This window comes from Psychromonas marina (genome assembly GCF_030161115.1).
GTDB lineage: Bacteria > Pseudomonadota > Gammaproteobacteria > Enterobacterales > Psychromonadaceae > Psychromonas > Psychromonas marina.
Genome location: NZ_BSPQ01000013.1, coordinates 346,029 through 461,371 on the forward strand (window position 1 = coordinate 346,029; position 115,343 = coordinate 461,371).

General features: G+C 38.7%; 93 protein-coding genes, 2 tRNA genes and 2 pseudogenes (2 of these 97 cut by a window edge). 46 read left to right on the forward strand and 51 right to left on the reverse strand.

All coding sequences use genetic code 11. The features are described 5' to 3' along the window. The 5 genes from QQK09_RS13515 to QQK09_RS13535 all read right to left on the reverse strand — a co-directional run. Nucleotides 1-700, reverse strand: the 5' portion of a protein-coding gene (locus QQK09_RS13515) for an EamA family transporter (RefSeq protein ID WP_284204683.1). It extends 200 nt beyond the left edge of the window; the window shows 700 of its 900 coding nt (coding positions 1-700); its start codon is at nt 698-700; its stop codon lies off the left edge, out of view. A 95-nt stretch (nt 701-795) separates the two neighbouring features. After that, complete coding sequence (phnR, locus tag QQK09_RS13520; protein ID WP_284204684.1) at nt 796-1,509, reverse strand: phosphonate utilization transcriptional regulator PhnR; 714 nt, start codon at nt 1,507-1,509, stop codon at nt 796-798. Between the two features lie 171 nt (nt 1,510-1,680). Beyond that, nucleotides 1,681-3,405, reverse strand: a complete 1,725-nt coding sequence (locus QQK09_RS13525; RefSeq protein ID WP_284204685.1) for a putative 2-aminoethylphosphonate ABC transporter permease subunit — start codon at nt 3,403-3,405, stop codon at nt 1,681-1,683. A gap of 10 nt (nt 3,406-3,415) precedes the next feature. Next, nucleotides 3,416-4,543, reverse strand: a complete 1,128-nt coding sequence (locus QQK09_RS13530; RefSeq protein WP_284204686.1) for a putative 2-aminoethylphosphonate ABC transporter ATP-binding protein — start codon at nt 4,541-4,543, stop codon at nt 3,416-3,418. 134 nt (nt 4,544-4,677) lie between these two features. Continuing rightward, a complete protein-coding gene (locus tag QQK09_RS13535; protein ID WP_284204687.1) occupies nt 4,678-5,685 on the reverse strand; it encodes a putative 2-aminoethylphosphonate ABC transporter substrate-binding protein in 1,008 nt (335 codons plus the stop codon). A gap of 240 nt (nt 5,686-5,925) precedes the next feature. Here QQK09_RS13535 and phnW point away from each other — a divergent pair, with 240 nt between their 5' ends. The 4 genes from phnW to QQK09_RS13555 all read left to right on the forward strand — a co-directional run bounded on the left by phnW (nt 5,926) and on the right by QQK09_RS13555 (nt 9,991). After that, nucleotides 5,926-7,032, forward strand: a complete 1,107-nt coding sequence (gene phnW / locus QQK09_RS13540; RefSeq protein ID WP_284204688.1) for a 2-aminoethylphosphonate--pyruvate transaminase — start codon at nt 5,926-5,928, stop codon at nt 7,030-7,032. Continuing rightward, on the forward strand, nt 7,029-8,408 hold the full coding sequence (locus QQK09_RS13545; protein WP_284204689.1) for an aspartate aminotransferase family protein: 1,380 nt from the start codon (nt 7,029-7,031) through the stop codon (nt 8,406-8,408). Before phnW ends, QQK09_RS13545 begins: the two co-directional genes overlap by 4 nt. Beyond that, the gene (gene phnX, locus QQK09_RS13550) at nt 8,401-9,264 is read left to right on the forward strand and encodes a phosphonoacetaldehyde hydrolase (RefSeq protein WP_431312592.1); all 864 of its coding nucleotides are present in this window, start codon (nt 8,401-8,403) and stop codon (nt 9,262-9,264) included. Before QQK09_RS13545 ends, phnX begins: the two co-directional genes overlap by 8 nt. 64 nt (nt 9,265-9,328) lie before the next feature. Next, entirely contained in the window at nt 9,329-9,991 is a 663-nt protein-coding gene (locus QQK09_RS13555) for an HAD family hydrolase (protein ID WP_284204690.1), read from the forward strand. Nucleotides 9,992-10,306: 315 nt separating this feature from the next. Here the strand turns inward: QQK09_RS13555 and QQK09_RS19450 are convergent. The 4 genes and pseudogenes from QQK09_RS19450 to QQK09_RS19395 form a co-directional block, all read right to left on the reverse strand. Next, a pseudogene (locus QQK09_RS19450) lies at nt 10,307-11,549 on the reverse strand (tyrosine-type recombinase/integrase). A 172-nt stretch (nt 11,550-11,721) separates the two neighbouring features. Next, nucleotides 11,722-11,797 (reverse strand) — tRNA-Val (locus QQK09_RS13575). Nucleotides 11,798-12,006: 209 nt separating this feature from the next. Beyond that, on the reverse strand, nt 12,007-12,255 hold the full coding sequence (locus QQK09_RS13580) for a hypothetical protein (protein WP_284204693.1): 249 nt from the start codon (nt 12,253-12,255) through the stop codon (nt 12,007-12,009). Next, on the reverse strand, nt 12,239-12,454 hold the full coding sequence (locus QQK09_RS19395; RefSeq protein WP_431312593.1) for a cysteine-rich CWC family protein: 216 nt from the start codon (nt 12,452-12,454) through the stop codon (nt 12,239-12,241). The genes QQK09_RS13580 and QQK09_RS19395 overlap by 17 nt, the downstream gene beginning before the upstream one ends. A 206-nt stretch (nt 12,455-12,660) precedes the next feature. Here QQK09_RS19395 and QQK09_RS13585 point away from each other — a divergent pair, with 206 nt between their 5' ends. Beyond that, complete coding sequence (locus tag QQK09_RS13585; RefSeq protein WP_284204694.1) at nt 12,661-13,956, forward strand: anaerobic C4-dicarboxylate transporter; 1,296 nt, start codon at nt 12,661-12,663, stop codon at nt 13,954-13,956. An 855-nt stretch (nt 13,957-14,811) separates the two neighbouring features. Here QQK09_RS13585 and QQK09_RS13590 read toward each other — a convergent pair. The 4 genes from QQK09_RS13590 to leuC all read right to left on the reverse strand — a co-directional run bounded on the left by QQK09_RS13590 (nt 14,812) and on the right by leuC (nt 18,952). After that, nucleotides 14,812-15,243 (reverse strand): DUF3010 family protein, encoded by a 432-nt coding sequence (locus QQK09_RS13590; RefSeq protein ID WP_284204695.1) that lies wholly within the window; start codon nt 15,241-15,243, stop codon nt 14,812-14,814. Between the two features lie 14 nt (nt 15,244-15,257). Beyond that, complete coding sequence (locus QQK09_RS13595) at nt 15,258-16,787, reverse strand: alpha-isopropylmalate synthase regulatory domain-containing protein (RefSeq protein WP_284204696.1); 1,530 nt, start codon at nt 16,785-16,787, stop codon at nt 15,258-15,260. 136 nt (nt 16,788-16,923) lie between these two features. After that, nucleotides 16,924-17,544: a 3-isopropylmalate dehydratase small subunit gene (gene leuD, locus QQK09_RS13600; RefSeq protein ID WP_284204697.1), complete on the reverse strand. Its 621-nt coding sequence runs from the start codon at nt 17,542-17,544 to the stop codon at nt 16,924-16,926. 10 nt (nt 17,545-17,554) lie between these two features. Further along, nucleotides 17,555-18,952 (reverse strand): 3-isopropylmalate dehydratase large subunit, encoded by a 1,398-nt coding sequence (gene leuC, locus QQK09_RS13605; RefSeq protein WP_284204698.1) that lies wholly within the window; start codon nt 18,950-18,952, stop codon nt 17,555-17,557. A 329-nt stretch (nt 18,953-19,281) separates the two neighbouring features. Here leuC and rnd point away from each other — a divergent pair, with 329 nt between their 5' ends. Next, entirely contained in the window at nt 19,282-20,391 is a 1,110-nt protein-coding gene (rnd, locus tag QQK09_RS13610) for a ribonuclease D (protein ID WP_284204699.1), read from the forward strand. Between the two features lie 70 nt (nt 20,392-20,461). Next, the gene (locus QQK09_RS13615; protein WP_284204700.1) at nt 20,462-21,811 is read left to right on the forward strand and encodes an AmpG family muropeptide MFS transporter; all 1,350 of its coding nucleotides are present in this window, start codon (nt 20,462-20,464) and stop codon (nt 21,809-21,811) included. Nucleotides 21,812-22,010: 199 nt separating this feature from the next. On the opposite strand, the gene QQK09_RS13620 is transcribed toward QQK09_RS13615, so the two are convergent. The 5 genes from QQK09_RS13620 to pomA all read right to left on the reverse strand — a co-directional run bounded on the left by QQK09_RS13620 (nt 22,011) and on the right by pomA (nt 27,798). Continuing rightward, nucleotides 22,011-24,131, reverse strand: a complete 2,121-nt coding sequence (locus QQK09_RS13620) for an MltF family protein (protein WP_284204701.1) — start codon at nt 24,129-24,131, stop codon at nt 22,011-22,013. A gap of 242 nt (nt 24,132-24,373) precedes the next feature. Next, nucleotides 24,374-25,225, reverse strand: a complete 852-nt coding sequence (locus QQK09_RS13625) for a PA4780 family RIO1-like protein kinase (RefSeq protein WP_284204702.1) — start codon at nt 25,223-25,225, stop codon at nt 24,374-24,376. 64 nt (nt 25,226-25,289) lie between these two features. Next, nucleotides 25,290-26,018 carry a copper homeostasis protein CutC gene (locus QQK09_RS13630; protein ID WP_284204703.1) on the reverse strand — a complete coding sequence of 243 codons (729 nt, stop codon included), beginning with the start codon at nt 26,016-26,018 and terminating at the stop codon, nt 25,290-25,292. Nucleotides 26,019-26,086: 68 nt separating this feature from the next. Beyond that, entirely contained in the window at nt 26,087-27,022 is a 936-nt protein-coding gene (locus QQK09_RS13635) for a flagellar motor protein MotB (RefSeq protein WP_284204704.1), read from the reverse strand. After that, complete coding sequence (pomA, locus tag QQK09_RS13640; protein ID WP_284204705.1) at nt 27,022-27,798, reverse strand: flagellar motor protein PomA; 777 nt, start codon at nt 27,796-27,798, stop codon at nt 27,022-27,024. The genes QQK09_RS13635 and pomA overlap by 1 nt, the downstream gene beginning before the upstream one ends. Before the next feature lie 194 nt (nt 27,799-27,992). Between pomA and xseB the strand changes: the two genes are divergently transcribed. The 3 genes from xseB to dxs are packed head-to-tail and all read left to right on the forward strand — an operon-like array spanning nt 27,993 to nt 31,021. Then, nucleotides 27,993-28,229 (forward strand): exodeoxyribonuclease VII small subunit, encoded by a 237-nt coding sequence (gene xseB / locus QQK09_RS13645; protein WP_284204706.1) that lies wholly within the window; start codon nt 27,993-27,995, stop codon nt 28,227-28,229. Between the two features lie 5 nt (nt 28,230-28,234). Further along, complete coding sequence (gene ispA / locus QQK09_RS13650) at nt 28,235-29,125, forward strand: (2E,6E)-farnesyl diphosphate synthase (RefSeq protein WP_284204707.1); 891 nt, start codon at nt 28,235-28,237, stop codon at nt 29,123-29,125. A gap of 33 nt (nt 29,126-29,158) precedes the next feature. Then, nucleotides 29,159-31,021 (forward strand): 1-deoxy-D-xylulose-5-phosphate synthase, encoded by a 1,863-nt coding sequence (dxs, locus tag QQK09_RS13655; protein WP_284204708.1) that lies wholly within the window; start codon nt 29,159-29,161, stop codon nt 31,019-31,021. Here dxs and QQK09_RS13660 read toward each other — a convergent pair. The 6 genes from QQK09_RS13660 to QQK09_RS13685 form a co-directional block, all read right to left on the reverse strand. Beyond that, nucleotides 31,011-32,522: an ABC transporter substrate-binding protein gene (locus QQK09_RS13660; protein ID WP_284204709.1), complete on the reverse strand. Its 1,512-nt coding sequence runs from the start codon at nt 32,520-32,522 to the stop codon at nt 31,011-31,013. The genes dxs and QQK09_RS13660 overlap by 11 nt on opposite strands. Continuing rightward, nucleotides 32,515-32,997, reverse strand: coding sequence for a phosphatidylglycerophosphatase A family protein (locus QQK09_RS13665; protein ID WP_284204710.1), 483 nt, complete (start codon nt 32,995-32,997; stop codon nt 32,515-32,517). Before QQK09_RS13665 ends, QQK09_RS13660 begins: the two co-directional genes overlap by 8 nt. Before the next feature lie 21 nt (nt 32,998-33,018). Continuing rightward, nucleotides 33,019-34,008: a thiamine-phosphate kinase gene (gene thiL, locus QQK09_RS13670; protein WP_284204711.1), complete on the reverse strand. Its 990-nt coding sequence runs from the start codon at nt 34,006-34,008 to the stop codon at nt 33,019-33,021. Beyond that, nucleotides 34,005-34,922 (reverse strand): 23S rRNA pseudouridine(2604) synthase RluF, encoded by a 918-nt coding sequence (gene rluF / locus QQK09_RS13675; RefSeq protein ID WP_284204712.1) that lies wholly within the window; start codon nt 34,920-34,922, stop codon nt 34,005-34,007. Before rluF ends, thiL begins: the two co-directional genes overlap by 4 nt. A gap of 163 nt (nt 34,923-35,085) precedes the next feature. After that, nucleotides 35,086-35,373, reverse strand: a complete 288-nt coding sequence (locus tag QQK09_RS13680) for a hypothetical protein (protein ID WP_284204713.1) — start codon at nt 35,371-35,373, stop codon at nt 35,086-35,088. 143 nt (nt 35,374-35,516) lie between these two features. Beyond that, a tRNA-Leu gene (locus QQK09_RS13685) sits at nt 35,517-35,602 on the reverse strand. Nucleotides 35,603-36,105: 503 nt separating this feature from the next. On the opposite strand from QQK09_RS13685, the gene QQK09_RS13690 reads away from it, so the two are divergent. Then, nucleotides 36,106-36,429 carry a VF530 family protein gene (locus QQK09_RS13690; protein WP_284204714.1) on the forward strand — a complete coding sequence of 108 codons (324 nt, stop codon included), beginning with the start codon at nt 36,106-36,108 and terminating at the stop codon, nt 36,427-36,429. Between the two features lie 69 nt (nt 36,430-36,498). After that, entirely contained in the window at nt 36,499-36,852 is a 354-nt protein-coding gene (locus tag QQK09_RS13695) for a DUF3622 domain-containing protein (RefSeq protein ID WP_284204715.1), read from the forward strand. Between the two features lie 180 nt (nt 36,853-37,032). Here QQK09_RS13695 and QQK09_RS13700 read toward each other — a convergent pair whose 3' ends face one another. Genes QQK09_RS13700 through apt form a run of 3 tightly spaced genes read right to left on the reverse strand, consistent with a single transcriptional unit; the run spans nt 37,033 to nt 40,265 of the window. Beyond that, nucleotides 37,033-37,365 carry a YbaB/EbfC family nucleoid-associated protein gene (locus tag QQK09_RS13700; RefSeq protein WP_284204716.1) on the reverse strand — a complete coding sequence of 111 codons (333 nt, stop codon included), beginning with the start codon at nt 37,363-37,365 and terminating at the stop codon, nt 37,033-37,035. 51 nt (nt 37,366-37,416) lie between these two features. Next, complete coding sequence (gene dnaX, locus QQK09_RS13705) at nt 37,417-39,714, reverse strand: DNA polymerase III subunit gamma/tau (protein WP_284204717.1); 2,298 nt, start codon at nt 39,712-39,714, stop codon at nt 37,417-37,419. A gap of 5 nt (nt 39,715-39,719) precedes the next feature. Further along, the gene (apt, locus tag QQK09_RS13710) at nt 39,720-40,265 is read right to left on the reverse strand and encodes an adenine phosphoribosyltransferase (protein ID WP_284204718.1); all 546 of its coding nucleotides are present in this window, start codon (nt 40,263-40,265) and stop codon (nt 39,720-39,722) included. Between the two features lie 335 nt (nt 40,266-40,600). On the opposite strand from apt, the gene QQK09_RS13715 reads away from it, so the two are divergent. From QQK09_RS13715 to QQK09_RS13725, 3 genes are all read left to right on the forward strand, one after another. Further along, on the forward strand, nt 40,601-41,524 hold the full coding sequence (locus tag QQK09_RS13715) for a tRNA-dihydrouridine synthase (RefSeq protein ID WP_284204719.1): 924 nt from the start codon (nt 40,601-40,603) through the stop codon (nt 41,522-41,524). Between the two features lie 381 nt (nt 41,525-41,905). Further along, the gene (locus tag QQK09_RS13720) at nt 41,906-42,904 is read left to right on the forward strand and encodes a response regulator (RefSeq protein ID WP_284204720.1); all 999 of its coding nucleotides are present in this window, start codon (nt 41,906-41,908) and stop codon (nt 42,902-42,904) included. Next, a complete protein-coding gene (locus QQK09_RS13725; protein WP_284204721.1) occupies nt 42,904-43,860 on the forward strand; it encodes a sensor domain-containing diguanylate cyclase in 957 nt (318 codons plus the stop codon). The genes QQK09_RS13720 and QQK09_RS13725 overlap by 1 nt, the downstream gene beginning before the upstream one ends. Before the next feature lie 87 nt (nt 43,861-43,947). Here the strand turns inward: QQK09_RS13725 and QQK09_RS13730 are convergent, their stop codons facing one another. The 5 genes from QQK09_RS13730 to folD all read right to left on the reverse strand — a co-directional run bounded on the left by QQK09_RS13730 (nt 43,948) and on the right by folD (nt 51,389). Then, nucleotides 43,948-45,195, reverse strand: coding sequence for a YeeE/YedE family protein (locus QQK09_RS13730; protein ID WP_284204722.1), 1,248 nt, complete (start codon nt 45,193-45,195; stop codon nt 43,948-43,950). A gap of 108 nt (nt 45,196-45,303) precedes the next feature. Next, nucleotides 45,304-47,004 (reverse strand): FAD-dependent oxidoreductase, encoded by a 1,701-nt coding sequence (locus QQK09_RS13735; RefSeq protein ID WP_284204723.1) that lies wholly within the window; start codon nt 47,002-47,004, stop codon nt 45,304-45,306. 68 nt (nt 47,005-47,072) lie between these two features. Then, nucleotides 47,073-48,434, reverse strand: coding sequence for an ACGS family protein (locus QQK09_RS13740; protein WP_284204821.1), 1,362 nt, complete (start codon nt 48,432-48,434; stop codon nt 47,073-47,075). A 648-nt stretch (nt 48,435-49,082) separates the two neighbouring features. Continuing rightward, nucleotides 49,083-50,288 (reverse strand): diguanylate cyclase domain-containing protein, encoded by a 1,206-nt coding sequence (locus tag QQK09_RS13745; protein ID WP_284204724.1) that lies wholly within the window; start codon nt 50,286-50,288, stop codon nt 49,083-49,085. A 246-nt stretch (nt 50,289-50,534) separates the two neighbouring features. Continuing rightward, nucleotides 50,535-51,389: a bifunctional methylenetetrahydrofolate dehydrogenase/methenyltetrahydrofolate cyclohydrolase FolD gene (gene folD, locus QQK09_RS13750; RefSeq protein WP_284204725.1), complete on the reverse strand. Its 855-nt coding sequence runs from the start codon at nt 51,387-51,389 to the stop codon at nt 50,535-50,537. 217 nt (nt 51,390-51,606) lie between these two features. Between folD and yccS the strand changes: the two genes are divergently transcribed. The 8 genes from yccS (at nt 51,607) to ptsG (ending at nt 61,530) form a co-directional block, all read left to right on the forward strand. After that, nucleotides 51,607-53,787 (forward strand): YccS family putative transporter, encoded by a 2,181-nt coding sequence (gene yccS, locus QQK09_RS13755; RefSeq protein ID WP_284204726.1) that lies wholly within the window; start codon nt 51,607-51,609, stop codon nt 53,785-53,787. A 14-nt stretch (nt 53,788-53,801) separates the two neighbouring features. Continuing rightward, nucleotides 53,802-54,128 (forward strand): TusE/DsrC/DsvC family sulfur relay protein, encoded by a 327-nt coding sequence (locus tag QQK09_RS13760; RefSeq protein ID WP_284204727.1) that lies wholly within the window; start codon nt 53,802-53,804, stop codon nt 54,126-54,128. 40 nt (nt 54,129-54,168) lie between these two features. Continuing rightward, nucleotides 54,169-54,735, forward strand: coding sequence for an elongation factor P-like protein EfpL (gene efpL / locus QQK09_RS13765; RefSeq protein ID WP_284204728.1), 567 nt, complete (start codon nt 54,169-54,171; stop codon nt 54,733-54,735). 195 nt (nt 54,736-54,930) lie between these two features. Continuing rightward, nucleotides 54,931-55,905, forward strand: a complete 975-nt coding sequence (locus QQK09_RS13770) for an SPFH domain-containing protein (protein WP_284204729.1) — start codon at nt 54,931-54,933, stop codon at nt 55,903-55,905. A 50-nt stretch (nt 55,906-55,955) separates the two neighbouring features. Beyond that, complete coding sequence (locus tag QQK09_RS13775; RefSeq protein WP_284204730.1) at nt 55,956-56,420, forward strand: NfeD family protein; 465 nt, start codon at nt 55,956-55,958, stop codon at nt 56,418-56,420. A gap of 683 nt (nt 56,421-57,103) precedes the next feature. Next, nucleotides 57,104-58,315: a trypsin-like serine protease gene (locus QQK09_RS13780; protein WP_284204732.1), complete on the forward strand. Its 1,212-nt coding sequence runs from the start codon at nt 57,104-57,106 to the stop codon at nt 58,313-58,315. A 108-nt stretch (nt 58,316-58,423) separates the two neighbouring features. Beyond that, nucleotides 58,424-59,812, forward strand: coding sequence for an ATP-dependent RNA helicase DbpA (dbpA, locus tag QQK09_RS13785; protein ID WP_284204733.1), 1,389 nt, complete (start codon nt 58,424-58,426; stop codon nt 59,810-59,812). A 311-nt stretch (nt 59,813-60,123) separates the two neighbouring features. Then, complete coding sequence (gene ptsG / locus QQK09_RS13790; RefSeq protein WP_284204734.1) at nt 60,124-61,530, forward strand: PTS glucose transporter subunit IIBC; 1,407 nt, start codon at nt 60,124-60,126, stop codon at nt 61,528-61,530. Nucleotides 61,531-61,871: 341 nt separating this feature from the next. Here ptsG and astE read toward each other — a convergent pair whose 3' ends face one another. From astE to QQK09_RS13845, 11 genes are all read right to left on the reverse strand, one after another. Beyond that, nucleotides 61,872-62,897: a succinylglutamate desuccinylase gene (gene astE / locus QQK09_RS13795; protein ID WP_284204735.1), complete on the reverse strand. Its 1,026-nt coding sequence runs from the start codon at nt 62,895-62,897 to the stop codon at nt 61,872-61,874. Nucleotides 62,898-62,906: 9 nt separating this feature from the next. Further along, nucleotides 62,907-64,250, reverse strand: coding sequence for an N-succinylarginine dihydrolase (gene astB, locus QQK09_RS13800; RefSeq protein WP_284204736.1), 1,344 nt, complete (start codon nt 64,248-64,250; stop codon nt 62,907-62,909). Between the two features lie 94 nt (nt 64,251-64,344). Continuing rightward, nucleotides 64,345-65,817: a succinylglutamate-semialdehyde dehydrogenase gene (gene astD / locus QQK09_RS13805; protein WP_284204737.1), complete on the reverse strand. Its 1,473-nt coding sequence runs from the start codon at nt 65,815-65,817 to the stop codon at nt 64,345-64,347. Then, complete coding sequence (astA, locus tag QQK09_RS13810) at nt 65,814-66,848, reverse strand: arginine N-succinyltransferase (protein ID WP_284204738.1); 1,035 nt, start codon at nt 66,846-66,848, stop codon at nt 65,814-65,816. The genes astD and astA overlap by 4 nt, the downstream gene beginning before the upstream one ends. Before the next feature lie 33 nt (nt 66,849-66,881). Beyond that, complete coding sequence (locus QQK09_RS13815) at nt 66,882-67,904, reverse strand: arginine N-succinyltransferase (protein WP_284204739.1); 1,023 nt, start codon at nt 67,902-67,904, stop codon at nt 66,882-66,884. A 6-nt stretch (nt 67,905-67,910) separates the two neighbouring features. After that, nucleotides 67,911-69,125, reverse strand: coding sequence for a bifunctional succinylornithine transaminase/acetylornithine transaminase (locus QQK09_RS13820; RefSeq protein ID WP_284204740.1), 1,215 nt, complete (start codon nt 69,123-69,125; stop codon nt 67,911-67,913). 215 nt (nt 69,126-69,340) lie between these two features. Beyond that, nucleotides 69,341-70,342, reverse strand: a complete 1,002-nt coding sequence (locus tag QQK09_RS13825) for a GlxA family transcriptional regulator (RefSeq protein ID WP_284204741.1) — start codon at nt 70,340-70,342, stop codon at nt 69,341-69,343. Continuing rightward, nucleotides 70,335-70,910: a LysR substrate-binding domain-containing protein gene (locus tag QQK09_RS13830; RefSeq protein ID WP_348532712.1), complete on the reverse strand. Its 576-nt coding sequence runs from the start codon at nt 70,908-70,910 to the stop codon at nt 70,335-70,337. The genes QQK09_RS13825 and QQK09_RS13830 overlap by 8 nt, the downstream gene beginning before the upstream one ends. 319 nt (nt 70,911-71,229) lie before the next feature. After that, nucleotides 71,230-72,141, reverse strand: a complete 912-nt coding sequence (gene nlpI, locus QQK09_RS13835) for a lipoprotein NlpI (RefSeq protein ID WP_284204742.1) — start codon at nt 72,139-72,141, stop codon at nt 71,230-71,232. Nucleotides 72,142-72,387: 246 nt separating this feature from the next. Then, nucleotides 72,388-73,086 (reverse strand): hypothetical protein, encoded by a 699-nt coding sequence (locus tag QQK09_RS13840; protein WP_284204743.1) that lies wholly within the window; start codon nt 73,084-73,086, stop codon nt 72,388-72,390. Between the two features lie 95 nt (nt 73,087-73,181). Continuing rightward, complete coding sequence (locus QQK09_RS13845; RefSeq protein WP_284204744.1) at nt 73,182-73,457, reverse strand: YeaC family protein; 276 nt, start codon at nt 73,455-73,457, stop codon at nt 73,182-73,184. A gap of 68 nt (nt 73,458-73,525) precedes the next feature. On the opposite strand from QQK09_RS13845, the gene QQK09_RS13850 reads away from it, so the two are divergent. Further along, entirely contained in the window at nt 73,526-74,383 is an 858-nt protein-coding gene (locus QQK09_RS13850; protein WP_284204745.1) for a DUF2989 domain-containing protein, read from the forward strand. Between the two features lie 90 nt (nt 74,384-74,473). Here the strand turns inward: QQK09_RS13850 and glgX are convergent, their stop codons facing one another. The 3 genes and pseudogenes from glgX to malQ form a co-directional block, all read right to left on the reverse strand. After that, complete coding sequence (gene glgX, locus QQK09_RS13855) at nt 74,474-76,561, reverse strand: glycogen debranching protein GlgX (RefSeq protein WP_284204746.1); 2,088 nt, start codon at nt 76,559-76,561, stop codon at nt 74,474-74,476. Nucleotides 76,562-76,565: 4 nt separating this feature from the next. Beyond that, nucleotides 76,566-78,752 (reverse strand): 1,4-alpha-glucan branching protein GlgB, encoded by a 2,187-nt coding sequence (glgB, locus tag QQK09_RS13860; RefSeq protein WP_284204823.1) that lies wholly within the window; start codon nt 78,750-78,752, stop codon nt 76,566-76,568. A 202-nt stretch (nt 78,753-78,954) separates the two neighbouring features. Next, nucleotides 78,955-81,159, reverse strand: a pseudogene (gene malQ / locus QQK09_RS13865) (4-alpha-glucanotransferase). Between the two features lie 309 nt (nt 81,160-81,468). On the opposite strand from malQ, the gene QQK09_RS13870 reads away from it, so the two are divergent. From QQK09_RS13870 to QQK09_RS13880, 3 genes are all read left to right on the forward strand, one after another. Beyond that, complete coding sequence (locus QQK09_RS13870; RefSeq protein ID WP_284204747.1) at nt 81,469-82,362, forward strand: D-hexose-6-phosphate mutarotase; 894 nt, start codon at nt 81,469-81,471, stop codon at nt 82,360-82,362. Nucleotides 82,363-82,756: 394 nt separating this feature from the next. Next, nucleotides 82,757-83,749, forward strand: a complete 993-nt coding sequence (gap, locus tag QQK09_RS13875; RefSeq protein ID WP_284204748.1) for a type I glyceraldehyde-3-phosphate dehydrogenase — start codon at nt 82,757-82,759, stop codon at nt 83,747-83,749. 929 nt (nt 83,750-84,678) lie between these two features. Beyond that, nucleotides 84,679-85,602 (forward strand): LysR family transcriptional regulator, encoded by a 924-nt coding sequence (locus QQK09_RS13880; RefSeq protein WP_284204749.1) that lies wholly within the window; start codon nt 84,679-84,681, stop codon nt 85,600-85,602. A gap of 256 nt (nt 85,603-85,858) precedes the next feature. Here QQK09_RS13880 and QQK09_RS13885 read toward each other — a convergent pair whose 3' ends face one another. From QQK09_RS13885 to lamB, 3 genes are all read right to left on the reverse strand, one after another. Continuing rightward, nucleotides 85,859-87,559: a glycoside hydrolase family 13 protein gene (locus QQK09_RS13885; protein ID WP_284204750.1), complete on the reverse strand. Its 1,701-nt coding sequence runs from the start codon at nt 87,557-87,559 to the stop codon at nt 85,859-85,861. 72 nt (nt 87,560-87,631) lie between these two features. Then, nucleotides 87,632-89,332: a glycoside hydrolase family 13 protein gene (locus QQK09_RS13890; RefSeq protein ID WP_284204751.1), complete on the reverse strand. Its 1,701-nt coding sequence runs from the start codon at nt 89,330-89,332 to the stop codon at nt 87,632-87,634. Between the two features lie 867 nt (nt 89,333-90,199). Further along, nucleotides 90,200-91,393: a maltoporin LamB gene (lamB, locus tag QQK09_RS13895; protein ID WP_284204752.1), complete on the reverse strand. Its 1,194-nt coding sequence runs from the start codon at nt 91,391-91,393 to the stop codon at nt 90,200-90,202. Between the two features lie 2,004 nt (nt 91,394-93,397). On the opposite strand from lamB, the gene QQK09_RS13900 reads away from it, so the two are divergent. The 17 genes from QQK09_RS13900 to QQK09_RS13980 all read left to right on the forward strand — a co-directional run bounded on the left by QQK09_RS13900 (nt 93,398) and on the right by QQK09_RS13980 (nt 112,069). Next, nucleotides 93,398-94,531: a sugar ABC transporter substrate-binding protein gene (locus tag QQK09_RS13900; RefSeq protein ID WP_284204753.1), complete on the forward strand. Its 1,134-nt coding sequence runs from the start codon at nt 93,398-93,400 to the stop codon at nt 94,529-94,531. 139 nt (nt 94,532-94,670) lie between these two features. Next, nucleotides 94,671-95,969 carry a carbohydrate ABC transporter permease gene (locus tag QQK09_RS13905; protein ID WP_284204754.1) on the forward strand — a complete coding sequence of 433 codons (1,299 nt, stop codon included), beginning with the start codon at nt 94,671-94,673 and terminating at the stop codon, nt 95,967-95,969. Then, complete coding sequence (locus QQK09_RS13910; protein WP_284204755.1) at nt 95,969-96,883, forward strand: sugar ABC transporter permease; 915 nt, start codon at nt 95,969-95,971, stop codon at nt 96,881-96,883. Before QQK09_RS13905 ends, QQK09_RS13910 begins: the two co-directional genes overlap by 1 nt. Further along, nucleotides 96,883-98,010, forward strand: a complete 1,128-nt coding sequence (locus QQK09_RS13915; RefSeq protein WP_284204756.1) for an ABC transporter ATP-binding protein — start codon at nt 96,883-96,885, stop codon at nt 98,008-98,010. Before QQK09_RS13910 ends, QQK09_RS13915 begins: the two co-directional genes overlap by 1 nt. 124 nt (nt 98,011-98,134) lie before the next feature. Further along, entirely contained in the window at nt 98,135-98,758 is a 624-nt protein-coding gene (locus QQK09_RS13920) for a hypothetical protein (protein WP_284204757.1), read from the forward strand. A 345-nt stretch (nt 98,759-99,103) separates the two neighbouring features. Further along, nucleotides 99,104-100,435, forward strand: coding sequence for a GGDEF domain-containing protein (locus QQK09_RS13925; protein ID WP_284204758.1), 1,332 nt, complete (start codon nt 99,104-99,106; stop codon nt 100,433-100,435). A gap of 217 nt (nt 100,436-100,652) precedes the next feature. After that, entirely contained in the window at nt 100,653-102,095 is a 1,443-nt protein-coding gene (gene sbcB, locus QQK09_RS13930; protein ID WP_284204759.1) for an exodeoxyribonuclease I, read from the forward strand. Nucleotides 102,096-102,154: 59 nt separating this feature from the next. Beyond that, the gene (locus tag QQK09_RS13935) at nt 102,155-102,721 is read left to right on the forward strand and encodes a hypothetical protein (protein WP_284204760.1); all 567 of its coding nucleotides are present in this window, start codon (nt 102,155-102,157) and stop codon (nt 102,719-102,721) included. A 120-nt stretch (nt 102,722-102,841) separates the two neighbouring features. Further along, on the forward strand, nt 102,842-103,807 hold the full coding sequence (cysK, locus tag QQK09_RS13940) for a cysteine synthase A (RefSeq protein ID WP_284204761.1): 966 nt from the start codon (nt 102,842-102,844) through the stop codon (nt 103,805-103,807). Between the two features lie 438 nt (nt 103,808-104,245). Further along, nucleotides 104,246-104,503, forward strand: a complete 258-nt coding sequence (locus QQK09_RS13945) for an HPr family phosphocarrier protein (RefSeq protein ID WP_101082110.1) — start codon at nt 104,246-104,248, stop codon at nt 104,501-104,503. 40 nt (nt 104,504-104,543) lie between these two features. Further along, nucleotides 104,544-106,265 (forward strand): phosphoenolpyruvate-protein phosphotransferase PtsI, encoded by a 1,722-nt coding sequence (gene ptsI, locus QQK09_RS13950; RefSeq protein WP_284204762.1) that lies wholly within the window; start codon nt 104,544-104,546, stop codon nt 106,263-106,265. An 83-nt stretch (nt 106,266-106,348) separates the two neighbouring features. Then, complete coding sequence (crr, locus tag QQK09_RS13955; RefSeq protein ID WP_284204763.1) at nt 106,349-106,858, forward strand: PTS glucose transporter subunit IIA; 510 nt, start codon at nt 106,349-106,351, stop codon at nt 106,856-106,858. 136 nt (nt 106,859-106,994) lie between these two features. Beyond that, on the forward strand, nt 106,995-107,342 hold the full coding sequence (locus QQK09_RS13960) for an ArsC family reductase (protein WP_284204764.1): 348 nt from the start codon (nt 106,995-106,997) through the stop codon (nt 107,340-107,342). 9 nt (nt 107,343-107,351) lie between these two features. Continuing rightward, the gene (gene dapE, locus QQK09_RS13965) at nt 107,352-108,485 is read left to right on the forward strand and encodes a succinyl-diaminopimelate desuccinylase (protein ID WP_284204765.1); all 1,134 of its coding nucleotides are present in this window, start codon (nt 107,352-107,354) and stop codon (nt 108,483-108,485) included. After that, entirely contained in the window at nt 108,482-109,150 is a 669-nt protein-coding gene (locus QQK09_RS13970; protein ID WP_284204766.1) for a M15 family metallopeptidase, read from the forward strand. Before dapE ends, QQK09_RS13970 begins: the two co-directional genes overlap by 4 nt. A gap of 25 nt (nt 109,151-109,175) precedes the next feature. Further along, nucleotides 109,176-109,556 (forward strand): PilZ domain-containing protein, encoded by a 381-nt coding sequence (locus tag QQK09_RS13975; RefSeq protein ID WP_284204767.1) that lies wholly within the window; start codon nt 109,176-109,178, stop codon nt 109,554-109,556. 176 nt (nt 109,557-109,732) lie between these two features. Beyond that, a complete protein-coding gene (locus QQK09_RS13980) occupies nt 109,733-112,069 on the forward strand; it encodes a PilZ domain-containing protein (RefSeq protein WP_284204768.1) in 2,337 nt (778 codons plus the stop codon). 60 nt (nt 112,070-112,129) lie between these two features. Here the strand turns inward: QQK09_RS13980 and serB are convergent, their stop codons facing one another. Next, nucleotides 112,130-113,173 (reverse strand): phosphoserine phosphatase SerB, encoded by a 1,044-nt coding sequence (serB, locus tag QQK09_RS13985; protein WP_284204769.1) that lies wholly within the window; start codon nt 113,171-113,173, stop codon nt 112,130-112,132. 115 nt (nt 113,174-113,288) lie between these two features. On the opposite strand from serB, the gene QQK09_RS13990 reads away from it, so the two are divergent. Further along, complete coding sequence (locus QQK09_RS13990; RefSeq protein ID WP_284204770.1) at nt 113,289-113,912, forward strand: AhpA/YtjB family protein; 624 nt, start codon at nt 113,289-113,291, stop codon at nt 113,910-113,912. 83 nt (nt 113,913-113,995) lie between these two features. On the opposite strand, the gene QQK09_RS13995 is transcribed toward QQK09_RS13990, so the two are convergent. Next, nucleotides 113,996-114,340: a YggL 50S ribosome-binding family protein gene (locus QQK09_RS13995; RefSeq protein WP_284204771.1), complete on the reverse strand. Its 345-nt coding sequence runs from the start codon at nt 114,338-114,340 to the stop codon at nt 113,996-113,998. Between the two features lie 373 nt (nt 114,341-114,713). Between QQK09_RS13995 and QQK09_RS14000 the strand changes: the two genes are divergently transcribed. Further along, a protein-coding gene (locus QQK09_RS14000) for a trypsin-like serine peptidase (RefSeq protein ID WP_284204772.1) crosses the window boundary here: on the forward strand, nt 114,714-115,343 show its 5' portion. The gene runs 327 nt beyond the window's last position; only the first 630 of its 957 coding nucleotides appear in the window; the start codon lies at nt 114,714-114,716; its stop codon lies beyond the right edge, outside the window.

Consider the following 115,343-nt stretch of genomic DNA (forward strand, 5'->3'; position numbering starts at 1 on the left):
CGGCAATAAAAGCGGGCGTTTTTATCTGCCACGCTTGCTTAAATTGGTGTGATTGCCCTGTCACTAAAAAGCCTAAAGCAAGGGGAAGTGCGATTGCCCAAAACTGCATACCTAGGTAAAAAATAGCAATCTCTGCTCTGTGGTGAATCGTTTGCAGTTGCGAGAAAAGCTCTGAGAGCGCAAGCTTATCAATAATCGAATAACCCGCTGTACCAATGGCAGCTACCATTGCCCACACAATGCCAATGTTAAAATAATTACTGACACTCAGCTCTCGTAAACGCGTTAATGGGACTAATAAACACCCTCCGGTAATCAGCGAGAAACCTATCCATTGTAACGATGAGATAGACTGCCCTAATGAAAGCGTAATGCAACCAACCATCAATACTGGTAATGCCCTTGCCATGGGGTAGACCAAACCAACATCCGCTTTTTTATAAGCAAAACCTAACCCCATTAGATAGATGATTTGTAATAAGCCACTCAAGATTAACAAGATCCAAAACTCAGGGCTGAAATATTGGCTACCTGCAGTAAAATAAAACCAAATTAAGTAAGGTGTTAACAGCAAAGCCATACACAATGCAGTCATAAAGAAAAAGGACTGCACCGAGGCTTTATTAGCTTTCCCTAATATATTCCAGCTTGCATGTAAAAATGCAGAAATAATAACTAATACAATGGCCCAAACAGACATGACACAAACCTTAAATGGCAACAATGAGAAAGTTAATGCACCTCGTTAAAGGTGCATTAAAAGTAATAGATAGGAGAGATTAAACAATGTAGGTCTTAATTAGGTACTTCAATTAACTCTGCAACCGACTCAATACAAATCGCATCGTGTCGCCAATATTCTAAATCACAATCAATCAGTCGCCCTTGTTGATCATAATTGGTGCGCTCAACTAACATCGCTGGACTACCGGAAGTAGCACGTAATGCCTGCGCTATATCACCGAACAGTGACGTGGTACTGACTCGATAATGAGTGCGCTGATAACTTACCGAATAATGCTGCTGATAGGTGGTTGTTAGTGACTGAACGTAATCATGATCGAACAAGTTTTTAAAATATTCTGCTTTGATATAATTAACCACGTAAACAACGGGTCGCTGCTCTAAATAACGTACCCGTGCAAGATGATAAAGCTCAGTTAACATCGTCACTTGCAATAGCTTTGACGTTTTTTTAGTGGCTAAGGTTTGTTTTGCAAATATCAACTCTGATACTGCCTCACGTCCCTGTTGCTTTGCCATTTCCACAAAATTAAGCGTTAATCTTGGGTCGTAGCGTAATGGCTTAGGGCAAACAAACCAGCCTCGCCTATCTTCTCGATATAGTCGAGCTTCAGCTTCTAATGAACCAAGCGCTTCACGTAACGTCACCCGAGTCGTAGAGAATGCTTCTGCCATTTTTCGTTCAGAGGGTAATTTTTGTCTTGCCTGTAACAAACCTGTTTCGATTTGCTCAACCAATATCTCTTTAATTTTTAAATACTGCACAGAAATCCTTTTATACTAAAGGAGCTAATGAAGTGAACATGTATTGCGCAGTCAAAATCAGCACTAAAAAGGCATGAGTTGAGGAGATAGTTGTTATCACTTCAAAACTCACAACACAGATAGAACTATTTTTAACTCGCAATACGGATCACCTTTCTAGTTCCTTTGATATTAACGTTTACGCCATGCTTGAGTTGAACCCTCAAACAGTTTATCGAGTAACAGGTGTGTCAATTTCGCTAATATAGCAGCTATCATGATCATCACCGCCATCGCAGCAGCTGAACCTGTTTGGCCAGCGTCATCCATGTTTAATACAGAAACCGATGCTGGAATAGTGTCGGTTGAATATAAAAATACCACCGCCGATGTTGTGGTTAATGCATTAATAAATAGATAAGCGCCGATATCAAACACAGCTGGTAAGCACACTGGTAACGTTACTTTCCAAAACAGCTTATATTGTGGCAGTTTTATCGAAGCGGCACTCGCTTCTAATTCTGCTGGTAGTTGTTTCAATGCGGCAATCGCTGTCATATGACCCACGGTATAATAGTGGATCAGCGTATTTAGCACCAATAATAACATTGACCCATATAAGAAATTGAGCGGATTATTCACATCATTAAAAAAGAAGATATAACCTAAACCTAATACCATACCCGGCACGGCCATTGGTAAGACACTTAACATCTGTAAAAAACGACGCAGTGGTGTAAAATCGCGCCCTTTCTCCATGCTATAAGCACCTACAAATATTAATACCGTACCTAATAATGCAGTCCAACTTGCCAGTTCTATTGAGTTCCAAAATGGACTCCAACCGTAGGTACTCATCTCTGCAAAGTTGTAGTTGTTAAACGATAATGCTTTGTTCCAAGGCCAAAAAGTCACTAATGAGCCATATACTGCCATACCTAAGACCACTAACACCGCAATAGAGATAATGGCGCAATACGCAAAACAGATGCCATCACGTACGGGTTCCGGTGACGGTTGATATGGCACTGAACGACTATCAAATAAGTTTTGTTGCTTCTTTTGTACCCAACGATCCACCACAAAAGCTAACAGAGCAGGCAGCAATAATAATAAACTGGTTACAGCAGCCATTGAAAAATTCTGTTGCCCAACTACCTGCTTAAAGATATCTGTCGCTAATACGTTATAACTACCACCGATCACTTTCGCGACACCAAAATCACATACTACTAAAGTGAAAATAACAATTAAGGTACTGATAAGCCCGTATTTTGCAGCCGGTAATGTGACGATAAAAAAGGTTTTAAAAGGGCTCATTTTTAATGCCCTAGCACTTTCATAGAGACGTGCATCTGAGGTACGTAATGAGGTAGATAAAATCATTAATGCGTGTGGAAAAGTCCAAAATATCAGTCCTAACGCAATACCAATAAAACCATAAACTGAATGACCTAATAACACTTCTTTCGCCACACCCTGTGTACCAAAAAGATAAATAAGGCTAATTGCAGGTAATAAAGACGGCGCTAAAATAGGTGCCATGCCTAATACTTTAAACAATCCTTTATAAGGCATGCAAGAACGTGTTAACGCATAGGCATAAAAAAAGGCTAGCGAGCCAACCACTAACATCACCGTAATACCTAATGTGAACGTATTGGTTAATGAATGCCAAACGGAGGCCGATTCAAAATAGTGCCTAAAGTTAGCTAAACCAACAAACACACCGTCGCTGTCTAATACACTACTGCGCAACATAGCCCATAAAGGCGCCACAACAAAAATAATTAATACCAACGCCACAATGCTAAGACTTAATAATAAAATCAACTGTTCACGGCTTAATTTTTTTAATGTATTCAGCACAGATGGTTTTTGCGATGGTTTTGGTGGTGACATTGAAATAACACTCATCGATTCACTCCTAAGCAGCAATCACAGCTTTCACTGCTTTACGTATTGATGGGTAGGCATGTAGCTGTGTGTTATCAAAGCCAATACGGCGAGATTCTTGCAAGGATAAGTTCAGTTTTCGCGCTTCACGAATCGGCACATTGACATAGATGCTTGAAGCCGAAAAATCATCCCATAAACGACATTCGACTTGGCAGTATGCGCCTTGAAACTCAATCGATTCAATATTAACCGCAATGCTATTATCCTTATTATTCAAATCATTAGCCTTTTCTACAGCGCAGAAATATAAGCTTTCAGGACGAACAGCAAGGTCGAACATACAACCTGAAATAGCTAACTCTTGTAATGATTCAGGTACGCTTAATAAGTCTTCCCCAATACGCATTAAGTTGTTATCAATCATCGAGGTGGGGATAAAGTTCATGGTGCCAACAAAGTCAGCAACAAAACGGCTGGCAGGTTTTTCATAGATTTCCTGCGGTGTGCCAATTTGTTCAATAACCCCATCATTCATCACAACGATACGGTCAGCCATCGCTAATGCTTCTTCTTGGTCGTGAGTTACCATGACAGTAGTAATGCCTAATTTACGTTGTAACTGACAAATTTCTTCTCGCAAATGAGTACGCACTTTTGCATCCAATGCCGATAATGGTTCATCAAGTAGTAATAACCCTGGTGACAATGCGAGTGCACGTGCCAATGCAACACGTTGCTGTTGCCCACCGGAAAGCTGATTCGGATATTTATACGCTTCACTTTGTAAACCAATCATTTTTAGCCATTTATCAACTAACTGATTACATTCAAGCGCTGCAACCCCCTGATTACTTAGCCCAATTGCAATATTGTCCTGCACCGTTAAATTCGGAAATAACGCATAAGATTGAAATACAATCCCAAAGTCTCGTTGCTCTGGTGGTAGATGGGTGATCTCTTTTCCTGCCTGAAAAATAGCCCCTGATGTCACAGGCTCTAATCCTGCGATGCTACGTAATAGCGTTGTTTTACCACAACCAGATGGACCTAAAAAACATACAAACTCTCCCTGTTTGATGCTGAATGAGATTTGTTGTAATGCAGTGAATTGCCCAAACTGCTTAATTACATTATCGATATGGAGATATGTTTGCATAATAAAAACCTAAGATTACGAAGAATATAAAAAATGTGACTCATAACAATGCGCACTCTGCCCCTATATCAACAGTGCTGAGTACGCATTTTTATGAAAACTAAGCAGGTAAGCCTGCTTAGTTAAAAGTAGTTTTAGCTTTTTGGTTCAGACTTGCTATCAAACTTATCTGACCATTTATTCAATACATCAGCACGCTCATCTCCCATGCGCGCAAAATCCATTTTTGCCATGACTTGTTTTACATTTGGGAAGTTTTTCATCTCTGATACCACCTCTTTATGGGCAACAACCGGGTACATTTCGATGTATAACTCATTAGCATTTTTCGAGATAGACCAATCAACAACACGTTTAGCGGCATCAGAGTCTTTAACTAAACCGACTGCTTCAGATTCCCATCCAATACCTTTTGGCGTGATGAGAGAAAGTGGCGCACCTTGTGTTTTTAACTTAGCACCACGACTCGCCATAGAGATACCAATAGCCACTTCCCCCATACCAGCTTGTACACAAGGCTTTGAACCTGAATGGGTATAGTGAGCAATATTAGTATCTAGTTTTTGCATGTATTTCCATGCACTGTCTTCACCCATATTTTGCAACCATGCTGATACTTGCATATAACCCGTACCAGAAGAGGCAGGATTTGGCATCGCAATATGGCCTTTATAAATGGGTTTTGTTAAATCATCCCACGATGTAGGTTTGGGTAAATTAAGCTGTTTTGCCACAATGTCATTAAAACAAATGGCATTAAAATAAGCATCGTTACCAAACCAAGCTTGGCTCGCTTGTGGATCATTAAGGGCATTATTAAGCTCACCTAAACCTTGTGGTGTGTAACTTTTTAAAATGCCCTCACTCTTTAATAGCGCCATTGAAGAGCCCGCTAATCCCCATACCACTTCCGCACGTGGATTGTTTTTTTCAGCCAGTAATTTAGCGGTCATGATACCCGTTGAATCACGTACCCATTTAATCGCTATATCTGGATTTTCTTGCTCAAATGCGTTTTTGTATTTAGCTAAAATATCCGTTTCAAAGGCGGTATAAACCGTTACTTCCTGCTTTGCATAGCTAGTTGCAGCACACAGGGTTAACGCTGTGACAAGGGCAGTTTTCATAAAACGAGCTTTCATCTTAATCTCCATTTAACAGTTATTTTTGGTCTGTACCAGTTGTACGGGGCAAACATTACCCCTTCTTTGTGACAAAATTATTACGATTTTATGTATCTTTTTTTACACCCAAACTCTCCTTAAAAGCCTGAATACGTTGAATATGAACCTTTTGTTAAACCTGTCCTTTTGCTATTTACCGATTAAATTTATGCCGTTAGAGTAACTGCAAACTCTGGTCTACACCAATTAGGAATAAACATGAAAAACGATTATCTATTACTTACTCCCGGCCCTTTATCAACGTCAGAAAGCGTTCGCCAAGCAATGCTTAATGATTGGTGTACCTGGGATGATCAATACAATAAAGAGATTGTGCAGGTGATTCGTGACAAGTTAGTGAAGCTAGCGACGAATAAAAATACTTACACCAGTGTATTGATGCAAGGCTCAGGCACCGCTTCGGTCGAAGCAACGATTGGTAGCGCATTAGGTAAACAAGATAAGTTATTAGTGATTGATAATGGCGCATACGGAGCACGTATTGCAGAAATCACAGATTATTTGCAAATTGATTGCACCACCATTAGGCAAGGTGAAACAGAGCAAGCTAACTTACAGTTGCTTGAGGAAGCGTTAATTAACGACCCTGCCATCACTCATGTTGCGATGGTGCACTGCGAAACAACCACTGGCATGTTAAATCCGATTGAAGCATTTTGTAAAATAGCCAAAGCCCATAACAAAGTGGTGATTGTGGATGCAATGTCTAGTTTTGGTGGCATTGAAATGGATATTGGTGAGCTAGATATCGACTTTATGATCAGTTCGGCTAACAAGTGTATTCAAGGCGTACCCGGTTTTGGTTTTGTGGTCGCCAAACAAAGTCAACTTGAGCGTTGTAAAGGTCAAGCACGTTCGCTCTCTTTAGATTTACACGCGCAATGGTTATGCATGCAAGAAAACCATGGAAAATGGCGTTTCACTTCGCCAACCCATACCGTGCGAGCTTTTTACCAAGCCCTATTAGAATTAGAACAAGAAGGCGGTATCAAACAACGCCAAACACGTTACCAAACTAACCAATTAACACTGGTTAAAGGCATGCGTGAATTGGGTTTTGAAACATTATTACCTGATCACCAGCACTCTCCCATTATTACCTCTTTTTATTCTCCAACAGAATCTCAGTATGACTTTAAAACCTTTTATGAGCGTTTAAAAGCCGAAGGTTTTGTTATCTATCCGGGTAAAGTAAGCAATGCTGACTGCTTTAGAATTGGCAATATTGGTGAGGTTTACCCTGAAGATATCACTCGATTAATTACTGCAATTAAAAGCGTTATTTACTGGGAAGAAGTCGCGTGAACGCAGCAATTGATAACAAGCATCACCGTTGCGAAGGTGATGTGAATACCACCGAAGCACGAGAAAATTGGCAACAAAAACGCCAGCATAAGCAAACGCAATCGTTACTCGAGCGCGACGCAAACGTGTTTTTACACCAGTCGATGTCGACACCTTGTTTGAATAGTTTACAAGCAGCAGACGGTATTACCATTACTGATAGTTGTGGTCATAGTTACATGGATTTCCATGGTAACAACGTGCACCAGCTTGGTTATGGTCACCCTGTTGTGACACAAAAAGTAATTGAGCAAATAGCCAAGCTGCCCTTTTCACCAAGACGCTTTACAAATGAGACTGCGATTGAATGCGCCGAGAAACTAGCAGAAATTTCAGGTGGCGAGCTTAACCGAGTGTTATTTGCACCCGGTGGCACATCTGTGATTGGCATGGCACTCAAACTAGCACGCTATATCACGGGTAATTACAAAGTGGTGTCGTTATGGGATTCCTTTCATGGCGCTTCGCTGGATGCTATTTCAGTCGGTGGAGAAGCCTGTTTTCGTGAAGGTATGGGCCCGTTAATGGCGGGTGTTGAACGTATTCCACCTCCGGTTACTTATCGTGGCGCACTAACATCACCTGACGGAAGTGACGTACATTATGCAGATTACCTTGAATATGTGATTGAAAAAGAAGGCGGTATTGGCGTATTTATCGCAGAAGCGGTGCGTAATACCGATGTGCAAGTACCGAGTAAAGCTTACTGGAAACGTATTCGCGAAATCTGTGATAAACATAATGTATTACTAATCATTGATGATATCCCTAATGGCATGGGCCGAAGTGGTTTTTGGTTTACCCATCAAGCCTTTGCTATTGAACCTGATATTTTGTGTATCGGTAAAGGTTTAGGGGGTGGTTTAGTGCCGATGGCAGCGATGATTACCAAAGATAAATATAATACAGCGACACAAGTATCATTAGGTCATTACACCCATGAAAAAAGCCCTATTGGTTGCGCGGCAGCCCTTGCAACGATGCACGTTATTGAGCAAGAAAATCTTCTTAGTAAAGTGCAAGACGATAGTGTCTTTGTAAAACAACGACTGCTTAAACTAAAAGAACAGTTTTCAATCATCGGTGATATACGTGGTATCGGTTTGTTATGGGCTGTTGAACTAGTGAGTTCACCACTTCATAAAACCCGCGCTTTTGATGAAGCTGAAGCCATGCTCTATGAATGCCTAACACAAGGTCTGAGCTTTAAAGTCTCACAGGGTAATGTTATTCAGCTTAGTCCTCCGCTGATTATTACCCGAGAACAACTTAACCAAGCACTTAATATTTTTGAAAATGCCCTTAACAAAATCAGCAAGGAATTTAACTATGTCTAACGTAATGTCTAACACAACAAGTAATCTAAAACAGAACAAAACAGTAAAATCAGCAGTAGAAGCCGTCATTTTTGACTGGGCTGGCACGATTGTCGATTTTGGTTCTTTCGCACCAACAACTATTTTTGTTGAAGCCTTTAAAACAGAATATGATTTCGATATTACTTTGGCAGAAGCGCGTGTGCCGATGGGCCTAGGTAAATGGGATCACATTCAAGCGGTGGGCAAACTAGACAGCGTTGCGCAACGTTGGTCTGAAAAGTTTGGTCAGACCATGTTAGATAAAGATATCGACTTAATCTATAACCGATTCATTCCATTACAAAAAGCCAAGGTTGTTGACCATGTAGAACCAATTTTAAACGCGGTTAATGTCGTTAATGATTTAAAAAAACAAGGCATAAAAATCGGTTCATGCAGTGGTTACCCGCGCGCCGTGATGGATATTTTAATTCCAGCAGCTGCTAAACATGGCTACCAACCAGACTGCGTGGTGGCTACCGATGATTTAACGCATGGCGGACGCCCTGCTCCGCATATGGTATTAAAAAATGTTATCGAGCTAGGGGTTGGCAACGTGGCTAACTGTATTAAAGTCGATGATTCAACACCAGGTATTGATGAAGGCCACAATGCAGGTATGTGGACCGTCGGTTTATTGCTCTCTGGAAATGAAGCAGGTTTAACAGCGCAACAGTTTCAAGATGCGACACCCGAAGTATTGGAAAACGCACGTAACAAAGCACGTTTAGTAATGGAGAAATCAAACCCACACTTTCTGATTGATACGATTGATGATTTACCCGCTATCGTAGCAGAAATAGAGCAACGTTTAAGCGTAGGCGAACGTCCATAACCCTCTATAAATGGGAGGTGATAAACACCTCCCATTTATAGGTAACAACGAATAGGTCTAACCAATGACTAATAATGATCTTTATATTTTCGATCTTGATGAAACATTATTAAACGGTGATAGTGCAATGTTGTGGCACCAGTTTCTGTTGAGAGAAGGCATTATTCAAGATGATAATTTTCTAGCAGAAGATGAACGTCTGATGATGCTATATAGTCAGGGGCAATTAGATATGCAGCAATATCTTGATTTTTGTATACCCCCACTTACAAGTAAAACCATCGAAGAGATCTACGTGCTTGTTGAGCAGTTTATTGAAAGCGACATCAATCCAAGAATATTCCCGCAAGCTAAACAACTTATTAAACAACTACAACAGCAAGGAAAAGCGATCATCATCATCTCTGCGACGGTTAATTTTTTAGTTTCAAAAATTGCTCTGTCTTTGAATATCAATCAGCATTTAGCGATCGATTTAGAAACAAACAATAACGCCTATAGCCCTAAAATAAAAGGCGTAGCAACCTATCAACAGGGCAAAGTGATACGCCTAAAAGCATGGTTAGCAATACAAGCTACTCAGTATCAAACATTACATTTTTATACCGACTCAATTAACGATTTAAGTTTATGCGAATATGCTGATATTATTAATGTGGTTAACCCTTGCAGCATGTTAGCAAGTAAAGCCAGGCAAAATAACTGGCAGCACCTGCACTGGATTTAATATTAACGGAGGTCTGTTTCAATAAATAATTAGACTTGCTGGTTATTATTATCTCCTGATGTTGTGGCTAAGTGATTTTGGGCACTACTCTGAATAAAATAAATGATATTTCCTAAGGCGATGTGCCCCAAACCGAGCTAGAGCATGCTAAATAGTTGTAAACTTTGTGTGTAATCACTAGACAGTTCACAGGAGTATACTGTGGGTATAAACGGTGATGATGCTTGGAACTGAGTATTTTACACCTTTGCTTTTAGAAATAGGGAAATTGTGCAACGATTTGTTGCACAATTTTAGTGAACTATAAAATAGCTATCAAACAGCAACTTTAAGGTTTTTCAACCCTGTAATAGAGTTTGGACCTTTCGATGCTTCTTCCGATGCTTCTTCAATGTGGTCACTCCACCATCTCATAACTACTTTACGACGTTCAAGATAATCAGTACGATTGTAAGCGCTTCTCACCACATGTGACAGTGCAGCTTCGATTACGTCTACATCAAATCCCTGTTCGTTCAAAGTGGTACTAGCAAGTGATCGTAACCCGTGAACTGTTTGGCGATCTTTAAACTCCATACACTTTAATGCTGTATTAGCAGTTTCTTTATTAATGTGTTTTTTATGTGTTTTATCCGCAGGAAAGATAAACTCACTACCCAAGGTAATAGAATCAATAGTTTCTAACAATACCATTGTTTGTTCTGTTAACGGGGTTGTCTGGGGACAGCCCTTTTTCATTCGAGAAGCTGGAATATTCCACAGCTTATTTTCTTTATCAATTTCATCCCAACGAGCCCCTGCTGATTCAGAGGGCCGTGTCATAGTATGTAATTGCCACTCGATCAAACAGCGCGTAATGAGCTTGATGCTCGCATAATTAAGTGCGGTTAAAAGCTCAGGAAGTTCCTCTGGTTTGAACGATGGTTGGTTAGTCATTTGAGCTGTTGCAAATGCCTTGCCAATACCAGCAAGTTTGCAGTGTTCAATAACACCTGTACTAACGGAAAACGTTATGATCTCATTAACATTTCGACATATAAGCCCAATGGTTGCAAGCTTGCCCAGCGTTTTGCAACAGGTTGAATAACCTTAATAGTCTGGGTACAGTGATTTGGATAATAGGGAACTGACCTAAATGAGTTAATAAATACTTATCTAAGCGCTGCTTAAGCTTTTTAGCGGTTAACTCTTTAATACCCGACTTCTTAACCTCAAACCAATTTTCAAATACAGCCTGTAAGGTATTATTTAATTCAACCTGTTGGGATTGTAACGTTTCATCTCGTTGAACTTTAGGCTCGATATCATTGGCGATAAGTTATCTGGCTTCACGCGCTTTTATTCTTGCATTTGCTAATGTAACGGTAGGAAATTTACCTAGGCTTAAATTTGCTCGTTTACGACTAATTAGTCGATAATAATTGAAGATCCACAACTTTGACTCATTTACTTTAACTCTTAAAACCAAGCTTTGCCCATCGATTAAGTTATATTCTTTCTCTTTAGCTTTTGCTTGTTGTACTTCAGTTGCTGATAAAGGAGCTATTTTTCTCGCCATAGTAACATCACTTTTTTTATTGTTTGTCAGTGTTACTAACAGTGTTACTAAAAAACGTAGATTTTACAAGAAGCGGATAGATGTAATAAGACAGCTAAACTAATAAAAGTACTGATTTTATAGTGTGTTAGGGGATGTTTGGGATATCTAAGGATGTTCTGGGAAAGAGAAATGGTGCTCGCTACTGGACTCGAACCAGTGACCTACGCCATGTCATGGCGGCACTCTACCAACTGAGTTAAGCGAGCAATATTTCTTTGCTTTGGAAGCAAAGCAATATTGCTTTATAGCGCTTAAACTGTCAATAAAAGTTTTTATTTTTCAGTCTGTTTGCTGATTTTTCATGCAAGCAAGGCGCTATAGGGCTCGAACCAGTGACACACATCACATTAATATTTTCACTTTAGCTAAGCTTCATTGATGTCGATATTTTATTTGTTATGCCGATAGTCAGCCGTTAGCAATAAACCTTACCACCAATCAATTTAAGTGCGGGTGTACCACGTATCAATGTTTCTCGTGCAAAAAGTGTTTCACATTTAGGGCAAGTGCAAGAAACGTTTGTAAAATCGACACTGATACGTTCTTTAAAGCATTTTACTAAGGCTCCTTTGCCACCTTTGCGATATTTAAACAGTTGGCTTTTACATTTAGCGCAATACACATCGACCGTTTTAGTAGGGCCTTTCTTATTCGGTTTGGCCATTTAAACGCGCCTTAAATGCATTTTCATCCAATTTATAAAGTTTGACGCAGTTCACACATATGCAGGTGCGATTAATTCTGTCTAAAGGTAACAAATCTATTAATGAACGTGGTATATTCTCGCGCTGGCACCAACAGCCATCACTGTTAACGTTACAACGATTTGCCTGCTGGCAGAATGGACAGATGTTTGAACTCATTTTCGACTCATCATAAAATAATCCACTATATCGCTATACTGATTAACAAACCAACTTAATTTTTGCCCTTGTCATTAATTACGTGGACTAATATGCCTCATGAATTTGAGGATATTTATGGAAGAAGCAATTAATTTTAAAGGAAATATTGGCCACTATTTAGTGTCATTGGTATTACATACTCAACATTATTTAGGAAACAAAGCATGCTTTGGTTACAACTTGCTACGGTATTATTTTTTATTTTCATTGGTGCGCGCCTTGGCGGTATCGGAATAGGCTACGCGGGCGGTGCGGGTGTCATTGTTCTTGCATTAATGGGAATGGAAACCAGTATGGCTTATATTCCCATGGAAGTGATTTTAATCATTATGTCTGTTATTGCTGCCATTGCAGCGATGCAACGCGCAGGTGGTCTCGATTACTTAGTACATATATCTGAAAAAATGTTGCGTAAGCATCCTCAATATATAACCTTTGCCGCGCCGATGGTCACCTATTTCATGACTCTACTAGCAGGCACAGGTCATACTGCCTTTTCAACTTTACCCGTGATTGCAGAAGTGGCTAAAGAGCAAGGTATTCGCCCTTCTAAGCCCTTAAGTATTGCCGTTGTTGCTTCGCAGATTGCTATCACTGCATCACCGATTTCAGCAGCAGTTGTTGCTTTTGCCGCAATGTTGCACCCTTTTGGCATTAGTTATTTACAACTATTATGCATCGCTATTCCTTCAACCTTTATTGCAATTATGATTGGTGCAGTGGTTGCTAATCTATTAGGTAAACCACTATTAGAAGATCGCGTTTATCAGGCACGTCTGGCCGAAGGGTTAATAAAAAAGCGTGAACAAGGTGAATATACACCAACTTCAGATGCGAAATTTTCAGTTTATGCATTTGTCACTGCGATTGTTTTGGTCGTAACCTACGCAATTATGCTATCAGGTTTCATTGAGCACCCAACCATCGGCCGTAGCGAAGCAATTATGGCAATCATGCTTGCTACAGCGGGTGTTATTGCAATGAAGTGCAAGCTTAATGTCAATGACATTACACAAATGCCAACCTTCCGTGCCGGTATGTGTGCTTGTATCTGTGTATTAGGTGTCGCTTGGTTGGGTTCAACCTTTGTAAATGGTCATATCGATGAAATTAAGGAGCTGTCAGGTTCATTATTAGCAAGCTACCCATGGATGTTAGCCTTGATACTGTTTTTCGCTTCTATGTTGCTCTATTCACAAGGCGCGACAACAGCAGCGCTAATGCCAGCGGCACTCGCAATGGGCGTTGAACCAATTGCAGCGATTGCATCCTTTGCAGCGGTCAGCGCGTTATTTGTTTTGCCGACTTACCCTACCCTATTAGCCGCCATTGAGATGGACGATACCGGCTCAACTCGTATTGGTAAGTATGTCTTTGATCATCCGTTTCTGTTGCCTGGTATTGTAACGATTGCGGCATCTGTAACGATTGCATTTGTGATTGGTGGTATGGTGCTTTAGCGCCAACTTGTAGGCCGGCTTTGTTTTTGACTTCCGCTACTCGTTACTAATAACCTGAAGCTTAAAAAACCGTCGGGCTAAAGCCACGACCTACAAAACATTCAGCTCCAGCAGCCCCTCAATGGCTGTTGGGCTGAAGGCTAGCCTATAAAATTCAATTCAATTCAATTCAATTCAATCAAGCTAATGTAGATACTCTGCTTAAGCGCAAGCTCTTTTATACCGACACGCACAAGGTGTTGTTTTTAACTTTCTCTGCTCGTTACTCGCAATCCGAAGCTTAAAAATCGTCGGGCTAAAGCCACGACCTACAAAACACTCAGCTCCAGCAGCCCCTCAATGGCTGTTGGGCTGAAGGCTAACCTATAAAATTCAATTCAATCAAGCGAATGTAGATACTCTGCTTAAGCGCAAGCTCTTTTATACCGACACGCACAAGGTGTTGTTTTTAACTTTCGCTGCTCGTTACTCGCAATCCGAAGCTTAAAAACCGTCGGGCTAAAGCCACGACCTACAAAACACTCAGCTCCAGCAGCCCCTCAATGGGTGTTGGGCTGAAGGCTAACCTATAAAATTCAATTCAATCAAGCGGATGTAGATACTCTGCTTAAGCGCAAGCTCTTTTATTCCAACACACCAAAGGTGTTGTTTTTGATTTCCTCTGATCGTTACTCGCAACCCAAAGCTTAAAAAAACGTCAGGCTAAAGCCACGACCTACAAAACATTCAGATCCTCCTGTAGGTCGGGCTTTAGCCCGTCAATAGGTCATTGGTTTAAAGAGAACGCTAAAAATCAGCAAAAAAAAAGGCTTCCAAATTAGGAAGCCCTTTTGCTATCTGATCTATAAAAACAGATTATGAAGATTGTTGCTCTAAGTAACCAAACGCCGTTAGCATTGCTTGCTCTTGGAATTTTTTCAGGCCTAATTCAACCGCAGTAGGCTGATTTTGAGCACCTGATAAGCCTTCTTTGATGTACGTTGAAGAAAGAACATGTACATTCACATCAGGTAACAGTTGTAATGCCCCTTCAATTTTAAAGCTTAATGGGCTACCTGCAAACTTACCTTTTTGCGCACGTTGTTTTATAACAACTGTATCCACTTTGTAATCTGTCATTAATTGTTTAAAGTCAGCTTGAAACTTTTTCAACGGAACCGTATTAATTCCGTCTACTAAGTTAAACTTATTTGCGCGTACTACTGGCACGTCATACAAGCCTTTATCTAGTTGCATTATTGCGATAATCGCTTCGTTACCAATTAGTTCTACGCCACATACTCTCATTTTATTACCCTTATCTATTTCGTGTGCATTTTTAAATTTATCATGCGAATTGTTGCACCAATACCCGCTAATACTTGGTTAGCATTGACACCACGAGTTGTTATTTGCTCGCCATCATCAAGCCATGTTACGGTACATTCCGTTAACGCATTAGTCTTTCCACCTGGTGGAATGCGTAATTGGTAATCAATTAATTCAGGAAAGATAAATTGCTCTTTATCTAGTACTTTTTTCATTGCGCTAATGAAAGCATCAAAGCCACCATTACCGCTACCACTTGTTTTATATGTTTGTTCATTGACACGAACACGAATACTCACCGTTGATTCTAGCTCTAACCCGGAATTAATCGAGCAGTTTAATAGTTCAACATAGTTGTATTCATTACGTTCGAGCAGATCAGCAATAATGAACGGCAGATCGTCTGCGCTAATGGTTGCCTTTTGATCACCTAAACGCACAATACGTTGTAATAGTTTTTGTTGCTGACTACTATCAAGGTCAATATCCATCGCTTCTAAATTTTTAGCCAGTGATGCTTTACCACTCATTTTACCTAACGCATAACTACGACAACGAGCAAAGCGTTCAGGTGTCAATGCTGACATATATAAGCCACCCTTTTTATCACCATCAGCGTGAATACCACTGGTTTGGGTAAACACATCAGCGCCAACAATCGGGGTGTTATCCGCACAACGTTTACCAGAAAAACTTTCGACTAACTGGCTTAATGTGTGGATCTCTTTTTCATCAATATTAACGGCTATATTTAATTTATCTTGTAAAACAACAGCAACTTCAGCTAATGAAGCATTACCGGCACGTTCACCTAAACAGTTCATCGTACAATGAATCGAAGAGACACCCGCCTTCACTGCATACATTGCATTCGCAGTCGCTAATCCGTAATCGTTATGCCCATGAAAATCAAACTTATTATCAGGGAAGCGTGCGGTCATATCGCTTAAACTATCAAATACCTCTTGTGGTGACATCACCCCTAAGGTATCCGGTAGCATAAAGTGATTAATGCCTAATCCTTGAAGTTTGCTCACCATGTCGTAAACATATTCAGGACTATCTTTATAGCCATTAGACCAATCTTCAAGGTAAACATTAACATTCAAGCCTTGCAATTGTGCATACTCAATAGTCTGTTTAACTTCGGTAAGATGTTCATCTAACGTCTTTTTAAGCTGCTCTTTACAGTGCTTTAAACTACCTTTAGTTAATAGGTTTAACACTTTACCGCCCGCTTCAACAATCCAGTCGACGCTGCGTGTATGATCAACAAAACCTAACACTTCGATTCGTTCAACTAATCCTTCTTTTGTTGCCCATTCATTTAGTTGTGCAACAGCATGTTTCTCACCCTCTGAAACACGCGCTGATGCCACCTCAATGCGGTCAACTTTTAACTTTTGCAGCAATGCCTTAGCGATACTTACTTTTTCTGCTGGCGAAAAAGAGACACCCTGTGTTTGTTCTCCATCACGTAGGGTGGTATCCATCAATTCAACAGTCAATACCTGCTTCGTCATTACGTTACTCCATTAATCGTTTACTAAAAATCCATTGCGCTATGTATTTTCTCCATAAATAGTGCAATAAATTCTTGTGATAAAAAAGGCGCAAAAGATGCGCCTTTTAAATCTTTAACTGGCTATACTAACGCAATTAAGCGTTAGTCCATAGCCAAGGCAGTTTCTTTTTGTTTAGCTCTTCATAAGCAGCGATTTTATCTTCGTGCTTAAGTGTCCATGCGATGTCATCTAGACCATCTAATAATGATTCTTTACGGAATGCATCAACGTCAAAACTAATAACAATGCCGCCTGGCGTTGTTACTTGTTGTGTCGCAAGATCAACAGTAAATTCAACACCTTCGTTAGCAGAAATTTCAGCCATTAAAGCAGCAAGTTCAGCATCCGTTACCATAATTGGTAAGATTGCATTTTTAAAGCAGTTACTGTAGAAAATATCAGCAAAGCTTGTTGATATAATCGTGTTAAAACCGTAATCGGCAATTGCCCATGGCGCATGTTCACGTGATGAACCACAACCAAAGTTTTCACCAGCAACTAAAATCTTAGCGCCTTGAAAAGCAGGTTTGTTCAATTCGAATTCTGGATTCGGTGTTACGTTGTCAGCCAAAAAACGCCAGTTATGGAATAAATTGATGCCAAAACCAGTACGTTCAACTTTTTTCATAAAGTTTTTAGGAATGATTTGATCAGTATCTACGTTACTACGATCCATCAAGGCAGCGATACTTGTATGTTTAATATATGGTTGCATTATCTAATCCCTATTTCCAGTCACGAATATCAACGAAGTGGCCTGCAATCGATGCAGCGCCAGCCATAGCAGGAGATACAAGGTGAGTACGACCACCTTTACCTTGACGACCTTCGAAGTTACGGTTTGAAGTTGATGCACTACGTTGACCGTCTTCTAATTCATCGCCATTCATTGCTAGACACATTGAACAACCTGGATCACGCCATTCCCAACCAGCGTCAAGAAAGATTTTATCTAAACCTTCTTTTTCTGCTTGCAGTTTAACAGGGAAAGAACCCGGTACAGCGATAGCTTGAACACCTTCAGCTACTTTTTTACCTTTTATGATATCTGCTGTTGCACGGAAATCTTCAATACGACCATTTGTACAAGAACCAACAAATACGATATCAATGTTGATATCAGTAATTTTTTGACCCGCTTCAATGTTCATGTATTTAAGTGCACTTGCACATGCTTGTGATTTCACTTCATTTTCGAAATCAGAAGGTGAAGGTACAGTACCCGTTACAGAGACAACTTGCTCAGGAGATGTACCCCAAGAAACTTGTGGCGCAATATCTTCAGCTTTAAGTATAATTGTTTGATCAAACTCAGCACCTTCATCAGAAGCCATCGACTTCCAATAAGCAACAGCGTCATCCCAATGATCAGCTTTAGGCGCGAATTCACGACCTTCTATGTAATCGAACGTTGCTTGGTCTGGTGCAACGAGTCCAGCACGAGCGCCGGCTTCAATAGCCATGTTACAAAGCGTCATACGGCCTTCCATTGAAAGGTCTGTAATGGTGTTACCAGCAAATTCCATTACATAGCCAGTACCACCTGCGGTGCCCGTTACAGCAATGATTGCTAAAGCAATATCTTTTGCTGTTGAGTGAGCAGGTAATTGACCTTCCACTTTAACCAGCATTGTCTTTGCTTTCTTCTGTTGTAATGTTTGTGTTGCCATTACATGTTCAACTTCAGAAGTACCGATACCAAAGGCTAATGCACCAAATGCACCATGTGTTGCTGTATGGCTATCACCACAAACAACTACCATACCAGGGTGCACAAAACCGTGCTCAGGTACAACGATATGGATAACACCATTTTGGTCGCTATCCATGCCGAATAAGTTAATTTCGTTCTCTTCACAGTTGGCCGTCATTGTTTCAACTTGTTTTTTAGCAATAGCGTCAACAATGTTGTAACGATCTTTAGTAGGAACACAGTGATCGATAGTACCCAGAATACTGTGTACATTTCGCACGCCACGGTTTTGTAGGCGTAGGCCTTCGAATGCTTGTGGGCTTGTTACTTCGTGCATTAGATGTCTGTCAACGAACAGAAGTGGCGATCCTGATTCTGGCTCGTGAACTAAGTTCGCATCCCAGATTTTTTCATACATAGTTTTAGTCATTGTTTTCCTTACGATGCTATATGCATTTAACTTATTGCTGGACAATCCATTTACTATGATAGAAACCATTTGATAATGACTATCATATAGGCTTGTATAGTGTCTTTAAGAAAAGTTATTCTAATTGAAAGGTGACAATCTCACAAGATAGCGCTTTAAAAATCATTCGGATTAAAGCGTAATTTGTCATTAATTGTCATATTAATGCAGGCCATCTTAATATTTGCTCATTATTCCTACTAAGTTGGCGATAAATCATAATAAAAATGGATGATTTTTTAATAAGCCCGTAATATTAGTGCTTACTTATTTATTTCTCTGGAGCAGCAATGCAATTTAACATGATCACCACCCACGACCAATTACATGGTTTCCTTGCATCGCTCGATAATAGCCCTATTTGTGTCGATACTGAATTTGTACGCACACGCACTTATTCTGCACGACTTGGCTTATTACAACTATCTCAAAACGGCAATATCACCCTGATTGATCCGATCGCAGTACCTGACCTAAGTGAATTTTGGAAAGCACTCGATAATAAGCAGTGTATTTTACACGCCAGTAGTGAAGACTTAGAGATTATCCGTGACCACAAAGGGGATCTTAATTTCACCCTTTTTGATACTCAAATAGCCTGCTCATTTTTGAATTTAGGTGCGTCGTTAGGTTACGCAAAAATGGTAGAGACACTACAAGGTATTGTGGTTGATAAAGGCGAGTCACGCACAGATTGGTGTCAGCGACCTTTAAGTAAAAAACAGATTCAATATGCAGCGGCCGACGTTGTACATTTAACCCCATGTTTAGATAAATTAACCGAGCAGTTGGTTGAAAAAGGGATGTTTGAATATTTCCAAGAAGAGTGTCAAACAACCTTAGATCTAAAAATGAAAAAAGCCGATCCACTCAAAGCGTATAAAGCAATCAACAACGTTTCTAAACTTGATCGACAAGGTGTTGCCGTTATTCAGCAGTTGGCGAAATGGCGACTTCACACTGCTCAAACTCGCGATCTAGCATTGAACTTTGTTATAAAATCAGAAAACTTATGGTTATTAGCACATTATCGCCCAAGTACCGTTGAAGATTTACGCCGCTTAAATTTAGCACCTAATGAGATACGTATTCACGGTAAAGATGTATTAGCAATTATTGAGCGCGTAAGTAAACAAGATCCAGAAACTTACCCGCCAATCGCGAAACGTTTAGCTGATTTTCCAAGTTATAAGAAAACCTTAAAAGCGATGCGTGAAGTTATCCAAAAATGTGCGGATCAACATCAATTACCTGTCGAATTAATTGCATCAAAGCGTGTTATAAATGAGTACCTGAGTTGGTCATGGAAATTAACTGATGAGCAGCGCATCGATGCAACTAAACCTAAGCTATTAACTGGTTGGCGCTTTAAGTTAGTTGGTCACGAATTTAAACATTAATATTAACAACATTAATGCCTCATTATCAACGAGGCATTAGTATCCCCGCTTAAAATGGAGTAAAGCTGCTATGGAACAAGCACAAACTTGGTTACAAAGCTGTAAAATCTATCTCGAGAAACGTGTTGCAGTCCTCTTTTTTCTTGGTTTTTCCTCTGGTTTACCCATTCTCTTGGTTTTCTCCACCCTGTCGTTCTGGTTACGTGAAGCGGGCGTCAGTCGCGCAAGTATCGGTTTTTTCAGCTGGATAGCCCTTGCTTACGCCTTTAAATGGGTATGGGCACCTTTTGTTGACCGGTTATCAATTCCCTTATTAACCCGCTGGTTGGGTCGTCGTCGAAGTTGGTTATTACTTTCTCAACTAGCCATCGTATTGTCTTTATCGGCAATGGCATTGAGCGATCCACATGCAAATTTAACCCTGTTCGCTATTGCAGCATTAGTTGTTGCCTATAGTTCTGCAACACAAGATATCGTCATCGATGCCTACCGTATCGAATCTGCACCAGAGAAGTTTCAAGCAGCGATGGCTGCCGCTTATATGACCGGTTACCGTTTGGCGATGATCATGGCAGGTGCAGGTTCCCTTGCGATCGCAGCAATGGCAAGCCCAACTGACGAATATCTACTCAGTGCTTGGTCAGTTTCTTACTTTGTCATGGCGGCATGTATGGGGGTCGGTATTATTACAACGTTTGTCTGTCATGAACCTGAATATCAAGATAAACAAAGCGAAAAATTGAAACAAGTTGAGATGAAGCTTAAGCATCAACACTTACCAACCTTTGTAGCACGTTTTTTAGCATGGTTAGACATCGCTGTTGTCGCGCCTTTCAGTGATTTTTTTAAACGCTACGGAAAACATGCTTTACTGATTTTATTATTAATCGGTACTTACCGTATATCGGATATTGTAATGGGCATTATGGCTAACCCTTTTTATGTTGATATGGGTTATACCAAAGGTGAAGTTGCTGCGATATCGAAAGTATTTGGGGTGATAATGACATTAGTGGGCGCTGGTTTAGGCGGGATTCTACTCACCCGTTATAGCACCTACTCCATCCTATTTCTTGGTGCTTTTTTGGTGGTTATCACTAATTTAATTTTTGCCGTTCTTGCTTTTGTAGGTAAAGACTTAGCACTGTTAACCCTTATCATCTCATTAGATAATATGAGTGCAGGTATTGCTACCACCGCCTTTATTACTTATCTTTCTAAGCTTACCAATATTGAATTTTCAGCTACACAATATGCTTTGTTCAGCTCGATGATGTTACTTTTCCCTAAGTTTATTGCTGGTTTTTCTGGGGTCTATGTAGATGGTTTTGGTTACGTAAACTTCTTTATCAGTTCCGCATTAATTGGTGTGCCCGTGCTGGGGTTAATTGTGGTACTTAAAAAAGTGATTGAAGAGTAAATGCAATAGGCTAGATAAATGTTTTTCTCTAGCCTTTTTATAATAATCCGTATCAGTAGTAGATCACTCTTGTCGTTTAAAGTAAGTGTTCGTTTCCTTCAATCGTATTAGCAAACTATTACGTAATCATGCGCCCGCTACCCTGTCATTTTTATTCAACCAATACTGACCATAATATTATGGTCAGTATTATCAGTTCTTAATCTTGTAATATATTTTCATAGGTTTCAAAACGACGTTTAATTGCTCGGATATAGGTCACAGGCTCTTGACCACGCACATAACCATAACGTGCTTTGGCTGCATATTTAGGCTGTGACAGTAATAACATCGCTTTTTCTACGTTATCAAACCAAATATCGCTGCGCCAGCCTTTCTCTTTCGCTAAACGCATAGCATCACGCACATGCCCCGCTCCAGCATTATAAGAAGCTAAGGTAAACCAAATAAGTTCATTTTTCTGTACATCATCTATCAACATACGTTCTCGTACCCAATCCATATACTTCACCCCTGCCTTAATGCCTTGTGCAGGGATATGTACATCTATTATTCCTAGCTCCTTTGCGGTACGTGGCATAACTTGAAACAGCCCTTTTGCCCCCGCCATAGAGGTTGCATTTGGGTTAAAACGACTCTCTTGGTGCATTTGTGCGACTAACAAACGCCAATCAAAATCATATTCCTGAGCATATTTTTTAACAATTTCGTCATAAGGAGATAAAATCCCCGTCTCTTTCATCTTCGCGTAATCATTGTGCTGCGCTTGCAGTCGTTTAGGGTTTTTAAAATATTTGTTATAAATTACATTATAAAAAACACCTTTATAATACTTTTTGATAAATTGGTTCACCTTAGACATCAACTCGTTGTTGCCTGATTTTATTGCCCAACTTTGTGCTTTAGGCTCACCAAGCGCGATCAGTGATTGAATATCCCCTCTATAGGTCATCTCTAAATCGACAATATGACTATCTGCAATGGTAAATTCATATTTTTGCTCAGCAACGTCATTAATGATTGATTCTGTTTCTTGATCTTCAGGCGCCTCGACAAGATCAATTCCCTTTACTTCCTGCTGTAGCAACTGCCCAGCTTGCCAGTAGGAGCTAGAACGGCGAATATGTATATCGCCGCCCTCTAGATCAGACGCTACCGATATTTCTGGCACACTTTCATGAGCAATTAACAGCTCAGAAGCATAATGATAAGGCCTTGAGAAACTAATTCCTTTCGCTTTACGCTGCTCTGTGGGGGTTAAAAATCCTAATGCAATATCGGCTTTATCTTCGATAATAAAATCGATTAAAGAGACATGATCTGGTGCCACAATAATCTCATAACGAAGTTTATGATCCTTTGCAAAACGTTTTGCTAGCTCGTAATGAAAACCCAATAGCTCACCGCGCCAAATATAATAGGAGGATAAATTGTTACGTAATACAAAACGAATAGATTTATCTTGTTTAATCTGCTGCCATTGACTTTTAATCGTGCTTTTCCCATCAACGGTAAGGGTTTGCATCTTCAGGAAAACATTTAATTTCCTTAACAAATCTTTACTGTCAGGGGCAACTGCCCAAGCAATATTTTGCTTGGCACTGGCTTGTAGGCTTTTTTTGATGTCATCACGGTAACCTAAGGCTGAATTGATAAGGTTATTATCTTGAATCGTTAAATCATATTCTCCCTTTGCTAAGCCATCGTAAATTTGTTCGTTGCTAATCGTATTGGCAATATAGCGAAGTTTTAATTTAGGGTAGACCTTTTGCAATCCAAGTGCCGTTACCTCATAACTCTTGCCTTTTTGTAAAACAATTTCACGCCCATTAAGTGACGCGCCGTCTTTGAGGGATTTACTGTTTTTCCCCATCAATATATATTCGTTACTTTCAATAAAGGGATCACTAAACGTAACCTGTTCTTTGCGTGCACTAGTGACGGTTAAATTGGCTGAGATAACATCCCCTTCCCCCGCCAGCAATTTAGGAATAAGATCTGAAAATTTATCAATTTTAATAATTTCAAAAGTTAAATTGTACTGTTCAGCAAACTCTTTAAGGTAGGTAATTTCCAGATCTTGAGGATGACCTGAACGAGGGAGATATGTTTGAGCACCAGACCAGGTTAATACTCTTAACCGATCCTGTTCAGTGCTCTCTGAGGTAGATTGCACGGCAAGTACTTTATCTGCAATATTAAGTGCTTTTTTGATGCTTTTCGGATTTGTTGATAATAATAGATAACTCGTTAACGCCGCGATAATGGCGATAACGACTATGAGGACAACAGTAAATTTTCTTTTTAAAACAATTTGCATAGCATTCCTTTGTAGCAAAATCGTATCACGAAGAAGATTGCTTTTAGTTAACCTTATCCTGGTTAATTCAACCGCAATCTATATAAATATCAGAGTCTTAATTGTTTTTATTATACAGTGTAGTTGCTTTCTTAGCATTCAAGGAAAATCATCGAAGCAATAGCAGGCTATAAAAGGTGATGTAACTCAAAAGCTGTAACAATAGCGCTGCTGTCTCTATTTTTATCGTTCACTGAAGTGATTTACACTTCAAAGGTGACTATTCTTTCTTGGTTTTCTTCATGTTCAGTACGTGCAGCTTCAATTTCATCCATGATATTACTGACATCGGTGGCTGTTTTATCTTCTTGGAACAATCCGGTTAACTCACTCTCAGCGGTTAAATCGCCAGACTCATAGAGTGCCCAAATCTCTTTTCCATATTGAGTTGTCGCAAGCTCTGGTGCAAATTGTGCAAAATAGTTGGTCATATTATTCACATCACGCAACAACATACTTTTAGCATTATTATTCGCAGAAGCATCCACTGCCTGCGGTAGATCGATAATAACAGGGCCCCATTCATCCACTAGCACGTTAAATTCAGACAGATCTCCATGTACAATACCAACAGTTAACATACGTACGATGTGCTGCATGATATCGCGGTGATCATCTATTGCTTGCTCAGAAGACATAGAAACATCATTGAGACGTGGCGCTGCTAAGCCATCTTCATCGGTAATCAGATCCATTAATAAAACGCCACCAAAACACCCATAGGGTTGTGGCACTCGCACACCCGCATCGGCTAATTTATAAAGCGCATCAACCTCTGCATTTTGCCATACCTCTTCCTGCTGCTGACGACCAAATTTAGATCCTTTTTCCATTGCTCGTGAGCGACGTCCATTACGTACCTTTCTGCCTTCATTATATAAAACAGCTTGCTTAAAACTGCGTTTGCTTGCTTCTTTATAAACTTTTGCGCAACGAATCTCATCACCACATTGCACGACATAAACCGTTGCTTCTTTTCCGCTCATCAACTGGCGTAAGACGTTATCAACTAGACCATCATCAACTAAGGGTTGTATTCTTTTAGGTATTTTCATATTCACTTTTTGGTTACTGGGCGTATGCTTTTTTGATTATACTTTTTAGCGCTCTGTTAAGCCATTAAAAACCTTGTATTGCTTGCTTCACCGCACTGATTTTATCGCTACTAGTGATATTTCGTTTCATAAATTCAGGTAGGTAACCACAGTTAACAATATTTTCCATATCACTAACATGACGCGTTTTAGCTGATATGTGCACCTCTCTTGCTCCGGTACTTGTTATGATACCTGCGACATTTGTTGCACTGACACCGGCACCTGGCATGATAGATAAACGCCCTTTGCTTTGCTCAACCATTTTTGCGATGCAATCAATACCAAGATCCGCTCGGCTTGCAAGTCCAGAAGTTAAAATACGATCACAACCCGCACTTAAAATAGTCTCCACGGCCAAAGGAGCATCTACGCAGCAATCAATCGCTCGATGAAACGTCACGGATAAACCTTTACTCGCTTTCATTAAACTTTTTAAAATATCACTATCAACTTGCGCATGTTTATTTAATACGCCAAAAACAACACCGTGTATTCCGATCAAGCGTGCAGTGTAAATCTCACTCAACATCATTTCTACTTCATCACTTGAATATAAAAAATCACCGTCGCGTGGCCTAATCATCACGTTAAGCGGGATTGTTGCATGCTTTAATGCTTGAGTAATTAGACCATAACTTGGGCTTAGCCCGCCTAAAGTAAGTGCACCACATAACTCTATTCTGTCAGCACCTGCATTTTGCGCTGTAAATAGAGATTCAATATTATCTAAGGATACTTCCAGTTCAATCATAAAATCACTTATTTTGTTTCATAAATAGAGCCTATATTAAGCCTATTTGTAGCATTCATCATTATATTTTATTTTTCTGTCACGCCAATTTCATCAGTTTCTAAGGCATCACCTTGCATAATCATTATTTCAACACGACGATTTCTTTGTCTTTCTAACCTGGTTTTGTTTTCCGTCAAAGGTTTACTGTTCGCATAACCAACAACCACCAGTTTTTTATCCCTCATAGGACGTAAGTTAAGCATCTCATGTGCAACTGATACCGCACGTTGTGCAGATAAGTCCCAATTTGAGCGATACAGTTCCGAATGAACTTGTTCATTATCTGTATGCCCAGAAATGGTTATTACCCCAGGTACATCAACAAGTATTTTCGCAACCTTTCGAATCACAGGGCGAAAACGTGGTTGTAAAAATGCAGATCCAGAGGGGAATGCCCCTTTTTCTCGTACACGGATAATCAACTGTTGCCCTAAAGACTCAATCTCTATCGCACCATCTTCAATCTCTTCTCGTAACTCTTCAGCTACTTTTTTAGCAAGACTATGTTGTTCTGAAGCGGCAGGAGTTGCTTCTAGCGTTTCAGACCTTGAATCAGCTTCACTCTGTTCCTCAATCTCTTCAGGCGTCTCAACTTTAACTGATTGAATATTTTCCTGTCCCCCAACGCGACTTGCATCCCCGTCTTGAAAATCAAGTTTTGCTTGAGTCATATCAATCGTTTGCTGCATGATCACTTCAATCGGCGTCGGCTCCGGTTTACCCGGTCTAAACTCTTGAGCAATGACCGAAGTGCCCTTAGGGATATCTTTGACCTCTAGCATCGATTGCACACCAAATGCATATTTCATGGAACCTGCTATTTGCTTAAATTTAAGCACATCCATTTCAGAAAAAGATAACAGGAGCACAAAAAAACACATCAAAAGTGACATTAAATCAGCAAAGGTTCCCATCCATGCAGGTAATCCTTCCGGTGGACATTTACACTCTTCTTCAGCCATTAATCACCACCGCCCGGTGCTGCCTCACCTATATTCCTTTTAGATTCGGGTAAATAGTTACGCAATACGCCTTCAATAACACGCGGATTTTGACCATCTTGAATACCCAAGACGGCATCTAAAATGAGGCTGCGATTGAGTCGTTCCTCTGCGGCACGCAGTTTAAGCTTATCCGCAATAGGTATTGCGACCATATTTGCAATAATCGCACCATATAATGTTGTTAACAGCGCCACCGCCATCGCAGGTCCAATTGACTTGGGATCATCCATATTAGATAACATAGCAACCAAACCAACTAGTGTGCCTATCATCCCCATTGCCGGTGCAACATCGCCTATCTGCTTGAATATATCGGCACCCGCTTCATGGCGGCTAGATGTTAGCCTGATATCATTTTCTAAAGTGTTGCGAACGACATCTGCATCATGGCCATCCACCAACATATCAACCCCTTTTTGCATAAAAGGGTTGGTAATTTCGGCTTCTTCTAACGCTAAGAATCCACCTTTACGAGCTGCATCAGCCATCTCGACAGATTTACCAATTAACTCTTCAGGCGAGTCTGTTTTAAACATAAAGGCTTTTACCGCAATTTTTATTGCCCCGATAAACTGCCCCATATTGTATTTCATCATTACTACAAATGTAGTGCCACCACAGACAATCATTATTGAGACGGTATCAATAAACATATCCATCGTGCCACCCAGTAGCATTGCCATGATAACAAAACCAAATGCACCTATAATTCCGATTAGCGTTGCTAAATCCACAAAATATTCCTTTAATTAAAACAAGTTAAGCTACATAGCGAGATTATAACGTTTTATCGGCCGTTTGTTATTAAACATTAGCGATAAAAAAAAGAACCCTTTGCAATATCACTATTTATAAATAATTTATCCTCTGTCATTTGACTTATCAACTATGCAGGGTAACCTTGTTAAAAAATTTAGAGAATAAAAACATGGCCTTAAAAAAACCTGAAAATATGCAATATGAAGAAGCAATTGGTGAACTTGAACAGATAGTTAATCACCTTGAAGCTGGTGAGCTACCGTTAGAGGATGCCTTAAAACAATTTGAGCGTGGTATTTCCCTTGCACGCAGTAATAGTCAAAAATTACAAAAAGCACAGCAACAAGTTGCAATATTAATGCAAAACGATAGCCATTCCCCTCTTCAAGAATTTAGTGAATCATAATTATCATGACCAATCTTTTAGAGAAAATTAGCACCTACCAACAACATGTGAACCAACAACTAAGCCAATATATTGAAAAGGCGAATCCAACCTCACAAAAATTAAATGATGTGATGGCTTATGGCGCATTGCTAGGTGGTAAAAGAATACGACCATTTCTTGTTTATGCGGTAGGAGAGATGCTAGGTAGTTCAAAACAGCAACTTGATCCGCTTGCTTGCTCAATAGAGTGTGTACATGCTTACTCTTTAATACATGATGACCTGCCTGCGATGGATGATGATGCGCTTCGTCGTGGCCAAAAAACCTGTCATATCCAATATGACGAAGCAAGTGCTATCTTAGCAGGTGATGCATTACAAACCCTTGCCTTTGATATTATTTCTCATCCGATTGACGGCATGAGTGCAACAACGCAGCTGAAAATGGTCAATGTATTGGCTAAAGCTTCCGGTGATGCAGGCATGTGTGGTGGACAATCATTAGATTTAGAAGCAGAAAACAAACAAATTGATCTCGCTAGTTTAGAAAAAATACATGCCGCTAAAACAGGTGCATTGATAGAAGCAGCAGTCACATTAGGGGCATTAAGTGATGAGGCATTGCCATTAGAGCATCTTCACGCTTTACAACAATTTTCCGCTGCAATTGGCCTTGCCTTTCAAGTCCAAGATGACATTTTAGATATTATTAGTGATACCGAAACACTTGGAAAGCCACAAGGTTCAGATATTGCACATCACAAATCAACTTATCCCGCACTGCTTGGTTTAGAGCAAGCGATCGCAAAAGCAGAATCTCTTTGTGAAGAAGCACTTCATGCTTTAGCACAATTGCCTTATAATACAGAGTTACTTGAATCGTTTGCCTTATATATAATAAAACGAGACCGATAATCCCTTTTCCTTGATAAGCGTGACTAAATACTTATGCCTTTAGATCTTAAAAACTACCCATTACTTACTAATATCAATTATCCTGAAGATCTTCGTTTATTAAAAAAAGAGCAACTTCCTGAATTTTGTGATGAACTGCGTCAGTTTTTACTTACTAGTGTTAGCCAAACCAGTGGACACCTTGCCTCAGGACTCGGTGTGGTAGAGCTCACTGTTGCGCTGCATTATGTCTATCACACTCCATTTGATAACTTGATCTTCGACGTTGGTCATCAAGCTTATCCGCACAAAATACTCACTGGTCGACGCGACCAAATGCACAGTATCCGTACCTTCAAGGGACTGCATCCTTTTCCATGGCGTGAAGAGAGTGAATACGATGTATTAAGTGTTGGTCACTCCTCTACCTCTATTGGCGCGGCACTCGGTATGTCCATTGCTGCTGAAAAAGAGCAGAAAGGACGTAAAGTTGTTGCTGTTATTGGCGATGGTGCAATCACAGCAGGCATGGCATTTGAAGCGATGAATCATGCCGGTGCCCTGCATAATGATATGCTCGTTGTCCTGAATGACAATGAGATGTCAATCTCAGAAAACGTAGGTGCATTGAATAATCACCTCGCTAAAATATTATCAGGTGATTTGTATACACAGTTACGAGAAGGCAGCAAAAAAGTACTGTCAAATATTCCACCAATCAAAGAGTTGGCGAAACGTACTGAAGAGCATTTAAAAGGGATGGTTTCACCTGCAACTATCTTTGAAGAGTTTGGCTTTAATTATATTGGCCCAATGGATGGCCATAATGTAATGGATTTGGTCGATACGCTGCGTAATATGCGTAACCATACTGGACCACAGTTTTTACATATTATGACCAAAAAAGGGAAAGGTTATAAACAAGCTGAGCTAGATCCAATTGGCTATCATGCTGTACCAAAATTCACACCAGACCAAGAGCTTCCTAAAGCGAAACCAAGTTCACAAACATTCTCTCAGGTGTTCGGAGACTGGCTCAATGATATGGCAGATCAAGACGATAAATTGACTGCTATTACACCTGCAATGCGTGAAGGTTCGGGCATGGTTGAATTTTCTAAACGCCATCCGGATAAATATTATGATGTGGCAATTGCTGAACAACATGCTGTCACGCTGGCGACGGGTATGTCTATCTCAGGTTTGAACCCAATTGTTGCCATCTATTCTAGCTTTTTACAGCGCGCTTATGACCAGTTAATTCATGATGTTGCGATTCAAAATCAAGGTGTATTATTTGCTATTGATAGAGCTGGTATCGTTGGCGCAGATGGCCCAACTCATCAAGGTGCATATGATCTGAGCTTTTTACGTTGTATCCCTAATATGACCGTCATGACGCCTTCTGATGAACAAGAGTGTCGCGATATGCTTTATACCGGGCATCTACTTAATACTCCTGCTGCTGTGCGCTACCCTCGTGGTACTGGCACAGGCTTGGTACTTGATAAACAGATGAAGCAACTTGAAATTGGTAAAGGTAATATGATCAGGCAGGGAGAAAAGTTAGCAATACTCTGTTTTGGTACCTTTTTACAACAAGCGATCCCAGTAGCTGAAAAGTTAAATGCAACCCTAGTGGATATGCGTTTTGTTAAACCTCTCGATGAAACACTACTTTCTCAGCTCGCGCAGTCTCATACACAGTTTGTTACTATTGAAGAAAATAGTATTGCAGGTGGCGCTGGTTCAGCGGTTAACGAGTATTTAATGGCACAACGACTAAACCGTAGTACCTTAAATTTAGGTCTACCAGATAAATTTATTGAGCAAGGTACGCAGCAAGAAATATATAAAATGTTGCAGCTAGACAGCGAAGGGATTGAAGCTCAAATAGATGCTTACTTTAATCATTAATCGTTAATAAGTGCCAATATGGGATGCCGTTAATAGAAAACAGATGTGTTAAATCGAACTGTTTATCCGACGCCCATATCTTGTTTTTAGAAAACAATGGAATGATAGTATCTGACAATTGTAGTTGTTCAAAAAGTTGGATTTTATCAGCCATTGCTAACGGTTGTTCTTGTGCCTCAAATTGTAGAGTAAGATATTGTTGAAGTAAGCTATGAGCAAAAATATCTTGGTAAACCCCATGCTCTTCTATCAATGAAGTTCGCCACATTGACAGTGCAAGATCATGCTTAAATTGTAACGCTTTCCACTCTGTTCTCGTTTCTGCTTGCGTCACTTCCAAAGACACTTCTAGCTTTTTAAGCATGTTAATTAATGCAAAAATCACTTTATCGTTGTATATCGAGTCATCCGCTAAGACTAACAGTGATAGTTTCTTAGGCCCGCGTATTTTTTTAAAAATACTTTTTGCCCTTTTAACATCATATATAGGCAGCGATGGTTCGCTCTTGTTGACTTTGAAAACACGATCTATTGAGCCTGTACCATTTAGAATATGTTTAATAATACCAGCTTGATTGATCGCTAAATGAATCGCATTACGTGCTCTTTCTTGACTGAAGATAGTATTATTTTGATCGTTAATGGTCAAAAAAAGTACATTACTCGCACTAGTTTGATAAATACGTTTACTGCCGGACAATCTGATAGTTTCAATGTTTTTGTTTGAAATTTGTTCGCTGATATCAATATCATTCGCTAATAATGCATATAAGCGTGATTCTGGCGATTGTATTTTTATAAAGTTAAGTCGCTTAACAATTGGCTGATTTTGCCAGTAATGACGGTTTTCTTGAACACTTAAATTAACACCAGCATAAAACCCTGCGACCTGGTACGGTCCAGTCCCAGATAGAGGCAATTTACTTATTGGGTGAGGTAACGTTTTTTGTGGTGTGTTGTGATCAATTTTATTACTCTTATAAAAACGACTATCCAGTATAAAAATATGAGTAAGATAATCAAGTAATTGAGCTTGTGTGAACTGACTTTCAATGTCAAATTGGTGATTGTTAACACGCGTTATTTTTATTGTCTCTTGTCCTTCCTTTTTTAAAGTGCTTATTTTCAATACTTCTTTCAGCGACCAAATAACATCGTTACTTGTCAATGAATTGCCAGAGTGAAAATAGATTTTCTTTTTCAAGTAAAAACGTGTTTTACGACTGTTAATCGTTTTAAATTTATCTAGTAAACGATATTCTAACTGCTTTGTATTTCCCCATCGGAGCAGCGGATCAAAAAACAGGTGGCTGTAATGTTCAGGCAGTTCAACATCAGCATAAGGATAGAAAGAACTCGGAATATCAGTAACCGCCACCTGCACAACGTTCTGAGTATCTGGTTGTGCATCAACAATAATAGACGCTTGCGTTTGTGCAACCTGCACAAACAACAGTAGCATCAGAAAGTAACGGTATAATGTCCGAATTCGTTTAACCATAAAAATGAATCAGCACCTGTAAGATCACGGCAGAAAATAAACCCGCCACAATGTCATCGATCATGATACCAAAACCACCCTTCATCTTTTTGTCTAACCAACTGATTGGCCATGGTTTTAAAATATCAAAAAAGCGAAACAATAGGAAACCAACGAGTGCCCATTGCCAACTAAAAGGCACTGCAACCATGGTTATCCAATAACCAACAAATTCATCCCATACGATCGCTTTGTGATCATGTACACCCATGTCACGACTGGCTACATGGCAAAACCAAAAACCGAGTAGACTGGTAATAATTAGCATCGCAACATAACTCTCAATGGATAAAAAAGAGAGTAAATAATAAAGTGGAATTGCCGCGATAGTGCCAAATGTACCAGGTGCTTTATTAGGCAAACCACTGCCAAAACCAACAGCAGCAAAATGCAGTGGATTGGTAAGTTTTAGTCCTTTTAAATCTTCACGTTTCATCTAAATTTAACCCTAATGTTATTACTTATTTTTCTTAAAGTGATCCCAACCAGCAAGTTGAAGATTAATTATTTCACCCGCTTTTGTCAGGTTCACTTTTATATCGTTATTTGCATTTATCTTGCCAATCACAGTCACTTTGTCACTCAAATTGTGTAAGCAAAGTTCTGAATAATGTTGTGCACTGATGGTGAATAACAGCTCATAATCATCCCCACCCGCTAACGCATATTGTAATGCTTGTTGCTCAGTCACGTGATGCATCTTAATTTCGCCAAGCATCGCATCCGATAAAGGCATATTTTCAACGTCAATCTGTGCACTACATTGTGATGCTTCAACAATATGATGCAAGTCTTGAATTAACCCATCTGAGATATCGATACAGCTTGATGCATAATTAATGAGTTGCTTACCTAATTGATTACGCGGCTCAGTGAGCTCTAGCGCATCAACAAAAACAGCTGAATCACTAAGTGCTAACGTATCAAATTTAGAAGCCAGTCCCAATGCGCCATCACCAAGCGTACCAGAGACACAAATCAAATCTCCAACCTGCGCACCACTGCGTAATAATGCCTTATTGCGTGGCACAATCCCTTTAGCAGAGACGGTAATAGAAAGCGGCCCTTTAGTGGTATCGCCACCAATCAACGTCACATTATGCTTTCGTGCTAAATCAAAAAATCCTCGAGAGAACTCACTTAACCACGGTTCATCGACTCTAGGTAGTGTAATCGCCAGTGAAACCCATTTAGGTTCAGCCCCCATCGCCGCCAAATCACTAAGATTAACAGCGAGTGATTTATACCCTAATCGATAAGGACAAACATCTTCAAAGAAATGTACGCCAGCGACAAGGCTATCTGTTGTGACAGCTAATTGATAACCATCGGGCAGATCTAAAATCGCACAGTCATCGCCAATACCGATCTCTACACCGTTATCATTCGCGAGTTCATTTGTTTGTTTAAAATAACGAGAGATAAGATCAAACTCACCTAAACTCATTTACGCTTTAACGTTAACGTACGTTTTCCATTTTTAGGTTTACTCGATGTTGAACTAGCAGATTTATTTTTATTATTAACAAATATTTTTTTACCCGCAGGCTTACCTGAACGCGGCGGTTTAACTGCGGTTCTTTGCGGCGTATTATTCGCACCACTTTTCGGTAACGCAGTCTCTACTGCTGTTTTAGAAGAGCCAGATACCGCATTATTGATATCATTCATCTCTTGCGCCGTTAAATTACGCCACTGCCCTGCTTTTAGATTATCGACCGTTACATTCATGATACGTGTACGTTTTAATTTAGTGACTTCATAGCCTAAATATTCACACATACGTCGAATCTGGCGATTAAGCCCTTGGGTTAAAATAATAGAGAATACAAAGCGGCTTTGCACTTTAACGGTACAAGGTTTGGTTACAGTATCTAAAATAGGTACACCACGTTGCATGCGTTCAACAAATCGCTCACTAAGCGGTTTATCAACGGTAACAAGATACTCTTTATCGTGGGCATTTTCGGCACGGAGGATTTTATTAACAATATCGCCATCACTGGTCAAGAAAATCAACCCTTCAGAGGGTTTATCTAAACGCCCGATAGGAAAAATTCTTTTCTTATGGCGGATCGCATCGATGATATTGCCGTGGACATCACGTTCAGTTGTACAGGTAATACCGATCGGTTTGTTATAAGCAATATAAACACGGTCCGATTTATTCTGTTCAACAGCATTAATGCGTTTACCATCGACTACGACACTGTCACCTGGTTGCACTTTTGTACCAAGCTCAGGCACAACACCGTTAATCTTGACACGATTTTGTTCAATTAATTTATCTGCTTCACGACGCGAGCAAAAACCCGAATCACTGATATATTTATTAAGACGTTTTTCACTACTTGTATCCACACTGTATTCCTATTAACTTTATACACAGCGCATTATACTCAACTACCTACACTGTGCTCTCTTTTTCTATACTAAAATGAAACATCAGCGTATAGGGAGAGGTTGAAATCAGATCTAACACGTTACTATTAATATCTGTTGTTTGTATTCAAAAAACTTACCGTTATGCCTCTTCACTGCGCCACAAGATCACCTTACACTTTGTGCAAGCGTGATAATGTTTTTTTTGTGAAGCATTCTCTTTTTTTGAATTTAAAACACGTTTAATCATCTCCGTATGCCCACAATATTGACAACACAATGTTGCTGCTGAGTTATGCGCTTTCGGGATTTTTTGATATTCACTGAGGGTGGGTAATGATTCCCAATCTGTTTTTGCAGCAGGCCTATTACGCACTAAAACGAAGTAGATAAAGACCATTATGATCGCAATAATAATATATTCTGTCATATTTATTCCTAAACAATTTTAAATCTCACAGCAAGAATAGACGGTGCAAGATAAACGCAATAAATATTATCCCACAAAATTGCTTATTTATTGTTTTTCAGACATAAAAAAACCAGCTCAAGGCTGGTTTTTTTATCATTGTATGGTGCCCGGAGCGAGACTTGAACTCGCACGCACAGAATGCACAAGATTTTAAATCTTGGGTGTCTACCGATTCCACCATCCGGGCAATTACTTAACTCAGCTAGTTGCTAGTAAGTGAGATGTATTCTATAGAATTTTTGTGTAACTACAACCGCTTAACGCTATTTATTTGAATAAATCAGTGCAAGCGACGATTTATCAAACAAAGTCTGCAAAAACAATAATCACCCGTTGTTGTTGGTTATAAGCATCATGCCCTAACGATTAATTTTGTAGCTTATATGGTTGCTATATAAAGGCGATGAAGCACGAACAAAATAAAAGTAGTGATGATGATTAAATATTCATCGGTAAAAGAATACTCGACTTTTATTTCCCATCATAATTAGGCAACAGATAGTGAGTAGCATTGATGTTCAACAGTAAATGTACAACTTAATTTACAGACAAATAAGTGTTCACTTGTTTGTCTGTTGTTATTATCATACACTCCGCGGTTCGTTGTTCAATAAGCATCAATATCACGCTATAATGATGCCCTTTTTTGTTACATTAACGTTTTTCTTTCTCATCATTTTAGGTATTTACATGAATCACGATCCACTTCACGGTATAAAACTGGAAGAAATTTTAGTCAAACTTGAAAAAGAACTTGGCTGGGAAAAGATGGGAACGTTACTCAATATCAAGTGCTTTATTAATCACCCACGTTTAAAATCAAGTTTAACGTTTTTACGCAAGACCCCTTGGGCTCGCAAAAAAGTTGAAATTTTATATTTAAAAACGTTCTGTCGTGATCATCCAGCCACCAAAGGTTTGATACGTAACTTCATCGAACAAAAGAATACATCACCCACTAAGACCACTATTAAAGATGATGGTTTTAGCTGGCCAACAATAAAAAACAAATAAACTGATTTCATGTTAAAATTAGCATGTACTGAATTTCAGTTAAAGAAAATAGACTAGGATAAACAAAAAATGTCACAACAAAACAAATTCGACTTTCGTGTTACACAAATTGACGAACAATGGGATGCGGAAATTACACGTCGAGTTTCTGCGCGTAGAACAAGTGTTTCTAAACGTAAAAAAGGCTTTGCGACTGAAGCATTAGCAACAGAGTGGGCTAAAGAAGCACTTGCTGGTTTCCTTGAAAATCAACAACAGAGCAACAAGCGTAAATCAGAAAGACGTGCTACTCGTAACGAATTAGCAGCACAAGCAGTTGTAGCAAAAGAAGCGGCAGCAGCATTATACGCAGAAAAACAACAAGCTTACTTTGAAGCATTAGATGAAGAAGAGCTTGAAGAAGATGAGTTCTACGAAGAGTAACTGATATAACGCTCTCAATTACACCGAGTATTTGAGAGCGGCTTTCCTATTTAATAACTCCCTCAGCAAAAAACACTTCAGCAGTCTCTTTCATAAACGACAGATATAAAAAAAGCCTACCCATATATCACCTTTAAAGTGTTACACCAGTAAGCCTCAGCATTTAATAAAAATCTATACCTAGAAAGGCATTTTGAAGCCAGGTGGTAATTCCATACCGCCAGTTAAACCGCTCATTTTAGATTTGTTTACTTCTTCAACACGACGTACTGCATCATTCATTGCTGCTGCAATTAAGTCTTCAAGCATCTCTTTATCATCTGCAAGTAATTCTGGATCAATTTCAACTTTACGTACGTTGTGATTGCCTAATAATGTAATTTTAACAAGGCCTGCACCAGATTCACCAACGACTTCTGTATTGGCGATATCTGCTTGTGCTTTTTGCATATTTTCTTGCATCTCTTGGGCTTTTTTCATTAAATCGCCCATTCCACCTTTACCACTGAACATAATTTTCTCTCTTATACATGTTAAATTATTGACTGTTATTATCTGTATTAATTATAGCGGGATAACACTATTTTCATAGACTTTTGCACCACAGTTAGCCGCTAATGCTTTAATATTTTCATCTTCAACAATGGCACGCTTTGCATTGTCTAAATATTGCTCGTAAAGCGCCATTTCAGATTCGAAAGCAGTTAACTGCCCTTCTACATTACCCACTTCAATATACATACTATATTGGGTTCCAAAATAGTTTTTCAACTGCATCTGCAACTCTTCGCATAAACCACCATTATTAAGCAGGTGCTGTTGTTCTGCCTTAAGTGTTAATACAATCTGATTATCTACTTTTTTCATGACACTATTTTTTGCTAGTAACTTCACTAACCCAGCGACTTTCATTTGTTGAATCGCCAATGACCAAGGGTCGGTCAATTTATCTTCAACATATTTTGCAGTGTCTATCTCGACCGCTTGAAAAGGTTGTGTGCTAAAAAATGGATGCTGACCAACACGTTCTCCATTGCTAACCGGCTGCATAATTGGCGCAACATTTGACACTTCCTCAATAGGTTGAGGCTGCATGGCTAAATAATCCTGAGGCGCTGAGTAGGGATCATAATCTGCACCATCGAATTGATTATCCATAAATTCATTATGTTGATAATCTTCACTCGGTGGCAATGTTTTAGTTGCATGCCCCTGCGTTGGAATAACAGCTGTTTCAATTGTCGGTTCTACTGCCGATGGCGTTCCTGTCGGTAATGTTATCTCTTCAGATACCGGCTTAACGCTGTTTTTAGTAACACTTTGGGCATCATTAGGGGTTTCTGCGACAACAGGTTGGTTAATTTTAGGCTCAGTTGTCGCCTGTAACTTTTTTGTTTCATTTCTCTTTAAACGATGACTACGTAACATATTACGAGAATGCGTTACTTGGCTAAGCGACTCAGTGATCGTAGTTGGTGTCTCTGTCACCGGCGTGGGTTGCTCAGGTGCAGTAACCGGTGCCGTTATCTCTTGCCCAACGTTTTTCTCCAACACGGGTTCAATCGTATGCCTAGGAGCTAAAGGTTCCGTTATTGCAGAAGGAGCGGCTGCCGTTTTAGGCGAATCAATAACAAGTGCTTCTGTCGGTATAACAGGGATGACTGGCGCAGTTGGCATGACTGCATGTTCAACCACAGCGACTTGCTGTTCAGCAGCACTAGGTGCCACCACTGGTTGCGTCTCAACCGCCGGTGTGACCAATACAGTTTCATCTAACTCAACATAGTTTGCCGGTTTAAAGGCCAACAAACGCATGACGGTCATCTCAAGTGCAATTTTTCCATTAGGTGCAAAGTTATAATCTTTATAGCCTTGAACTGCAATTTGATAATACAGTTGTACCTCTTCCGGATTAAGTCGCTCGCTCAACAGCTGAATAGCAGACTTTTCACCATTGCTTTGTACTGGCTGTAACTGTTGCAATGCAACTTGATGACATAACGCAGCAAGCTCCTGGTGCAACTTAGCAAAGTCAGCGCCTAGTGCAACGAACTCTTCTATTTTTTGAAATACTTTAGCAACGTTACCTGATGCAATAAAATGTAATAGGTATTCAAGGTGACTATTGTCTAGTGTGCCTAACATTTTTAAAACAGATTGATATTCAATGTTACCCGCACCAAAGGCTAACGCTTGATCCGTTAAACTCAATGCATCACGCATACTGCCGTCTGCCGCTTTGGCAATAACGGTTAATGCGGCATGTTCAAAGGTCGCTTTTTCCTGCTGTAATATATGTGCAAGTTGCGCTTCAATTTGATCCGGTAAAATAGCTTTTAGATGAAACTGCAAACAGCGCGATAGCACGGTGATAGGTAGCTTTTGAGGATCGGTTGTCGCAAGCAGAAACTTCACATATTCAGGCGGCTCTTCAAGTGTTTTTAACAATGCATTGAAGCTATGCTTTGATAACATATGCACTTCATCGATAAGGTATACTTTATAACGCCCTACTGCGGGTTTATATTGCACGTTATCAAGCATTTCTCGCGTATCATCGACTTTTGTACGTGATGCGGCATCTATCTCTAACAGGTCAACAAAGCGCCCCTGATCGATCGCAACACAGTTATCACATTGCCCACAAGGGGTTGCTGTCACGCCTAATTCACAATTTAGGCTTTTAGCTAGAATTCGCGCGATAGTCGTTTTACCAACGCCACGAGTACCGCTAAAAAGATAAGCATGGTGCACTTTGTTTTGTGCAAGACCATTACTTATTGCGGTTAAAACGTGCTGCTGTCCAACAACTTCAGAGAAATTATGTGGTCGCCACTTACGGGCTAAAACTTGATAGCTCACTAAAACTACTCGCCTTCAAAGGTGATTAATGAAAAATGCGGAACCGCTAATTTTTCAAGTTTTTCAGCGCCGTTTAAGGCAGGCAGTTCGATAACAAATGCTGACTCAATCACGATGCCGCCTAAACGCTGAATAAGCTTAACCGATGCTTCTGCTGTGCCACCGGTTGCCAATAGGTCATCCATCAATAATACCGTTTCACCATCGTTAATCGCATCTGAGTGAATTTGTAAGGTATCAGTACCATATTCTAATGTGTAACTCTCTTGAATCGTATCACGCGGTAATTTACCCGGTTTACGAACAGGCACAAATCCAGCCCCAATCGCGGCGGCTAATGGTGCGCCAAAAATAAAACCACGCGCTTCAGTACCAACAACCTTATCAATTTTCTGATCTTTATAGCGTGCAACAAATTGTGCAATGGTCGCAGAAAATGCACTACCATTTTCAATCAAACTGGTTACATCGCGAAACATAATGCCAGGCAATGGGTAATCAGGAATGGTTTTAATACTGTTTTTGATTAGTTGCTGTACATCTGAAGTCATGGGGTTCACTCATATTAATAATTATGACACTAGAATAAATAGTCAGTCGCTGAACTGCAAGGGTTTGCAGTAACTATTATCCTATAATGCTTTAAACTTCACTTAAGATAGAGGCAAACGCCATCCTCCTTTTATATCGCCTGCTTTATATTTTCTCTTTTGCGGTTGTAATAGGTAGCAATCACATTGTATTAATGGAAAAAATGATCAAGCGTTATCTCTGAACCAGACTATCTTGACGCTTATATGACCTTTTACTTTTCAGCAATCCATAACAAATCTATTAATTAGCGCTAGTTTCTATATCATGTACGAAAAAATTGTGAGAGTACATTATGAGAATTATATTAGCCCCGATGGAGGGTGTCGCAGACGCATCAATGCGAAGACTATTAACAAGTCAGGGAGGATTTGATTTGTGTATTAGTGAGTTCATAAGGATTGTTGATCAAAAACTACCATCACGAGTTTTTTATCGCAGTTGCCCAGAACTTTATAATGATTGTAAGACCGAATTCGGTACACCTGTTCGCATTCAGTTATTGGGTCAAGAACCAAATTGGATGGCTGAAAATGCAGAAAGAGCGATTCGTTTAGGATCTCACGGCATCGATTTAAATTTTGGTTGCCCGTCTCGCACGGTTAATAAAAACAAAGGCGGCGCGGCGTTACTCAAAGAGCCTGAAAGTATTTACCAAATTGTCAAAAAAGTCAGAGAGACAGTGCCCTCATATCAAACTGTATCCGCTAAAATGCGTTTAGGTTGGGATTGTAAATCTCAATGCGTTGAAATTGCACAAGCAATTGAAGCAGCAGGTGCAAATGAATTAACGGTACATGCACGTACCAAAGAGGAAGGCTATAAGCCCCCTGCTCACTGGGAATATATCAAACTCATTAAAGATGCCACCAGCTTGAACATTATTGCCAATGGTGAAGTCTGGAATAAAGATGATTATATGCGCTGTCAGAACATCAGCGGCTGTGATGACATCATGATTGGTCGTGGCGCAGTAACCATCCCTAACCTAGCACTGCACATTAAAGGTGCTCCTATTATGCCTTGGGCAGAGGTTAAACAATTAATGATTAACTACGGTGGATTCGAGACACTCGGTGATAAGGAAAAGTATTTTCCACAACGTTTAAAGCAGTGGTTTAAATATATATCGAAACAGTACCCTGAATCAGAAGAATTGTTTAGAGAAATTCGTAGCATTAAAGATACAAAGCAAATAATTCAAGCATTGAAGAAGTAGCTATTATCTTGAATCGCAAATCAAACAAAAGTATCAAACATGTAAAGCAACTCCCCGTTAGTGGAGAACACACTTTTTGTTGTTGCTATCAAACTATTGATATGTCGCGGTGTATTCCTCACCGCGAAAGTTAATCATTTGTTCCCCTGTAATTGCTCAGATATCCCATATTGAAAGGCAAGGTAATTAATGCTTGTCGCTCGTTACTGGCAACTAGGCTAACATCGTACAAAAAGCAAGCAAGCACACAGCCAACTTCACAGTTATCTGTTTTTATTCAAAAAATATAAACTAAATCGTATTATACTCGCTGCGCACGAGCCCCTTGCGCTCACTAACTATCAGCTAAACAGAATTCTCATACTCAGTTTCAGGAACACTATGTCATTACCCGTTTTAATTTGTGACGACTCCGCATTAGCGAGAAAATCAATTGCCCGTTCATTGCCCAAGGATTGGGATATCTCCGTCAGTTTTGCAGAAAATGGTCAACAAGGCATTGAAGCAATTCAACAGGGTAAAGGAGATATTGTCTTTTTAGATCTCAATATGCCGGTGATGGATGGTTATCAAGTTCTAGAAGCAATATGTCAGCAAGACCTAAACGCGATTGTGATTGTCATATCAGGTGATATCCAACCTGAAGCACACAAAAAAGTACGCGAATTAGGCGCTATCGATTTTATTCAAAAACCGATAAACCAAGAAGAGCTAATTAGCTTATTAGCTTCCTATGGTATCTACAAAACAGGTTGCCATCATTCGCTTGATACTGAAGAATCGAGCATCTCTGTTGGGTTAAGAGATGCGATGCAAGAGGTTTCAAATATTGCAATGGGGCGAGCCGGTGATCTACTCGCGAGACTTTTAGATGTGTTTGTTCTGTTACCTATCCCTAACGTAAATACACTAGAAACCAGTGAACTGCATATGGCACTCACCTCAATCGCTAATGATGACAGCATATCAGCTGTTTCACAGGGTTTTATTAGCTCTGGTATCAGCGGTGAAGCACTGATTATATTTCATGACTCAAGCTTTAAAGACATGGCTAAGCTGCTTAAATATAAAGAGGAGCTAGATGACCATATTGAAATAGAGGTAATGAACGATATCTCCAATATATTGATCGGTGCTTTTTTGAATGGCCTTTCAGATCAGCTCGACATTCACTTTAGTCAAGGGCAACCTAGCGTATTAGGTCAACATTGCCGCGTTGAAGAGTTAATACAGGATAGGCAATCACATTGGCAAAAAACCTTAGCGATTGAAGTTAATTATAGTATTGATAATTATAATATTAAGTGTGATCTTTTACTGTTATTCACCGAAGACTCCATTGATACCCTCACAAATAAAATAGGATACTTACTAAACTAATGAGTGCAAGTATAGAGCTTAAAGATATTCATTGGCTTATCGATATGGTGCAAAATATTGATGTCGGTTTAGTGGTCATTGATTTAAACATGAATGTACAAGTATGGAACGGTTTTATGGAAAACCACTCTGGCCTACTGACTGCACATGTTGTCGATAAAAAACTAAATGATCTGTTTACAGATATCCCCGAAGCCTGGTTACAACAGAAATTAGATACCATTAGAGTATTAAAAAATAAGGCATTTACTACCTGGGAGCAACGCTCTTATCTATTCAAATTCAAAAGTTACCGCCCGATAACCAGTAATGCTGAGTTTATGTATCAAAATGTGACCTTTTTGCCACTCACCGATATTACCAATAAAGTGACCCAAGTTTGTTTAATTATCTACGATGTCACCGATGTTGCCTTAAATAAACAGATGGCATTAGAAGCAAATCAACAGTTAGAATATTTAAGTCATACTGACACGTTAACACAATTAAATAATCAAGGTTTTTGGCGTGAATGTTGTCGTACCGAATACAAACGTCATACCAGAACGCAGCAACCTGCTTCATTAATCATGCTTGATATAGACCACTTTAAAAACATAAACGATACCTATGGGCACCCGTTTGGTGATGAAGTGATTATAGGTGTTGCTAATAGCATTAAAGAGAATATGCGTGAAACTGATATTGCAGGCCGCTATGGTGGTGAAGAGTTCACATTAATACTGGTTGATACCGCACTAGAGCCGGCAAAATTAGTTGCAGAGCGAATTAGAAAAAGTATTGAGTCATTAACCTTCAACCATCTGGGGGAGCAAGTTAAGATCACCGCGAGCTTTGGTGTTGCCCATATCACCGCTAACATTGCTAACGATCAAAGCTGGATTAAAGCCGCTGATTTAGGGCTATACATCGCGAAAGACAGTGGTCGTAATAATGTCGCAGTGAGCCCGCATTAATACCTATTCAACTAAATAGCTTGATCAAAAAAGGGGAAGATAAATACATTATCTTCCCTTTTTTATGCTCAGTTAACTATTGAGACGTTACGTTCTGTTAGCTGCTTTATTACCCAAAACACCACCAGCAACAAGGAAGACTAAAAATATCCAACCTGAAAGTGATAAGTTGGCGATTGGCGTATATAACGCACCTACATTACAACCATTTGCAAAACGCGTACCTAGCCCCATAAATAGCCCCCCCATCGCAAATAGCATTAACTGTTTCGCGCTATAGCTGCATTTAAAGGTAAATTGTCCCGCAAGTAATACACAAATAAGTGTACCAAATACGATACCGATATTTTGTACGGTAATTTGATGTTCAAGGAAAGGAGAAGTAAACATCGCAACAGGACGATCAGCAAAACTTGCCACACTGTCAGCAGAAGCACCTAGTAACATGATAGCTTTACCAAACCAGATACCAAATGGTGTTGATGCGCCCCAACCTGATTGAGTTGTTGCTAACATCAAGGTGAATATAACCACGATCATTGCAGCACCAGCTTTCATAGACCAAGGTGTGACGAACAATTTTTGGTAAGTCTGTTTTGAAAACAAGACAAAAGGTTGAACCACGACACCTTTACCAGCTTGTGCGACTTTATCTTGCTCAAGCTCACTTTCAATACCATAAAAAGTGCCCGAGTTACGGCGTTTGTTTTCATAAATTTTAGCGAGATAAACAACAATTGCAGCAAACACAACGGTTAATAAAATCGCACCAAGGTAGCCCATTAAACCGCTACCAAATAGATCAGGCATAAACACACCTTGACCTGCGTAGCTACTAGTAGAAACAACGGTCTCGCTGATAAGTGGCAACTGGCTTTGTAGAGGGAAACCTAAGTAAACACCCATAGCGAAAAAGATCAGCGTAGTACCTGCACGTGGTAAATCAGTCACTAAGTCGGTCATGACACCAGAAGCACAACATGAAGAGAACGTCATACCAAAACCGAACATAAGACCACCGATCATCAAACCCCAGTTGATAGGGTTGATCCAAAGGTCGTATTGGCTAAGGTCGCTATTATATAAAAAACCTGCATTAATGATCGCAGTGACAACAAACATGACCATCAATACAATCATCAGTCTTGTTGAACCACCGTTGTAGGCACGATTCACACTACCGGCAAAACCAAGAAAACTACGCGTTAATGCATAGCCTAAACCAACACCTAATAAGAGGCGTAAAAACAGCGCATCTGTTTGTAAAATTAGTGCACCAAATGCCAGCATCAGCGCAATCGCAGCGACACCCAGCAAATTTTGAGTTTTATTCATTTTTGTATCCAACATTTTGGATATCCATATCTATATTTACGACTTCACCCCGAAGCCTTTAAGTATTTTTATTCGACTTAGTTAATCGAATAACACTTCAAATGAAAATTAATCGAAGTTATAACCGCTTACGATTGGTTTACGATTCAATGTCATATCATTAAACTGCTCATAGAAACAAAGTCCCATGAAACCACCCGATACATTATAAACGTCTTTAAAGCCCATTTTTTGTAGTGCTAATACCGCATTATAACTACGCTGACCGCTACGGCAGTGAAGGTATAGAGGTTGGTCTTTTGGTAACTCATCAGTACGTTGACGAATTTCACTCAATGGTAAATTGATTGCACCATTAATACGACTCAGCTCAAATTCATCTGTTTCACGGACATCAACAATACACGCATTACTTTCAACTAAAGCGCGCATATCTGCTGCATGAACCTGTTTAAAGTCACTATTCATTAGGTTAGTGGCAATGTAACCTGCAAAGTTAACGATATCTTTTGCGGTACCAAAAGGTGGTGCATAACAAAGCTCTAGATCTTTTAGATCGTAAATCGTGCCGCCAAACTTAATAACCGTTGCAATAACATCGATACGTTTATCAATATTACCTTTACCAATTGATTGTGCACCTAAAATACGCCCTGTTGGTACTTCAAAAAGAAGCTTAAAGTGTGCAACATGACCGTATGGCATTAGCCCTACTTTATCATTTGGAATCACTTTAACGGTATCGTAAGAGATATTCAGACCTTTAGCAGCAATCAAACCTTCATTAAGACCTGTAGAAGCAGCATTGTAATCGAATACTTTAATCACTGAAGAACCAATATAACCACGGTTATCAATCGCCATCCCGTTAATATGATCCGCAACACCACGCGCTTGTTTTTGCGCAGGCCCCGCTAAAGGAAGTTGGAAGTAATCATTGTATTGATAGTTATAAACTTCAATGACATCCCCCACTGCATAGATATCAGCATCGTTAGTTTGATAATTTTGATTTACCTTCATTGCCCCTGTTTTACCTAAATCAAGCCCTGCTTGCTTCGCTAAATCAGTTTCAGGTTTCACGCCAATCGCCATCACAACGACATCAGCATAGATCACTTTACCAGAGCCAAGAATGATTTTGTTTTCGGCAAATTCAGCCACTTTATCGTCAACAATCAAGTTTACACCGTGATCACGTAACTCTTTGTGTAGGATTTGCACCATATCGTAATCAAATGGTTTCATGATTTGTGCAGTTGCTTCGATTAAGGTTACGTTGTAACCCGCTTCTTTTAAGTTTTCAGCCGCTTCAACACCAATAAAACCGCCACCAATGACGCTGATATTTTTAGTATCACCGGTTTTGATAAAACGATTTAAACGATCAATGTCCACTACGTTACGAATTGAAAAGCTATTTACTTTTTCAATGCCAGCAATAGGCGGAACGATCGGCTTTGCGCCTGGAGAGAGAATTAACTTGTCGTAAGACTCGTTATATATCTCGCCTGTTTCAACATTCTTAACCGCAATCGTTTTAGCAACGGGATCAATAGAAACAACTTCGCTGCCAACACGTGCATCAATATTATATTGACTAGCAAATTTTGCAGGATCCATCAGTACCAACTCTTCAGCGGTCGGTACAATCCCACTTAGGTGATATGGTAAGCAACAGTTAGAGAAAGACACGTGTGGGCCTTTTTCAAACATAATAATGGTATCTTCTTCGCTATGGCGACGACAACGTGCAGCACTTGACGCACCACCAGCAACACCACCCACGATTAATATTTTTTTACTCATTGTAGATCCTTAAAGTTAAGATTTTAAATTTTATAAAACATAGTTTTTAGTTATAAAACCAGCGCTAACTAGGCGTTATTGATGGTTTTATGATTATTGAATTTATTATTGCTAAGCTCGGTATTATCGGGCTTAACGTAATGTAATTTGTTGTTTATAAAGCGAGCCATGGCGCAAAGGTTGATAAACCCAACAATGAACATTAATAAGTTTGAGGCTTCAAAAATAATGTCGAAATGGGTCACACTTAACGCGCCAGAGAGAGAGATTAAAACTAAGTAGGCAGTAATACGACCATTCTCAGATAGCTTTAAACTGGTATTTACATAGTGGAAGGAACCTAAAATCGTGGTAAACCCAGAAACGATAAAAAACAGTAAAACGATGATCAAACCAACATAGCCGGTCACCGAGTAGACAGTAAAAATATAACCTTGAACACGCTCAAAACTACTACCCGATAGAGAAACAGAATCAATAAACGTTTGCCCATAAGCAAACACATAAGTAGTGATCAGCACCGCAATTGCAATGCTGATAAGTGTTGAAATAGTTTGTATCAGCGCTTCACGACGTGGGGAGTTTTCACGATCTGAGCTTGATAATGCACTCGTACCTAATGAGGTTTCACTAATCTGGATAATGCGTTGAAAGGCGATAATTAACCCGACCGGTAGACCAATTGCGACACTGGTAAAGTTGGTCACCTGTGACCAGATTTGCTGACAATAGACTGTAATGAAATCACTGGTTTGATATACAAAAAACAGGAAAAAAACTAAGTAGGATAAAATAATGATAAAAACCAAGGACGACAACGTATTGATAAATAACTGGTGGCTTTTAGTTATAATCACCATCGCAGCACATAACACGACAGGTAATACAATAAACAATAGTGCATGGATGCTTGTAAATGAGTAATCAAGATAGGTTTCTGAAACATAACGGATCACCGTTTGTACACCGGTCAGTTGAAAACCAACGAAACCAAAGGAGTATAAAGCGACTAAGCCAAGCGCATAGATTGTAGCCATTTTTTTATTGAGATACGTGGCAATGAAATCGCGAGGGGATTGTTTACAAATTTGCGTAAAAAGCACTTCAGAATAGGTGATAGGCACCAGAAAAAAGAGACCAACAAGTACCCAAAAGACGATACCAACACCAGTACCATTACTTCCATTCTGACTACTCTGCGCCATCGCAGCTAACACACCAATAATCGCACCCGTGCCCACTTTAGAAGCTAAAGATATCGACAGTGCGCCTTTAATTTTACTGAAAGTCCAAGGGCTCGAATCTGGTTTACTGAGAGAGGTAAAATTGTTGATCATTTTTGCATTGATAAACAAACCTAATAGAATAAGCAGTGGCAAAAAAAACTGCCAAAGAAGCTCACTGATTACATTAATAGTTGTTGCTATCATCACTCTACGCTCACAAAATAAAAATCTACGATAGCAACATTGCCTCTATCATAAGACTAAAAAGGATAAATAAAGTAACCATGACTACTGGTTAAAAATCATCCTTAATTACATTGTGAGTATTGAAATGAGAGCAGCGATTAAAGCGCTAAGGTCTTTAATTTAATGCCATCGACAAAAGGAATACGCCGTTATTGTTGAGCGTAACCTCTATCACTAATTCCATTACATATCTGTTCGCAAAAATAGCAAAGTAACTTTTCTGTTACTCTCTCTACCATTTAAATATTTATATTTTAACAATCAGTTACATGTATTTATCTAGATAAGTGATATTTTACCGATCTAAAAAAAGTTCATGAACCGAACCTATTAGCATCAAAATACCAATATACATGAACAATAACAGATATTATTTACTTTATTTGAGCAAGGAATTATGAGGGAGTGGGTAAATTTTTTTTTGATCTAGTGCAATATTTAGCCAAGTAGCTAACGCACAAAAAAGGCAAGATAAAGTCAAAATAATTGGTTTTTAAGGGGGCAATTTCTTACATATTTTAATTTTCGCTTTTTAACTCAACGGAATACGATAACTGCTTATTCTTTATTAAAGATATAAAAGTGAATAAGCAGTTAAGATAATAATTACACCCGTTGAACTTGATCATAACCCGAGGATTGAGCAAGTTTTAGTGCAGAGTCAGCACTATTCATCAAGCCTTTCATTGACTGTGTATCACTTGGGAAAACATTTGCTAAACCTAAACTCATTGTTAAGCAGTATTTAACCGGAGAGAAGGTATTTGTTATCGCAAGGTTTTCAATAGATGATTGAAACTCTGTCGCAGTTTTTAACCCTAGCGATACATTGCCACCTTTTATTAAAGCAACAAATTTATTCCCTTCTAAATAGGAAACCGAGCCATTAAACTCCGCACATTTATTTTGCAATGTACTGCCAACAATCAGTAATATATCATCACTGGTTTGATCTCCGTGATGCTCTCTATAATCAGCAAAAAAATCTAACTCACAAATAATCATTGATAACGAATCGCTATCATCCAACGTTTCTTTCCACACATTGCAAAAATGCGCGTTAAATTCTCTGCGAGTTATAATATTCATGCCTGAAAGTAATAGTTCAAATTCACTTTTTTCAGGCTCTTTAGGCGCTAACGTTTCTTTAGGTTCAATAACAGGAGCATTCTCTGATGAAGAGATTTTATGCTTACTATCACTGCAGACTCGATTACAACCACTGGTTTTAGCTGAGAATAGTGCCTTTTCTGATTTCATCATTAATGACTTCATCGAGGTCGGGTAAACACTTGAAATACCAATGCTTAATGTTACCACTTTGCTCACTTGTGAATATTTATGCTCAGTTTGTGATTGTTCCACAGCAAGACGTAATGCTTCACCTACCTCTTGCGCCTTCTCTACGTCACCTGCTTTCATTAAAATAGCAAATTCATTGCCGCCGTAACGCGCTAAAAAGCAGTCATGCTTTTCACAGGTATTTTTGAGTGCCAAACCAATCACTAACAACATAAATGAAGAGCCCTGCTGGCCGTAATTATCATTGTAAGCTTTAAAAAAATCGATTTCACAAATAAGCACGGACAACAACAGCCCTTTTTTACTTGCTTCTTGCCAATATTTTTCATATTGCAAATCAAATGCATGACGATCTGCAATATTCATTTGTGACATCACTTGTTCAAATGCAGAATTAACAGGCGTTACTTCCTGTTCCGCACTTTGGTATTTACTAATATTGACAACTGCTTCACTGTTAGGAGTGTCATAATCAGTAAGTTGATTTTTTGTTTGATTAGTTTGTGCCATCAGCCATTCCCTTGTTTTATGTTCCCTTAAGCCTCTTCAAATATTACTGTCCATCTGAGTATTTATTTAGGCTTATTACAATAGGTTATTGTGATTCTGATTGTATGTTATACGTTTGTTAACTTGAGTTCACTGAATACTGCTATTTACATAAACGTAATTGGCTTACCCTCACATTTTTGGGGTAAGCCGATATATCACGATAGAAAACATGAGGCTACGGGGGATTTTAAAATACAGAGGATGTTAGCTATGGAACTCATTACAGGCAAATAAGGTATTTTCAATCAAGGTTGCCACGGTCATTGGGCCAACCCCACCTGGTACCGGTGAAATCCATGCTGCACGTTCTTTGGCCTTTTCAAAACCAACATCACCTGCAATTTTACCATTTTCTAAACGGTTGATGCCGACATCTAATACAATCGCGCCTTCTTTAACCCACTCTCCAGGAATGAAATCTGCTTTACCACGGGCAACCACCAAGATATCAGCTCGCTCAACATGGCTTTTTAAATCTTCAGTAAAACGGTGACAACAGGTTGTAGTACAGCCTGCTAGCAATAGCTCTAATGTCATTGGACGACCAACAATATTTGATGCACCAACGACAACCGCATTTTTACCTCTCATTTCAACACCAGTGGATTCGATCATACTGATCATGCCGCGTGGTGTGCATGAACGCATCACAGGAATACGTTGTGCTAAACGACCAACATTGTAAGGGTGAAAGCCATCAACATCTTTATGTGGGTTAATACGCTCGATCACGGTGGTTTCATCCAACCCATCTGGCAATGGAAATTGCACCAGAATACCGTCAATAGTTGCATCTTCATTTAATTCATCGATCAATGTTAACAACGCTTCTTGACTAGTCGTCGCAGGTAAGTCAAACGCTTTTGAGATAAAACCTACTTTCTCACACATTTTACGTTTACTACCGACGTAAATTTGTGAAGCTGGATCGCCTCCAACCAATACAACAGCAAGTCCAGGAACACGCTGCCCCTTGGCAACACGTTCTGCTACCCCTAGTGCTACTTTATCTGTAATTGCAGCCGCAATCGCTTTTCCATCAATGATTTGTGCAGACATGTTCCATTCTCTTTTGGTTGGCTAAGAAGTGAAGTTAATTCCACCGGATTATATGGCGGTATTATTGCAAAACTGAGCTTTGATGTCACACAAATTGCCGTTATAAAAGCGGCTTTAACTAAAAATTAAATATTTTATTAATTAAAACGTTTAAGATTAAGATCAAGGGTTTATTCTTTTGTCTTGTCTACACTGTTTTAATTTTTGAAGGTTAATCATGAAAGTTGCATTAGTTCCAATGTTAAGACGCCTTATCTCTGATTCTAATATCCATGTTGGCTTTCGTGTTTTTATTGCTATGGCACTGACCTTTCTTATCCCACTTTATAACCTTGCACCGACGTTGTTTGACCAACCCCCTTTAAATATATCCATTTCATTGTGTTTAGGTGTAATGGCCTGCGCCATTGTAGAAAATGACGATAACCATATTGGTAGAGGGAAATTTTTATTAGCGATTTTAACCTGTTTTTTTATCGCCTCATCCAGTGTCGAACTATTAATGCCCTACCCGCTGTTTTTTGGCATCGGTTTATTAATTTCTAGCTTTCTATTTATGATGACAGGTACATTAGGGGCCAATTATAGCAAGGTAGGCTTTGGTGCTATTTTGATTGCGATTTATACCATGGTAGGTTACGAAGCGAGCGTTAATTGGTACGAACAACCGCTATTATTAACCCTCGGTACACTGTGGTATGGCGTATTTTCAATTATTTGGCATTTCTTCAACCCTAATCGTTCCTTACGCGAGCAATTAGCACAGCTTTACTTCACACTGAGTCGCTATCAACAACAGAAATCGGCACTATTTAATGAAGTTGAGGGAGGCAGTCAACAAGCGCTTTATGATATTCGCCAACAACTTGCAATCCATAACATTTCAATCATTGCGCGTTTACAGCAATCACAAAATATTATTCAATCACGCGTTCAAGTACGTCGAAAACAGAATGAGTTACAGCAATTAAATCAGTTGTATATTATGGCAGAGCAGATCCATGAGCGTATCAGTGCCAGTCAATACCTTTATAGTCAGTTAGAAAATAGCTTTGGTAAGAGTCAAATTCTTGAGGGTTATCATCTTCTGTTATTAGAACTCAGTGAAAACTGTTATCGCCTTGGTTTATCGATCACTGATAAAAAACATTACCACTATACCCGCCGCTTGAATTGGACAATGAAAGCACTCGCTGACCAGTTAGCGTTATTAAAACAAACACTAACCACAACCAAAGATCATGATGAAGCGCTGCTGGCGCTACAAGCTATCTATGACAATATTGCAGGTATAGACACCTTATTAAAATCAGTTTCCAAAACAACAGAGTTACCCGCGATTGTTATTAACAACGATAAAGAGGTCGTGAAACAACCCTTTTGGAAAATATTCTTAGCAGCCCTTTCCCCCCATAACAATACCTTCAAACACGCGGTACGTATTAGTATTAGTCTACTATTTGCCTTTGTTGTGCAACAAAGTTTACAACTTGATCATGGCTTTTGGTTACTGCTCACCGTGCTGTTTGTTTGTCAGCCTAGTTTTAGCGAAACACGCAAACGCTTGATACAAAGAATATTAGGAACCCTAATAGGCTTATTAATTGGTTATCCAGTATTATTATTAGTAACAGATATTCCCATCCAAGTACTCTTTATGATCTCTAGTGCCTTTTTGTTTTTTAACTATTTGCGTACCAATTACGCCCTAGGTGTCGTCTTTATCACCCTGTTTGTCATGTTTGTATTTAACTTGCTCACAGGCTCTGGGATCGCAATTCTACCCGCTAGAGTAATAGAAACATTGCTCGGTGGATTTTTAAGCGTGCTCGCAATCAGTTTTATATTTCCTGATTGGCAATTCCAACGCTTCCCGCAGTTAGTCACAAACTTATTAACCTTAAGTAACCGCTATTTTAATTTAGTGAGCAATCAATACCAGTATGGTCGTAGTGAAAACTTACACTATCGTGTCACCCGCTTTGAGACCTTTCAAGCTGATGCAATTCTGGCGAGTGCATGGCAGAGTATGTTATTTGAACCTACCTCTAAGCAGCAACTAAACCGTGAAGTTTATGCCTTGGTAAATCGCTGTGACGCACTTGTCTCTTATATCGCTGCGCTAGCATCGCATCGTCATAAAATGGAAGGCTTCGAAAACAATATCGCCCTGCAAGGGTTGATTAATGCCACTGCCAAACAGATTTCCCTTGCTTATAAACCAGAAGACGTTGAGCAGGCGCAGTTGATTATTACTATCGAAGAGTTTGAAAACTACAAACCTAACCTCTCAGGTGAAGCATTATTAATCGTTGAGCAATTACGTTTAATCGCATTTACCGCACTAGATATACAACTGCTTTTACAACAGGTAAACTTCACTCAGCCAAAAATATAATAAGAGGAGCCGCTGTGTTATTTGATGGACAGCAATACCCAACTGATAGCCAAGGTTATCTTTTAGACTCAACACTGTGGAATGAAGATTTAGCAACTGAAATTGCTAAATTAGAATCCGTTGAGATGACAGAATCACATTGGCAAGTGGTATTTTTTGTACGTGAATTTTATTTAGAATTCAATACGTCTCCTGCCATTCGTGCCCTCGTGAAAGCGATGCAGAAAAAATATGGCGCCGAAATAGTTAACAGTCGCTATTTATACCGATTGTTTCCAGAAGGTCCCGCTAAACAAGCGACAAAAATTGCAGGCCTACCAAAACCTGCGCGTTGTATATAATCCCCCCTAAAAATAGAATATAAAATAGAGGAATCTAGTAATGCCAAAAGCAAGTGATGTAAAAAAGAATAGCGCAATCGAATTCAATAACAGTGTTTATATTATTAAAGATATCGAACGTTCAGTACCACAAGGCCGTGCCGGTGGTAGCTTATACCGCATGCGTATGTACGATGTAGTAAGTGGCGCTAAAACAGATGAAACATTCAAAGACAGTGACATGCTAACGATGGCTGATCTTATTCATCGTGATGTCATGTACTCATACCTTGATGGGGATGAGCTAGTATTCATGGATAGCGAAGATTACACGCCTTACAACTTCTCAATTGAACAGATTGAAGATGAGCGTCTGTTTATCACTGAAGCAACACAAGGTTTACAAGTATTAGTAATCGACGGTCAAGCGGTAGCACTTTCTCTACCACAAACTGTTTCTCTTACTATTACAGAAACAGACCCTTCAATTAAAGGTGCATCTGCAAGCGCACGTACTAAACCTGCAACCTTAGAAACTGGTTTAATCGTACAAGTTCCTGAGTACATCTCAAGTGGCGAAGCCATTAAAATTAACACAGCTGAAAAGAAATTCATGAGCCGTGCTTAATCGTTAGTTGCGTTTTATAACCAGATAACAACGCCTATTACACATTTCCTAGTGTTTAAAATTAGGAAATGTGCTCCTTCCCCTTGTACAACAATACTTTACTCATTAAACCTTTCTAATTATTGATAAAGGTGCTTTAATTAGGGCATTAAATGTCACAATTCATCTTCATCAAACTACTCAACAGAGGTTCCTATGAACGAATTATTAGCGATTGCAACATCACCCTGGATCTGGCTTGTCGCCGTGGTCCTGCTCACAGTTAAGAAAAGCATCTATTTTGTGCCACAAAACCGCGGTTACGTTATCTACACTATGGGTAAGTATTCTGGCACGTTAGGCGCAGGTCTTAATTTTATCATTCCTTTCATTCAACGTGTTGCTGCCGATCGTAATCTAAAAGAGCAATCTTTAGATATCGCCTCTCAATCTGCTATTACTAAAGATAATATCTCACTCGAAATTGATGGTATTTTATTCATGAAAGTTGTCGACGCCGGCGCTGCAACGAATAATGTAACAGACTATAAATTGGCTGTTATCCAACTCGCAATGACAACCATGCGTAACGCGATTGGTTCAATGGAGCTTGATGAGTGTTTTCAAAACCGAGACACTATTAATGGTCATATCTTAGCTGCGATGACAGAAGCAACACAACCTTGGGGTGTGATGGTGACACGTTACGAAATACGCGATATTTCGCCACCACAATCAATCAAAGAAGATATGGAAAAACAGATGACCGCTGAACGTGAAAAACGTAGTGTTATCTTAACTGCAGAAGGTGTAAAAACATCTGCAATCACACAAGCGGAAGGTTTAAAAGCAGCACGTGTATTAGATGCAGAGGGTGCTAAAGCTGAGCAAGTCCTTGCTGCAGAAGCTGAAAAAGAGAAACGTGTACTTGAAGCACAGGGTAAAGCTGAAGCGATTCGTTTAGTTGCCGATGCTGAAGCAAACGCACTTAAAGTGATTGGTGAGCAAGCTTCTACAGCGGAAGGTAAAAAAGCGGTAGAGCTAACATTAGCGCAAGAAACAATTAAAGCGCACGCAGCGATTGCTAGCGAAGGTTCCGTTATCCTGACTGACGGTAATACCGGTGATAATATTGCTAATACCGTCGCACAAGCGATTGCCGTTTCAAGCTCACTTAAAGTAGCGGAATAATCGCAACTATCATTACCGAAGCAACCGTTAACCAATAAACAGGAGGGTTTATGGAATCGATAATTGACTATCTATTTAATAACCATGACAAGTTGTTATATCTTATTGCTGGTGTCTCACTATTAATTGAGCTCACTTTAATTGGCTTGAGTGGACCATTATTATTTTTTGCTATTGGTTGTGCATTGACAGGGGTACTTGTATCACTGAATCTAATCTCAACCTGGGAAATGGAGCTACTATTTGTAGGTATCTTTACCCTGCTCAGTAGCATCATCATGTGGAAACCATTAAAGCTATTTCAAGGTGACGGTCGTGTTAATGATAGTAGTAGCGATATGATTGGTCAGCGTGTGGCAGTGAGTGAAACACTCACCAAGCATGGTGGCAATATTCGTTTTTCAGGTATCAACTGGACTGCACGTTTATCTGAAGATAGTAATCACGATAATATTGCTATTGGAGAACATGTCACCATCACAGCTGTTGATGGTAATGTCATGATCATAAAATAACACCTATGCACTGTTTGGTGAACTAAACAGTGCATCTCACCTTTCTGCCTCAGATACCTCCCTTACCACAATTAATAAACTAACATTATTAATATGCCCCTGCCTTTTATACCAATGGAATTTGATAGGTGATCAGAGTTTGCGCAGGAAAAATTATTACTAATAAGGCGTGAGTTGCAGCCTTTCGAGAGATTCACTTCGTTAATCCTCTATCGGAGAATTAAATTAAAGACTTTAATTCTTTAATAGTTGTTCTCACTTCATAAAATCGTATGGAACGATTTTGAACAGCTTTAGCTGGCCACGCAGTGGTGGAGAACAGGATGTTCGGAATAAAACTCACAACGCAATTAGGGATGATTTTAACCAGCAAGAATGATCACTTTATTAATTCCTTTGGTATTAATAACTTGCTTGATCAACGCTTTATTCTATCGTTACTATTAGCAACGCATTATTCATCATATAATGATCCTAGGTTAAGATATCACTAACATAGATAGTTTCTTTTGTGATATTAGCAACGAAGCAATGGGTAATTTAAATCTAAAAACTGAACCACTATTTATACCAATCACAGTAAATAGCTGATCTATTTTACTGGTTAAAACAACTAATTTCTACGTTGTAAGTTTCGTAATTGGTATTATTTCGAACGATATAAGCGCATTAAAGGGAAAACAATGAACATACAAATCAACCTGTTACTTGCAACAATCATGCTAAGCAGTAGCCTTACATCGACAGCTGACGACACCATAACTACACGGGTAGTAGGTGGTTCGGATAGCGTAGAAGGAGACTGGCCTTGGATGGTGAATGTGAGTGCAGGACGATCTCAATGTGGTGGTACGTTGATTGATGCAAGGACCGTTATGACCGCAGCGCATTGTATATATAGTAACGGCATAGAGATATCTGCAGCCAGAATTTCAGTCAACGTAGGCGCTTATAACCTACTAGAAAGTAGTGAAACTATCGATATCACCCAAACTTATATTCACCACAGTTATGACCCAACTAATAGTGCAAGTAGCAATGATATCGCCCTACTTCGTCTTATAACTCCAGTCTCCAACGTTTCTCTCCTCGAAACAGCCGATATCACAACAACGAGTGAAGCCGTCTCTTCACAAAGTGACGTCATTATTCTCGGTTGGGGATCAACCGTAGGATATGCACCAGATGAGCAAGTCACGCCAATTTATCCAGATATATTACAAGAAGTTGCACTGCCACTACAAACAGATGCAGAGTGCAGGCAAAACACGGGTTCAAGTTATGATGCAGCAACCATGGTTTGTGCTGGCGATCAAAACGGAGGAGAGGATTCTTGTCAGGGAGATAGCGGCGGTCCATTAATATTAAATAATGGTGGTAGTTGGCAGCAAATAGGTATTGTGAGTTGGGGGTCTGGCTGTGCTTCAGCTGGACACCCTGGTGTATATACCCGTACTGCTGTTTACGAGGAGTGGATAGATAACTTCCTTAATGGTATTGCGATACATAACAAACTCACTTATGGCACCACTAATATCGGTGAGAACGAGCAATTAAATCTGCTGATCAGTAATAACACCGCATCTGAAGTAGAGCTTACCTTTTCACTTAGCGGGTCGAATGAATTTACCTATGATCGTGCAACCTGCGCAATCATCGCAGCAGATAGTATCTGTAGTTTGCCTATCATCTATACACCCACAACACTAACAGAAAGTAATGCAACATTAACGGTGCAGAGTGATACCGTTAATTTAAAAACGGTAAGTACTGCACTATCTGGCAACCTCGGTTTCTCTTCTACTTCAGGAGGAGGTGGAGGCTCTCTATTTTTTGCCTTTAGCCTACCATTTTTGTTGCTGCGTCGATTTGTTGTTGCCAAGGCAGTCACTTAAAGAAGTATAAGTGCATTTTTTAACCGCTTTTTCTTGATCATGCTTTGTGAACTAAGTCACAACCTGCTATGGTAGCGTTTTTAGTAATTATCCAATAGGAATTCAATTTTGAGCCAGCAATCTTTCTCGTCACTTCCCCTTCACAGTGATCTCCTTAGCAATCTTGAATCCCTTGGTTATAACGAAATGACCGAGATCCAGGCACAAAGTTTACCGCACATTTTAGCGGGTAAAGATATTATCGCCCAAGGTAAAACTGGCTCTGGTAAAACAGCGGCATTTGGATTAGGTTTATTACAAAAATTAAATGTTAAACGTTTCCGTGTACAAACACTTATTTTGTGTCCAACACGTGAACTTGCAGATCAAGTTGGTAAAGAGATCCGTCGCCTTGCACGTGGCATTCATAATATCAAAGTATTAACACTTTGTGGCGGTATGCCATTTGGTCCACAAATAGGTTCACTTGAACACGGTGCACATATTATTGTTGGTACACCAGGGCGTATTGAAGATCATCTGCGTAAAGCGACCTTAAGCCTTGATGATGTAGAAACATTAATACTAGATGAAGCAGATCGAATGCTTGATATGGGGTTTCAAGATGCAATCGACAATATCATCGACCAAGCACCAAAAGAGCGTCAAACATTACTCTTCAGTGCCACTTTCCCTGACCAAATAGAAAATATTGCCAAGCGAATTTTAATTGAACCTGTATCAGTGAAAGTTGAATCACAGCATGATAATAATAGTATTAACCAATATTTCTATAAAGTAAGCAGCCATGAAGATCGTATGCTTGCTTTACGTTTGCTACTTTTACAATACCAGCCAGAATCATCGGTTGTATTTTGTAATACCAAACGTGAAGTACAAGAAGTAAATGATGAGCTTGTTAATCGTGGTTTTAGTGCGATAGCACTGCATGGTGATTTAGAGCAAAAAGATCGCGATCAAGCACTTATCCGCTTCGCAAATAAAAGTGCGACTATTCTTGTTGCCACCGATGTGGCAGCGCGTGGTCTTGATATCGATAATTTAAGCGCCGTATTTAACTTCCATCTTGCACATGATCAAGAAGTGCATGTACACCGTATTGGTCGTACAGGTCGTGCAGGTAACAAAGGGTTAGCCTTCTCTTTCTACAGCAATAAAGATGGCAGTCGCATTGTGGCACTAGAAGACTACTTACAGCGTAATATCTCTGAAGATGCCCTTCCTTCGCACGATGTATTAGATAAAATACCAGCACAATCAACCATGATTACGATGCGTATAGAAGGCGGTAAAAAACAAAAAATTCGTCCAGGAGATATCGTGGGAGCATTAACTTCCGATAACAGCCTTACCTTTGCACAGATTGGTAAAATCCAAGTTTCTCCGAACTGGGCCTATGTGGCAGTACAGCGTGAAAGCATTAAAGTTGCCTTCAAAAAATTAAGTGAAGGAAAACTTAAAGGACGAAAATTCCGTGTCATGGTAGTACGCGGTTAGCAGCAAAACCTCAATGCAAATCAAGTGGTCCCTTTAACTTTTCAGTAAATGTAAGTGACCACTATTTAACACCTCGTTAACCTCATTAATTTTTAATCATCCTAAGTACCTTGTTTTAATTGAAGTAGACCATTTCACCGTAACATTCAAATTACAGTTTGTAACATAACGTAACGTAAATAGCGCTTTGTGTAAGCAAACGTAACTTCGATTTTAATGTGATCTTATTCTCATGTTTTTTATTTTTACAACGCTATACTCCTGCCCATCAAATAGATATTTTTAAAACTAAACCATAACTGGAGTGTTATATGAACATATTTGGAAATCTACAAAAAGTCGGAAAGTCGCTGATGCTTCCTGTATCAGTATTACCAATCGCAGGTATTCTACTCGGTGTAGGTGCAGCTAAATTTAGCATCTTACCTGAAGTTGTATCACAGCTGATGGAACAAGCAGGTGGTGCAGTATTTGGTAACATGGCACTACTATTTGCAATCGGTGTTGCACTTGGTTTTACTAAAAATGATGGTGTTGCTGGTCTTGCAGCTGCAGTTGGTTACTTCATCATGATGCAAACTATCGAAACATTAGCACCAGGCGCAAACACAGGTGTTCTTGGTGGTATTATCGCAGGTGGTATTGCTGCTGCGATGTATAACCGCTTCTTCAATATTACGCTTCCTGAATATCTAGGTTTCTTCGCGGGTAAACGCGCAGTACCAATTATGACTGGTTTAGTCGCAATCATTATGGGTGCAATCCTTGCAGTTATCTGGCCACCAGTTGGCTCAGCTATCTCAGCATTCTCTCATTGGGCTGCAAATCAAAACCCAACAGTTGCATTTGGTATCTACGGTGTTATTGAGCGTTCTTTAATCCCATTTGGTTTACACCATATCTGGAATGTTCCATTCTTCTTTGAAGCGGGTTCATGTGTTAATACTTCTGGTGAGCAATTAAACGGTATCCTTACTTGTTACCTTTCTGCTGACGATGCATCACGTGCTGCAGGTAATGGTTTTGGTCAACTAGCTGGCGGTTACATGTTTAAAATGTTTGGTCTACCTGCTGCTGCAATCGCAATTGCACATTCAGCTAAACCAGAAAACCGCGCTAAAGTAATGGGTATCATGGTATCTGCTGCATTAACTTCATTCTTAACAGGTATTACTGAACCAATTGAATTTGCATTCATGTTCGTTGCACCAGTACTTTACGTAATTCACGCGCTACTTGCTGGTTCTGCATATGTTGTAACTAACATGCTAGGTATGGTTCACGGTACTTCGTTCTCACACGGTTTAATCGATTTCTTAGTACTATCTGCTAATTCTCAGAAATTCATCTACTTCATCGTAATCGGTCTTATTTATGCTGCACTTTACTACTCTATCTTCCGTGTTGTAATCAAAGCATTAGACCTTAAAACACCAGGTCGTGAAGATGATGAAGGTGAAGAATCTGTTGTACTTAATAACGAAGAGATGTCTGCAGCATTAGTCGCAGCGTTTGGTGGTAAAGCTAACATTGAAAACTTAGATGCATGTATCACACGTCTACGTATCAGCGTTAACGATATCTCTAAAGTTGACCAAGCTGAGCTGAAGAAAATCGGTGCTGCTGGTGTCGTTGTCTCAGGTAACGGTGTACAAGCAATCTTTGGTACTAAATCTGATAACTTAAAAACAGATATGGAAGCTTACCTAGCTAAGTAATAGGCAAGTAACTGTTAACTATCAAAGTTAAGTGGGTATAAAGTAAATACCCACTATCTTTCAAGTAGAAATAGCAATAACCAACTCTCCTTCGGTTATCTATTTCTACTTTTTTTTGCGTTAAAAAAAATAATAACAACCTCTAAAATAGCAAGTCCATTAGCTTCGTTAATCCTCTATCGGTAACAAAAAAGCAAAGGTTATATTCTCTTAATAATTACTCCTCTTGCAAAATTTGTAACGTAGAAATAAGTAAGAGTAATCAGAAGATTTATGGGGGATGATCAGAAGTTAAATCTGCTCCCACTGAGTAGTAGGAACAAATGGCCTTACTTTCGCCTTTACAACTCTCCCTTTTCCAGTAATGAAAAGTTAGATTTAGCTAATAACAGCCCAGCCCGCAAACCATTTTTTACATTTTTGTTGGGAAAAAGGATGTAACCAGGTTCATTTTCTACTTGGTAAATAACCTCTGTTTCAGTGTCGCTCATAAAGTCCGTTGCTAACAGGTATCCTTTTGGAAATTCTGTGAAATTAGCAACATCATCACGGATATTAAGCGTAAACTGATCACTATGTTTAATGATAACATCAGCAACGTTATAAACACTTAACGGCAATGCTCCACTGACATCAACAACTTTCCCAGTAATCAAATTGATAATACCTTGCTCGATACCAGTAAACTGTTGTAAATCATTCTCACCAAAGGGCTTTGCTTTACCCAGTTCCAGTGTGCAACTATTAGCAGAAAATTGTTTACTAGTGAAATAGCTAAATGTTGCAGCCGACTCATGATTCACTACTAGCGCTTCAAGCCCAACACTTTGTAACCAAGTTAACATCTCAGGTTGATAACTTCCCTCGTGAAGAAACGGCAATAGCCCAAAGGTGGCATGTTGTGAAGCTCTGATCGCGGTATGAAGATCAAAATGTAATCTTGGTTTATCAGGCGCAACCTTGTAAAAATCATTCACCACTTTCTGCAGCATTGCCGCCCTTTGAGTTTCGTAACAGCTATCATAATTTAAGTGATGATCACTAAATAGACGGTTCAGATCGATATTCAAGTAGCGTTTACCTTGGCGCATTGCATCAAGGTTGCCAAAAACCACCAGCAAACGTACCTTGAGCAGATATTGATTGCTCAAGATTGCGCTAATCAGACGGTTAACAATTTCGACGGGTGCAGTTTCATTACCATGCACCGCGACTGAAATAATCACCTGTTGCTGATAACCATTAACCGGTTCAAAGAGGATCACGCCTGCTTCAGGGCGGCTCCAAAAAACCGAAGAAGTTTGTCCTGATGCTTGTTTTATCTCATCTCCTGCTAAGGTTTCAGATAAAAAGTCAACATTCACCATATTTATCTCTTAATCCTGTTGAAATGAGTAGATAGAGCCTAGATGCATGATCTTAGTTAACTCATCAAGCGCAGTGCGGTTTTCCATCAATAGACTAGGATCCCCTAAATCAGCTTCTGTCACACGGTCACGATAATGGTCATTCACCCAATTTGTTAATGAGTGATACAAACCATCATTCAGCAAAGCGTGTTGATTTGTTGCCGTTAGCTCCGCTTGATTAAGTACAACACGCAAACGTAAACAGGCAGGCCCACCGCCATTACACATACTTTCACGCAGATCAAAAACGCGCATCTCATCAATTGGGTTATCCCCTGCAATCAACTCATTTAAATAGCGCCAAACACGTGGATTACGCTGCGATTCTTCAGGGACTACAATCAGCATCTTGCCATCTTTTTTAGTTAATAATTGGCTATTAAAAAGATAGGTAGTCACGGCATCCTTGATACTGACCTTATCTGTAGGTACTTCAATTGGAATAAACTGCGTACCTAACTGTTGTAATTTATGCTCAATTTCAGAAAATGCAGAGGCTTGGTTTAAAAATGCTTGTTGATGATGGAGTAATACATTGCCATTACTCACTGAGATAACATCATTATGAAAAACACCTTGGTCGATCACATCGGGGTTTTGCTGTACAAAAACGCTATTTTTATCGCCCAACTGATGCAATCTTGCTACCGCTTGGCTTGCTTCATAGGTTTGGCGTGCAGGATATTTACTTGGTTCAACCGCGCCACCAAATACCTGTCGCCCATAAACAAAAACCTCAACCCCTTCGTTGCCATGTGTAGCTGCTAAACGATTGTGATTCGCAGCGCCCTCATCACCCAACAGACTCTGCTGTGGCAGTGCATTATGGTGAGTAAAATATTGCGGGTCTGAGAAAATCGCATGCAGTGCGTTGCTGGTTGTTTGCTCTTCAATCGCACGGTGAAACTTACAATTGAGATTCGCAACGGTAAAGTGCACCTTGTTATCAGCAGTATCGGCAGAAGGCGAAACCGTTGCAGCGTTAGCAACCCACATTGAAGAAGCGGAGCTCACTGCAGTTAATAGGTGTGGCGCTTTTTTAGCGGTTTGTGTCAACACGCTGACATCATCACCACTAAAACCAAGTTGGCGTAACGTCTTAATGCACGGCCGATCTTGAGGAGGTAAAACCCCCTGCTTAAAACCCATATCAGCCAAGGCTTTCATCTTTGCTAACCCTTGTAGAGCAGCTAGTTTAGGATTAGCAACGGCACTTTTGTTGGATGTCGATGCGACATTACCAAAAGAGAGCCCAGCGTAGTTATGCGTTAACCCAACTAAGCCATCGAAATTTACTTCAAATGCTGACATCTAACTCGTCCTTAAATTTAATGTTCAATTACTTAAACAATTGTAAAACACCTCTAAAGTTTGAGGTGTTTTACATCTGTTAATTGTTTACAGATTAATCAAAATGTAAACCAGGCAAATGCGTTTCTGGTAAGGTGATCGTTTCTGACTCCATCGAAGCCATCGGCCATGCACAATAATCGGCAGCATAATATGCACTTGCACGATGATTACCCGACGCACCAATACCACCAAAAGGCGCATTACTGGAGGCACCGGTTAATGGTTTATTCCAGTTAACGATACCCGCACGCGCTTCTATCAATAAGCGGTCAAAGTCTTCACGCTGAGTAGAAATTAAACCCGTTGCTAAACCAAAGCGCGTTTTATTTGCGATATTAATCGCCTCTGTTAGGTCTTGATAACGAATGATGCTCAACAGTGGTCCAAAGTATTCTTCGTCTGGCAGTTGTTCAACCTTTGTTACCTCAACAATTCCTGCGGTCAACAGCGCACAATCAGCTTGTAAACGTCTCATTTTTAATAATGATTTAGCCCCAAGCTCAATAAGCTCTTGTTCAACTAAAAGGAGATTGTCGGCTGCTTGATTGGAAATAACCGATCCCATGAACGGTGCAGGCTGTTCGTCCCATTTACCCACTTTGATCTGCTTAGTGACTTCAATCAAACGATGAATAAATTGGTCTCCCTCAGTTCCTGCTTTAACCAATAAACGACGTGCACAGGTGCAGCGTTGGCCCGCACTAATAAAGGCAGATTGCACCACGATATTGACAGTTGCATCTAAATCGTCAAAGCTTTCTACAATCAACGCATTATTTCCGCCCATCTCTAGGGCTAATATTTTCTCTGGTTGCCCTGCTAATTGCTGGTGTAATTGATAACCTGTATTGGCGCTACCGGTAAATAACAGCCCATCGATGCCTTGCTGGTTGGCCAGTGCAATACCGGTCTCTTTAGCGCCCTGCACTAAATTCAACACGCCATTAGGTAAGCCTGATTGTTGCCAAACTTCTAGGGTTAATTGCGCGGTCCATGGCGTTAACTCACTGGCTTTAAACACCACACAATTACCCGCTAGCAGTGCAGGTACAATATGCCCATTAGGCAGATGCCCAGGAAAATTATAAGGACCAAATACCGCTAATACACCATGAGGGCGATGTCTTAATACTGCTTGGCCATCCGCCATTTCAGTGACTTTGATGCCAGTCCTTTCATGGTAAGACTGAATCGATATTTGCACCTTATTGATCATCGCTTGTACTTCAGTTTTTGTCTCCCACTCTGGTTTTCCGGTCTCCTGTGATATAGCCTGACTTAACTGCATCGCTTGTTTGCCAAGGTTTTCAGCAAAACGTTTTAGCAATGCAACACGTTCCTCTAATGCCGTTGTCGCCCATTTTGGAAAAGCAGTTCGAGCCGCATCAACAGCAAGGGTCACATCCTTTTCTGATGCACTTTGACCCGACCAGATAACGCAGTTATCAGCAGGATTTAATTTTTCAAACAACGGCCCGTTGCCTAGTTCCCAATGACCGTTGATAAAGTGTGATGGTGTTTTCATAGCGTGCTTTCCTTTTCAAATAATGGAACAACACGTAATTGCTCCCCTGAGACGACAGCGAGTGCATCTGCTTCTGCTTGTGATAAATAGATATGCGCTGCATCAACCTGTGAGTTACAGATAATAGCGCGGAAATCTTGATATTTTTCATTGCCGATTAACAACGGTTGCTCACCTAATAATGCGCTTTCGACAATCGTAACTTGGCGCATTCTGCTTTTTTTCACTATACGAAGATCGTCGGTATAGGCTTCTAATGTTGGGCCTGCATCAAAAATATCGACGTAACCCTCATAGCGCATTCCTTCACTTTCTAATATTCTACGTGCAGGCAGCGTATTCGGATGTACCTCCGCGATCACTTGTTGTGCAGATGGCGTTAAAAAATCAACGTAAAAAGCATGTTTAGGCATCAGCTCTGCGATAAAAGATTTTGAGCCGATTCCAGTCAGGTAATCTGCTTGGTCAAAATCAAGTGTGAAGAAGTGTCGCCCTAAACTTTCCCAGAATGGAGAGCGTCCATTTTCATCACTAACACCACGCATCTCTGCGATGATTCTCTTTGGAAATTTGTCTTTAAATGCAGCTAAAAATAGTAAACGACATTTTGATAACAGCTGGCCATTTTTATCCTTGCGATAATCAGGGTCTAAAAACAGCGTACATAATTCACTATTACCAGTATGGTCATTACTTAAACTTAATTTTTTCATCTGACGGTAAATACCAAGCTCTTTGGAAGCATGAACCTGTGTACCAACATGAAAATCATACCACGGGTCATTTAAGCCAATTGCGACCTCAATACCGCTAACGCCCACTAAGGTATTAGTTTCAGAATCAACAAGTGCAAACAGGTACCCCTGGTCTGCAAGCGTATTCCCCCCCTCCCAAGTTGCTATCATTCTATCGATGCGTTGTTCAAGATGGGCTTCATTGTGGGGTAATGAGGTAAAACCAGTTCCTGTTTTTTGTGCAAGTTGCAACAGGGCAGCTAGATCCTCTTTTTGTATCGGGCGAATGAACATCATCGCTATATTTCCTTATATTCTCTGTGTCACTTTTTACAGCTTAATGCAAAAAACTCTGTGCTCAGAACTGAGGTTAAGTTGATCAATATTATATTCTGAAAGCTGAAGTTGGTTCCCTTGTAATCCACCTTGCACTAAGCAAGCTTTGAAACTGTTCCCCTCAGCTAAACCAATTAAGAAAGTTTGTAAGCTATTAGCATTCACATGATCTGTGATTGTAGTAAGTTTCACTTGTTGCACTTTTTGACATAATGACAGCGCATTGCGTTGAGCGGTGAGTATCGGGCCCGCATCAAAAATCTCAACATGTTTATCTGCTTCAAATCCTTGGTCGCTTAGCAGAGAGCATTGTAATGCCGCATTTTGATGCACTAAGCCCATTACTGCTTGGGCCTCTTCATCGATCAACGCCACGTATAATGGATGATAAGGCATCATCTCTGAAATAAAGGTGCTATTACGTGTACTGTTGTAGTATTCAACTTGATTGTAATCGATGCCAAAGAATTTACGCCCAACATGCTCCCAAAATGGTGCACGCCCTGACTCATCTGCAATGCCAGGTAATACAGCCATCCATTCATTCGCAAAACGCAGTGGGAAAATAGTCATAAACAGTAATCGTCCAAGCGTAATAAGCGTGGGGTAATCCGTTTCAGCGAGTGCTGGCACAATATAAAAAGAACAAAGCTGAGAGTGATCACTCAAATCATGATTAAGGGTCAATGCATGAATACGACTATGAACATTAAGTTGTCGCGACGAGTGCACCTTAATGTCATTACGAAATGAGTAAAAGGGTTCGCGATTTCCAGCCAATGCATTAACTGCCCCTGTACCTAACACTTGCCCCGTTAATGTCTCTTCTAAGACAAACAGATAAGATTCCTCTCCCGCGCAATCAACATCCTGCTCAAATGAGACGATTGATTGCTCTACTTTATTAAGCAGGTGGGAACGTTTTTCTGGTAGCGTAGAAACCATCGGCCCACTTTCATGAGCTAACCGTTCAAGATTACTAATGTCACTCAGCGCAGCAGGTCGTAATATAATCATGAGGGTTTATTCCTTTTTCAGATAAATATCAAGTGCAGCAGTAAAGCGCGATAAACCCGTCTCTATATCTTTTATTGGAATATTTAAAGCGGGTGCAAAACGGATTACATTAGGGCCTGCTATGAGAAAAATAAGCCCTTGTTCAGCAGCTAAATTGCTGATCACTTTCGCCTGACCAGAATGAGTATCGATTAATTCACATCCAATCAATAACCCTAAGCCACGGATATCTTTAAACAGTGCAAATTTTTCATTGATTTCATTTAACTTCGTTATAAACAGCGTATGGCGTTCATCAACGCCCTGTAAAAATGCGGTCTGATTAATCTGATCTAATACTGCATTTGCAACTGCGGCAGCAAGTGGATTACCGCCATAGGTTGTACCATGCGTACCTACAGATAGGGTCGATGCAAATTTATTGGTAGTAAGTACAGCACCAATTGGGAAACCACCACCAAGTGCTTTGGCAGTAGAGAGCAAATCAGGTACAACGCCATAATGCATATAAGCATAAAGGTGACCTGTACGCCCAACGCCGGTTTGCACTTCATCAAAAATAAGCAGTGCGTCATGCTGGTCACAAAGTTCACGTAGCGCTTGTAAAAAAGCGACTTGGGCAGGAACAACCCCGCCCTCACCTTGAATAGGCTCGACAATAACAGCACAGGTATTAGCATTAATGAGCGCTTTAGCCGCTTCAATATCATTAAATTCAGTGTGGTGAATGCCCCCGGGTAACGGTGCAAAGTCTTGTGAATATTTGGGTTGTCCACCAGCGCTAACGGTAAACAGTGTGCGACCATGGAAAGAGTTACTAAATGCAACAATCTCATTTTTATTCGCGCCATGCTTATCATGGGCATATTTTCTAGCGAGTTTTAGTGCAGCCTCATTAGCTTCTGCACCTGAATTACAAAAAAACACTTTGTCAGCAAAGGTACTTTCAACAAGCTGTTTGGCTAACTTTAAAACCGGTTCATTAGTATAACCATTACCAAGATGCCAAAGTGCATCAGCTTGCTCAGTCAATGCCTGTTTAAGCTTTTCATTGCCGTGACCAAGCCCATTAACAGCAATGCCACCAGCAAAATCAATATATTCCTTACCCTGTTGATCAGTAATGACCGAGCCCTTACCTTTTACGGGAATAAATGCAGCGGGTGCATAAGTAGGGATCATGTATTGATCAAAATCAGCTCTAATTGGTCCTTGAGTCATTCCTGTAGCCTCTATTAGTTATTGATGTCATTAAAGATTAATAGATTTAAGGGCAACTAGCGTTCAAATTCGCGACAAAAAAGTACAGATTTGAACCAAATTAAGGCTAATTTATAAATTAATACAAATTGAAGAGGGTATTCAAAATCAATAAATTTTGTAGATAACAGGTGAAATACAAGCAAAGTGAAAACAAAAGAGGTAATTGATAGGCTTTACTTATTGTGTTCAGTGTAGCGATTAGCCACACTTTTTGCTCGCTCCTCTCTGGGAGTCGACTGATAAAAAGATTTATAACTCGAAGAGAAATGAGGTCCGCTCGAAAAACCACAGCTTAACCCTATCTGCACAATCGACATATTACTTGTTTGTAGTAAATGTTGTGCACGCTTAAGGCGTATTTGTAGGTAATGACGCGCTGGCATAGTATTCATATGGCGTTTAAATAACCGCTCCAATTGCCGTCTTGAGATATAGATCTGTTCCGCTATCTCATCACTGGAGAGTGGTTTTTCTATATTTTTTTCCATTAAATCGATCGCCATCGTCAATCGAGGCTGTATATCCTCACCAGCAAAGGAGTAGCTTGGTAATCGCTGCCGTTCACTGCCTGAACGGAGTCGATCTAAGCATAGGTAATCAGTGATTTGATTAACCACCGTTTCCTCTTCCTGCGTATTAATATAATTTAAAAGATAATCTAAACTAGCTAATTGCCCTGCACAGCTATGCAGTCGACCATTCTGATGGTAGAGGTCATGGCTTAGGGTGACATCAGGATAACGATCTTTAAGATCATCCATAAATGACCAGTGCACAACCCACGATTGATCAACACCAATACCACTATCCAAGAGCCAATAAAGACCCCCTTTGAGTGTCAAAATATCACCCGTGTATTGACGATAATAGCGTTGTAAATTTTTTTTAGTGTTGATAGCGATAGGCTGTTGCGGTGCTGTTTCTGCGCTAATAATTAACAGATCATATTCATGCTGCAATTCGAACTGCTCGCGCTGATAAACACTTGTATCAACCATTAACGGTGAATCACCTGCATTGCTAATGAGTATTAACTGGTATTTCTGAGCCCCTAATAACTGATTCGCTAATAAAAACGGTTCACTAATCACACCAAGGCTCAACATGGAGCAATCCTGCGGCACAAACAGTGCAATGCGAATAGGTTGGTCAGGTAAATTTTTCATATTAGCCATTTTGTAAGTTCATTAAACAGTTATGAAATGCCAAAGCTGCAGGAGATAATGAACGTTGATGATTTTTAAGCACTAAAGAGAACTGGCTTTTAAAATGCCATTTTTTTGGCTGAAGCGCCACAACTTGTTGTTGAAATTGATTATTTTCAATTAGGTGCGTTGGTAAGAAACTAAGGTGTGTACCCGCCAACACTAGCAATAGACCGGATTCAACATGCCAACCATCATACAATTTAATATTATTAATTTTATCAACGTCGATTAGTTGATACATTATTTCTGATGAGTAGGTTCCGATATTGATACGTTGATTTTCTAACGAGAAGTTGTTTTTTTGTATTTTATCAGCGAGATCATTGCGCGCATATAAGTAACTTTCCTCCTCAAATAATGCGGTGACATAATCAAAGTTTTTACGTTGATTATCTGCCAGCACCACGATCATCATATCTAGCTGGTTCTTCGCTAATTTCTCGTTTAACTGGGTAAATTGCCACTGCCAGTAACATTCAACCAGATAACTCTGTTTGCCCCTAAAACCTTGAAAGAATCCATCCTTTTTGGGGATATATTAACGCGGCTGTCTTCTGTGGCAGTGCCTACAAAATATATCTTTTGCTGATTGATAAACTGAATGTTCTTTGAGGATATCTGTGAAAGTTACTGTCCCATCATTAACCTCTTGTTATAAAGACTGTATAAATTAGATTAACATAACGCCCACAAAATCAAACACACCAGTAGTTTAGAAATAGTCGCTTTGAGCTTCGTACACAGAAAAAATGGATAGGCATAAAAGAGAGAATAAAGGTGATAAAGAGGGGAATAAATTCCCCAACAGACCATTCACTTGCCACTAGGTAAGCAAAAAGTGGCAGGCAACTAATTTACATCTCCAACTGCTGTTGCAACTCTCTTTGAATTGACGTCAGTTCCATTAATGCATATTTATATTCAATAAACTCATGGATGTTAGTGGTCGTTGTCATTTTAAAGTAATAGATCGCTCTGTCTAAATTTCCTGCTAATTTATGCCAGTGCCCTAAATAGAAATAAGCTTCACAAAGACGTTCAGCCATCTCTTTATTACTTTTTACACCATTCGCTATGTTTGCAAAAAATTCATTTTCTGAAGTACGTCCAGCAACAACATCAATTATTGACCAAGCAAAACGATAATCATCATTGCCTGCTTGCTCATTTTGCAAAGCGCCTAAGGCTTCCGGTGCATCCAATTTACTATCAATGACATAACGCCATAAAATACGGTATGGGTCGGTTTTGTCTAGCGCATAAAATTTATTAATGTCACGAGAAGCAAGTGGATAGCGCTTCACTTGATAAAGGCCAATTGCACGATGTAAATAGCTATAATGCATCTCACCTGACAACTCTAGTGCAGAATCAAAAGCATCAAATGCTTCATCATAGGATTGCCCTAGTAACAGATAAACACCAAAAGAATTATAAGGTGCAGCAAACGCCGGGTCGGTATTAATTGATTGGGTAAAATCATATCTGCTATGTGCACTTAAGCCCATACGATCATAGATCAGGCCACGTTCATAAAATAACTGTGCTTTCTGCTGATTATCTCCATTGTGCTCGGCAATAAGCTGGTTAAGGCGTAATAGCTTAACCTCATCTTGATAATCTATCTGAACAGCAGTAGCAACAGGTAAAGCAACAATAGTTTGTAGATCTGCATTCCCCCCTCTGTTCCGTTCTGGTATCGACTCACAAGCCGTTAACAATAAAATGACCGATAATAATGCACATTTAGATAATTGCAATTTCATGAATAAACCCTTATGGATAGGAGATTTAAGAGTGAACTATAATAATAATAAAGTAAAGGTAGATAATGTATCAAAATAGACACAAAACGCAGGAAAATTATTTTTGAGAGTAATTAGAACAGTTAATATTTTAGACTATTTTACAGCAGCTTATTGAATAATATTTTGTTACCCCCTCCCTTCCAGCCGATCATCACAATACGCACGCTCACATCAAATTAAAATTTTAAAACGGCACATTGCTTATTATAAACAGTTTCCAGCAGTGCATAATTTAACATTTTGTTGTAAGTAATTTTTAGCTGCACTGATACGCTTTTGTTGCACTTTATCACGCTTAAGAAGCAGATTATGTTTATTAGTATCAAAGGCTTCTACCGCCCATTTAACTGACACCATATAGATGCTACTTTCACCACGTATTATTTTAAAATACCCAAGTTCTCCACGCTTTGTATCGCGACGCTTAGAACAGCTATATTGACCATAATAAACCGTATCAGCTGTCTTGCTCTTTCTTTCAAGGGGTAAGAAAATGGAATCAACACAAACACTGTCAACGATATCTTCCACGGAAGTAACAAAACGTTTTAGATTCATCGATTGTGGTAAATTTGTTAATTTTTGCTTATTAATAAAAGTTGTTTTGTTTAATTCTGTTGGCTGTTGTGGCACATAGACGACTTCTGAAAATCGTTCGAGCTTAAGATCTTTAGATTTTTTCCATCCCCTTTTCCAATCCGGATAGACAGGGGCAATAAGACGCTCTTCTTGAGTAAAATTATCCTCAAACAGTTCCTCAGTAAAATCCAAGTTAATCGACTGATCCACACAGGGAGTCGCAGAATATCTAGAGCCTCCCTCATCATCACACTTATAGACCTGTGCAGAGACAGAGGTGATAGATAACAATAGTATGACAAACACGAATATATGATTAAACATAACGATACGTATACAACCTTTTATTTTTAATATGTACTTTAAGTTTACTCGCATGTCGAAATAACGAAAGAAAATAACAAAATGACTTTATTATTTTAATCTAATTCTAGTTTATGAATATCATCATCAGAAAATTGTTTTTGTAAAACAGATTTTTTTTCCATATAAATGTCACCACCTTTAGCAATACTAAAGTGTTCAGGTTTATCATTATATATACTTTGATATGCCATAATTAATTGTAACGTATCAGCTTTCTGTTTATCATCAAGAGGATTGCCATCGCTCCATTTTCCAGTCTCAACTGATTGCTTTAACTGTAAATATAGCGATGGTGATAGGTTTTTAGCGTACTCAGATATTGTCGACACTCACATTACTCACGATTGTTATAAATATTAATTACTAAGTATATTGATCTAATGGAATATTTCTACTGATGTTTATTAAGACAGGGATTAAACTCTCAATTGTTTGTATGAGTCTGATAATTAGCGCATGTGATTCCTTCAAGAATGACAGTTTAAAGAATATTTGCAGTCACTACCCAGAACTTTGTAGTGATCTATATATCATCGGAGACTGTCGTTTTAAGCGAACGACCGTTATTCGTGCTCGATATTACGACCATATAGAACCGAATGAAATTCACACACGGCAATTATTGTCAGAATTAGATGAATACCAAGCCTGCCTAGAAATGACACTTCACTTGCAATTTACACGTAATAAGCAACGCAAAGATCAACGCTTACATAATTATCTAACAGCACAGGACTTAATGAAGGCAAACTTACAAGCGAACAAACAGAACCAAGACCCAATGCTGGCATATTATCTGTGGACACATCATCAAGATTTGTATGCTCGTCGTATATTTTTATCTGCTGCAACACAAAAAGATATCACAGATCCTAAATTACTATTCAAACTTGCTACTGTTAATTCAAAAAATGCTCCCCAACAGGCGTTGAATATATTTTATAAAGGCTTGAGTGTTAGTGATTCGTTACAGGAAATACCACTGTCTAGTTTTGTTCATATGATGACGTTATTTTATCAACACAAACAATTTAACGAAGCATATATCTGGGCCTTAATCGCTAAAGAAGAGGATAAAAATAATGAGTTTCCCATTAATTTAACGCTGATATTAAATAAAGGAATAGTGGGAGGCAAAAGTTCATTGCTTAATGAAAACGCCTTACAAATTAAAGCAAAAAAATATTATCAACAGTTAACATTAGGAGAGTTTGAACAAACAGCGCCAATATTAAGATCATTAACAACAGGATAAAAATGAGAATAAAATAGGGTAAGAAAAAGATAGATAGCCCCACATTGAGGCTATCTATTGAACAGTTTTATCATCCGACTGTTAGTGTAGCTACTTTGTAGACTTCAATAACATCATTGAATGTCCACTTAATTGAATTTGCTCGCTAAGGTTTATTTTTTTATTGACTAACTCCCCTGTCGTACAAGCAGTATCAACTTTCAATTTCCAAGTTAACCCTTTTTCAACAGGCGGCAGTTTGCAACCAATTTGATAATTAGATGCATTTAAAATTAAAAACCAATGCTCACCCGAGCTTGTAGATTCACGCAACTCAACGGCAATCGCTTGTGAATTACCAGCATGCCAATCAACCTCTTCCATTAAATACCCATCAGGGTGATACCACTTCACAAGGTCAGAGTTTTCACTATCATCTAGCGCTAAGCTACCAAACAATCGAGATTGCTGTCTTAGCTTGACAATTTCAGAGGTAAAATTAAACAGTTGCTGGTCAACCTCAGACAGATTCCAGCTTAACCAAGTCAGCTTATTGTCCTGGCAATAGGCATTGTTATTACCCGATTGATTATTCCCCATCTCATCACCGGCAAGGAAATGCGGTGTGCCCTGAGAAAGTAGCAAGGTCGTAATTAAATTTCGTTTTTGCTGCTGGCGAAGCGTATTAATACGCTTGTTATCAGTAATCCCTTCTTCCCCATAGTTTGCAGAAAGGTTATTACCGTGACCATCTCGATTATTTTCCTCGTTCGCAAGATTATGCCGTTCAGCATAAGAAACAAGGTCATCTAATGTAAAACCATCGTGGTAACAGATATAGTTAACACTGGTTGAGTTAGCACGATATTGCTTGGCAAATACGTCTCGAGAGCCGAACAAGCGCGTCGCGACATCAGCAATTTTACCCGTATCGCCACGCCAGAACGAACGCATCGTATCGCGATAACGGTCATTACACTCTAGCCAATCAAAGGGGAAAGCACCTAATCGATAACCGCCGGGACCAATATCCCAAGGCTCTGCAATCAATTTAACGCGGCTTAACACGGGATCTTGCAATAATGATTTAAAAAATGCACTTTGTTCACTAAAACCATCACTTTCACGCGCAAGTGTTACAGCAAGATCAAATCGAAAACCATCAACCTGCATCTCTGTGACCCAATAACGTAGCGAATCTAATGTGAGCTTTAATGTCCATGGATAGTTAAGATTTACCGTATTACCACAACCAGAGTGATTACTATGATTAAGGTAATTAAACTCGTTGCTATGCACATTTCTGTCAAAGGTATAATAGTTTCGATTATCAAAACCTTTTAAACTTAAAGTTGCACCATCACTTCCAGATTCTGCGGTATGGTTATAAACGACATCGAGAATAACTTCGATGCCAGCCGCATGTAGCTCTTTAACCATGGTTTTAAATTCATTCACCGCATCATATTGAGCATAACGACATTCTGGCGAAAAAAAGTTAATCGGGTTATAACCCCAGTAATTGGTTAATCCTAGCTTTTTCAGCCTTGGTTCACTCATAAAGCTAAAAATTGGCATTATTTGTAAACTGGTAATACCCAGTTTTTTATAATGCGCAATACTCGAGGAATCTGATAAACCAAGATATTTACCACGCTTAGCGATCGGCACGTTTTCATTAAGCTGACTAAAGCCTTTTACATGTACCTCGTAAAGAATACGTTCATCATCTTGAATAGTTGGTTTTTGAACCGATGCCCAATCAAACTCATCATCGACAACAACCGATTTTGAAATATGATGACCAGCACGGGTAATTAACTCCCCTTCAAAACTATGCTGAACGCGATTTAATGCCTTCGCATAGGGGTCAATAAGTAAATTATCAGGATTAAACACAAACCCTTTTTCTGGGGAATTCTCCCCAAAAACACGATACCCATAAAGCTGACCAGCTTCCACATGATGAACAAAGACACTCCATAAGTGTCCTTGCTTTACATCTAACGCGTAACTTGCGATCTCATTTTCACACTTATCAAATAGACAAACTTCGACACGATAAGCACCTAAACTGTATACCGAAAAATGACAACCCTGTCTGTTTTTATCCAATACTGCACCAAGGGGCAGAAATTGCCCACTTGATGCAGAAAATGGCTGTTTATGAGTATCTAATTTAAGTAGATCTTCACGCACTTAATTATCCTTTTTTTTGCAAAAAAACGGTTGATAATGGAGGTAAATCTACAACTAACGAGTGAGGTTTACCTTGCCATTCTTGCTCTGTTGCAACAAACACACCTAATGTATCGCCCATTGGGAAGTTACTGCCCCAATAAAAGTGACTATCGGTATTTAAAATAACTTCATAGTCACCCGGTTCAGTAACCGGTACACGGTATCCTTCACGTGGAATAGGTGTGAAGTTTGATAAACAGATAATCTGCTTATCTTGCGCTGCATTGGTTCGCATAAATGAGAAAACACTGTTTTCGCCATCACTATGATCTAACCATTCAAAGCCTGCAGTATCGTAATCTAACTCGTAGAAAGCACCATTATCTTTATAAAGATGGTTTAAGTCTTTAATCAGTTGTTGCTGTCCAGCATGTTTATCAAACTCAAGCAGTTCCCAATCTAAGCTGCCATCATGGTTCCATTCACGGCTTTGCGCAATTTCGGCGCCCATAAAGTTCAATTTTTTACCCGGGTGTGCATACATATAACCTGCGTAGGCACGTAAATTCGCCGCAGCTTGCCATTCGTCACCCGGCATTTTATCGATCATACTTTTCTTGCCATGCACAACTTCATCATGAGAAATAGGTAATACAAAATGTTCATTGTAATGATATACCATTGAAAAAGTCATTTCGTGGTGATGATATTTACGATACATCGGGTCTTGCTGAACATAACTTAACGTATCATGCATCCAGCCCATATTCCATTTGAAGCCAAAACCTAGACCACCTTCAAATGTAGGTTTAGAAACCCCTGCAAAGGCCGTTGACTCTTCAGCAATAGTCATCGCATTTGGGTATTGTGCATAAACTTCTTCGTTAAACCATTTCAATAAGCTAATTGCTTCATAGTTATGGTTACCGCCATCAACATTAGGTACCCATTCACCTTCGTCACGCGAGTAATCCCAATAAAGCATTGAGGCAACTGCATCGACACGCAGGCCATCAACATGGAATTTATCAAGCCAAATTAATGCACTTGCCACCAAGAATTGACGCACATTATCGCGACCAAAGTCGTAGATATATGAGTTCCAATCTGGATGCCAACCACGACGCGGGTCTTCGTATTCGTACAATGGTGTACCATCGAAACGTGCTAAGCCATGTGGGTCTGAAGGAAAGTGAGCAGGTACCCAATCAACAATAATACCGATGCCAGCCTGATGAGCTTGGTCGATAAAATATTTCAGGTCATCTGCATTACCAAAACGACTGGTTGCGGCGAAAAGCCCAACTGGCTGATATCCCCATGATCCATCAAATGGAAATTCAGAAATTGGCATCACTTCAAGATGTGTATAACCCATCTCCACTAAATAAGGGATCAGGTCTGCCGCAAGTTCACGGTAGCTGAGCATGCGCTCAACACCCTCTTCATTTTTACGTTTCCAAGAACCTAAATGCACTTCATAAATACTCATCGCAGTAAAGCGTTTGTCACCTTTTTGCGAAGCACGCCATTCATCATCGTTCCATTGATACTTATCGTGGTCAACAACAATTGAAGAGTGTGATGGGTACTGTTCAGCCTGAAAACCAACAGGATCAGCTTTATGTGGTAAACGATTACCTAAGCCATCTTTAAGCTCAAATTTATAAGCACAACCCGCTTGTAGCCCAGGAACAAATAGTACCCAATGACCACACCAACTGCGTTGCATTGGATTACGTTGTCCATCCCAATGGTTATGTTCAGTAATTAAACTAACACTAGATGCATTAGGTGCGTAAACGATAAAGCGCACTCCGCTAATAGATAGCTCATGAGAAGTGACAGTTTTTAACTGTGCACCTAATGTTTTATAAACATTTTGTGGCGCTTCTTGTAGGGTAGATAAACCATCAAACGCGATATCGTGGAACTGGTAAGGATCTACAAAACGATGTTGCGCATCTTGATAATGTGCATTTAGTTCATAGTTGAACTTTTCTTTGGTATTAGGTAAAGATAACTCAAATAGTCCTGCATCATCAATTTTAACCAATTCAGCAGTCGCTTTTTCTGCGCCTAACGCAAAGAATTCTACTTTTTGCGCATCAGGTAACCAAACGCGTAAAACATAACCACCTGAAGTTGAAGGAATTAAACCTAATCGCTCAAATGGGTTATCTAATTTTGCTTCTTTTAATAAGCCAATTAAAGACGCATGCTCAACATGTAAGGCTTCCTGTGTTGATGCTGTTGAAACAGGAATTTTCTTACTTACTGTTTTTTTTACAGCCGTTTTTTTAGAAACAACATTTTTAGCGATTGTTTTTTTAGGCGCTGCTTTTTTAGGCGTTGCTTTTTTTACGTTCGGTTTTTTACTCACTTTTTTATCCCTAATATTAATAGCCTAATTATTTCAAAGATGCTTCTTTACGTGCATGGGTTAAATTTTCTAACAATCCTTTTATCTGTTCGTTAGCAAACAGCTGTTCAAGGTTATGGCTTAACTTACGTTGCCAGTTTCTATATTCTTCATTGGTACCAGGTACATTAACGGGATCATCCATCTCTAGAAAATCTTCAAGTTGTAAACTGAGTAATGCCGCATTACCTTTTGCCAAATGTGCCTGCATCGAGAAGTTTAAACATTGCTCCATTCCCGTTGTTGTTGCATCACGGTTATAGTGTTCAGGTAAACTGTTATGTCCGTGTAAGCTATTCAAAATTTGCTGCTTACAGAAAACACGATCATCCATTAATTTGTTTAACACTTCTTGATCAGGATACACACCTAACTCTTTACCAAGATGTAAATCATCACAATGCCAATACCCTTTTATCGTTGGCATATCATGTGTTGAAAGTGTTGCCATCGCTTGCTGTTTATAATGCGCAGGTGAAATATATCCGCCATCATCAGCTTGCTCAAAAAAGAATACTTTATAAGAATAAACACCCGCCTCTTCTAATAAAACATCAATTCCTTCTGGTACCGTACCTAAATCTTCGCCGATCACTAAACACTGATTACGTTGGCTCTCTAGTGCTAATAAGTTCAGCAGATCTTGTACTGGATAATAAATATACGCACCGGCTATTGCTGAAGCACCTTCAGGTACCCACCAAAGGCGTAATAATGCCATCACATGGTCAATACGTAAGGCACCACAATGGCTCATATTTGATTTTAATAGATCGATAAATGGTTGATAACCCATTTTATAGAGTTGATCTGGAGAGATCGGTGGTAAGCCCCAACATTGTCCTAATGGGCCTAAAATATCAGGTGGCGCGCCGACACTAACTTGTTCACAGTAAAGGGAGTGATTAGCCCATATTTCTGAGCTTCCTTTACCAACACCTACCGCTAAATCACGATAAATACCTAATGTCATGCCTAATTATTTCGCTAATTGATCTGCTTCTTCAAGCTGTAACTCAGCAACCCATTGGCAATAACACCAAAACATAACTTCTTGTTTATTAGATTCGATCCAAGCTTGCGTACCTTCACTTTGAAATGATTGAAAATGCTCAGGCCACGCAGGCCAACCCCAGAGCGTTTGATCTTCATTTAAAAATTTAAACTGCAATGCGTCATAGCTTGCTTGGTGTATCAATGACTCATCTTTCTCTTCAACATACTGGTTGAATTCACTTAAGCGCGATTCACTTTCGACACTGCCATTGTTTAAATTACCAAATAATTTACGCAACACTTCAAGTTTTAGTGTCGTAACAGCTTCATAATTCACCCATTTTGTGTCACGTAACTCTGCTAGCTGTTCTTTAAATGCTTGACCATTGACCACATCTTGAAGGGCTTTATCATGTTTAAACTCTTCAATATTAGTTAAGTCACTATATAGTATATTCAACCATTTACGTGATGAAGGGCTATATGGGCTGGCGTTATTTGGCTGGGCAGGAGAAAGTGCATGTATTGGGTTTAAACCAATAAAATCACCACCGTTAGCAGCTGTATTTTTAAGTAACATTTTAAGATCGCTAAAATCGCCAATCCCCCAATTGTTTTCACTTTTAATACAGTACAGCTGTACGCTTGTTCCCCATATTTTTTTGCCTTCTTGCATCGCTTTAGGTGTAAAACATGCTGTTGGCGTAATAATTAAAGACATTGTTGCCAGTGCCTCTTCATTACCCTTTTCAAAGACTTCAAGGAGATGATAACCCAATGGAAAATCAGATTTTAACTGTATTTGATAACATTGGAATTCAATATCAGAAATTTCATTTACTGCAACAAGCGGGAACCCCGTCGCTGTAATCGTTTCTTTAATCAAGCGTTTATCTTCAGTAGTCACCTGGTAAATTAGCGCATCAGTAACAAAATCGATAGGCAGACAAATATCAATCGTGTAGCTATCTGATTTTTGTGCAACGGTGACAGGAGGAAGAAGTGATAACCAATGTTTTTTCTCTTCTTCTTGATAATGACCAAGCAATTGCTGTTCATCATCTGCATCATAACCCATCTTGTTAATGAGGTTTTTCACATGCTCTTCGGAAGCAATAGCAGGATTCCCCCAGGCATCAACAAAATTGGGATCAATACCTTTTAATTCCATAAACTTATCTAAACTAGAACGGGTCATATAACACCTTATAATTATTCTTATATATGCTGCTTTAATCAGCATTAGATTAACATTTGATTAATACCAGAACATTTATACCATATTTTGATGTGCTGTGAATTCATTATAAAAAGAAAAACAGCCGTAAAGAGCAAGCAGCTTTAAAAACATCACTATTTAATGATATATAACAACTAATATTAAGAGAGTATTCATCGATTAGACATTTCTCTTTCATAAATCGACACACCATAATAAAGTAAAATAATTTTCTGCTAGCTCATTGTTACAATTTTTTACGTTACTACTCATTACAAAGGTAAATATATGATCTCACACCTCTCTTTAACTAAAACTGATACCGTTTCTCCTTCAATTAGCCTACAAACTGATAGTAATGGCTTTGAATTTTTAATCATTGAGCATGATAAATTAAGTGCTGCACTGACATTACATGGCGGCCACCTTATCCATTTTCAAAAAACAGGTCAGCAACCTATTATCTGGTTAAGTAAAAGTGCAATTTTTGATAAAAATAAAGCTATTCGAGGTGGCGTGCCTATCTGTTGGCCTTGGTTTGGTCCTGCCGGTCCTGAACTAGGTGAAGGTTTACCTGCTCATGGTTTTGCACGTACTAGTAAATGGGCATTAGATAATGTGCAAGAGTCTGTAGAGGGAGTCATAATCGATCTTAAATTAAACAGCAATAATGAAACACTAAAACTATGGCCTTATGAATTTGAACTGACATTACAAATAACCTTGAATGAACAATTGAAATTAGAATTGATTACTGAAAACAAAAGTGACTTACCACTGACTTACCGTAGTGCACTTCATACCTACCTTAATATTAGCGCACCAGAAGCCATTCATTTATCTGGACTTAATAAGCAATTTTATAACTCCCTTAATAATAAATGCCTAGAAACTGGCGATACAACACTATTGATTGACCAAGCAATTGATTCTATCTACAAAAAGGCCAATACCGAGATCATGCTTAAGGATCAACAATTTCAACAAACATTAACTATCGTCAATACCGGTAATGATTCCGAGGTTGTTTGGTCTCCTTGGGTCGAGGGAGCAGCAGCTTTTGCAGATATGCCAGATAATGGCTATCAAACCATGCTTTGTATTGAGTCAGCAATTACACAAGGAGATGGCCAGCAAGTGAAAGCAGGTGAAAAACATAGTTTAACAACCTTAATTAAGTAACACATATAGATGAAGAGAAAAGAGAGTGTGAACTGTCTTTTCTCTAATTAACAACAATCTAAGATGCTTAGGTGTCTTATTTATACTCACTCATTAATTCCCTCACTCAAATCAACGCCTGCTAATCAATTATTGAAAAAGAGACAATTAACACTTAAATCGGGGTTTTCCTTTCTTTTATGTGAAATTGCCCTTAAAATACACGCGTAATTTATTACAGGGTCATTCGTTTAAAAAATCAACAGAATGATTAAATTTGTTTGTAAACTGGTAATTTTATTAATTAATTGTAGTGATTCAGAGCAAATAACTTGACCAACATCAAGTCTACGCTAATTTTGAACTCTATAATGAATACAAGTTTTAAAATCAAACCATCCAAAAGGATCTAAAAATGACAATTAAAATCGGTATCAACGGCTTTGGTCGTATCGGACGTTTCGTATTTCGTGCTGCTTGTGAACGTGCAGATGTAGAAGTTGTTGCAATCAATGACTTAATCGACGTTGAATACATGGCTTACATGCTTAAATATGACTCAACACACGGTCGTTTTAACGGTACTGTTGAAGTTAAAGACGGTAACCTAATCGTGAACGGTGCTACAATCCGTGTTACTGCTGAACGTAACCCTGCTGACCTTAAATGGAACGAAGCTGGCGTTGAAGTAGTTGCTGAAGCAACTGGTTTCTTCCTAACTGACGAAACAGCTCGTAAACATATCGAAGCTGGCGCTAAAAAAGTTGTTTTAACTGGTCCTTCTGGCGATGTTCCAATGTTCGTAAACGGCGTAAACTTCTCTGAGTACGCTGGTCAAGATATCGTTTCTAACGCTTCTTGTACTACTAACTGTCTAGCTCCAATGGCTAAAGTTCTTAACGACAAGTTCGGTATCGAATCTGGTCTTATGACTACAGTTCACGCAACTACTGCAACTCAAAAAACTGTTGACGGTCCTTCTGCTAAAGATTGGCGTGGTGGTCGTGGTGCTTCTCAAAACATCATCCCATCATCAACTGGTGCAGCTAAAGCAGTAGGTAAAGTAATTCCTGAGCTTAACGGTCTTCTAACTGGTATGGCTTTCCGTGTACCAACTGCTAACGTTTCTGTTGTTGACTTAACTGTTAACCTTAAAACTGCTGCTACATACGAAGAAATCTGTGCTGAAATGAAGCGTGCTTCTGAAAATGAAATGGCTGGCGTTCTTGGTTACACTGACGAAGCTGTTGTTTCTCAAGATTTCATTGGTGAAGTTCAAACTTCAGTATTTGATGCTGCAGCTGGTGTTGCACTAACTGACAAATTCGTTAAAGTTGTATCTTGGTACGACAACGAAATCGGTTACTCAAACAAAGTTCTTGACCTAGTTGCTCTTATCTCTAAATAAGCAATAGTTCTACTTTGATATAAAGCCTGCGTTTACGCGGGCTTTTTTGTACCTAAAATTTGATGATACAAATTCGTACCATTAAATTCTGCATATTGGTACGATAACGAAATCAGACACTCAAACAAAGTGCTTGACCTAGTTGCTCTTATCTCATCTTTATATGAGTAAACAGGAGCAATAGTGCTACTTTGATATAAAGCCTGCGTTTACGCGGGCTTTTTTGTACCTAAAATTTGATGATAAAAATTCGTACTATTAAATTCTGCATATTGGTACGATAACGAAATCAGACACTCAAACAAAGTGCTTGACCTAGTTGCTCTTATCTCATCTTTATATGAGTAAACAGGAGCAATAGTGCTACTTTGATATAAAGCCTGCGTTTACGCGGGCTTTTTTGTACCTAAAATTTGATGATACAAATTTGTACTATTAAATTCTGCATATTGGTACGACAACGAAATCGGTTACTCAAACAAAGTTCTTGACCTAGTTGCTCTTATCTCACCTTTTATAAGTCAACAGGAGCAATAGTGCTACTTTGATATAAAGCCTGCGTTTACGTGGGCTTTTTTGTACCTAAAATTTGATGATACAAATTCGTACCATTAAATTCTGCATATTGGTCCGACAACTGAGTAGGTTACTCAAACCAAGCTCTTAACCTAGTTGCTAAAAACAGACTAGGTCTCTACGTGCTAAACTGAATATTAATCAACCATCTTTTACTTACACATAATAAACAGTAACTTATAAAATTAGCATACTTATTATACAGCGCATCTTAACAAGGTTAATGAAGATATTTAAACGTTCAATTTACGTAAATAAACTATTCACACAGTGATCAACATCACCCATGTCATACTATAAATCTATTACAATGCGCCTATTATAGAAATTACCTATTTACAATGAGGGCAACTATGTTCAAATTAATGCTTCAATTTATTCAGGTGGCAAAAGCTCAAAATGTCACTCAAGCAGCAAGCGTACTGTGCTTAAGCCAACCGACATTAAGCCATAATATGCACAAATTAGAGGACAAGCTTGATACAAAGCTGTTTAATCGAACTTCTAAAGGTATCAAACTTACTCAAAGCGGTGAGTTACTGTATGAGCAAGCTAAAATGATGCAACACTTATATGAAAACACACTGATTAAGCTAGAAAAGAACAAGCTAAGACACCACACAGAGTTAAAAATAGGCTGTGGGGATGCGTGGTGGAACCTTTTTATTAGAGATTCTGTACGAGATTTCAGAAATGATTTTCCTCACAGCAACATCGCGATTGATGTAGGTGATCACTTACATTTAATGAGCTTGCTACTTAGTGGTGATATCAATATTTTTGTTGGTCATGAAATATTGGGGCTAGCAAAATATGAAGATGTACTTTTTCATCCTCTTTTTATTAATGTTGATGAAGTTTTTGTCAGAAAAGGACACCCCCTATTGGGCCAATTGTGTGACAATGAAGATCTTGCACGCTTCCCTACTATTGCATTAAGAACACCAAATCAACGTTTCGTTCATTTGCAAAATCAAACGCCGGAACTGCGTTCTTTTGATAAGCTACATTACCTCCAAGAAAAAGTGACTTATCAAACTAACTCATTATTAACGGCATTAGATCTATTACAAGATAGCGATGCGATATTCCCCTACCCTTCTGGTATGAAAAGCTACTTTTCAACCTTTGATATTGTGACATTAAAAATGCCAGAACACTTTAATCGCTCTTCAGTTGGTGTTTATCTGCATAAAGATAAAAAACAAGACCAACAAGCGATGGCATTGCTCGCACAGTTCAGAGAGATGATAAAAAACACACCTAATATCACTTAAACCTCTGAACAACTCTACTGATAACACCCAAGGTGTAATACCACATTTTTAAAAGGATTGGTATTTCACTTTGAATACTTACCCAACTAGATAATGAAATAATTTGTTTATTAAAATAGCCATTTCAACGTTTTTTTCAGATAAAATTAGCGCATAAATTTAATCGAGTTAGATAACCAATATCACTATCCTTTAACGCAAAAAGGCCACTTAATATGTAAGTGGCCTTTGATTTAACGTCTGTTCAATTTATAACTTAACAGCGATAGATTCTTGTTTCGTAAGGGCGTAATACGAAGGTATTCGTTTGATCATGTGCCGTCACGGCATAGTTATTCAGCAATAGATGCTGACTATCTGGTATCCCCTTCTCACACTCAAACATCGCAAGAGATGCTGATAAATTACAGATGATGACAATTTTCTCATTACCTAACGTACGTGTGTAAGCATAAATTTGCTCGTTATCTTCTAATATCAGATCATAATCACCATATACTAATGCTGGTTCTGCTTTACGCAGGGCAATCATACGGCGATAAAAGTTATGAATTGAGCCAGAGTCTTTGACTTGCTCTGCAACATTGATGCTCTTATAGTTAGGATTTACTTTAAGCCAAGGTTTTGCCGAGCTAAAGCCTGCATTAGCACTACCATCCCATTGCATAGGCGTACGAGAATTATCACGTCCAGTGCGTGCTAACAGATGCAAGATCTCTTGCTCAGGCATACCTTTTTCATGCAGTTCTGCATACTGGTTTTTAGCACCCACACAATTAAAATCATCAATACTAGTAAACTCGGTATTTGTCATACCTATCTCTTGACCTTGATAGATAAAAGGTGTGCCTTGCATTAAAAAGTACATCACGGCGAGTGACGTTGCACTTTCAAACCAATACTTCTCATCATCACCCCATTTAGAAACAATACGTGGAATATCATGGTTTTCTAGGAACAATGCATTCCAACCTACATTTTCTAACCCTTTCTGCCAACGCGTAAAGGTCTCTTTCACTTTAATGACATCTAATTTTACATCTGGGTTTTCATCCCACAGTGCTAAGTGGTCAAACTGGAAAATCATATTAAAGCGCTGTTTATCCACACCTACCCAGTCATCAGCTTGGGCAACAGAAACACCATTAGCCTCACCTACCGTCATAACATCATATTTTCTGAACGTTTTTTCACACATTTCATCAATGTAATCAAGAATACCATCAACGTTCATCATCTTATCCCAACAAGGCACATTGGTTAATCCATCTGGATTTGGCATGCTTGCAAGACCTGGTTCTTTTTTCATATGACTAATTGCGTCTACACGGAAACCATCAATGCCCTTATCTAACCACCAGTTGATCATTTTATAGATCGCCTCGCGGACTTCTTTATTTTCCCAGTTCAGATCAGGCTGTTTTGTAGAGAACAGGTGCATGTAATACTCGTCAGAAGTTTTCTCATGCTCCCATACAGATCCCTTGAAGATACTTTCCCAGTTATTCGGTTTAACACCTGGTTCTTCACTGTCACGCCAAATATACCAATCTCTTTTTGCACTATCTTTAGAAGACTTAGATTCTTCAAACCAAGGATGCTCATCTGAAGTATGGTTAACCACCAAGTCTAGAATCAATTTCATACCGCGTTCATGTACAGCGGCTAATAATCGATCAAAATCTTCCATGGTACCGAACTCAGCCATGATCTCTTGATAGTCACTAATATCGTAACCATTATCATCATTAGGTGATTTGAACATCGGACAGATCCAAATAACATCAATCCCCAGATCTTTTAAGTAATCAAGGCGCTCTGTGATGCCGTTAAGATCACCAATACCACTACCATTTGAATCCTGAAAGCTACGAGGGTAAATTTGATAAGCGACAGCTTCCTTCCACCAATTTTTTTGATAGTGACTTGTTGTTGTTACATCATTTTTGTTTAGCATAATTTTAATCCAATTAATTCTTTGTTAAGTTATGCCGAATTAATGTGTCGGCATAACAATGTTGTATTCGTTTTAATTCGCTTTATTGATCAAAGTTGCGAATGATTCATAGGGTGCTAATACCAACTGTTCCAATAACTGCACACGAGGTCCGTAGTTATTGATTAAACAATCTCCTGTTATCCCTTGCAGTGAATTCGGTAATGAAACTGTAATAACCTGCGCACTAAAGTTATTAATGACGACCACAGTGTCATTATCTAGCTTACGTAAGTAAGCAAATACCTGAGCATGTTCTTCAAACAGTGGCTGGAACTCTCCGTATACGATCACTGCATGTTGCTTACGTAATTTAATTAGTTTTTGGTAATAGTGAAAAATGGAAGTAGGTTCGCTTAAAGCCGACTCTACATTGATTTCAACATAGTTAGGGTTAAGCTTGATCCAAGGTTTACCCGTACTAAAACCTGCATTGAAGGTGTTATTCCACTGCATAGGGGTACGTGCGTTATCACGACCATTTTTATAGATCCCCTCCATCATTGACTCATGTGATACACCAGAGGCAATACGTTCTTCATAAAGATTAAGCGTTTCGATATCCTGATAATCTTCAATGTTATCGAACTTAACATTAGTCATACCTATCTCTTCACCCTGATAGATATAAGGTGTGCCCTTAAGAAAATGTAATGCTGTTGCGAGCATCTTTGCAGACTCAACACGATACTGATCAGGACAACCATATTTAGACACAACACGCGGAAGGTCATGATTGTTCCAAAACAATGAATTCCAACCACAATCAGCTAACTCTGTTTGCCATTTACTGATCACTTTTTTAAACTCAACGAGATCAAAAGCACGCGGCTTCCACTTACCTTCATAAGGGTCAAAGGTAATAGTGATATGCTCAAACTGAAAAACCATCGATAGCTCTTCTCGAGCAGGATCTGAATATAACTTGGCAATATTAGGTGTTGCGCTCCAGGACTCCCCTACCGTCAGAACATCACGAGAACCAAAGGTTGCTTTATTCATCTGCTGTAATAAAGGATGTAAACGAGGTCCATTTGTCATAATTTGCTTATCGACCTCTTTACCTATCAAGTCGATAACATCCATACGAAAACCACCAATACCTCTGTCTAACCACCAGTTCATCATGTTATGAACTTCTTCTTGAACTTGAGGATTATCCCAATTCAAGTCTGGTTGTTTCTTAGAGAACTGATGAAAATAGTATTCCCCGGTATTGGTATCGAGTTCCCAACCACTGCCACCAAAGTAAGAGTGAAAATTATTTGGCTCAGAGCCATCTGGTTGCGGTTTTCGCCAAACATAATAGTCACGATATGGGTTATCGAGTGATTTTTTAGATTCAATAAACCAAGGATGTTCATCACTGGTGTGGTTAACAACCAAATCCATAATAATTTTAATATCACGCTTTGCCGCTGCTACGATCAAAGCATCCATTTCGGCTAAGGTGCCAAATTCTGAGGCGATATCTTGATAATCTGATATATCATAACCATTGTCATCCATAGGCGATTTGAATACCGGTGATAACCAAATAACATTAATACCAAGCTGCTTTAGGTAATCCAATTTAGAGATAATTCCAGCTAAGTCGCCGATACCATCATTATTTGCATCCATAAAACTACGCGGATAAATCTGATAAATGACGGCATCATGCCACCACTTTTTATCGAGCTTACTATTGCTGAATATTTTGTTTTCAGCTGCTGTAGCTTTGGTTACTGCCATTAGGATATCCTTTAAAAAAAGAACAATGAATATTTGAAAGCTATCATAAACAACTGTCAACATAGACTGAAATGATATTTAAAGCTCTCGACATAGACTTAGCAAATAATACCAACAAATAAAGTGATACTAATCACATAAACAGCCATATTAGCCTTTTTTTACAATGTTATAAACGTGCTGAATCACACATAAAGCACCTATTTCAAAAATAAAAAGGGTTCGAAAAACAAACAAATAAGCTCATAACTGATTGTATTTAAAGGTTAATTGTATAATTTTTTCACGTTAAATATATTAAATGAAAAAACTATTAATTATAAAGAGGCACATTAATAAACGAATAGGATGAAAAAAGGTTTTAGCAAATCGTCAATCTGGTATTAAGTGCACATGGCCATGATGGGAAAGAAGAAACGCTACAGCCCCCTTTGACGTCAATGCTCATGAGGTAATCGCGACTATCTTGATTTACCCCCTTGATAGTCTTCGTTAAAACACGCCATAAACTTAGCAGTTTAATTTTAAAAGATTAATAAGTACGAGTAATAGAATAAGATAAGTGATCATGGATTGTGCAAGAAGGTGATCATCAACAAGTTATGAGTTTGAAGTTAAAGATTATTACTTCAAAAGTTACGACACTTCCGCGAGCAAAAATGATGATGTTATAGAGCAAATTATTGCCATCGCAATAGCTAACAATTGATGCAAGCACTATAAAGGAAGAAATCGGTCGCTGCTGTCCGAAGTTTTTGTAATATTTCAATAAATTCAAAGCAAAAAAATAGGCACCTAAGGTGCCTATTTTATCTCACTTATTTTCAATAAATTTATGCTATATCAGCAATAATTAAAGGAAAAGGTTTAGAACCATGCTTCAGCTTGTACACCAAAGTTAACTTCTGAGTCAGAAGTGTTGTTTGCAAAGCTTTCAGCTTCACCATTCGTTAGGTAACTTGCGTAGATACGTACTTCAGGGCGTGCCCAGAAATTTGAACCCGCTGATAGCGCTTGTGCGATTGTGTATTTTTGACCGCTTGCTTCACCACCATCAGCCCATGTTCGGCTGAAAGTACCAAGTTCTAAAATCGTTTTTTGGTTATCAGTCCATTTGTATTCTGGACGAACAACTAATGAGAAGTAAGTCGCATCTTCAGTACCAACGTCAGTAGCTGATGAGTAAATAATTTGATGTGCAAAATCTACTTTATCACCAAAACCAACTACACCATGGTTGATAATACGGAATGCAGAAGCACCATCAGCACCACCAGCACCACCGACTTTATTAGTTCCCCAAGTATCAGTACCGTATTGAATAGCTGTTTTATTGAAGCCACCTAATCCGCCCTGTGTCAATTCAGCAGTTACCATTACACCTTCTTCAGGAGTACCAGTAAACGCATTTGTTTCGTTAGACATTGCATAATCAATACCTACTTCTAGAGAAGCGTTATCCCAAAGACTAATGCCACCGTAGCGTAAATCAAAGATATTAACGTTTAGTGCACCACTTCCATTACCAGTATCCGTCTCACCCCAGCTATCATTACGAACCCACATCGCCGTTAATTTACCAGGACCTGCAGCTAGGTTTTCAATACCTGCACCAGCACCAGAAATATCCCAGTAATATGTATCAGAAATATGAATATCATGACGTTGGTTGTAGCGTTTACCAGCAAACACAACCTCATCGCCACCAAATACACCCTTTGCTTCTACATTATATTGACGGAAGGCAAAATCAGCACCGCTGCCTACAGCTTCCCAATCACGCGCACCTTTAGAAGCCATTGCAAGCATCGTATTTACTTTAAAAGTGATGCCGTTGCTTTTTGCAAGCTCTTTACTTAGTTGAATTTCGCCGTATGCATCATCTTCGTTACCTAGACGACCTACGCTATTTTTTTCATAAGACACTTGTGCACCACTATCAGCAGACATACCTACACCGCCACGCATGTAACCGTGAAATTCTACTGGCGCTAGTTCAGCCATAACATTTGAAGATAGGATTGCAGCCGATACTGCTAAAGCTAGTTGTAATTTTTTCATGATTCCATTCCTAATATGTTTTTTTATTTTAATAAATTAAGTTGACCAAACAAACACATCAAATCAAGGTGTTAATGATGTATTAATGTTAAAGTCGATTAACAGTTAATAATAATGTTATTCATTGAATGAACTTTTTTAATAATTTAAAGTCTTAATTACTCGTCATGCATTCAATGTTAAAAAATAACAATATTACGTTGGGAAAAATCCCCTTTTACATTTTTATTAAGCTTGCTGAGAACATTTCCGCTTCAGAAAACAATCTAACCGAACTCAATTGGCATGTATCATAAAGCCTGCTCGACAGCAGTTGAAATGCAATTTACTCGCAAGCTTCATAGATAAAATGCATGCCTAGAGAGTAAAGCGTGATCTAAGATATTCATTTTTAAGAAACCGCCCCATGCGGGTAGATAATTAAATTAAAAACATCGTGATACAGATCGCTTACATATTGTTATTAGTTAATTTACACCGCTTCAAAAAGCATGTAACAGGATAATTTCTAACAAATAAAACGCACCCTACACCAACAAAAAAAGACTAAGCAACTGAAAATAAAGAGTTAAAATATTCCTAAAGATATATATATGTAATACTTTCAGACAGTTTTAACCAGGTAGTCATTGAAGTAAACATTGTATGGTGCAATACAAATAGGCACGTTTTAGTGCTTTATGAAGGCAATACTCAATGTAAATGCGATAGATTTTTCACTAGAAATATTGATTAAAGTCTATCAACACCAATAATGCGATCGATGTAGCTTTGTATCCTACTGTAATAATTAGTCACGACTTCTTTCTATACCTATACCATTTCAATAGCCTTTTATACCTTTCAAAAAAATAGTAGCAATTGGGTAACTAGTTATACCGTTTGGCATCATATTGCGGCGAACTTTGTTAAAAATGATGCAGAGCGAGCAATATGGAAAGTAATGATTAGAGACAGTGATTGTGACTGTGATTGTGATTGAACATAACTAACGATTGTTTTAACTAACAAGATAGCGCGAACATTTATACCGACTTGAATTAGCCCAGCATTACTTGACTCGGTTTATATTCGTTTCAATTGCGAGCATTAACGACAGTGTTACTGATTAGAGTAAAAAAAGGACAATTTTGTCGTACATCACGGAAAATAGTATTACTGTTTGCAGCCGTCATATAGACATAAAGATATATTACAATATAAATTAAAGTGTAAACCTATGGATATAATCATATAAACCTTAATAAAAGTAGATTAAGAGAAATCAGGCAAGCGGTACCTAACTTTGTAAATCCAGTTATCAAATTTCTTAACAGTAATATCATTTTGTTTTTTCACCTTTTATTTACACGATATTTTTTGACGTTATAACCAGCCTTATTGTTAAGTGTCAGAATAAAACCTATACATATTTGAACGACACCCAACAAAGCCCGATATATTAAGCCTCACAAAGGATTAGTTATTTAATAAAATGCCTTATTTATTATACCGTCTTCATCGTTCCTCTATTTACGACAACGCAAAACAATATTATTAAGATATTTAATTTACTTTTACAAAGGGCATAAATCACCTTATTCATCATATATAAAATTAATTTAAATATTTAAGATGACAATCGTTGCTATAGCAAAGAATATTCATTCTTTAGAAACTCCCCCCCTATATTCCATGTGGTTTTACGCGAGTAATTTGATTTTTATTTATCAAGCCTTCCTTCCTTTCCTTTTTAACCTGTTTCTTAGATCACTATTTTCTTTATGACATACATTTTATCTATGGAACCCTAGGGTAAATTGCATTTCAGTCTATGGCTATCCCCCCCTATGATAGCTACCAATTAAGTCAAACAGGTTATTTTTAAGCACATTATCTCAGCTAACACTTGTTAACTTTGATAATGCAAATGATGAGTTTCAGCTTAATAAAATGGTTACATGGATGTTAATTCCGCGATATATGACCATTTCAAAACACTTTATCCCTATCTGGAGAGATTAAATGATTAAAAAAGTAACGATTGCAGTATCAGCAGCACTTTTTTTCGCGAACAATGCAATGGCAGCAGATAATGTTGTAATCGGCGTAGAAAAAAACTATGTACCGTATTTCACTGAGTTGGCAGCAAAATTCAATCAAGGTAAAGATTTTAAAGTTGAAGTAACAACGGCGAAAATGTTTGACTTACTCGACGCATTACCAACACAAAAAGGTAATATTGCGGATATATTCATGGTACCTAATGACCGTATTGGTGATTTAGCAAATCAACGCTTAATTGAATCAACTAATTTTGAAATCAAAGGTTACACAGCAACGTCTACTAAATCAGCGCAGTACGATGGTAAAACGTACATGTTACCAATGTCGACTGATACTACGTTATTCCTATATAACAAAGACAAGCTAAAAACACCGCCAAAAACATTGAAAGAGCTAGCGCCTTCAGACTGGGCTGCGAAGTTCACTGACTTTTACTTTACCGGTGGCTTATTCATGGCAAACGGTGGTTACATTTTCCAAGATAACAATCCTCAAAAAATCGGCTTAGATAATGAAGGTTCAATTAAAGCAGGTTTTGCAGCTAAAAGTCTTTACAGCAGTGGCGTAACGCATTGGACGCTTATGCAAGATGATACCGTTGCTTACGACATCATGATGAAAAACTTCACTGAGGGTAAAATTAGCGCAATCATTAATGGCCCTTGGGCAATTTCAGACATTGAAAAAGCGGGTATCAACGTAGGTGCAGCACCAATTCCTAGCTGGGATGGCACTGGTACATACCAAGCATTAACCGGTACTAAAGGTATGACGGTTAATGGTTACAGCAGTAATAAAGACGGCGCGCGTGCATTCCTTAAATTTGCAGCAACTCCTGAGTACGCTAACAAATGGTACGAAATGACACGTGAAATTTCACCTAACCTAGCAGTTAACTATGCAGAAGGTTCTGTGCATAAAGCGATTTTTGATGCGACAAACGCGGGTATGCCAATGCCGAATATTCCTGAATTTGGGAAAGTTTGGGGACCAATGAAAGTTGCATTGGCTCAAATTGCTCAAGGTCAAGATGTGAAAGGTGCATTAGAAGCCGGTGTAGAAACAATCAAATATGATATCGAAGATATGTAATAAAGATTAAGAACAGTCTTATTGTTCTTACCCTGTTTACATAAAAAATACGATCTACATTTTGTGTAGATCGTTTTTTAAATTTAAAAATCCCCTTATTAAACAGCAAATTATGCTAATTTATTAAAAGTAGGTTAAAATGAGTCAACGTTTTATTTTCTGGCTTTCTATGGTAGTACCAGGCAGTGGGCATATGCTGTTACGCCGTGTACGAGAAACCCTCTTTGGTTACTCGCTACTCGCTTTAGAGATTCTAGTTTTCATCCAATTTGTACTTCCCAATTTCCGCTTATTAGCCGTTGAACAACCAAATGGCAAAATCACCATTGGTGCGGAACGCTTTGTGGATGATTCCTTCCTGATTATGGTAGGTTCAACACTTGGTGGATTAATGTTATTAATGTTTATAGCATTCCACTACGCTTTTGCACGCGATGCAAAAGATGTTAAACGTCAAATTGACGTGAATGGTTATGCAATTACCTTTACTGAGAAGGTACGAGGTTTATCACATGAAATCGTGCCAAACCTGATCACTGCACCTAAATTCATTCTGTTATTTGTTTTTGCTTTTTTACCCGCAATCGTCTCAATTATCGTTGCATTCACCAACTACAAGCGTCCGGTATTACCGCCCGCTTTTTTACTTGAATGGAAAGGCCTATCTAACTTTGAACGTTTATTTACCAATGAACGTGCGGCAGCTGCCTTTCAGGAAACCTTAGTATGGACCATGACATGGACCTTCTGTGCTTCTGCATTAACCATTGTATTAGGTACTGTGCTAGCGGTTGTTGCGAATAATAAACGCATCAGAGGTAAAAAGTTTTTCCGTACTATATATATCTTACCTTGGGCTGTACCCGCGTTTTTAACTATCTTAGTCTTCCAACTATTTTTCTCAAAAGTTGGTGGTATGAATACGATGGTGATCCCATTCTTCACGGGTAACGAATATGATGTATCAACCGCAATCGGTTTCTTCCTGAATGCCGACTACGCGAAAATAACCATCATTTTGATTCAAGCATGGCTCGGTTTTCCTTACGTATTTATTCTCGTAACGGGTGTACTACAAACCATTCCAGATGATCTGTATGAAGCAAGTAGTATCGATGGTGGCAATGCATGGTCTAATTTCTTCGACATTACTCTGCCGTTGATATTAATCAGTGTCGCACCGGTGTTTATCACCCAATTCACCTTTAACTTTAACAATGTCACCATTGTTTATATGTTAGGTGAAGCGACAGTGCAGACCATCGGCTCGATCTATAAACCACTCGATACTATCTCCTCGCTTGGTTTCCGTTTAATGATGGATGCGAAATATAATGAGGCGGCTGTTTATACTTTAATAGCAAGTACGGTAGTGGGTGCGATAGTGCTTTATACCTGGATTAAAGCCGGTGCCTTTAAAAATGAAGAGGTGATGTAATGGAAAATACGATGAAGTTAAATCCAGCACGTAAAACTAAAAGCCTTAACCGTAATTTTTTAATGCGAAACATGGGGCTGATTGCAAGTTATACTTTTCTTATCGTGATGGCGATCATAATTATCTACCCGATATTACTGACCATTATGAGTGCCTTTAACGTCAGCAATACACTCTATTCAACATCATTCTTTCCTGAGAATTTTAGTTTTACAGAGAACTTTAAGAGCCTATTTAATGATACTGCATACTTAAGTTGGTACACCAATACGTTCCTACTTTCGATTGTAACGATGGTACTTTCAACGGTTATTGTGGTGGTTTCTGGTTTTGTTTATTCACGTTACCGTTATGCGTCACGTAAAAGTGCATTGATGTCATTATTAATCATTCAAATTGTACCATCAGGTAGTGGTTTGATTGCACTCTATGCAATGGCTAGTTCTATCGGTATCTACAGTTCAGAAAATGCAACGCTATACACTTACATCTTTATGACCCTCATCTATACCGCGCTTGGTACGACCATGAACACCCTCTTAATGAAGGGCTACTATGACTCGATTCCACGTGATTTAGACGAATCTGCAAAGATCGATGGCGCAACACAGCTACAAATCTTTACAGAGATACTACTCCCACTTGTGAAACCGATGATTGTGGTTATTGCCATTTTCTGTTTCTTAGGACCTATCGGCGATATCATCATGCCTAAATTCCTTATCGCAAGTATGAGCAGTGATTCAAAAACCCTAGCAGTTGGTTTAATGGGGTTAATTAATGACATCAAAGATTCAAATTATAACGTATTCGCAGCGGGCGCAGTTTTAGCAGCAATCCCCCCTGTTTTAGTTTTCTATAAATTTCAAGATTATATTGTTGGCGGTTTAACGTCAGGCGGAGTGAAAGGATAATGAGTAAAATTTCTTTAAGAAATATCGTAAAAAAATACCCTAATGCAGAGCACTGTTCTGTAAGTGATTTCAATCTAGACATTGAAGAGGGTGAATTTATTGTGTTGGTTGGGCCTTCAGGCTGTGGTAAGTCTACAACTTTACGTATGATTGCCGGTTTAGAAGATATTACATCGGGTGAATTCATCCTTGATGGCGAAGTTGTTAACAACGTAAGCTCGAAAGATCGTGACATTGCAATGGTATTCCAGAGCTATGCACTTTACCCACATATGTCGGTACGTGAAAATGTGGGTTATGGTTTAAAACTACGTAACTACCCTGCTGAGACAACTAAAAAACAGGTTGATGAGATATCTAAAGATCTGTTTTTAACACAGTACCTTGAACGCAAACCAAAAGAACTTTCTGGTGGACAGCGTCAACGTGTAGCACTGGGTCGTGCAATGGTACGTACACCTAAATTGTACTTAATGGATGAGCCATTAAGTAACCTAGATGCAAAATTGCGCACCACAACGCGAAGTGAAATTTCACGTATGCACCGTGCAAAAGGCGCTATCACGATTTATGTAACCCATGATCAGGTAGAAGCAATGACCATGGCAGATCGTATCGTATTAATGTCGATGGGTGAAGTTCAGCAAATTGGATCGCCAAAAGAGTTATTTACCAATCCTAAGAACTGTTTTGTTGCTACCTTTATGGGTATGCCTTCAATGAACCTTATTGAAGGTTCATATAAAGCAGGTAACTTTAGCTGTGATTCATTCACCATTGCAGTCAGCGACACCGATAAGAAAATTCTTGATGATGCTGGCTATGACGGAAAATCACTTTTCTTAGGTGCACGTTCAAGTGCGATTCGCTCAGGTAAAAAGTACGAAGAAGCATTCCCTAATTCTTGCTTCGAAACCACGGCGATGAATGTTGAATACTTAGGTGATAGTGTTAACGTATTCTTCAATGCAGAACCAAATAACCTGTTTGTTGGTACGTTAGGTACGGGTGAACGTGAAGTAGAAGTTGATGAGAAAGTGACACTAGTATTAGACAATACTAAGTTACACTTTTTTGATTCTGAAACTGAAGAATCAATTAAATACACGATAAACCAAGTTAAATAACCTTAATTTGTTTTGCGAGGTAATTGGACTGTTATGACGGTCCAATTACCTACTTCCACAACAGTTTTAAATTGATTCTCAATCCTAAAATACAACCTGCATTTTTCTCACAAGGAATAACAACTTGATTTTTCGCGGACAACTTCAACGTATTCACGACTACCTTTTTCATATCGCCGTGGCGGTAGTCATTTTTATCATCGGTTTTATTATTGTTTATGGCAACCTACCAAAACCGCAATTCGATCAAAGCGCTTTCGCTAACCAACAGCAATCATTCCAACAATGCGTTAATAATGACGCATTGTTCAACTCAGCTCAGACCTTTGAAAAAACATACCTACAACTGCCCTTACAAGAGATTTCGGCACAATATAAATCGTTACGTAAACTTGTGCCTGTAAACTGTGGATCTTTACATGCAGAGAGTAGTTATGAACAACTTCAAGAGATGGCGCTGCCTGTATTAGCAAAAGCGCAGGCTTTCTTCAATATGGAAGATGTTAAAGCAGTTAATGCCGTTTATACACCCTCTTCTGCGTATAGCGCGCTACTAGATACGCCGCAACCTTACTTATTTTTTATCTCTGATAAAGAGCAAGAACGCATTGTAGCGATTAAGGTATCACCTTCAGAAAATGGTCCCATCATAGAGCCACTTTGGAATTATGAAGAGAGTCAAAATCTTGCTTATACACAGGGTGAAGTACAAAAGTTATTACTCGTTTATAACGAAATTAAACGCTAAAGATAGTTTACCTATCAGAAAAAAATGGTCCATTTATCCGACTGTTTGACTCTTTCTGCATTTGGCTTTGTCATCTATAAAATTAGCCCTAGTCAGTTACCCCCTATTTATAATAGAAGCTGGAATTTAATACCCGTTAGTGAGCAACTAATGGGTGTTTTAATATCTACTTTCGAGTAACTTACAAACATTACTAATCAATAGTCTTAACAACACGCCACAAAAATCAGAAACTTCTTCCCCAATTCCCACTGCTAAGTACTTATTTTTATTTTGTTACTATAATTTATTAAATAAGTTCGACATCTATAATGTTGTAGTTAGTAAAAAGGGAAAACGATACTCATGAAAAGCAAAAAATTCACTGATGAGGTCAACCTAAAAATCACAAAACAGTTATATCTGCACTCTCCCTTTGCAATTTTTTCTACCATTTTTAATACGATCGTTGTTGTTATTGTTTTCTACAATAGGACATCGCACGACGTTTTATTCAGTTGGGCAATACTTTCCATTAGTTATCTTATATTCCGCCTTTTTTTTGCACGTTACGTTATTAAAACAAAAATAACCCTAAGTAACCTAAAAAAAAGGTTGGATCAATTTACACTTACTATTTGTATTTCAGGCATTATATTTGGATCGGCTGGCGTCTTGTTTCTATCTGCTGACTCCCCTGCTTATAACTCATTTATTTTCTTTTTAATGGGGGGGATGTTTGCTGGTTCAATGGGGGCTTATGCGATCAACCAACGTGTTTTTTATGTTTTTTCTGCGCCAATCATTCTTCCCGTTTTATTTTATAGCTTCATTCTCGGAGGGACGATCAACACGGCAATGTCGTTGATGGGGGTGGTATTTATCATGATGATGGTTGGTGTGGTGCGCCGTATGAATATGACCATTATCGATGCTTATACCTTGAGTATTGAAAACAAAATATTGGCAGAAAAAACCAGAAACTTAAATGAGAAGCTAAAGTTTTCTAATGCCAATCTCAAGTCACTCTCTTATAAAGACACCTTAACAAATATCAGCAATCGCCGCTTTCTTACAGAGATGCCTACACCTGAAATTGAACGTTTTGGCTATTCACTACAGCGTTCTATTGGTGATCATCAGCGTAATACAAACAATAAAGATGCAAACCTGGTATATGGTGTTTTTATTATCGACATCGATCTTTTTAAACAAGTGAATGACACCTGGGGCCATAAATGCGGTGATCTGATGATAATCCAATTTGTTAATGTTATTCAGTCCCTTATTCGTAAAGAAGATGTCCTTTGCCGTTGGGGGGGGGAAGAGTTTGTGGTTATTCTCAAACGCACCGATCCGGATTATATTCACCTCTTTGCAAAAAAGTTGATGAACAGTATTCGTGCCACCCCATTTATTTTGAGTGATTCAGTGACTATCAATAAAACCTGTTCTGTTGGTTACACAACGTTTCCTTTCTTTGATAATTTGCCTTCAGCGCTTTCTCTTGATCAAACGATTGAGCTTGCCGATCAAGCGCTTTATCATGCAAAAGAACATGGTCGGAATAAAGCGGTCTCTGCAGAATATAATATTGCTCAGGGTGAAATTATAAATTTAGATGATTCTATTGCTATGATGAAGGATATAACACAAGCGCTCGCGAACAAAAAAATCCTTCACACAGAGCGCTGCTAACTCAAGAAAATTTGATTTGATGTCTTTAAAACACGTTGGTATTAACAAAAGCGAGCAGATAATATAATGACAGCACTTTTAAGCGAACACTTGGTCTCATCGCCTCAACATAAACAAAGATCAAAAGTGGTACTAAGATTACAGATGACATAGAATGAATAGTTCTAAAAATCACAATAAATCAATAACAAAGCCATAAATGGGACTTAAGCAGCAAATGAACATAAATGATAATACGATACAGCAACCCACTTTATACTGGCACGATTATGAAACTTTTGGTTTGAACCCAGGGACTGATCGCCCTTCTCAATTTGCAGGTATCCGAACCGATGTTGATTTAAACCCTGTTGCTGATGCAAATGAGTGGTATTGCCGCATTCCAAGTGACTATTTACCAGAACCGGTAGCCTGTCTTATTACTGGCATAACACCTCAGCAGACATTACAACACGGTTTAACTGAAAATGAATTTATTACCAAGATTAATCAGCAATTTAGTCAGGCTGATACCTGCGTAGTAGGTTATAACAATATCCGTTTTGATGATGAAGTGACCCGTTTTACCCTATATCGAAATTTTTTAGACCCTTACCAACGTGAATGGAAAAATGGTTGCTCTCGCTGGGATATCATTGACCTAGTCCGTGCTTGTTACGCGCTACGACCTGAAGGTATCAACTGGCCCATTGATGAAAATGATGTACCTTCGTTTCGTTTAGAATTGCTGACTGCAGAAAATGGATTGGCACACGATCAAGCACATGATGCAATGAGCGATGTTTATGCTACGATTGCCATCGCGAAATTAATAAAACAAAAACAACCTAAGTTATTTGATTACTGCTTCAACCTTCGTCATAAAAACAATGTAATCAACACATTAAAAATGGGATCATTCACACCGTTAATTCATGTGTCAGGTATGTTTCCAGCATTGCAAGGTTGTATCTCTTATGTATTACCTATTGCTAGCCACCCGACAAATAAAAATGCAGTAATTGTTGTTGATCTTAATAAAGATATTACCAGCCTTGAAACCTTAACCGTTGAAGAGATCCGCCATTATCTTTATACGCCATCGGCGGATCTACCCGAAGGTATAACTCGACCGGCCATTAAACTATTACATATCAACAAGTGCCCTATTGTGGCACCGGCAAAAACATTAACAGAGCAAAGAGCAGACGAGTTAGGAATAGATAGAGTGCAATGTCGACAATCTCTTGAGTTTATAAAAGCACACCAGACATTGGCGGATAAATTACGTTTAGTGTTTTCTGAAGAGCGTATTTTTGAACAGAAACAGAGTGCTGAGGAGATGCTATACAGTGGAGGCTTCTTTTCTCATAAAGACAAAGCTCAAATAAATCAGATAGCTGAAAGCCCGTTTGAAGACTTAGCTAACATGAACTACGACTTTGAAGACAGTCGTCTGGAACGTTTGTTATGGCATTATCGAGCGCGTAATGGCGAACAATTTTTATCTATAGATGAACAACAAAAATGGCAAAGAGAATGTGAAGTCTATTTATTGGAGCATCAACAGAGTTACATTGAAAAAATAGATGCTTTAGCATTAGAACATCAACATAGCCCTGAAAAAATTGAACTTTTGCAACAGTTGCATCATTATTTGCATTTCTTAACCTACAAATAAGTATTATTTAATGTATAGTTTGAAATAGTTTTTTAAACGTTATTAACAGGGAGGGAATAATGAAACCAGCTACAATATTAAAAATTAGCGCATTTATTGCGTTCTCTCCTGTGGCTTTCTGTGCAATAGAAGAAGTACCAAGTAATAGCTTACAAGTTGAATATAAAAAATCGAATGAGCAGTCATCTAATCTATTAAGTTTAGAGACTGTTTATCAAATCCCTAGCAGCACCTACCAATATCTCGATGAAATTTTCACCTCTTTTTATAATAAACTTACCTTTAATACAACTATCGCCGATAGTACCTTTGAAAATAATTCACATTATGAACTGATAGCAATACCTCTTATTGCTGAAAATGCAAAAGGGTTACAGATTGAGTTATTTGGTAATTTCTCAGATCCTGCCACACAACGTTTAAGCAATATTTCTAACGATCAGGCGATGTCAAATTACTACTCAAATACAGAATTGTTAGATATCTATGAAAGTTCATTGTCAATCGGCGCAGGTATTAGCTTTAATGCCAGTGACGATACGAAAATAAAAGTGATTATCTCTAATAATAGTATGCCTGGTTACGGCAGTAGTAATGCATTACTTGGATTTGAAACCAGTTTTTAACCTGCCAGTTCACCTTATCACTAAATTCCATATCCTATAACCAAATTATATTTCCTCCTTCTCGATACTTCAGCTATGCTGTTTTCATCAACTAACTAACAGTAAATAAAGGGAAGTATAATGTCTAAAATTTTTAGTGATAATTCACAAACAATCGGTCACACACCACTTGTGCGCTTAAATAATGTAACGACAGGTAACGTATTCGCAAAAGTTGAAAGTCGCAACCCTAGTTTTAGTGTTAAGTGTCGAATCGGTGCAAACATGATTTGGGAAGCTGAAAAAAATGGAACATTAACCAAGGATGTTGAGCTAGTAGAGGCAACAAGTGGTAATACTGGTATTGCATTAGCGTTTGTTGCATCAGCACGTGGTTACAAAATTACATTAACGATGCCAAATACAATGAGTATTGAGCGTCGTAAATTATTAAAAGCATTAGGCGCTAACTTAGTATTAACAGATGGCGCTCTTGGCATGAAAGGCGCTATCAACAAAGCTGAAGAATTAGCGGCAGCTGAGCCTGGTAAATACTTAGTATTACGTCAATTTGAAAACCCAGCAAATCCACAAATTCATGAAAAAACAACAGGCCCAGAAATTTGGAATGATACTGATGGTGAAATTGATGTATTTGTAGCCGGTGTTGGTACCGGTGGAACAATTTCTGGTGTAACTCGTTATATCAAAGAAACACAAGGTAAAGCAATTGTAAGTGTTGCTGTTGAGCCAACCGATTCTCCGGTTATCTCGCAAACACTAGCGGGTGAAGATGTGAAACCAGGGCCTCATAAAATTCAAGGCATTGGTGCGGGATTCATTCCTAAGAACTTAGATATCTCTCTAATTGATCGTGCAGAGCAAGTAAGTAATGATGACGCTATCGAAATGGCACGCCGTTTAATGGAAGAGGAAGGGATTTTAGCAGGTATATCTTCTGGTGCAGCGGTAGTTGCGGCGGCGAGATTAGCAGCTGAACCTGAATTTAAAGACAAAAATATTGTGGTTATTTTACCAAGCTCTGGTGAACGTTATCTTTCTACCGCTCTTTTTGCTGGTGTTTTTGAAGGTGAAACGTTCGCATAATATGCCAACGTAGCAAGTTCAAAAAATATAATATATAAAAAGACACTTACGTGTCTTTTTTATTAACTACACTATCACAATCAAATGTATGAAAATCAAGCGAACACTGCATTTTATACTAATATATACCTCTTATTTAGTAAAAATCGGTTGACCATCTCGTACTATTTAAGGATTATCTAGCCACGACATTATTGTTGTAATATGTATCAACGAGATTTAGTTAACATTTTATTTCGTAATAATATGACTTGTCGCAGAAAACTTGACCTAGATTAAATTCATTTTTATATTTATTGGTTACTTTACTGCAGACAGTTTTATATCTGGTTATTACAGTTTATTTTAAAAACAGTAATAGCTATATATCTTGTTATTACCGTTAATTTAAAAAAAACGTAATGACGATATTTTTTCCATAATAATCAAGGTGTTTCCATGTATCAAAAAACAGTAACAATCACAGCTCCAAACGGCCTTCACACACGTCCAGCAGCTCAGTTTGTAAAAGAAGCAAAATCATTTGCATCTGATATTTCTGTAGAAGTTGGTGGTAAATCTGCAAGTGCAAAAAGCTTATTTAAGCTACAAACTTTAGGTTTAACACAAGGTACATCGGTTAACATCAAGGCTGAAGGCGCTGACGAACAAAAAGCAGTTGATACTTTAGTTGCATTAATGGCAACACTTGTATAACTCATACTTTTTTTAGTTCGATTTTTTATAAGGATAATTTATGATATCTGGCATTCTAGCATCACCTGGCATTACATTCGCTAAAGCACTGTTATTACAGGAAGATGAAATCTCTCTCAACACGGATAAAGTTGAAGATATAAATTTGGAAATCTCACGTTTCCTTGATGGTCGCGCGAAAGCGTCAGCTCAACTAGAAGTGGTAAAACAAAAAGCACTAGAAACATTCGGTGAAGAGAAAGAAGCAATCTTTGAGGGGCATATAATGCTACTTGAAGATGAAGAGCTAGAAGAAGATATCGTAGCTTTCATCAAAAAAAATAACTGTTCAGCAGACTTTGCAATCAACAATATTGTTGAAGAAAATGCAACAATGCTGCAAGAGTTAGATGATCCTTATTTACGTGAACGTGCTTCTGATTTTCGTGACATCGGAAGCCGTTTACTTAAAAATGTATTAGGTATTGATATTGTTAACTTGAGCAATATTGATGAAGAAGTGGTTTTAATCGCAAATGATTTAACACCTTCAGAAACAGCTCAAATCAATCTTGATAAAGTGTTAGGCTTTATTACAGATATTGGTGGTCGTACATCTCATACATCTATCATGGCTCGCTCTTTAGAGATTCCAGCCATTGTTGGTACTAACGATATTACAAAACGTGTAAAAAATGGCGATATGATCATTCTTGATGCGTTAAATAATAAAATTATTATTGACCCAAGCGAAGCAGAACTTGCTGAAGCTAAACAAATTAAAGCAACTTTTATTGCTGAAAAAGAAGAATTAGCAAAATTAAAAGATCTTCCTGCGATGACCCTAGATGGTCACCATGTTGAGGTTTGCTCTAATATCGGTACTGTTAAAGATACTGAAGGTGCAAAACGCAACGGCGCAGAAGGTGTTGGTTTATACCGCACTGAATTTCTATTTATGGACCGTGATCAACTACCTACTGAAGAAGAGCAATTTGTTGCTTATAAAGAAGTAGTTGAAGCAATGGAAGGTAAAGCCTGTATTATTCGTACAATGGATATTGGTGGTGATAAAGATTTACCATACCTTGACCTACCTGAAGAGATGAACCCATTCTTAGGTTGGCGTGCTATCCGTATCTGTTTTGATCGTCCAGAAATCATGAATCCACAACTGCGTGCACTATTACGTGCTTCTGCATTTGGTCCGGTTAGAATCATGTTCCCAATGATTATTTCAGTTGAAGAAATTCGTAAGCTGAAAGAGATCTTAACAACACTTAAAGCTGAATTAACTGCTGAAGGGCATACTTTTGACCCTGCCGTTGAGATTGGTGTAATGATTGAAACACCTGCAGCAGCCGCTATTGCGCATCACCTTATTAAAGAAGTTGAATTCTTTAGTATTGGTACAAATGACTTAACACAATACACACTGGCAGTTGACCGTGGTAATGAGTTAATCTCAGATCTATACAACCCAATGACACCTTCTGTATTAAGTATCATCAAAACAGTGATTGATGCTTCACATGCAGCAGGCAAATGGACAGGTATGTGTGGTGAACTTGCAGGTGATGAACGTGCAACGTTATTGCTATTAGGTATGGGCTTAGATGAGTTCTCAATGAGTGCTATTTCTATCCCAACGGTTAAGAAAATTATCCGTAATACAAACTTCTCTGATGTGAAAGCATTAGCAGATAAAGCACTATCAGTAGCAACTGCTGCTGAAATTGAAGCCCTGGTAACAGAATTTAATAAGACCAAAGGCATTAACTAATTTTAAAAACGGATCTATACTAGTTAACACTATGATCCGTTAGTAATTTAATAATAATAATATTTATAATTTGGAGTTAAACCATGGGTTTTTTCGATTCGCTAAAAAAAGCAGTTTCAGGTAACACACAATCAGACAACACTATTGATATCATTGCACCAATTTCAGGTGAAATCGTAGCAATTGAAGATGTGCCTGATGTTGTATTTGCAGAGAAAATTGTTGGTGACGGTATTGCAATCCGTCCAACAGGTAACAAAATGGTTGCACCTTGTGACGGTGAAATTGGTAAAATTTTTGAAACTAACCACGCTTTCTCATTAGAGTCTGACAGTGGTATCGAACTTTTTGTTCATTTCGGTATTGATACTGTTGAACTAAAAGGTGAAGGTTTCACTCGTATCGCGCAAGAAGGCCAAAAAGTTAAAATGGGCGATACTATCATTGAGTTCGATCTAGAATTCTTAAAAGAAAAAGCAAAATCAATCTTAACGCCTGTTGTAATTTCAAACATGGACGAGATTAAAGAGCTACAAAAAATGTCAGGTAACGTTGAAGTTGCAACTGATGCAGTACTTAAAATCATTAAATAGACCTATCTTCGAGCTGATTAAATTTCAGCCAGAGTATTAATATTTATTGAAAGTATTTAAAAAGAGTCACTAAGGTGGCTCTTTTTGTTTTTGTATCTTCTGTTACAATTGTTTTCATTTTAATGGACAAACAGTTGTGACGACTCTATATGGAATACCAAACTGCGACACAGTCAAAAAAGCACAAAAATGGCTAACGCAAAATAACATCTCTTATACTTTCCACGATTACCGTAAAGATGGCTTAGATGAACAGTTATTAACCTCTTTTCTGGTTAATTTATCATGGCTAGATCTTCTTAATAAACGTAGCACTAGCTATCGTGCACTGACTTCTCAACAAAAAGAAAACCTCGATGAAAGCAATGTGATTGCGCTATTTATTGAGTTCCCTACTCTTATTAAACGCCCTTTATTGATCAATGAAGATAAGACTATTTTAGGCTTTAAAGCCGAATCATACCAAGCATTTTTTAGCGCTTAAGGAACTAGCATGTCAGACTCTCCAGTATTAGGATTATTAAAAGATTTAATAAGCCGTCCATCGATAACGCCCTTTGATGCAGGTTGTCAACCGCTACTCATTGAACGTTTAGAAAAGCTAGGCTTTACTTGTGAAGTGATGGAATTTGAGGATACGCTAAACCTCTGGGCACGCCGAGGAACAGAAAAGCCACTATTTTGTTTTGCAGGTCATACGGATGTCGTGCCAACAGGGCCCGAACACCTTTGGAAGTGCCCTCCTTTTGAACCGACTGTAATTGATGGCTACCTATATGGTCGTGGTGCAGCGGATATGAAGGGTGGTTTAGCAGCATTTATGATTGGTTTAGAACAGTTTATTGCAGAACATCAAGATCATCATGGCTCTATTGCACTTTTAATCACCAGCGATGAAGAAGGACCTTTTATCAATGGCACAACGCGTGTTATTGATACGCTTGAAGCACGTAATGAAAAAATTGACTACTGTATTGTTGGAGAACCTTCAAGTACTGATCATGTGGGTGACACTATAAAAAATGGGCGTAGAGGCTCGTTAACGGCAGATTTAACAGTAAAAGGTGTGCAAGGTCATGTTGCATACCCACATCTTGTTAAAAACCCTATTCATGGCTGTATGGCTGCATTAGCTGAATTAACAGAAACTCAGTGGGACAGTGGTAATGAATACTTTCCCCCGACTAGCTTTCAAATAACTAATTTTAATTCTGGTACCGGTGCGAGTAATGTTGTGCCTGCTAATGCGCATATTCAATGTAACTGGCGTTACTCTACTGAGTTAACAGCGGCGCAGATAACTGCAGCCTTTGAAGAAACGTTAAAAAACCATGATGTAGATTACGATGTACAATGGATTTACAACGGTTCCCCTTTTATTACTCAACCTGGTTCATTAACCAATGCTGTTAGTTTAGCAATTAAAGAGGTCACTGGTTTAACAACAGAGTTATCAACGAGTGGTGGCACTTCAGATGCACGTTTTATTGCGCCAACCGGTGCACAGGTCGTTGAAGTAGGCCCGAGTAACAAAACAATCCATAAAATTAATGAAAGTGTCAATATTGCCGATTTAGAGTCGTTAGTGGATATTTATCAAGTGACATTACAAAAATTATTAACATGAAATTAACCGAACTAACGGGTCAAGTTGAAACACATTTGACCCGATTAAATAAACACACTTTGATTCATCAAGGTGTGCTCTCCCCTTTTATTGCACTCCAAGGCGCTGCAAGTGAAGCTGGCTTTGATCTACAAATTGCCAGTGGTTTTCGTAGTTTTGAACGACAACAATTAATTTGGAATAATAAGTATTCAGGAAAAACCACGTTGCTTAATAAAGAGGAATTTCCTATTAGCTTCTCCTCTCTTTCTGAATTAGAAAGGTTACTTGCTATTCTTCACTGGTCGGCTTTACCGGGCGCAAGCCGCCATCACTGGGGAACAGATTTCGATATTTACGATCCAAGTCTGTTACCAAAAGACAAGCAACTGCAACTCACTTGTGATGAATATCAGGAGGGAGGTTATTTTTTCAAACTCAACCAATGGCTGTCTGACAATATGCACAGATATGGTTTTTATCGCCCCTATCAGGTTTATCAGGGGGGGGTAGCTGCAGAGCCTTGGCACATTAGTTATCAACCTATTGCAGACCATTGCTTGCAGCAATTAACGATCACTTGTATTCGCAATACCTTATTAAAAAACAATATTTTAGGTAAGCACCTCATTTTTCAACATTTACCTATGATATATGAACAATATATCTGTAATATTAACAGCTAAATTAACTGTAATGGGGAATAAGCATATGGTAGAAAGACGACGTTTTTCACGTGTGATCTTTTCTGGTCACTGCTCATTAAGTGAAGAGATTGCTGGAGAAATTGAAATATTTGAAACTGAAATAATCGATATTTCTTTAAATGGTGCATTAGTTCGCCGCCCTGAAGAGTGGCATGATGAACCCGACATCATGATTAATCTAAATTTAACCCTTTCAGGGTCTGAAATTATTTTAGAAATCAATGGTGTTGTGTGTCATCAAGCGGAAGGTTTACTTGGTATTAAATTTTTAACACTGAGCCTAGAGAGCCTTTCACACTTAAGGCGCTTGATTGAGTTAAACCTTGCAGATGAAGATTTAATGAACCGAGAAATATCACAACTTATTAACCTATCCGAAAGTTAAAATATCAAACCAAGTAGCAATAACTCAGAAGTTTAGAAGCTTGAATTCGCTTCTGAGGGTTTGAATAAAATTTAAGTATTGTGTAATCTTGTTGACCCTGTATAAAAGACTAAAGATTTGTTCGTAGAAGCAGATATATTTAGCTAGATAAACAACAACTGGATGTATACCTCGCCATGGATTTAAAGGCTTATCAATCACAAATAAGAGAACTTATCCCTCTTCGTCAAGAGTCAGATTTTGAAGAATTACTCGATAACATTTTATTTGGCGAAAGCACTAGCAACAAATTCCTCATCAAAATGGAACTCAATCGCCTAGCGACCCCCTGTCAGCGCATTTTAGATCTTCGAGATAAAGTCACCGATACTTGTAACTTATTTGAGCAAGATACAATAAAGCATTACTTAACTAAACCGACAATTCAAGTATTAAGAAATAATATAGATCTTTATGGCTCTTACACAGTAGGTGTATTTGAAGCGGTACTTGATCATGTTGCGCTGCAGAAAGAGAGGCAACAAAAACAGCAACAAAGCAAGCTTATTACCCCTGAAAAAAAAGAGCAATGTGAGCAGTTAGCGCTTTCCAAAAAAAACAAACGTGGTGCAGCACGGATGTATTACGTTTCCGAAATAACAGCAATCAGTTCAGATGGTCAAGTATTTCAAGGGCAAACGTCTGATATCTCCTCAACAGGAATTAAAATAAAGCTTAAAGATGATATCTTCCTAGGTGAAGGAACTTTAATCGATGTCACCTTTATCGGATTAACCCTTGAATATAATGACAGTGCACTTAAAAGACCGATAAGTTGTAATCTCATTAAACAAGAATATGATAATGGTCGTTATTTGTATCTAAATTTTGATGGTGAGCATAAGAAATTTAGTGTGTTTATTAGCGAATTTATTCGCCTCAATCAATACAAATACAAAATTGATGTTCATTATTATTATCAATTAGCAAAGATAAGTGCATTGAAACATGCTTATTTAGGAAGAATGAGTAGCCTGCCAATCTTTCTTGATGCCAATACTCCTTCACCTTTTATTTTTGCACTGGAAAATAATGATAATAAACAACTGCTCTTAGAGTGGCTCAGAGATGGCAATAATCACCTCGCTTTTTTATTTAATGAGTTACGCTTTTTTAAACTGATTAAACAACTGAAACAGCAGCAAAGTACAACAGTTTACTCCTTTGTTCATATTGCAAATGATAAGCAATATTTTCTCTGTGCAACGGAAGAGGAGTTACTTGAGCAAGGGCTTAAAGCTCTGTTTATTCAGACCGGTTCAGTTAAACCAAGTTGGCGAGTAAACCGATTAACATTATCTCCATATACCTATCAGGCAGCAAATGATTACGATATAACAGAGTCTACGCCCGCTCTTTTTACTCAAATAACACATATCGCAACGCTGCATCCACTCACGCAAGCAACGACATTTGATTTAGAAGATGCACTAAAGAACAAGGGCACGACTCCATTAAATCAATTTGTACATCACTCAGGAAAGAACACTCTTCCAGCGACTACATTTTCTCTGTTTTCTTCAGAGCTACGCAAAGAGGAACGTTATCAATACCAGAGTGCGATTACCATTTCTGATCAAGATAACCATTATACCGGGCAGATTGTCGATTTTTCGTGTTCAGGGCTAAAAGTAAAATTGACTCAAATAGGTTCATTTTCAATTGCAACGCAACTGACCATTAATTTAATTGAGCTGCAAAAATTATCCACAACCTTCTCATTATCAAAATTACGCTATAAAGTAGTGCGAACCAGTGCCAATAACCTATTACATTTACAAGTATGTGACCAACAAACATTGGATATATGCCAACAATTTTTTTCAATTTTAATCAGAAATAATGCTAAACACTTTACGTGCCAGCCTCTTCTAGAGAAAAAGCAACCTTTACAAAAACAACTGATTGAAATTGCTGAAGAGTCTTTTAATAATGCCGTATTTTTTGTTAGCAGAGTAGCATCTCGTCCAGTGATCTGTTTTTCAGCTATCGATATTCCTGATCATCCTCTACACACTCTTTTTTCGCTCAACAGCGATAATAATCAAGAACTTAATTATTATCCTATTGCAAATAATCACGTCTATGAACGTCTCGTGATTGAACCCTTTAAAGAAAACACTGAAAATAGATTATTGAAACATGCAATTATCTATATCAGAGCGATCAAATATGGCAGAAATAAGTGGAAAATAGCGAGTTTTCTTGAAGAAGATTTCAATACAGAACAAGAGAAATTAACTTTTATAGAAGAGAGTGAATTAAACGCTAACTTTTACGCGTTACAGTTTCGCCTGAAACGGCTACCTAAAATAGACCTCAATTGTATTAGCTCTGAAATGCGTGCTATTTCGCGGTTTGCGATACACCTAACTAAGAAACTAGAAGATGAGCTATTAGCTGTCGAAGGGATGATTGAGATAAGTGACATAACCCCTGATGTGATTAATGCCCTGAATAAAAGTAAACGTTGATTTTAAATAAGCCAAACAAGAGGATAAAACACTTGAATTGGCTTATCTGTTATTAATAAGTTAAGACCAGCGAGCGCAGTTATTGACACTCAAAATAGCCAACGCCCCTTCTAAATCAAGATGATTTAATGAAACAGCTGCTTTTTCCTGAACAATAGGTTTAGCGTGAATCGCAATACCCATCGCAGAAGCTGCCATCATGACCAAGTCATTAGCGCCATCACCAATAGCAACCGTTTGTGACATCTCAATTTGGTATTTATCGGCAAGTTCATTTAACGTTCGCGCTTTAATATCTGCATTAACTATCTCACCAACGACCTTACCCGTTAAGTGCTGGCCTTGAATCTCTAAACTATTTGCAATCGTAAAATCAAAGCCATGATCTTGTTTAAGGCGATCGGCAAAATAATTAAAGCCACCTGATGCGATAGCAACCTTCCAACCTACACTTTTTAACCCTGTGATTAACGTTTCTAATCCTGGCATCAAAGGCATATTATCAGCCACCTCTTTTAAAACAGAAACCGGCATATTTTCGAGTTTACTAACACGTGTACGCAAACTTTCATTAAAATCTAGCTTACCTTGCATTGCTAATGCCGTAACTGCTGATACCTGCTCACCAACACCATGTAAACGCGCAATTTCATCAATACACTCTATTTGAATTGTTGTTGAGTCCATATCCATTAACACTAAGCCGGGTTTAGACCAGTTTGGAAATTTTTCCATTAAAGCAAAATCTAATTGGTTATGCTGAGCAAACAATTCTAACGTAGCTTTTAATGACGCTGGGAAAGCGTTTAATGCCAAGCGAATGCTATTAACACCAGCAATAATTTGTGGTGAAAATATCAATACTGAATCGACACTTTGATTATTTAGCAAAGTTAATAAATCGAATAGTTGTTCTGTGGTGAATGTTTTCCCCATCACAATTAACTCTGCTTTTTTAATAAAACAGTTATCATCCACTTGTGTTAATTGTCCATTTTCGAATAACAGATGATTAATAATAGTAACATCATGTTTTAATTCATCTCTCCATTCAATTAATGGCTGAGCTTTTGAAGGAATTTGCAGTTTTTGTATCGTTTTCACAGTAATATACCTATCATTTATATTGAGATGAGCCTCATCCAATGAAGCACAAACAACAATAACGATTGCCCTGAACGATTACAAGTGAATTACTAGCGATTCAAAGGAATATTCAATGAAGACCAAAATGTATTATGGATTACGATTTATACAAATTACAGGATTACTAGCGGTAACCATTATTATTCTTATACAGTTAAATCAATTACGTGTTATCTCAAATGAAGTGCGCTATCAGCAGACTGAGAAATTTTCATCCTCACTCACTAATTTGGCAGCAGCTGAAGCATCGCGATATTTTACCAATAAAAAAGAGCAAGATTTACAACTGCTGATAAATGAATTGAGCAATGATCCCATGGTGCGTGATGCCACTATTTATGACCATTTAGGGAAAATACTTTACCAATCCGCTGATCCACTATCTTTACCCGTTTTGCTTAAAATAGAACAATCACCTGCGCATAATATAACCGGCGTTATTCCTTATATTGCGGAATTATATAATGATAATAAAAAAATTGGATACATCAGAATATCGCTCGAACAAGATCATATATTAAGAATTATTTTTAACTATCAGCAACAAAATTTAGAAACCCTTTTATTGCTGTTGTCGCTGTCTTTCCTTGCAGGGATTATTATCATGGCGCTCTTTTTTAAAAGAGCAGAAGCGTGGTATAGGCGGCTTGGGGATCTGATTCCTAACTTAATCGCAGCCAACAAAAAATCACAATAGAGTGTTAAATTTAATAAAAAAGCCAATATCAACACTGATATTGGCTTTTTTATTGTAAAATTTCATGCTTATAAATGAAGCTTTTAAATGCCGTAATACGCATCAGAAAGTTCAGCAACTTGGCATTCAGTAATAAACTGATGCTCTGCTAACCAAGCTTCAAAGGCTTGACGATCTTCTTCTGTTGCGCTGACATAACGACCATAGCTACTGATATAAATAACAAAGTTTTGAGCACCACCAGCACCGCCCATGATCAAATTACGTGATTCAACAAACTCAACAAAATCAGTAAAAAAAGCATCAAATATTTTTTCATCAATTTCTGAAAATTTGAAAGATACTTCGAAACCTAATACCGCATACTCACCAACATACAATTTTTTATTAAGACGATTACTTCTTTTTACTTGATTGGTTGTTTTCATAAATGCTCCAACATTATTCTTGAAAAAATTTATGCACATTATTTATACCACCCCATTAATTTAGTGTTCAAATGTTACGCAGGAAGAAGTCGTTAGCTCAAAGAGCAAGTCGCTGTATATGGTTGTTCCATTTACAAAGCTTGTTACGTCGAAATAATGTTTTTAAACCAGCAAGATTGAGCAGATAAATAGTGGGCTTGGTATTATTAGCCATAAATCAATTTTAGTTTATTAATTTTGTTTATTTCACATTAGCTTACTCTTTAAATAGCTAATAAACCACCTAGTTATCACAGTAAATCATCAAGGTTATTTACTTTTATATAAAAAACTGCTGTTTGATGTTTGTTCGATTAGAACATATGCTTTTAAAATGAACATTTTTGTTATCGCTCTATCTATTCTTCTACTCTTACCGCGAACATTCGCAGCAACGCCTGCTGACAGTAATATCATCAACTTTAAAAATAGTAACGCTAGTACCCTCAAACACCAACATATGTTGACCAACACCGGTATTTTAGTTGACGATACTAATATTAATAAAAAAACGCTATTAGCAGAGCGCCTACTATCTATCTTTTATAAGAACACAACAAATAGAGATATTTGTGAAGATACCCCCTTTATGAAAGAGGTGGCTATCGGTAGCTGTAGCGGTGTGCTTATTAAACCTAATTTAGTTGCTACTGCGGGACATTGTGTTGATCGGAATATTTTATCTAAAACTTGGTTTTTTAATTATCAATATGGTGAGAACCTATCTTTAAAAAAAGGTTACAAGGTACAGAAAATTATATTTAAAGACTTTGATCTGATAAAGAGTTATTTTTCCGATAAGTTAAAAGTCATCAATCAGCAACGGCAATTAATTGGTGTGCTTCCCCTTCCTGCAGATATTCATGATTACTCTAGTTACCGGGATATTGCATTGCTAGAATTAAGTGAAAGTGTTGTGGGGTATATTCCATTTACTATTAATTTCTCCCCTTTTTTAGCTGGT

Bases quoted from the DNA above. Each gene is read 5' to 3' on its own strand.
- QQK09_RS19395 (WP_431312593.1), bottom strand. From the start codon at position 12,454: ATGAGTTCAAACATCTGTCCATTCTGCCAGCAGGCAAATCGTTGTAAC.
- QQK09_RS13900 (WP_284204753.1), top strand. From the start codon at position 93,398: ATGATTAAAAAAGTAACGATTGCAGTATCAGCAGCACTTTTTTTCGCG.
- QQK09_RS13870 (WP_284204747.1), top strand. From the start codon at position 81,469: ATGATCTCACACCTCTCTTTAACTAAAACTGATACCGTTTCTCCTTCA.
- QQK09_RS13740 (WP_284204821.1), bottom strand. From the start codon at position 48,434: ATGATAGCAACAACTATTAATGTAATCAGTGAGCTTCTTTGGCAGTTT.
- QQK09_RS13680 (WP_284204713.1), bottom strand. From the start codon at position 35,373: ATGACAGAATATATTATTATTGCGATCATAATGGTCTTTATCTACTTC.
- ptsI (WP_284204762.1), top strand. From the start codon at position 104,544: ATGATATCTGGCATTCTAGCATCACCTGGCATTACATTCGCTAAAGCA.
- xseB (WP_284204706.1), top strand. From the start codon at position 27,993: ATGGCCTTAAAAAAACCTGAAAATATGCAATATGAAGAAGCAATTGGT.
- QQK09_RS13630 (WP_284204703.1), bottom strand. From the start codon at position 26,018: ATGATTGAACTGGAAGTATCCTTAGATAATATTGAATCTCTATTTACA.
- dapE (WP_284204765.1), top strand. From the start codon at position 107,352: ATGTCAGACTCTCCAGTATTAGGATTATTAAAAGATTTAATAAGCCGT.
- QQK09_RS13665 (WP_284204710.1), bottom strand. From the start codon at position 32,997: ATGAAACGTGAAGATTTAAAAGGACTAAAACTTACCAATCCACTGCAT.
- QQK09_RS13695 (WP_284204715.1), top strand. From the start codon at position 36,499: ATGTCACAACAAAACAAATTCGACTTTCGTGTTACACAAATTGACGAA.
- QQK09_RS13590 (WP_284204695.1), bottom strand. From the start codon at position 15,243: ATGAGAGTATGTGGCGTAGAACTAATTGGTAACGAAGCGATTATCGCA.
- phnX (WP_431312592.1), top strand. From the start codon at position 8,401: ATGTCTAACGTAATGTCTAACACAACAAGTAATCTAAAACAGAACAAA.
- QQK09_RS13820 (WP_284204740.1), bottom strand. From the start codon at position 69,125: ATGACTCAAGGACCAATTAGAGCTGATTTTGATCAATACATGATCCCT.
- QQK09_RS13585 (WP_284204694.1), top strand. From the start codon at position 12,661: ATGCTTTGGTTACAACTTGCTACGGTATTATTTTTTATTTTCATTGGT.
- yccS (WP_284204726.1), top strand. From the start codon at position 51,607: ATGAAAGTTGCATTAGTTCCAATGTTAAGACGCCTTATCTCTGATTCT.
- QQK09_RS13975 (WP_284204767.1), top strand. From the start codon at position 109,176: ATGGTAGAAAGACGACGTTTTTCACGTGTGATCTTTTCTGGTCACTGC.
- QQK09_RS13905 (WP_284204754.1), top strand. From the start codon at position 94,671: ATGAGTCAACGTTTTATTTTCTGGCTTTCTATGGTAGTACCAGGCAGT.
- cysK (WP_284204761.1), top strand. From the start codon at position 102,842: ATGTCTAAAATTTTTAGTGATAATTCACAAACAATCGGTCACACACCA.
- gap (WP_284204748.1), top strand. From the start codon at position 82,757: ATGACAATTAAAATCGGTATCAACGGCTTTGGTCGTATCGGACGTTTC.
- QQK09_RS13525 (WP_284204685.1), bottom strand. From the start codon at position 3,405: ATGAGTGTTATTTCAATGTCACCACCAAAACCATCGCAAAAACCATCT.
- QQK09_RS13580 (WP_284204693.1), bottom strand. From the start codon at position 12,255: ATGGCCAAACCGAATAAGAAAGGCCCTACTAAAACGGTCGATGTGTAT.
- QQK09_RS13915 (WP_284204756.1), top strand. From the start codon at position 96,883: ATGAGTAAAATTTCTTTAAGAAATATCGTAAAAAAATACCCTAATGCA.
- ptsG (WP_284204734.1), top strand. From the start codon at position 60,124: ATGAACATATTTGGAAATCTACAAAAAGTCGGAAAGTCGCTGATGCTT.
- QQK09_RS13850 (WP_284204745.1), top strand. From the start codon at position 73,526: ATGTTTATTAAGACAGGGATTAAACTCTCAATTGTTTGTATGAGTCTG.
- leuD (WP_284204697.1), bottom strand. From the start codon at position 17,544: ATGCAACCATATATTAAACATACAAGTATCGCTGCCTTGATGGATCGT.
- QQK09_RS13700 (WP_284204716.1), bottom strand. From the start codon at position 37,365: ATGTTCAGTGGTAAAGGTGGAATGGGCGATTTAATGAAAAAAGCCCAA.
- QQK09_RS13530 (WP_284204686.1), bottom strand. From the start codon at position 4,543: ATGCAAACATATCTCCATATCGATAATGTAATTAAGCAGTTTGGGCAA.
- sbcB (WP_284204759.1), top strand. From the start codon at position 100,653: ATGAACATAAATGATAATACGATACAGCAACCCACTTTATACTGGCAC.
- QQK09_RS13715 (WP_284204719.1), top strand. From the start codon at position 40,601: ATGAGAATTATATTAGCCCCGATGGAGGGTGTCGCAGACGCATCAATG.
- QQK09_RS13625 (WP_284204702.1), bottom strand. From the start codon at position 25,225: ATGAAAATACCTAAAAGAATACAACCCTTAGTTGATGATGGTCTAGTT.
- QQK09_RS13780 (WP_284204732.1), top strand. From the start codon at position 57,104: ATGAACATACAAATCAACCTGTTACTTGCAACAATCATGCTAAGCAGT.
- QQK09_RS13720 (WP_284204720.1), top strand. From the start codon at position 41,906: ATGTCATTACCCGTTTTAATTTGTGACGACTCCGCATTAGCGAGAAAA.
- QQK09_RS13595 (WP_284204696.1), bottom strand. From the start codon at position 16,787: ATGACGAAGCAGGTATTGACTGTTGAATTGATGGATACCACCCTACGT.
- QQK09_RS13815 (WP_284204739.1), bottom strand. From the start codon at position 67,904: ATGATTATATTACGACCTGCTGCGCTGAGTGACATTAGTAATCTTGAA.
- thiL (WP_284204711.1), bottom strand. From the start codon at position 34,008: ATGAGTTTAGGTGAGTTTGATCTTATCTCTCGTTATTTTAAACAAACA.
- QQK09_RS13535 (WP_284204687.1), bottom strand. From the start codon at position 5,685: ATGAAAGCTCGTTTTATGAAAACTGCCCTTGTCACAGCGTTAACCCTG.
- QQK09_RS13890 (WP_284204751.1), bottom strand. From the start codon at position 89,332: ATGGCAGTAACCAAAGCTACAGCAGCTGAAAACAAAATATTCAGCAAT.
- astA (WP_284204738.1), bottom strand. From the start codon at position 66,848: ATGATGTTCATTCGCCCGATACAAAAAGAGGATCTAGCTGCCCTGTTG.
- QQK09_RS13620 (WP_284204701.1), bottom strand. From the start codon at position 24,131: ATGCAAATTGTTTTAAAAAGAAAATTTACTGTTGTCCTCATAGTCGTT.
- QQK09_RS13615 (WP_284204700.1), top strand. From the start codon at position 20,462: ATGGAACAAGCACAAACTTGGTTACAAAGCTGTAAAATCTATCTCGAG.
- QQK09_RS13825 (WP_284204741.1), bottom strand. From the start codon at position 70,342: ATGGCTAATATGAAAAATTTACCTGACCAACCTATTCGCATTGCACTG.
- QQK09_RS13690 (WP_284204714.1), top strand. From the start codon at position 36,106: ATGAATCACGATCCACTTCACGGTATAAAACTGGAAGAAATTTTAGTC.
- QQK09_RS13840 (WP_284204743.1), bottom strand. From the start codon at position 73,086: ATGTTTAATCATATATTCGTGTTTGTCATACTATTGTTATCTATCACC.
- QQK09_RS13925 (WP_284204758.1), top strand. From the start codon at position 99,104: ATGAAAAGCAAAAAATTCACTGATGAGGTCAACCTAAAAATCACAAAA.
- QQK09_RS13555 (WP_284204690.1), top strand. From the start codon at position 9,329: ATGACTAATAATGATCTTTATATTTTCGATCTTGATGAAACATTATTA.
- QQK09_RS13995 (WP_284204771.1), bottom strand. From the start codon at position 114,340: ATGAAAACAACCAATCAAGTAAAAAGAAGTAATCGTCTTAATAAAAAA.
- astB (WP_284204736.1), bottom strand. From the start codon at position 64,250: ATGTCAGCATTTGAAGTAAATTTCGATGGCTTAGTTGGGTTAACGCAT.
- phnW (WP_284204688.1), top strand. From the start codon at position 5,926: ATGAAAAACGATTATCTATTACTTACTCCCGGCCCTTTATCAACGTCA.
- lamB (WP_284204752.1), bottom strand. From the start codon at position 91,393: ATGAAAAAATTACAACTAGCTTTAGCAGTATCGGCTGCAATCCTATCT.
- QQK09_RS13990 (WP_284204770.1), top strand. From the start codon at position 113,289: ATGAAGACCAAAATGTATTATGGATTACGATTTATACAAATTACAGGA.
- QQK09_RS13980 (WP_284204768.1), top strand. From the start codon at position 109,733: ATGGATTTAAAGGCTTATCAATCACAAATAAGAGAACTTATCCCTCTT.
- QQK09_RS13660 (WP_284204709.1), bottom strand. From the start codon at position 32,522: ATGGTTAAACGAATTCGGACATTATACCGTTACTTTCTGATGCTACTG.
- dxs (WP_284204708.1), top strand. From the start codon at position 29,159: ATGCCTTTAGATCTTAAAAACTACCCATTACTTACTAATATCAATTAT.
- leuC (WP_284204698.1), bottom strand. From the start codon at position 18,952: ATGACTAAAACTATGTATGAAAAAATCTGGGATGCGAACTTAGTTCAC.
- QQK09_RS13910 (WP_284204755.1), top strand. From the start codon at position 95,969: ATGGAAAATACGATGAAGTTAAATCCAGCACGTAAAACTAAAAGCCTT.
- QQK09_RS13970 (WP_284204766.1), top strand. From the start codon at position 108,482: ATGAAATTAACCGAACTAACGGGTCAAGTTGAAACACATTTGACCCGA.
- folD (WP_284204725.1), bottom strand. From the start codon at position 51,389: ATGTCTGCACAAATCATTGATGGAAAAGCGATTGCGGCTGCAATTACA.
- crr (WP_284204763.1), top strand. From the start codon at position 106,349: ATGGGTTTTTTCGATTCGCTAAAAAAAGCAGTTTCAGGTAACACACAA.
- QQK09_RS13935 (WP_284204760.1), top strand. From the start codon at position 102,155: ATGAAACCAGCTACAATATTAAAAATTAGCGCATTTATTGCGTTCTCT.
- QQK09_RS13745 (WP_284204724.1), bottom strand. From the start codon at position 50,288: ATGGCACAAACTAATCAAACAAAAAATCAACTTACTGATTATGACACT.
- apt (WP_284204718.1), bottom strand. From the start codon at position 40,265: ATGACTTCAGATGTACAGCAACTAATCAAAAACAGTATTAAAACCATT.
- rnd (WP_284204699.1), top strand. From the start codon at position 19,282: ATGCAATTTAACATGATCACCACCCACGACCAATTACATGGTTTCCTT.
- QQK09_RS13635 (WP_284204704.1), bottom strand. From the start codon at position 27,022: ATGGCTGAAGAAGAGTGTAAATGTCCACCGGAAGGATTACCTGCATGG.
- QQK09_RS13725 (WP_284204721.1), top strand. From the start codon at position 42,904: ATGAGTGCAAGTATAGAGCTTAAAGATATTCATTGGCTTATCGATATG.
- QQK09_RS13770 (WP_284204729.1), top strand. From the start codon at position 54,931: ATGAACGAATTATTAGCGATTGCAACATCACCCTGGATCTGGCTTGTC.
- QQK09_RS13945 (WP_101082110.1), top strand. From the start codon at position 104,246: ATGTATCAAAAAACAGTAACAATCACAGCTCCAAACGGCCTTCACACA.
- efpL (WP_284204728.1), top strand. From the start codon at position 54,169: ATGCCAAAAGCAAGTGATGTAAAAAAGAATAGCGCAATCGAATTCAAT.
- QQK09_RS13880 (WP_284204749.1), top strand. From the start codon at position 84,679: ATGTTCAAATTAATGCTTCAATTTATTCAGGTGGCAAAAGCTCAAAAT.
- astD (WP_284204737.1), bottom strand. From the start codon at position 65,817: ATGAAAACACCATCACACTTTATCAACGGTCATTGGGAACTAGGCAAC.
- astE (WP_284204735.1), bottom strand. From the start codon at position 62,897: ATGGTGAATGTTGACTTTTTATCTGAAACCTTAGCAGGAGATGAGATA.
- QQK09_RS13735 (WP_284204723.1), bottom strand. From the start codon at position 47,004: ATGAGTAAAAAAATATTAATCGTGGGTGGTGTTGCTGGTGGTGCGTCA.
- QQK09_RS13730 (WP_284204722.1), bottom strand. From the start codon at position 45,195: ATGAATAAAACTCAAAATTTGCTGGGTGTCGCTGCGATTGCGCTGATG.
- QQK09_RS13775 (WP_284204730.1), top strand. From the start codon at position 55,956: ATGGAATCGATAATTGACTATCTATTTAATAACCATGACAAGTTGTTA.
- nlpI (WP_284204742.1), bottom strand. From the start codon at position 72,141: ATGAAATTGCAATTATCTAAATGTGCATTATTATCGGTCATTTTATTG.
- ispA (WP_284204707.1), top strand. From the start codon at position 28,235: ATGACCAATCTTTTAGAGAAAATTAGCACCTACCAACAACATGTGAAC.
- QQK09_RS13885 (WP_284204750.1), bottom strand. From the start codon at position 87,559: ATGCTAAACAAAAATGATGTAACAACAACAAGTCACTATCAAAAAAAT.